The following is a 115,343-nucleotide window of genomic DNA, read 5'->3' on the forward strand; positions in this document are numbered from 1 at the left end:
ACAAGTTGTTATAATTAGCTTCGTAAGCAATTTTGCGATCAATGCCTTTTGTTCTTTCTACGCCTTGCATTTCACCGATCCATTTTTTCCAGCCATTTGCAGTCGATGCGTACTTAGCTGCGTATTGGATTTTGATTTTTTCATCTTTACGCATGAAACCATCAATGATTTTCAACGCTGCATCGCGCATATTTACGCGGGCAGGATCTTGACCATTCACCACTAATTTCACTGCTTCAGAAGGCAAATATTCTTGTGTTCTACCCGGGAAACCGAATACCATGGTAAAATCATTCTTTTCAATACCATCTACAGAAATAGGCAAGAAGTGTTTCGGTACTAAAGGCACGTTATCTTTCGAGTAAGCAGCCGGTTTACCATCTTTACCTGCATATACGCGGAACAAAGAGAAATCGCCGGTATGGCGTGGCCATACCCAGTTGTCGGTATCAGAACCGAACTTACCAATAGAAGAAGGTGGTGCACCCACTAAGCGTACATCTTTATACGTTTCGGTAACGAATAAGAAATATTGATTGGCTTCGAACATAGGTTTTACCAAAATATCTTGGTAAGCCTCTTTCTTTACTGTAGGCTTTAAAGCATCTAAATTTTTATTGATGATGGCCATACGTTCTTTCTCCGTCATATTTTTTGTAACACCTACTAAAGCAGCCTTGGTTACATCTTCAATACGTACAATGAAAGTAGCTGTTAAACCTGCGTTTGGTAATTCCTGTTCGCGGTTCATAGCCCAGAAGCCATTCGCGAGATAGTTGTTATCGATCGAGGAATGTTTTTGAATGGCATCGTAACCACAGTGGTGGTTGGTTAATAATAAGCCTTGTGATGAAATAATTTCACCGGTGCAAAATCCACCAAAGCTAACAATAGCATCTTTCAAGCTGCCTTTGTTAACATTGTAGATATCGGATGCGCTGATTTTCATTCCCATCCCTTTCATCTCTTTCTCGTTCAAACGTCCGAGCAATTGTGGCAGCCACATTCCTTCTGTTGCAAATGCATTGATTTGAAGAAGAAGGAAAAGTGCTACCATCAAACTTTTCGCAATACGTAGCATAATTATCCAGTTTTTAAAAATAGAAGCGGCAATTTAGGAAAAAGAGCGGGAACAACCGCGGGAATGAGGGGTTATTTAATAAAATGGCGTTGTACAATGCTCACCGTCATTGTACAACGCCAAGGGGATTTGTAGTATGATGTACTACAAAATTGATTAATATAAGTAGTTCAATGCAACGATATCGTTCGCGTTGAAAGTACGGTTACCACCGTTAGAGCAAGCTAACATCCAAGAATTAGCATCTGGGCCGCTTGGTGTACCTGGGATAAGTACAGCACCAACGCCTGCAGTACCTTCATTACCACCAGAACCACAGCTATAAGCACGGTTCATGTAATCTGTATGGCGGAATCCGATACAGTGACCAATTTCGTGTTGAATAACAGAACCTACATAGTTAACGTTCGGGTTTGTACCATACGCGTTAGGGTGTGTATTCATGCTAATTTGGTTGTAAGGATTACCACCAGAAGGGAAACCTGCAGAACCTAATGTGATGAAACCGCCGCTTGGAGCTTGATAGAAGCCAACAATATTAATATTAGCAGTGCCAGAAGTGATACGTTGGAATGTAATTAACAAGCCTAAAGCATTGTATCGAGAAATCGCAAGGTCGGTACCTTGTACGAATGCAGTACCTAAACCTGTTACTTTTACTGTAATAACACGTGGTAAACCTGTTACCAAGTTGCTGGTACGATATTGTTCAACTTCAGCGATACGCAAATTAGGTGAAGTACTTTCAGTGTTTAAAGTATTATCATCTAAAATGATATCGTTTTCTACTAAATAACCTCCCTTAACGATACGTGCTCCTTCTGTAGAAAATCCTTTTGCTTTGATTTTAGCAAGTACTTCAGCCGGTACGTCTGAAGACTGTGCAGGTTCTACGTGAGCATCTTTTTGACAAGATACCACGAGTACTGCAGCCAATAAAGCTACAAAGGATAGTGCGAGTGTGATTTGCTTTTTCATAGCATCAGATTTTGGGTTTGATATTATATTGAATAGATAGTGGTGAGCGATGGGAATAGAAAACTGCATAGCTCGTTATAGGCCATAGCAGGTCCTGTACGAGCATTGTGTAATGTTTGCATACAATGCTGTATTAATTTTTTTGGATAATAGTATCCCTATGTAAGTGTTTGCTTACATGGGTAACAACGCTTCATAAATGTGTGCATACATGCAACCTGTGTGTATAATCGCTCGGTGCTATGTTACAGGCCATAGCAGGGCATTTACGGCGAATACGGCGGGTAGACGCGGCCTAATTTACACACGATAAAATGCAAGTAACAAGTGCTCAAACGGTTCGACAATAATACATCTTGCTCAATTTAGATTTTGGACAAAAAAGAATCTGCACGAATCAAAACGGCCTCCATAGCTGATCTACAATCATCACGTTAACAAATTCGGACACAAACATGCTTAATGCCGAGTGATGTGTAGCAAACTATATGTATGGTTATAACGGTTTAAAATGCTGCGGTTTACATTTTATTTAAAGCAGGTCATTTAATAAAATAATGAACGAGTAACTTTTACTAGACACCTCTCAAACCTAGGCGGGTTGCTTGATCTTGGCGTCTTTGCTAATTTTGATTTGCTCTTAGTCTAGGGTTTAGGACAACATATAAATCGACTATCAATATTACTACTTTCTTTACAACAAAAAAAAATCTTTTCTTGATTTATAAAAAATTAATTGTGTTGAAAAAAGATTTGTACTAGATTTAATAATGCGACATCATCCCCTTTACATCCATTTATCAACCTATAGTTACATTTCGCTATTAATTGCCACTATGGCTTGTTTCACCGTATTTAAATCGAATGCGAAAACCACATTTTTCCAACATGACAGTTTACTAATTCGATACACAAACAATGCCGCCAAAGATAGTTTGGTAAACTATACGTTGAACCGCAGTACACAAAACGCCTACTTAGTAAAATTCAAACATATACCCTCTCGTGGGGATATTGATAAACTACATTCATTAAAACCCTTATCCAGCTTACATTACATTGTACCGGCAATAACCCACGACAGCCTCCTTCTCCCACAAATCGACTACCAACTACTCGCTAACAATCGATGGAAATGCAGTGAATCTTTGATATATCAATTAGATGCATCACAAAAAAACGACAGCATCACTTTCATCGCTTCCCTCCATTCACAAAAAAGCAGTCAATACAATTGGATGCCCTATGTATATATCGTTCAATGGCCTAAAAGATCCTCTACAGCCATCCTAAGAACCACTAAAGACCAACTGAACCAACTCCTCTACGACCCCGCTATTACTTTTGCCGATGTACTTCGCACACCCAAAACAGAAATTAATGTAGCCCTGTATAACATGGCCATCAACAATATTGAATTAGTACGCAGTAAACAACCCTTACTAAACGGCCATACAGAAATTGTATCCATCCGGGAAGACTTATTTGATACAACAGATATTGACTTACACGGTAAATATATTCGAACAGCGAACACTGCTTCCACCCTAAACGCACATACCACTATTATGGCCACCTTGGTAGCCGGCGCAGGAAATGCAGGGCCGGCAGCATTGGGTGTAGCGCCGGCAGCACAACTAACCTCCTCTTCCTTTACAACCTTACTTCCCGATGATCCCCAAACCTTCCGCCTTCAAAAAACCATCCTACAAAACCACTCTTACGGGGTTAACATCGAAAACTACTATGGTGCCGAAGCAGCGGCGTACGACCAAATGGTGATAGAAGCCGATACCTTTGTACATGTATTCTCGTCGGGGAATATTGGTACCACAACGCCTACAAGTGGCCAATACCAAGGCATCCAAGGTGTTGCCAACCTTACCGGCACCTTTAAGCAAGCAAAAAATGTATTAGTGATTGGTGGTACCGATGGAAAAAACGTTGTAGCCGACCTTAGCTCGAAAGGCCCAGCTTACGATGGAAGATTGAAACCTGAAATAGTAGCCTACGGTGAAGACGGTACCTCTGGTGCTGCAGCTATTACAAGCGGTGCCATTACCCTCTTACAACAAGCTTATAAAAGTAAATTTACGCAAGCTCCCCCTAGTGCCTTATTGCGTGCTATTGTGATGAGCTCCGCCACGGATATTAACACCCCGGGCATCGATTATACATCGGGATATGGCGCCCTTAATCTATCGGCCGCCTTGCACGTATTACAAGCCTCCCAATTCGCAAAAACTACACTCACCAGCAACGGTCAGTACACCCTGCCCATACAAGTGCCCACCAACACAGGGCAATTAAAAGTTACCATCGCTTGGAACGATCCCGCCGCGGAAGCAAACAGTGCCAAGGCATTGGTGAACGACTTAGACATGCAAGTAATAAGCCCGGATAGCGACATAACGCTGCCTTGGGTATTATCTACCTTCCCGTTGAAAGATTCGTTGCTTAAAGCGGCTACAAGAGGCGTAAACCATGTCGATAACCACGAACAGGTGAGTATTACAGCCCCAGCAGCAGGAACATATCATGTACATATAAAAGCCCCTCAACTAGCTGGCAATTCGCAAACGGTATACATTGCGTGGCAATTTATACCGAAAGAGTACTTCGATTGGGAATACCCTACACGCAATACGATTGTAACGCCCGGCCAAGCCTACACCTTGCAATGGCATAGCGATCTTGGCGGAACGGGTAACCTCTCGTATAGCATCGACAATGGGCAACAATGGCAACCCATTGCGCTAAATACACCTGTCTCCCAACAAAATATGGAATGGGTAGGTCCCGCAAACACCTTCACCCGGGCGCTCTTACGCATGGAAACCCCCAAAGGCACCTTCACCAGCGACACGTTCCACATCTCCAGCCCTACACAATTACAAGTAGGCTTTAACTGCACCGACTCCGTGATGTTCTATTGGAACAGCCTGCAAGGTGCTGCCCAATACCAACTCTACGCTATTGTAAACGACCAATTACAACCGTATCGCCAAACGGCTGATACATTTATAGTATTCGCTACAAGCCCAAATTTGCCTACCCATTTCGCTGTAGCACCGATAGCAAGTAATGGTGATATAGGCGCACGAAGTGCTACCATACAGTATGCACAACAAGGTGTAGGCTGCTATATACAGCAATTCATTACAGATAAAATTGAGAACAACCAAGTATCGCTCACCTTGTCGCTTAGCACCTTATTGGGTATACAATCCATTACTTGGGAACGCCGCAACAACAATGGATACGACGACCTGGGTAGCCAACAAATTACAAGCAGTAAAACATATCAATTCATCGATACTAACCCGCCCGGCGGCATTGTTCAATACCGGGTAAAAATCACGCTCCGGGATGGCCGCATTATTTACTCCGATATTTCCAGTGTTGAAGTGTTGCGAGGTGCAGCTATGATTGTATTCCCCAACCCTGTACAGCAACAAATGGAGGTAGTAACAGGCGACATCGAGGGTGAAGAGGTGTTAAAAATTATAGATGCACAAGGGCGGGTACGCAAACTCGTAGCCCATGTAAGCGCTAGGCATACACTGCAATTGGGTAGTTTACCGGCCGGGGTTTATTGGTGCATTTTGTACCGTGATGGCAAAGCCATCGGGAAAATATCGTTCGTTAAGTTATAAGCATAAAAAAACCCTCTCTACGATGTAAAGAGGGTTTTTTATATCTAAAAAGTTGTGTTGATCTTATTTGATCTACTAGAGGTGAATTGCTTCGCCGTAAGCCACTTCGATAGCGTCTTTGATAGATTCGCTCATCGTTGGGTGAGGGTGAATAGCGTTTAACACTTCGTGGTAAGTAGTTTCCAATTTGCGTGCAACAACTGTTTCAGCGATCATTTCAGTTACGTTTGCACCAATCATGTGCGTACCTAACCATTCGCCGTATTTAGCATCGAAGATAACTTTTACGAAACCTTCTGGCGCACCTGCAGCAGAAGCTTTACCTGATGCAGAGAATGGGAATTTACCAACTTTCACTTCGTAACCTGCTTCTTTCGCAGCTTTCTCAGTGTAACCAACTGAAGCAACTTCTGGTGCGCAATAAGTACAACCAGGGATGTTCATGTAGTCAATTGGTTCAGGTTTGTGAGCGTATTTCTTCTCGTTGTAAGCAATGTTTTCAACACAAACGATCGCTTCTTTAGAAGCAACGTGTGCCAAAGCTTGACCAGGTACCATGTCACCAATCGCGTAAACGCCGGTAACATTAGTTTGGTAGAATTTATCAACGGTAACACGACCTTTGTCGGTTTTAACACCAACTGTTTCTAAACCGATGTTTTCGATGTTAGCAGCGATACCCACAGCGCTTAATACTACGTCTGCTTCGAGCGTTACTTCACCGGTAGCGGTTTTCACTTTCGCTTTCACGCCTGTAGCTGTTTTCTCAACGGCTTCAACGCTAGCGTTTGTCATGATTTCGATACCTTTCTTTTTGTAGATTTTCTCTAATTCTTTAGAGATATCTTCATCTTCAACAGGCACGATACGCGGCATGAATTCTACGATGGTTACTTTCGTACCCAATGTATTATAGAAGTATGCAAATTCAACACCAATAGCGCCAGAACCAACCACGATCATAGATTTAGGTTGTTTAGGCATTACCAATGCTTCACGGTAACCGATTACGCTAGTACCATCAATTTTCAAATTAGGTAACTCACGTGCACGTGCACCTGTAGCCAAAATGATGTGTTTTGCATCGTAAGTAGTTGCTTTACCGTCTTTATCAGTTACTTCTACTTGTGTTTTAGATTTCAATTTACCAAAACCGAGAATAACGTCGATCTTGTTCTTTTTCATCAAAAACTGCACACCTTTACTCATTTTATCTGCAACACCGCGAGAACGTTTAACGATCGCGTCAAAATCGGCTTTCGCATCACCCACGGTTACACCGTAATCTTTCGAATGCTGGATATATTCTAAAACTTGCGCTGATTTCAATAATGCTTTAGTTGGAATACAGCCCCAATTTAAACAGATACCACCTAAGCTTTCTCTCTCTACGATTGCTGTTTTAAGACCTAGTTGCGAAGCACGGATAGCAGCTACATAGCCACCAGGGCCGCTACCAATTACGATTACGTCGTATGCCATATTGCTTGAATTTTATTTAAACTTGCCAAAGGTAGTAAGAAAATAGGAAAATTTCCGCCCAATCCTAATTAGTTGACGCTTCTCGCCTACTTCCGCTACCATAGCCATTCTTATCTTTCCACACACGATCTTATATAAAAAAAATGGATGCATACCCCGTTCATTTACCAGGTATGCATCCATGTTCTTATATCCCTTAGCAGGACCTTTCTTCTAGCGCAAGTCTACCACTTCTACGCCAGGGTATTTCTTCGCATCAAAAGTAAACATCGCGTCTGCTACAGTCGCATTCGGCTGAATACTTGAGATTTCATAACTCATTTTATTACCATTCTTCTCGAATATCTTCATACGCACAATCGTTTGCGCCTTCTTATCAACGTCTACCTGTGCCTTGAAGATGTTTTTCGACTTGTCAACCGGCGTTAACTCAATGTTTTGCAACACTTTACCTTTCTCTGTTGTTTCGCCAATCAAACGGTATAAATAATCTTTATCATAGAAATTCGTAAACAATTTCGCAGGGGTCATCGACTGGCCACTTTGATCTACATTGTTTATTTGTACCTCGTTTACGTCTTTCGAATATGTCCAAGATGTTTTATTATCACTGATAATCTCCCTATCTCCCATCAAAACTTTGTATTTCTGTCCTTTTACATACACAGTTCCTTTTTGAGAATCGGTAACCTTGCTGTTGCCCCCTTCTACTTTTAACACGAAATTAGCCACCAATGATTTCAATGACTTCAATTTAGTGCTAACGCCGTCGAGAATGGCTTTCGCTTTTGGGTCGTTTTTACCGATAGAACCTACCGGGGTCTTAGTTTGAGCATTGCCACCAAGTGCCAAACCTAATAATAACGTTCCCAGTATGACCGTTTTCTTCATCTTATTTGATTTTGTTTTTGTAGTGGATATAAGACAAATGTTATACCAATACGTTTAATGACAGTTGTTAAAGGATTGCAAAATTCGCCATTTTACCCGGATTTTGGAAGTCCTGGGAACAATTGATGAAAATTTATAACAAATCATTAAGGATTTCTTCTAGGTCGGCCTCCGTTTTTACGTGTACCTCCCTAGCCTTGCTACCCATACTGGGGCCAACAATACCCGCTGCTTCGAGCTGGTCCATCAAACGGCCTGCCCTATTATAGCCCAATTTCATCCTCCTTTGTAACAAGGATGTACTGCCCTGCTGGGTGGAAACGATGATTCTCGCAGCATCCTCAAACAAGTTATCACGGTCGGTCAAGCTCAATTCCTTCCCTTCATTATCCTTTTCATCTATATATTCCGGCAACATGTACGCATCGGTATAACCACGTTGGTCGCCAATGAATTCGGCCACTTGCTCCACTTCCGGCGTATCTACAAAGGCACATTGCAAACGTACCACCTCGCCATTATAAGAAATCAACATATCACCCTGCCCAATCAACTGCTCCGCACCACCTGTATCTAAGATCGTCCTGGAATCGACTTTCGACGATACTTTGAACGCAATACGTGCCGGGAAGTTCGCTTTGATGGTACCGGTAATGATGTTTACTGAAGGACGTTGGGTGGCAATAATTAAGTGAATACCCACCGCGCGGGCCAACTGGGCCAAACGCGCAATTGGCATTTCTACCTCCTTACCGGCTGTCATAATCAAATCCGCGAACTCATCCACCACCAACACGATAAACGGCAGGAAGCGGTGACCTTTTTGCGGGTTCAACTTACGTTGCGTAAACTTATTATTATACTCACGGATATTTCTCGTACCCGCTTCTTTCAATAAATCGTACCGTAAATCCATCTCAATACAAAGGGCATTCAATGTATGAATTACCTTTTTCGTATCGGTGATAATGGCATCTTCTTCACCCGGCAACTTCGCTAAGAAGTGTTTTTCGATGAGTTTGTAGAGGCTTAACTCTACTTTCTTCGGATCGACTAACACAAATTTCAGTTGACTCGGGTGCTTTTTATATAATAAGGAAACGAGGAGCGTGTTAATACCCACCGATTTACCTTGCCCTGTAGCACCTGCCATTAACAAGTGCGGCATTTTGGCCAAATCGGCAATGAAGTTCTCGTTATCGATTTTCTTACCAATAGCTACCGGTAAGTCCATCGTGCTGTTTTGGAACTTATCCGAAGCCAGCATGTTCCTCAGTGATACAATTGTTTTCTTCACGTTCGGCACCTCGATACCAATGGTACCCTTACCAGGAATAGGCGCAATAATACGAATCCCCAATGCCGCCAAACTCAAAGCAATATCATCTTCCAAGTTCTTGATGCGCGAAATACGTACACCCGCTGCCGGTACAATCTCGTACAAGGTAACCGTTGGGCCTACCGTTGCGCTGATCTTTTGGATAGAGATATCGTAGTTTTTCAGTGTATCAATAATCTGGTTCTTATTTTTCTCGAGTTCCGCCGCATCTTGCACAATCTTATCGGAGCCGTGGTTCTCGAGCAATTCAATACCCGGGTACTTATAGTCGCGCAAGTCGAGCGTAGGCTCGTATGGATCAGATGATAATACTCTTTGTGGTGCCGTGAATTCCTCTTCTTCGTGTACCTCGTCTTCTGTTGGAATAGGTTTGATTTCGAAAGCGATATCATTCACTGCGTTGCGATCTTTCCGCTTAGTTGGCTCCATCACAGGCGGCACATCTTCCTCTTCCGGTTCATCACGTTCTTCCATCACCAATTGCATGGCTGCTTCTAGTTCTTCTTGTTCGAGGTCTTCTTCCGCTGTTACCGGCGTAGCTACCGGTGGAATATAGGTAACATTGGGTGTTACAATATCTTCTTTCACATGCAGTTGGTATTCTTGTTCAAATTCTTCCTCGTCTTCCGGCAAGGTTAAATGTATGCTACCGTTATCTTTCAGTGTATTGGGTTTTGAAGGAAGGATTTCTTCTTCCGGCTCTTGTGGAATACTTGGTATGAAAGACGCTTCTGCCACTACAGGTTTCGCATTGGCTACTACTGGTTCTACCGGTGCAACAGGTGCAGGCTTTGGTGGCTTGGGTTTACTTTCCGGCCATTTAAACTGCATATTGAACTTCCAAATACACCAAACAAATCCTACCACGAACAATAATAAGCCCATGCCTACCGATCCCAAGAAGCCGCAAATCCAACGGTTCAACTGGTTACCCAAGGCGCCGCCAAACGGGAACTCCGCTTTATACCCTAAGAAAGCAAGTGTTGTACTAATGTACAACAAGCCGAAGATGATATATTTCAAGTTGCGGGCTACACGAAATACGCGTCTGCCCACGATAAAATTCACGCCGAAAATAAATAGCATGTAACAGAACAAGTACGACGCCAGCCCGAATCCATTCACGAAGAACCAATACGATACCACCGCACCTAACCGGCCCAATGTATTTTCTACAACAACATCATCTTTGAAAAGGATGTTGAAACCATTGTTCCACACCAAGTTCTGGTCTTCCTGCCAAGTAAATAAGAAGGATGTAAATGCGATGAAGAGATATAAAGCAAGCAACAATAAAATGGTGCCCACTACTTTATGCGTACGTTCGTCCTTTACCAGCTCCTTGACTTTTACCTCCGCCTCTTTATCGGGCTTCAGTACGCCGGGATTGACCGGTTCAGGTTTTTTCTTAGTTTCTTTTGATTTGAGTTTATTACCTGCCATATGCTAATTACCAAAATTTACACATGCGTATTCGCATGTTGGGATTACTTCTTTCGCACCTGCGTTTGCATCCAGGCACCTACATATTGTAGTACTGCTGGGGCAACCGTTTCATCTATCTCTGCATACTCCGCTACCGTGCATGTTGTACAGTGTTGGAATAAATGATTTAAACCGGGAAATTTCTTTGTTGTGATTTGCTTATTCCCGCCTTTCTTAATTTGTGTGTCAAATCCTTGCAAGTTCTCGTCGGCCTGCACTTGTATGTCTTTTTCACCATTCACGGCTAAGACAGGACATTTTATGTAAGGTAAATATTTTTCAGGTTGTATGTTCAAAATTGCCGCGATAGAGGGCGACGATACCGACATCGCTGTTTGTAAATTGAACATCTCCGGCGTTACTTTTTTCTTCTCTTCTTCAGATAACGAGGTGGCATACAACTGTTCTAATACAGTTTTCGCTTTCTTTCCCAACTCGTTTTTATTTGGTGTGGCATTCGCTATGATGAATAATTCGCGCATGAGTTTTTCACGCTCCAAGGCTTCCGCTTCCGTTTTACCATTCGACTTCCACACCAAGTAATTCTGTTTCGCCATCAATTCCACACCGTTAATACCTACACCTGCCAAGCTAACAACAAAGGCTACGCGCTTATCTTCCGCTGCTACCATTGGTGCCACTACGCCACCTTCGCTATGCCCCATTAACCCAATTTTCTTAGGATCAATGTCGGAACGAGTAGCCAAGTAATTCACCGCTGCTTGCGCATCGCGAAAAAAATCCGGGATACCCGATTTTGCATAGTTGCCGGTCGATTTACCTACTCCCCTATCATCATAACGTAATACGGCTATACCTTGTTTCGTAAGATAATCGGCCCAAATTAAAAAGGGCTCATGCCCCATGAGTTCTTCGTTCCGATTTTGCGGACCAGATCCTGTAATGAGTACCACTACTGGGAAAGGACCGCCGCTTTTGGGTTTAGTAAGTGTACCTGCTAGCGTAATGTGATCTGTTTCATTGGGAAACGTTACATCTTCACTATCGTAAGGGTATGGCTGTTGAGGGGTTTGCGGTCGTATTTTCTTCGCGGTAAAACTAGCTGCGTTTTCTTTCTTTAGTACGAGCTTCATGTTCTTCCCTTGGTAAAAATCGCCCGAAAACGCCGATTTGTTGCTATCCCATACGCCCGTGTACACGACTTGTAACTTATTCAACACGAAACGCAATTCACCCGTAGATTCATTGTACGTTAAGGTATCTGCTTGTAATGTTGCATTTCCTTGATCGATACTAATGAGCTTGCCTTTGTAACCGGTGCCTTCTTTTTCTGTATGCAATTGTAACCGTAATTTACCCGCTCCTACGTCGAGCGTACCGAACCAATCACCGCTGATGTCTTTAATTTGAGCAGATGCGCTAATAGTCAACATCACCAACAAACTTCCGCACAATAGAAAGGAAGTGAAACGTTTTAAATAGGTCATAGTGGGTAAATTACGGTATACTAAAAAATGAATGTCGTTTTAATTAGTTGCTGCTTTTGATGAAGCTCATCAACATGCAAATCCAACCTGCGATAAAGAACACGCCGCCAATAGGTGTAATAATACCTAAGCCGCGTAAACCTACGTCGCCCGTGGTTTTCAAAAGGGTCATTACATACAATGAACCCGAGAATAGTAAAATGCCAATTAAGAAGCAACGACCTGCCCATACCATGGTGGTACTTGGGAAGGTAGCGTATAAAACAGCTACTGCGAACAAGGCAAATACATGGTAGAATTGATACGTTACACCTGTTTGGAAGGTGCGTACGTCTTTCTCTGATACCAATTCTTGCAATTTATGTGCGCCAAATGCACCTAATATTACTGCCAATGCGCCCAATGCTGCTGCCCAAACTAAAAATGATTTATGCATGATGTATCTCGTTTGTTAATATTTCCAGTGATAGCTCGTCGAGCGTAATAACGCGTTGCGATAATTGGTAGAAAGGCGCTCTTTCCAACAGTTTCTTTTCAACAAAAGCCGACAAATCTTCATCGCTTAAATCTTGAATCAACGGTCGTTTATATTTCTTTCTTTGCAGGCGTTCTACCATGGTAGGAATGCTTGGATTCAGCCAAACAGTGGTGCCTTGGTCGTTCATCCAATCCATGTTATCGAGGAAGCAAGGAGTGCCGCCGCCACAAGAGATGAGGAACTCATCTTCTTCTTGCGAAATTCTTTTCAATACTTCGCTTTCGCGGTTGCGGAAATAATCTTCTCCTTTCTCGGCGAAAATATCACTCACAGGCATGCCTTCTTCTTCAACGATCACTTCATCAATGTCAAAAAAAGGCAAGTGCAAATGTTCTGCCAATTGCTTACCCCAGTAAGTTTTACCGGCGCCCATAAAGCCCAGTAAAAATATGCGTTTATGTTGCTGCGAAATAGGTTGTTCCATTTACCAGTTGACAATTAAGGTGTGAAGTAATAACGCTAGCATGGGATGATTTATGCAACTACCCAGGCTAACGATAAATCGTTTTCATAAATGTATTGCAAATATAGGTGAGTCGGCTCACCTGTTTTCATAAAATCACAAGAAATAAAACCGGCATTGGCAAACGCGAATGGTTGCAGTTGCATGTCTTCCCGGAAGTCGACTTTCCCTAAACCATACCATTTAAACACCGCTTCTTTCGCGCTCCAGCACACGGTTTTATGTGCGAGAGATTGTGCGGGTGAAATGAAATCCATCTCGCGGGGCGACAAAAACTTCTTGCTCACTTTCTCGATTTTATCTTGTGCTGTTTCTATATCGATCCCCACAGCACGGGAATTGCTTACAATAGCCGCGGCATAATCGCCACAATGCGAAATCGAGAAATGAAACGAGCTGCAAGCTAACACGGGTTTGCGTGTTTGCCCCACCGTTATTTGTTCCAACGGGAACGCCGGGAATAATTCTTTCAACAAATACCGGCCAGCAAAGTGTTGTAAACGCTTATGGGGGTGGTGAATGGCTGGATCAATATTCACTTTCTCCCGGAAAAAGCTTTCTTGTTCACCAATTTTCCACACGCCGAGCTTTGTGCCGTCTTCAATTTGTATGGTACGTATTAATGGCATATCTTGCCGAATTATTTGAGAATGTACATGTTTAACCGCTGTTTTCCCTTATAAATAGAGGGAAATCGTAAAGATCGGTCATTATATGGCAATGATACAATACATGCGTTAAACATTCAAATTCCAATACAAAACCGTATAACTACCCAAACCCATGATATTATCGGATAAACGCATACTAGAGGAAATCGAGAAAGGGACCATCGTGATCACGCCTTACGATAGAAAATACCTGGGCACCAATTCTTACGACGTGCACCTGGGCAAATACCTTGCCACGTACAAAGACCGGGTTCTTGATGCGCGTAAACACAACGAGATCGAACATTTCGAAATCCCGGAGGAAGGTTTCGTATTACAACCCAATACGTTGTACTTGGGCGTAACAGAAGAATACACCGAAACCCATGCACATGTACCGTTCCTAGAAGGTAAATCCAGCACCGGCCGCTTAGGTATTGATATCCATGCTACTGCAGGTAAAGGAGATGTTGGTTTTTGTAATACATGGACGTTGGAAATTTCTTGTGCACAACCGGTACGTGTTTATGCAGGTATGCCTATTGGCCAGTTGATTTACTTCGTTGTGGAAGGTGATATTGAAACTTTCTATAACAAGAAAGGGAATGCGAAGTACAATGGTAGAACGGTTCGACCTGTTGAATCGATGATGTGGAAGAATGAGTTTTAATGACGCGAAGCGGAGCATGTTACGCGAAGCGGAGCTCATCATAAAGTTACTTTTAATAAAAAGGCTTTCTCAGTTTTGAGGAAGCTTTTTTTGTGCTTGTATTCCGAAGGGAGGTTTTAATAGGGAGGTTTCTTTGTGGGGCAGCGGGCTCGTTTCTTTAGCTATCATCCTATTTGTTACTTTCTTTGCTTCTCCAAAGAAAGTAACCAAAGAAAGGAGGACCAACGGCCAATTTACTTCGTGGCCGTTGGATCGGGGCGTCGATTGAGCTTTGGGAGTACTGTGGTGAAGGGCAGTTGGAGCGCTTTTGGGGAGAGTTTGTTGTTGTTGTTTGTGGCGAGGTGAAGGCAAAATCTTTAGGGACAATAAATCCTAATGGTTTTAAAGGTACCCAGCACATTGGGTTATATGGAAAATACATGGAACAAGAGAGAAGCGTAATCCTCTATACTGTAAAACGATATGGATGATACGGGGATAAGGGTGTGGTAGGTATAAAATGTACAAAAAGTGCCTTTACGACAATTCATCATTAATTAGTGACATAAGGGCTTCAATAAGGAGAAAGGAAAGTCAAAGGCAAGTATAAGTCTTTCAAAGGGTGGTTGACTACAGTCAAAGGGTAGTCAAAGGCATTTCAAAGGGTTTTCAAAGGCTCGTCAAAGGGAAGTCAAAGGGTTGTTAAAGGCTTTGGTATATATCAACGCCTTATGGGGTGTTTTGCGGCTTGTTGCTGGTAAACAAAAAGGCTGGGGCATCTTGCGATGAACCAGCCTTTTTGTTTATTGGTATGGCTTATTAGGGTTATTCGGCTAATAAGTCGCTTACCAGTTTATCTAAGTTTCTTTTGTATTCTTCGTAGTGTTCGCCGGTGCCGGGGCCGGAGAAGCCGGTGTGGACTTCTCTAACATTGCCTTTTTTGTCGATAAAAATGGATGTTGGGAAGCCTTTTAGGCCGGTTAGTTGCGGTAAGGTTTTTTCGGTTTTTTGGGGGTCGCCGGGGGTAACTTGGGTAATTAATACCGGGTAAGTTACGTTGAAGCGTTTCGCGAAGCCTTCAGCTGCTTTGCGGGATTTTTCGTAGTCGGTTGTGCGTTCATAGGCTAAGGCGATGATTTCTACGCCCCTGCTCTTGTTCTTTTCATACCATTTGGTAAGGTACGCGGTTTCGTCCATGCAGTTCGGGCACCAAGAGCCGCCTACGGTTACAATGACTACTTTATTTTTATAGCGGGCATCGTTGATGCTTACTTTTTTGCCGTTTAGATCGGGGTAGGTAAAGTCGAGTTTCGATTCCCCAGGGCGCAAGGTATTTAAGGTTCTTTCGTCGGGGAGCTTCGCGTTCGCGTCTTTATTGGCTACGAAGTTCTCTTTCGCAGTGATACCAGCGTAGAAGATACCGTCTTTCAGGGTATTCTCGTCGGTAATGGTAGCTTCGAAAAGGTAAGCGTGTGAGCCGTCGAATGTAGAGAGTTTCAGTTTGTCGCCGTCTACTACGCCTTGTAGGTAGCGGTAGTCGCCGCTGGTGGTGAGGAAGGTGCCGGTTACGATGCCGCCTTTATCCTGTTGGAATTCGCCGATGGCGAAAGAGGAATCTTTGCGGTTCGGGTTGAAGAAGTAGGTAGGCCAACGACCTTCAACATTAAACTTCGGCGCTTCCGATGTTTTGAAACGTACGTTATTGCGAGGTTCCGCGGTGAAGCGTATGCTTACGTCGTTATCGGCTAAATGCCTGATCCATAAGCCTTCTAAGCCCCCGTGTTTAGTGAAGGCGGCTTTGAATTCATTATCAAAGAACGGCATTTTGATGAAGGCAGAATCCTTAGTAACCCTAATTTCATCGACCTTCATGCGCTCTTTGGCATTAATAATATATATGACTTGCTTACCGTTCTTCCCGGTTTGCACATCAAAATTAAATACGATCTGTGCACCATCTTCACGGTGCAATTTGGCTTGCCATACACCGGGGAAAAGTTTTGGTGCGGCTGCTTTGGTGGCAAAGGAGCCCAGAACGAGGGCTGCTATAAATAATATCTTTTTCATCTGTATTAAAAATACAAAGTAAAGGGTTTTAATCTACAATTCCTATAGACTATTGATAATATAACAAGCTCATTACAAGCGTGCCCCGAATAACAAGCTGCCAATTCGCACTAAAGTACTCCCCTCTTCCAAAGCAATTTGATAATCGCCACTCATCCCCATCGAAATATGCAGGAAAGATGGTTCGTTGGCAAAAAACTGCGTTTTTGTTTGGGTATGCAGGGCTTTTAGGTGAGCAAATTCTTTGCGCACTTGTTGTACATCATCGGTATTGGTGGCCATTCCCATGAAACCCACGATGCGCACATGCGCTAAACTTGCCTTTTGCTCGCTATACGTGGTTAACAAGGTATGTAGCTCGGTTTCATCCAAACCAAATTTCGACTCTTCTTCTGCAATATGCATCTGCAACAGCACATCAATCACCCGGTTATGTTTCGCCGCTTGTTTATTAATCTCTTGGAGCAGCTTAAAGCCATCTACCCCGTGAATCATACTTACAAAAGGAGCAATGTACTTTACCTTGTTGCTTTGGAGGTGACCAATAAAATGCCACTGTACATCGGCGGGCAATTGGGGTTGTTTTTCAACGAGTTCTTGCACGTAGTTCTCGCCAAAAATCCTTTGTCCTGCTTCATATAAAGCCTTGATATCGCTTACCGGTTTAATCTTCGAAACGGCTACGAGCTGCGCTTGGTAAGGCTGCAACTGCGAAAGCACGGTATTGAATGCTGTTAAATTTACTGCCATGATAGGTGCAAAAGTAAAGAAAACTGCTTTTGGACGTGGAGAACAATCGACAGTTATAAGATGTTTATCAAACGAAACTCGAATTTTAACATTGATTTATTCAATAAAAATCAAGGAATAATGGATGAAACCGAATTATGTAGCGCGCATTTTTTTACGTGCCGTTTTATAAATAGGTTTGTAAGCATCATATTCCACAACAATCTTTTTTTAAATAATCTAGTATGAACTACCAGTTAACAGAAGAACACTTAATGATCCAAAAGGCCGCACGTGATTTTGCGATCAGCGAGTTGTTACCGGGCGTAATAGAAAGGGATGAACACCAAAAGTTTCCAGCCCAACAAATTAAACAATTAGGCGAATTGGGCTTTTTAGGTATGATGGTTGACCCCAAATATGGTGGCGCCGGGCTTGACACGGTATCATACGTTTTAGCAATGGAAGAAATTTCTAAGATTGATGCATCTGCTTCCGTTGTAATGAGTGTAAATAACTCCCTCGTTTGTTGGGGACTAGAGCATTTCGCTAACGAAGCACAAAAAGAAGAGTACTTGGTTCCTTTAGCGAAAGGTGAAGTTATTGGCGCTTTCTTATTAAGTGAACCGGAAGCCGGTTCCGATGCAACTTCTCAAAGAACAACTGCAGAAGATAAAGGTGATTACTATTTATTGAATGGTACGAAAAACTGGATTACCAACGGTTCTACTGCCAGCACTTATTTAGTGATTGCACAAACTTACCCAGAGAAAGGCAGCAAAGGCATTAACGCTTTCATCGTAGAGAAAAACTCGCCGGGTATTACCATTGGTCCTAAAGAAAACAAATTAGGTATCCGCGGTTCCGATACGCACAGTATTATGTTCCAAGATGTAAAAGTGCCAAAAGAAAACCGTATCGGTGAAGATGGTTTCGGTTTTAAATTTGCCATGAAAACTTTATCTGGTGGCCGTATTGGTATTGCTTCCCAAGCTTTAGGTATTGCTAGCGGCGCGTACGAACTCGCCCTTAAATATTCTAAAGAAAGAAAAGCATTCGGTACAGAAATCTGCAATCACCAAGCCATCCAATTCAAACTCGCAGATATGGCTACCCGTATCGAAGCTGCACGCTTATTGTGCTTGAAGGCTGCTTGGGAAAAAGATAATGGCTTAGATTATAACTTAAGCGGTTCCATGGCCAAAGTATTCGCTTCTGAAACTGCTATGTGGGTAGCAACTGAAGCAGTACAAGTACACGGTGGTTACGGTTTCGTAAAAGAATACCACGTAGAACGCTTGATGCGCGATGCGAAAATCACCCAAATTTATGAAGGCACATCCGAAGTACAACGTATCGTTATCGGTAGAAGTATTATAGGAAAAATATAAATTCTTACGTTTAGTCGGAACCGTTAGCAACTTTGCTAGCGGTTCTTTGTTTTAGATACCTCCTATTTCATCATCATATTGTAACACTAGCTGCCTTGGGAGTTACAGTAAAAACAAGTAGCTTGCCAATATATGAAGAACATTAAGATCATAGAAGTAAAGTCGGAAATCGGCGCTGGCACGCGGGGCGCAAGTCTTGGCGTAGACGCCATTAAAATTGCCGCGCTCGATTTTATGAGTAATTTTTTTGTGCACTTTCCTACAGAAGAAATTGAAACGGAAAATAAACTACTCTTCGAACCTATAGAATCGCCCTACGCTAAACGCATTAAGGGTACACTAGCCCTCTACGAGCGCATCAGCAAAAGTGTAGCCGACACCGTAAAACAAAACTGGTTCCCTATTGTATTAAGCGGCGACCATAGCACCGCCGGCGCCACTATTGCCGGTTTGAAAATGGCCCGCCCCGGCTCGAAATTGGGCGTTATTTGGATTGATGCCCATGCGGATTTACATACGCCTTACACCACTCCATCGGGTAATATGCATGGTATGCCGTTAGCTACTGCTATCGCTGAAGATAACGAAGACAATAAAGTGCACGAGGTAGATGATAATACCGCCAAGATGTGGAACGCTTTGAAAAATATCGGTAAAATTGCACCGAAAGTATCGCCGGAAGATATCGTGTTTATATCGCTACGCGATTACGAAAAAGAGGAAGAATACCTCATCAAAAAACACGGCATGAAGGTTATCACAACAAGCGAAGTTCGTCGCAAAGGTCCTGAAAACATCGCCCGCAGCGTATTCCGCTATTTGAGCGATTGCGATATGCTCTACGTTTCCTTTGATGTAGATAGCTTAGATTCTTCCATTTCTAAAGGCACCGGCACCCCGGTAAGCAATGGCTTACGCGAAAGGGAAGCGGAAGATCTTGTATCCAAATTTATGCAACACCGTAAAATCTGTTGCTTCGAAATAACAGAAGTAAACCCTACGCTCGACCGTGAAAACCTGATGGCAGAAATCGCCTTCAATATCCTACAGCGTAGTGTGAACGTGTTGATGATGAACTAACCGCCCATTTCTCTTTCTTGAAATACGCGATTAACCATCCTACTACTTCGCTATAACTAGCCACACCCTTATCCTGGTTGTTGGCCTTTAAATACTGATCGTACAAAATGTACGAATATTCGTCTACCGGGCTTTGGTAACCCATATAAAAGGTTCTCAAGGTTCGGTAGTCGTCTTTTATAGCCGGCAACACTTTCTCCCATGCTTGCCTATACAATGTAGTATCTACCCGGCGCAATTGCTTTACACTATAAATCAACATCTCGAAATTAGCTGCATACCGAAAACGCGCATCCGGGTGTTGCGAAGCTACTATGTACCCTACGAAGTTAGCGTCTTCTTCAGGGGCGTATCCCAATTGGTGACCAATTTCATGACAAGTAGTAAACGGCAATACGAACCCCGGTACGCTCGTATTCACTTGCGCTTCCAATGTAAAAGGATTCAAATACCCTGTTACACCCATGTAGTTTAACCAATTATTATACAACGACGACTTCACACAAGGATGTTTATACCGGAGAGAAGGATAAGTACTGGTTAATGAATCGAAACCCGCAGCAGCCATGTCGAACATTTGTTTGGGCGCTAAGCTATCCAACGCCGCCACTTCCAGCTTATTGGCATTGGCTAGTTGTACAAGGGTATCGGCTAACTTGTATAAGTCGTTGGCACTGTAATCATCTTTCAAAGGCAAATCAAAATCATCGGCTAAAGAATTACGCTGGTAATTGAATCCCCATAATAATAAGAATGCCAAGTACAAGACCATTACACTATGTATAGCTTTTAATATTGTATAACCGCTTGTCTTCCATTGTCTTTTTACCAATAAAATAATTAACCGGATGAAAAAACCTATGGCAACTAAGATCCATATTGTGTATATTACATCGCCGATACTAAATGGCACTTTACCCAAAACATATCGCAAACCTGTACTAATTGAACTATACCACCTATGAAAATAAAAATTAGCTAGTGTAACATTTGCGTTGATAAAGAATTGTAATAGCACAATTCCCAGCAAAGTGAAGGCTATCCTAATGATGATAAATTTATAATTGATGCGGTTCTCCATAATATAAAGGGACTATGATGGATGAAAAATTACTCCAAAGCTTAGCCACTGAAATGACGGCTAAATTTGCAGTGAAAATACAGATTAATCGTTCAGAAAAAATATACGGCGGAGATATTAATGAATCGTACCGCGTGGAAACCAATGAAGGTAATTGGTTTGTTAAACTGAACAATGCGAAAAAATACCCGCAACTTTTCCAGCGCGAGTTTGTTGGCCTGGAGGCTTTGAGGGCTACCAATACAGTAGCTGTGCCGCAACCTATGATGCATGGCGTACTACATGATACTGCTTTTCTTATTACTGAATATATTCAAAAAGACGCCGCCCGCTCTTCCTTCTGGGAAGAATTTGGGCAACAACTGTCCCAATTACATCAACACACCAAGCCTTTCTTCGGCTTCTACGAATCGAATTACATCGGCACTTTAAAACAATATAATACCCCTTATACCAGTTGGCCGGTGTTCTATGCTTTCAATCGCCTCATTCCCTTGGCACGTTTAGCGTACGATAAACATCACATGGAAAAAGGGATGCTCGTACAAATTGAAGCCCTCTGCAAACGTTTACCACAGATTTTTCCCGATAGCCCCTCTTCCCTATTACACGGCGATTTGTGGTCGGGTAATTTCATGGTGGGTAAATCTGGTGCTGCTTATATGTACGACCCCGCTATTTACTATGGCCATAGAGAAATGGATTTAGCGATGACCCGCCTATTCGGTGGTTTCGATAACAGGTTTTACCTCGCTTACCAAGCAGCTGCTCCTTTAGCGCCAGGCTGGCAACAGCGGATTGGCATTTGCCAGTTGTATCCTTTGCTGGTGCATTACATTTTGTTTGGAGGGAGTTATTATAATAGTATTAAAGAGGTGTTACAAGGGGTGTGAGGGGAATCTTAAGAGGGTTTTTCCTTTCCGGGTAGTTTTCTTATTAATGGCAGGTTAGTTTTTTTAGTCATCATCCTATTTGTTACTTTCTTTGCTTCTCCAAAGAAAGTAACCAAAGAAAGGAGGAAAAACGGCGAAAGACTGCGTCGCCGTTTTATCGGGATGTTGATGGGGCTTTGGTGCTACTGTGGTGAAGGGCATTGGGTGCTTTGTGGTGCCTGTTTTGTTGGGGTGGTTTTTAGGTGAATTGTGCGTGCAGTATTGGATATTTTTTTAATGGGTTGATGTTGAAGTGATTGTAAGGTTGCTGTTATGCACTAGTAATATCTTCTAATGTTCTTCCAATGTTCTTCCAATGTTAGGTCAATGTTTTTCCAATATGTAGGATATATATCCCATGTTTCGGGGTTGTTTTAAGAAATAATTTACCCTAATGGTATATTAATGTGACATTTTGTTGAATTGGGATGGAAAGTTGACCGGGGTTTACCGAGTGTTTGTCGACAGTTTGGGCTGAAAGGGTTTGTGGTATGAGGTTTAGGGCTTAAAAGTCGACATTTTGGGGCTTTTTGTAGTGTGGGAAAGGATTTGGGGAAAATGATGGTTCTTAGGCGTTTTTAAGGGACTTTATACTACATACCAAAAGGTTAACCAAAGTGTGGCTTCATGCTATTAATAGGGCTTAAAATTGATTTTTCAGAATCGTTTTCTGTTGTTGGCATTAGTATGGAGTTCGGGTGTGGAAAGTATTAATAGGGAAATATAGTATTATATCATTATAAAATTGAAAGGGTCTCTATTGAATAGAGACCCTTTCAATTTATATTTTATATCCATATTCCTACTGGTTGAGGAAGGCTTGCATTTTTTTGAGTTCTTCTTCGATGATTGGGAAGAATTTTTTTACTTCGGTATTGGCGTCTTGGAGCATGTGGTCGATTTCTTCGAAATCTTGGTGGGAACGAAGGTATAATTCTAAATTCTCCATTTTTTGGGTAACCCACGTTAGGCCTACCATAGAGAAGTTAGGTTTGATTTTGTGGACTTGGAACTTGAGTTGGTCTACGTCGCGGTTTTTAACCGTTACGTGGAGTTTTTCCAGTTCGTCTAAGATCGTTTGGACGAAAATATCAAATAGGTCGATCGCGTAGCTGATATTGCTTTCGTACAAGGTATTTAAGTAGCGTACATCCAGGCTGGGATGGAATTCGTAACCACTGATGTTTTGGACTTCCATTATAAATTCTGTTTCGTCTTCGTTCAAATATTTATTAAGCACCTGTAATAATTGATCAGGTGTGTAAGGTTTAGTTAATATATCGGTGATGCCAATCATGCGTGCTTTAGCAACGGTGCTGGGCATGGCGGCAGCGGTGGTGGCAATTACTGGGGTGGCTACGTTTGGTTTGCTCTCGTCTTCCCGGATCTTTTTTGCTAGCTCAAAGCCATCCATCCCAGGTATGCGTATATCCATTAGTACCAAGTCGAAATGCTTCGAATTCAAGAAATACAATGCATCCGGGCCATTGGTAGCCAATTGGTAATCAATTTTATACTTTTCTAACAAACTAATAATGTACTTCAGGTTCATTTGGTTGTCTTCAACCACCAAAACTTTTGAAGTACCGAAGTTTATTCTTGCGTATTTATTTTCAAACTCAGCGGATGCCATAAGGGGTTTACTCGTATCGGTAAATGGCAAGTTAAAACAAAAGCAGGTAGTATACACAGGTTCTTCTTCTACACCTATCTGGCCGCCCTGTAATTCTACCAACTGCTTAGCAATAGCCAAACCTAAGCCGGTACCACCATAGCGCTCGCGGATGTCCTTTTCTGCTTGCTTGTAGTTTTGGAAAATCAATTCCAATTTATCTTTCTGAATCCCAATACCCGTATCACATACACGGAATTTCACCCATACCACGTTCCCTACAATCTTATCCAGTATAACTTTCAACGCAATCTCCCCCTCTTTCGTGAATTTCTCGGCATTCCCCATCAAATTCATGAGAATTTGGTTCAACAACATATCGTCGCCCAATAAAAGGGTATTCAAGCGCTTGTCGACCTCCACGGTGAGCTGTATCGGGCGCTGGGCCAATTTTAATTGGAAGGAATTACGCATCGATTGCACCAGTTCCCGTAAATCGAACTCCCTTGGGTTCACTTCCAGCTTGCCGGCTTCAATTTTAGAAATATCAAGGATATCGGTAATAAGGCCGTGCAAAATATCCGACGAATGTTTAAGGATTTTAATGTATTCCTTCTGCTCGTCCGACAGTTCCGTTTCCCCTAGTAGGTGAGCCATCCCGATGATCGCGTTAAGCGGGGTGCGGATTTCGTGGCTCATATTGGCCAGGAACTCTTTTTGAATCCTTTGCGCTTCTTCTGCCGCATGGCGGGCTATTTCGAGTTCTTTTTGTTGGTTCTTTTGGGCGGTAATGTCCATATGAATCCCAACGCCGCCAATAGGCTTGCCGTTGGCATCATAAATATTACTGGAGCTGGCCAATACCCATTTGCGGGAGCCGTCTTTCAGCACAATTTCCATATCGTACAACAGGGGCACGTCCTTATCTACACGGTATTTACGGAGGTTGTGAGCGTATTCGCGGTGTTCTTCCGGTACAAAGAGGTTGGTAATGTTTTTACCGATTACTTCTTCTTCCGTATAGCCCGACATTCTACAAAAGCTATGGTGAACGCTGGTAATGTTACCGTGGATGTCGGTTTCGCAAATAGCGGCATTCAGCTGGTTTAGCACCACATTATAGCGGTTTGCGTAATCTTTAATAGCTTGTTGCTCACGCTTTTGTTTGGTTACGTCAACAATTTGCCATATACTGCCTTGGAAACTGTTTTTTTCGAATACGGGGATATAGCTAACTTCGCGTATCGCGTTATCGGCAAAAAGCAGTTCCCACCCAAAATGTGGCTTTTTCTTTTTGCGGAGTTCTTTCATTTTCGTTTCGAACGCACCGGGAAATAACATGTAAGATTTCATGTATTCGATAACGTTTTGATAGGGTTGCTGAAAGAATTCGCCTACAAAAGTGGGTAGATTGACAAAATAATCCAGGTAAACGTCGTTTGCCCAGATAAAACGGTGACGTTCATCTGTTACAATGATACCGGCGTTTGTATTTTGGAGGAAAGTGATAATGGGTAAGGACAGGATCGCGGGCTTCTCGCCGTGAAATTTGCCGTTGGGGCTTTTTCCGGAAAGAGAGTTTTTAAGTAAGCTGGATCTGCCTTTGATAGTCATATAATTAAAAAGATAGGGATATTTACAGGGTTCCATAGATTTTTCAACACACCGAAAATGCCTATTTAATGGATCGTTAACTGAGCTAAGTGGCTAAGGGTAAATATCTGATATTTTTACAAATATTTATATATTAAATTAGAATGCAGAGGTTAATTTACCGAAATTTTTGCATTTGCAAATATTTAATTACCTTTGCATCCCTCTAAAAGCGAGGATTTTTGTTATGAAACAACTCCGTGAATTTGACATAGCCTTTGTTGGTCTAAAACCCGGGGTTCATACGTTTCAGTACGAAATTAAAGATAGTTTCTTTGAAAACTATGGCCAACAAGACTTTACGGATTGCGATGCAACTGTAAAGTTAACCTTCGACAAGAAGAGTAACTTCTTCATGTTGAAGTTTGAAATTGGCGGAAAGGTTACTGTAACGTGCGACCGTTGCGGTCAGCCGTTCGAGATGCAACTTTGGGATGACTTCGACCAAGTAGTTAAATTGGTAGAAAATCCTGATGAGATGAACCAGGAGGAGGATCCGGATGTGCGATATATTTCGCAAACGGAATCACATGTAAACGTGGCGGATTGGATATATGAATTTGTAAATTTGAGTATCCCGATGCAGCGTATACACCCTGATGATGAAAATGGAAAGAGTGGTTGCGATCCGAAGGTACTAGAAATGCTGGAGCAAATGCGACAGCAATCAAATGAGGCTTCCAACCCAATCTGGAAAGGATTGGAGAAATTTAAAGACAATTAATATTAATCTGGACAATTAAAAACTAAATAAAATGCCAAATCCTAAACGCAGACATTCTCAGCAAAGATCAGCGAAGAGAAGAACGCATTACAAAGCAGTGGCTGATACTTTAAGTACAGACAGCGCTACTGGCGAAGTGCATCTGAGACACCGTGCTCATTGGGTAGAAAATAAGTTGTTCTACAAAGGTAAAGTTGTATTGGAAAAACAAGCCAACACTACTAAATAATTTTACTATTTTTACACCCGAGCTAACAGACAAATATTTAGTTGCATGAGAATCGGGCTTGATATGATGGGTGGCGACTTTGCGCCCCTAGAAGCTGTAAAAGGAGTAAAGCTATTTTTAGACACCGTTGCTACAAATGCGCACCTGGTGTTGATTGGTGATGAGCAAGCCTTATTACCATTATTAGCAGAAGCGCAGTTGGACCAATCAAAATATTCGATTGTTCATTCATCCCAAGTAATTGGGATGGATGAGCATCCTACCAAAGCGCTTAAGGAAAAGCAGCAATCTTCGATTGCCATCGGCTTTTACCTTCTCCAACACAAGAAAATCGACGCTTTCATTAGTGCAGGTAACACCGGTGCGATGATGGTAGGCGCGATCTATTCTATTAAACCTATTGATGGAATTCAACGACCTACAATCTCTACACCTGTTCCCCGCCAAAATGGAACCTTCGGAACTTTGCTGGATGTTGGTATCAATGCCGACTGTAAACCGGAAAACCTTGCTCAATTCGCTGTATTAGGCTCATTGTACGCCAAATGCATTCTTGGTATCGACAATCCAAAAGTTGGTTTGTTAAATATCGGGGAAGAAGAAGGTAAAGGTAACTTGCTTGCCCAAGCTACTTTCCCACTGTTGAAGGAAAATAAACACATCAACTTCATCGGCAACATCGAAGGCCGCGACGTCTTCAGAGAAAAAGCAGATGTAATTGTTTGTGAAGGTTTTACCGGTAACATTGTGTTGAAATTAGCAGAATCAATGTATGATATTGCGAAAGAACGCAACATCAACGACGAATACCTTGATCGTTTTGATTTTGAAAGCTATGGTGGCACGCCTGTACTCGGCGTTTCTGAACCTGTAATTATTGGTCATGGTATTTCTAAAGGCATCGCCTTCAAAAATATGATCAACCTTGCAGTGAAAATGATCGAGTCGAAGTTGCTGGACAAAATCAAAGAAAGTTTTACCAGCAAAGAGAACTAGCAAAATCCTCTCTCAAAAATATTTTTAACGCTGTTTCTTCATTGAAGCAGCGTTTTTTTATTGCCATTAAACGGGCGTTAGAGGCTAGATTTGGGCTTTACTTGCCACGCTCGGTTCGTCTACCTGTTCACTATTTCACTTCATCCAATACGCCCAAAACCCATTTAAAACGTTTAACCTACAACTGTATGCAAGCCATAATGGAAGAAAGTATACGCCGGAACGCATTACGCGAAGGAAAAGCGTATATTCAACCTATAGAGATATGGGCCACAGCTAAAAAACTAGTACCCCCCACCTATCGTGAAGGTTTCGACGAAATCTACACAGTTACCATGAACAAAGACAACACTTTTACCATTCAACCTACATCACATGAAATTTGAAGAATTAGACCAATTACTCCGCCAATTCGAATCGCTGAACGACCCGGTTGCTTTACCTGGTATGTATATTGTAGCTCGTTTAGATGGCCGCGGGTTTACCCAATTCACCAAGAAGAATAACGATTTCGAAAAACCCTTCGATCCTCAATTCAAAGAAAACATGCTGGCTACTTTACAACACTTAATGAATACAGGGTTTAAAGTAACCTACGGCTATACACAAAGCGACGAGCTATCGTTATTGTTTGATCTAAAAACAGGCGTATATGGTCGTAAAATCCGCAAATACACCTCCCTCCTAGCCGCCGAAGCCAGCGCGAAGTTCTCCTTGTTATGCGGACAAATAGCTACGTTCGATTGTAGAATAATTCAATTCCCCACCAAAGATTGGGTTGTAGATTATTTTCGTTGGCGCAATGAGGATGCCGCCCGTAATGCACTAAATGCTTATTGTTATTGGACAATGCGAAAAACTGGGATGGATGCCCAAGCCGTTACCGCCCAACTATCGACATTCACACAGGCAGAGAAAAACGAATTACTATTCCAAGCAGGCATAAATTACAACGAGGTACCCAATTGGCAGAAACGCGGTATTGGGGCCTACTATCATACTGTTACAAAAGCCGGTTATAATCCCTTGCAACAAAGTAATACGATTACGAGCAGGCTACAACTGTGCATCGAGGAAAACCTGCCCATGAAAGATGCATATAACGAACTATTACAACATATCATTTGATTAATATCGACATGTTAAGACCATGTTACTACATAAAAAAACGTTTACATTTTGTATGTAAACGTTTTTTTGAAAATTATATTGAAACATTACTCCGCCACCCCTTCAACCAAAGGTAAACGCACGAAGAAAGTAGTGCCTACACCTGCTTGGGTTTCGAACCAGATTTCACCGCGTGCTTGTTCTACAATGTTTTTACACATGGCAAGTCCAAGACCGGTACCGGAAGATTTAGTAGTGAAGTTCGGTACAAAAATCTTCGGCCGTACTTCATCAGGAATACCCGACCCGTTATCTTTTACAGACACCAGCACAAACTTATTTTCTTCCGACGATTGCATTTGGATACGTACTTCTCCTATTTGTTCTTCTGGCATTGCTTGGATAGCATTGAGGAGTAGGTTCGTAAATAAACGGTTCATTTGTGTTTTATCGGCCCACACATAAAATGATTGTGTAGGTTCCATGTAAATAACCTCGCATTCCGGCGAGCTGGCATATAAGCTGGTAAGCGAACGTAACATTTCGTTAAGTAATACAATCTCGTTATTAGCCTCACTAATACGTGCAAAGGCCGAGAAATCACTCGCTATGTTCGACAAGTGTTCAATTTGCTCTACCAATGTATTGGCTACTTTTTTAGATAACGCTTTTACATCCGGTGAATCATTGGCGATAGCTCGTTGTAAATACTGGATACTTAGCTTCATGGGAGTCAGCGGGTTCTTGATTTCGTGGGCTACTTGCCGGGCCATTTCTCGCCAAGCTCCTTCCCTTTCACTCTTCGCTAAACGCATGGCACTTACTTCAAGCTGCTGTACCATTTTGTTATATTCCTTCACCAGTACCCCGATTTCATCATTCTTATTCCATTCAATTTCATCGTTCCGCTGATCGAGGTTTACACTGCGTAAGCGGGCTGCCACTAAGGAGAATGATTTGGTGATACTATTCGTAATGGCAATGGCCACAAATCCCGCGATTAAGAAAATAAAGGCATTGATAATAATGAGTGTTACTAAGAAAGTTGAAATCTGTTGCTTCAATTCCGTTTGCGTAGCGAAGTACGGTACGTTAATGTAGGCGAATACATTGCCATTCTCGCGTAACGGTACATAGCCGGAAATAAACTGGAGCTTACCAATGCTTTCCGACTGTATAAATTGTATCCTATTTAAGCCCGATAATTCGTAAAACGCCATCGGGTCCATTTTGGTAGATTGTAACCCTTTTTGTGCAATCAATGGCTGTGTACCTAGTTGTTGCTGCCCATCTGTATCATAAATGTTGATATCTACACTGTGTTCATCAGCGATCTTCGTAATGGCTTTGAATAGTTCGGGTTGGAATACAGGATCGTAAATACCTTCCATGGCATCGAACATCTTCTGGGTAGAGAATATACCTTCTATATCCGTCGCTATTTCGTGCATGGTACTGCTGAGTTTCTCCCGGTTATCGGTTTTGTAGCGATCGATATAGAAAAGAATCGTGGTAACACCCACCACCAAAAACGCAAATACAACAATGAAGATGATGGTACCCTGCACCTTCCGGCGGATATTGAAGTTCAACATTTGCCGTAGGTTCCCCACGCGCATACGTGCTTTGATGAGTATATCGAAGATGCTGTAAATAGCGATGATGATAAGGAACAAGCAGAACATGTATGCGAACAAGGTGATGAATTCCGCGAAAGCACGGTTCTTCTTCACAATAACGGCCACTTTATCCTTGCTGGCTTTATAGAATAATAACGAATAGCCGTTTTCGCTTTTTAGTTGATAATCGCTGGTGGGAATATCAGAAGCGTAGAGCTTTACGGCGAATGGGTAATCGTTGTAGTTATTTACAAGTACACCTTTGTCGTATACAGCGTAAGAATAACTGCTATTGGGATCACGATTCTGGTCGAGGTTGTCGCCCTCGATTAATAACTCGGGATATAGCTTTTCCTTTTGTGCTACTTCTGGTGTAAGCATGTAAATTACATAGCCCAATGTAGTGCTGTCCTCGCGGTTAATAATACGCCTTTCGGCTATATAACTATAATCGGCAAAGCTGCGTTCATAATAATACAATCCCTTTGCGCTTACCGTTGATGGTAGTTCCGATTCGGGGAAGATAACGCGCTGGAAGGTATCGTACGTAAGAGAATCGTCGTTGTATAACGGTTGTTGATGCTCGTCGTACGTATAAATCGTTGTATTAAACTTATTGAGATAACCGTTGAAATACTTGGTTTTTAATTCATTCTTGAGCTCGTCGCGGTAGCGTTTCGATTTATTTAGGAAGAAGGAAGTAACGAATTCGTCGGTATCTAGGCGCTCTCCTACATCGGCCATGAGGGTTTCTAAGTAAGGGTCTTTTTGCTTGGAGATATTTTCTGCCATGCGCATTCTTACTGATAACTCTTTTTTGCCATTGTAGTAAATAAGTACAGCGGAGGTGGTGATGGTCATTACTAACATCCAGAATAAGAACGGCACCGATGCGGGGCTGCCTTCAAACTTTTGGGCGAGAAGATCGAGTAATACTACGTAACCTAGTACCCAAATCATAAGGGCTACAGAGTAACCTATTTCAGGGTTTTTGATACGCAACAACAACCACAATAAGCCGGTAATGGCCAAGAAAAGGTATTTACTGCGGAGCTGGAAGTTGGTTAATTGGTTTAAGAAGTAGTTAATGATTTGTGAGAAGAACAAGAAGTTAATCGCCACAAAGCCCAACACAATCGTACCAATTACACTGTATTCTGTTAAACTAAAGAAATCAGTTACGTCGAATGATATGCGCGAGTCGATTACCAAGCTCTGCATTAAATCAGAGAGGAACTGTCCTACTACGTACATCACAAACCCTGCTAATACAATAATCAACCAAAGTTGCCATTTCTTCTTTACTACAGGAGGTTTAATGGTACGCACATGTTGCCGGAAGAATAGGATCAACCAGAACACGAGTAATACGTTCAACATCAAATCACCCAAAGATCGAAATACATCATCCTTTGCATAAATAGTGGGCGAGAAAAGGTTCAATGTGGTAAGATCGAACGGGAATGGGTATACATATGTGAGTACCCTAAAGCCGATGACTACCACCAACAATAATAAAAAGCCCCATAATGGGTTGGCTTTCTTTGCCAATAACGTGGCAAATAGGTTGATGAAAATAAGGATACAGATGCACCCGAACGTAATTAGCAATACACTGGCTAAGCTGGGTGGCCGAATGAACGAGCCTGCATCGTAGTATAAGTAAAAGAGTATTTGGGTATTTGTTTCACTTAGAATAGGCAAACCGGGTGGGCGGGTATGAATAGTATATTCTTGCCCGATAGCCGATTTGTTGTAGAACTGGTTAACGAGATAGTTGTTGTTGATAGCGTACTCTAGGCGTACTGGAATTAATCCTACGAGGTATTGCTCGTGACCATCTTTCTCTCCTATTTTCTTCGCCAATTCTACATAGTACCCGTTCCGTAGATGCTGGAATGAAATCCCTTCTTTCGGTCTATCGGCCCAACCTTCCGGTAATACGGAGTTGGTACTCCAGAACGTCAGCCATTGCCCTTCACTGCTGATATCATATGTATACAGGTTCAAATCTTGCCGGTACAGCCAACTAAGTTCACTCGAGGAATAGCGCCGGTTCAGCAACTGTTGCATAAGGAGCGTATCGGTAGATAACCGCTCGAACTCGCGCTCGCTGGCATGAATGGATTTCTCGATACTTTTCTGCACCCCTTGCGGCGAGGAATAGTAAGCCCAATAGTTATTAAACCCGAAAGCGAACGTAAACATCCACAGGGCAATAATGATCAAATAACCGTTCCGGAAGACGAACAACCGTATTTCTTTAATATCTAACAGGGGTGACGATTTTTATAGGTGATAAATATGCTTCGCGGTGTGCGCAAGAAATATGCCTATTTCCCTATTTTTTTCACTTCATTCCATAAATCATCCATTTCTGTAAGGCTCATCCCGCTCAGCGTTAAGCCTTTTGCGGCCGCCATCTCCTCCATTTTCTGGAAACGGTAGATGAATTTCTTGTTAGTACGCTCAAGGGCATTCTCTGCATCTACCTTTAAGAAACGGGAATAATTCACAAGGGCAAACATTAAGTCGCCGAATTCTTCCTCTATATGTTCTGTGTTTTGTTCCGCGATAGCCTCCTGCAACTCACCCATTTCTTCCTGCACTTTGGCGTATACTTGCTCTGTTGTATCCCATTCAAAGCCTACTTGCTTGGCTTTTTCCTGTAAACGCATGGCTTTCACCAATGCCGGCAGTGATTTTGGTACACCCGACAGTACCGACTTCTTCCCTTCTTTCAATTTCAACTTCTCCCAATTCTGCTTCACCTGCTCTTCATTCTCTACAACAACATCGCCATAAATATGTGGATGGCGGGCGATTAATTTCTCGCATACACCTGTAATCACATCATCTATGTTAAAGCGGTTTTGTTCGCTACCGATCTTGGCGTAAAATACCAAGTGCAAGAGCAAATCGCCCAGTTCCTCTTTGATACCGTTCCAATCTTCTTCGGTAATGGCATCGGCGAGTTCGTAGAGTTCTTCGATACTGAGTTGTCGTAATGTTTGAATGGTTTGTTTGCGATCCCAAGGGCATTTTTCGCGTAAATCGTTCATGATTTGCAATAGCCGGGGGAATGTGTGACCTAGTTCCATGATTTGCAAGTTAGTTTTTTTGGCGTGAGGGGGTTGGGGGTATAAGATATTTTTTATGAGTGGAGGTACAGGTGGTTTCTTATATGTTTATTTTCTTGGTTTGCTATGGTCGCTCCGGGGCCGCTCCAGGGCCCCGTAATGGGTTCGGAATGTGGTTCTACGGGGGTGTTGCAGGGATGGGGCGTTGGGATGTGGGGGACTTTTTGGGGGGATGAGGCGTTGGGGGGTGGGTGCCCGTATAACCAAGTTTCCTTACCCATTACTGGAACGGGAAAATGCGGGCTTTTTGTCTTTTGGGGGCTTGGGATGTGTTTGATGTCTTTAATGGCCCGTGGAGGGGTGATTCTGTATGGGATTTGGGAGGGATTGGGTAAACTTGGTGATTTACAAGGGGGTGATATGGGTTGGGATGGGTGAATATATATCTACATGCGTAGAAATATGATGGGAATACGATCAAGATACTATGTAAGTACATGGATTTACATGGAAACTACATGGTTTTACTTGGAATTTACATGGAGATTACTTGGAGTTTACTTGGGGATTACTTTGGGTTTACTTAGTTGATACATGGTTGAAATAGGGTATTTATAGGTTGGGGATAGGGAAAGGTTTGATTGGGAGGCTATTTGCCGCGGGCTACGCCGCGGAGTTTGACGTATTCGGTGGGGCGGACGCCTAGGAGGCTGTTGAAGGTGTTACTGAAGGTGGGGAGGCTGCTGTAGCCGACCATCATGCTGATTTCGTTGATGCTCAGTTTGCTTTCTAGGATGAGTTCTAGGGCGCGCATGAGGCGGGCGATTTTGGTATATTGGAGGAAGGAGATGCCAAGGTCCTGGTGAAAGAGACGGGAAAGGGAGCGTTCGGAGAAGCCGAATTTTTTGGCGATGGCGGGGAATAAAAGGGGTTCGTCCAGGCTTTGGTTGATGTAGCGAATGATTTCTAGGAGACGTTTGTCTTTGGGATATGGGAGGGCTAAGGGGAGACTATATTTGCTAATATCGGGCAGGATGGCTTTAATGGCCATAATGAAGGTGAAATCGCGGGTTTGGGATTTGTCGATGTGTTTACCGGTCCATTGTTTGGTGTAGTTGAGCATATCTAAAAGCAGGTCGTTGGCGGGGTAAATGCCTACTTCGTGGTAGAAGGGGTGTTCGTTTTGTTTTACGGGGAAATAGAGGTTACGGAGAACAACGGTGGGTTTATTGGCTTTGATGCCGTGTTCTAGTTGTGGGGGGATCCACATAAAATGGCGGGCGGGAATAAAATAGGTCTTGGTTTTCGTTTCTACGTGTACGATACCGCCTTCTGTATAGAGGAATTGGCCTTTTTGGTGTTTGTGCATGGGGAGGTGTAATTCCAGCATTTTGTTATGGCTGCAATACACATCACTTGTAAAACGGTCGACTTCGACTAAATGTGGTAGTTTTTTGACCATGGCGGAAATGAATAAATGTTTGACTAATTTAAATAATCATACCTTTTAAAGGCGTCGTAATTTTGCATATCGAACAACGGGAATTATAAACATCCCGGAACTCCTAGTTCTTGCACGCACACATACCCATACTATATCACTTCATGGGACGCACCACGTAATTGGAAGAAGAAAAGCGTAGTACACCTATTCAAATTCCGGGCAATGAAATTGCCGGGGGTACTTTTTATGTGCATACATCAACTTAAGGAGCGTAGATATTGTTAAACATTTAGAAAAAACACGAACGAACATTGTATGAAACACAAAAGGTGTTGTTTGCAAAAGTACGTCATCTCCACGCTTAGCGGGCTGATGCTTTACATTTTTTCTTACAACCAAACTTTGGCACAGTCCAACTCGCCTATTCTTACGATTGATGCTGCTCTTGAACGCGGGCAAGATGTTAGTAAGCATATTTCTGCTGCGAAGATTCAATCCAATATCGCCGGCACCAAAGCCGATGATGCGAAAAACCTACGCATCCCAGATATTGAAGCACATACAGGGTATGCCCGCTTAACGGATTTGATTCAATACGATCGAGGCTTAAAAGATCCCGAAACATTTCAATCTATTTACGACAAGGTAGATTTTACGATGAAAGCCGGTGTGCCTGTATATGCAGGTGGCAAAATCAGTCACATCATCAAAAAAACAAAACAAGAACTCGAACTCGCACAGCTTAATACCAATAAAACTGCGCGCAACGTACGCTTGGAAATTAAAGGTTTGTACCTCACCATCTTCAAAATGATGGAAATGCAACGACTCATCCGCGAAAATATCAAGGAAGAAGAGGCCCGTTTAAAAGAAGTACAAGCACTCAAGAAAAACGGCGTGGTTACACGCAACGAAATCTTGCGAGCAGAACTACAACTCTCCGAACAACAACTAAATCTTACAGCTGCTACCAACAACGTAGCCATCGCCAAACACCAATTACAAGTACTACTTGAATTGGAAGACGACTTCAACATTGATACCAATCAACTTATTCACGAACCTTTTGCCACTACTTCATTCGAAGCCAATTTGCACATGGCACTGCAAATGCAAGATGACCTGAAAATGCAAGCGCAAGAGGTGAAAATAAAAGAAACGGATAAACGTATCGCGAAAGCGGCATATTATCCAACGGTAGGACTTTTCGGTAGTTACGGTTTAAATTATCCTAACTACTTCTTCTTCCCACCGGCTAACAACTGGTACCGTTTAGGCATGGCGGGTGTCGACATCAGCTTCAACATCAGTAACCTCTACAAAAACCGCAAGAAAGTAAGCATTGCAGAACAGGCTATCAACTTACAAGAAGTAGAAATGGACGCTGTAAAAGAAGCGGTAGAAAACAGGGTGCACCAAGCATCGGTAAAGTACAATGAATACATTCAACGTATCGACATAACCCGTTTGGCTATTGCACAAGCAGCAGAAAACTACCGCATTGTTAAAAACAAATACTTAAACCAATTAGCACTGATCACCGAGATGATTGATGCCGACAATTCGCTACTGGAAGCTAAATTCAATGCATCCGCAGCACGCATCGATACACAGATTAAGTTCTACGAATTACAATATGCTATAGGCGTACTGTAATTCTTTCATCCAACATTCAGCATTTTACTACCAAAGGTTATATGAAACAAAACGAAACACCAAAAACCGAAAAACGAAAAAAATTCTTTAATGCGCTTGTCGTTACACTCGCTTCTGTGCTTGTAATTGCCGGTATTATTACCGGTGTATGGTTCTTCATTTTCTACCGTACGCACGAACAAACGAACGACGCGCAAATAGATCAATATATAACACCCATTGCCGGTCGTGTTACAGGGTATATCAAGGAAGTTCGCTTTATTGAAAACCAGTTTGTACATGAGGGCGACACCTTAGTGGTGATCGACAACCGCGAAAATGCATCTAAGCTGGCGATGGCAGAAGCCGATTTAGAAACGGCGCAAAAAAACATTAACGTATTGCAAGAGGGTGTATCTGCATCAAGCAGCACTATTGCTGTGCGTAAGGCGCAACTAGATGCATCGAAAGCACAATTATGGAAGGCTGAACAGGATTACAATCGTTACAATAATTTATTAAAAGAAGAGGCCGTAACAGAACAACAATTCGAACAAGCAAAAGCTACCTACGAATCTGCGAAGGCACATTATAGAGAAATACAGAACAGTATTGTGAGTAACGAAGTAAGTACAACAGAAGCTTCTTCCCGCATTCCTTCTGCACAAGCAGTAATTAAGGCAAGAGAGGCTGCGGTGCAAAATGCTTCACTCTTCTTATCATATACGGTGGTAATTGCTCCTTATGATGGCTGGGTGGGAAAGAAAACAATACAACCGGGCCAACTTGTGAAAGAAGGACAAACATTGGTTTCCATGGTTAGTAAAGAGAAATGGATAACAGCGAATTTCAAAGAAACACAGGTAAAGAATTTATATGTTGGTCAGCCCGTTACCTTTAAAGTAGATGCTTTAGGCAATGAAACTTTCCATGGTGTGGTAGGCTCACTTTCTCCCGCTAGTGGTGCAAAGTTTAGCTTATTACCACCCGATAATGCAACGGGTAACTTCGTGAAGATTGAACAGCGTATTCCTGTTCGTATTGAGTTGAGTGATAGCGATACTATTACGCAGATTATGCGTGCAGGGATGAACGTAGTGGTGACCGTAAAAGATAAAAAGTAAGGAAGCAGCATGAAAGCCGGATCAGTTTTTAGAGAATCCATACCGGGTTGGTTGATCAAAGCAGGACTTGTGTTCTGTACTTTGCCATCGACTGTGCTGCTTGGTTTATACAACTCGAATGCTACTTATACATCGGGGTATTTGGGTGTAGAACCGGAGGACATGCAATTCATCATGTCGATCACATATGGTGCATTGATTGCCACTATGTTGATAGAAAACCGTTTTTACCGCTTCTTTGCTACACGGAATTACTTGCTGGGCATTAGCGTTTTATCGGTATTGGCATTGATGTTAAGTGCGTATGTGAAGAACTTTACACTATTTATATTTTTGCGGGTATTTGATGGTATAGTGATGGCTTTGCCGGGCGGGGTGATGATACAATTATTACTGACGCGGTTTAAGTCGAAATCGGCGAGGATTATCGTGTTTTCGTTCTTTTACAGCACCTTGTTATGTTCGCCGGCTATTATTGCGAACATGGTAGCCTTTACATTAGATCGTTGGGATTGGCGGTATATGATTTACGGGGCTGTGGGCGTTCAGCTTTTCGGGATGTTGATCATATTGCTCATTTTTAATAATAACCGCTTACACCGTTCGTTACCACTTTATCAAATTGATTATGCGGGGTATATACTGTTATTGGCTGTATTGCTATGTGGCACTTATGTGTTGGTATACGGTGAAAAACGGTATTGGCTGCATGCTTGGGATATACGGTTATCATTAACGGTTACCATAATATTCAGCGGGTTATTCATACTCCGCCAACGGTATGCAAAGCGACCATTATTCAATTTTGATGTACTGAAAGATCCGAACATACGATCGGGTTTGTTAATATTTATTGTGCTGTATACTTGTCGTGCTACCTTGAACATGGTACATGCTACCATGGTTCAAGTGTGGCATTGGGAGCAGTTATACATAGCACGGGTGCAATGGATAAATGCAGGAGGCGTGGTAATCGGCATAGTATTGGCGGGATGGTTATTAGCGCGGCAGTTCCCCGTACGGTATATTTTTTCCATCGCCTTTGCGGCAATGGCGGTGTATTTGTTTTGGTTTAGATGGTTGTATAAATTGGATGTGGGGATTGAAGACATAGCCTTACCTTATATGTTGCAAGGCTTTTCTGTGGGATTTATTTTCACGCCGTTGGTGTTGTTTATCGTATCACAGGCACCGGCTCATTTATCGCAATATGCGACCCGTGCAGGTGCGGCTACCCGTTTTTGGGGTACGAGTCTTGGGTTTTGCATCACCCATAACTTACAAGTATTCTTACAGCGTAAACACTATATTTCATTATCACAATATGTAACAGGAACGAACCCTATCGCCGAAGGCCGTATAGCGGCAGCAACACAGAGCTTTATAGCAAAGGGTTACCCGGCCGACCAAGCTGCGAACTTGGCATTTCGGCAAATAGATGGTTCGGTACGGGCACAGAGTATATTGCTGGGGAACATGGAGATATTTACTTACTTGGGGATATTTGTAGTGTGTTTTATTGTATTGATATTATTTAATAATCATTTACGTCATACCTATAACTTATTTAGGAACAAAATATTTGGCTATTAAGGCTGTATGACATTAAATTTTGCGTTATGAATGTAAAGGAACAAACACGACCGTTTGTTCCTTTTTTTATGGGATAAATATTTTTGAAATAAATACAAGTAAAACCTGGCGTATAAAGGACTGTTTGGCTTACTTGTAGTTCGTTATCAATTCATTATAAAAAAATAAAAAGTATTTATTCACTGTTAATTTCTTTTTCTTTGTAGCTGGTTCATTTTAATTAGATTTGCGCCCCCGGGTATCCTTAAAAATGCCCTTCGAAAAATTAGCAAGATTGTATGCTTGATAAAAAAGGTGATACAATAGATCCAAAATTTTTTAGTATGAATGTAAAGCACATAGAGCTTATATCCGCTGAGCTGGGCATTGCCAAAAAGCAAGCTGAAAACACCATGAACTTGCTGGCAGAAGGTTCTACTGTTCCTTTTATTAGTCGTTACCGTAAAGAGGTAACAGGTAGCTTAGATGAGGTACAAATTGCCCGTATCGAGGACCTGCAAAAGCGTTACAAAGAAGTAGACGATCGCCGTGCCTTTATTATTAAAACAATCACCGAGCAAGGTAAATTAACCCCTGAGTTGGAAGAGAAATTGGAAGCCACTTGGGTACTTACTGAGCTTGAAGATATTTATTTGCCATACAAACCGAAACGCAAAACCCGCGCAACCGTGGCGATTGAAAAAGGTTTGGAACCATTGGCGAAATTGATCTTCGAACAGGAAGAAGCAGCCCCGGGAACTGCTGCCGAAGCATTTATCAATGAACAAGTTGCCAACTCGGACGAAGCATTAAAAGGAGCACGTGATATTATTGCAGAATGGATCAACGAAAACGCTGAAAGCCGTGATAAGCTTCGTAAGCTCTTCAACAATACCTCTTCCCTTGGTTCTAAAGTAATTGAAGGTAAAGAGGAAGAAGCCGCGAAATACAAGGATTATTTCGACTTCAAAGAAGATTTTTTATCCATTCCATCGCACCGTGTGTTAGCGATTTTACGTGGTGAATCGGAAGGCTTCTTATACGCCACGATTATGCCCGTAGAAGAAGATGCGATTGACATATTGAACAAACAATACATTACCCATAGAAACGGCAGTAGCGAACAAGTTGGTAAAGCTATTACCGATTCATACAAACGCTTGTTACGCCCTTCATTGGAAAACGAGTTCCGTGCTTTAGCGAAAGAAAAAGCCGATAGCGATGCCATTGAAGTATTCGCAGAAAACTTGCGCCAGTTGCTGCTCGCCGCGCCACTTGGTCCGAAAGCTGTTATTGCAGTTGACCCGGGTTACCGTACAGGTTGTAAAGTGGTAGCCTTGGATGACCAAGGTAATATGTTGGATAACGACGTTATTTACCCGCTTGAAAAGAATTACAAGCGCGACGATGCCGAAAACTTATTGCGTAATTGGGTAAACCGCTACGATACCCAAGCCATTGCCGTAGGTAACGGTACAGCCGGTAGAGAAACGGAAGAATTCATCAAAAAAATCGACTTCGGTAAGAAAGTAAACGTGTTCATGGTGAACGAGAGCGGCGCCTCTGTGTATTCTGCATCAGAAGTAGCCCGTGAAGAATTCCCTGACCATGATGTAACTGTTCGTGGTGCCGTGTCAATCGGCCGTCGATTAATTGATCCTTTGGCGGAATTGGTGAAAATTGATCCGAAATCAATTGGTGTTGGTCAATACCAACACGATGTAAATCAATCGAACTTAAAACAAAGCTTGGACCGCGTAGTAGTAAGTTGTGTAAACAACGTAGGTGTAAACTTGAATACTGCCTCTAAGCACTTGTTAGCCTATATTTCTGGTTTAGGTCCATCTTTAGCCGACAACATTGTTAAATTCCGTAAAGAAAACGGTGCATTTAAGAACCGTTTGCAATTGAAGAAAGTGCCTCGCTTAGGCGAAAAAGCTTTCGAACAGTGTGCGGGCTTCTTACGCATCGAAAACGGCGACAACCCGCTTGATAACTCTGCTGTTCACCCTGAACGTTACAGCATTGTAGAAGCGATGGCGAAAAAGCAAAACACCACTGTTAGCGAATTAATGAGTAAGGAGGAATTGCGTAAGAAGATCAATGCGAAAGAATACGTGAGTGAAGAAGTGGGCTTATTGACTTTAGAAGACATCTTAAAAGAATTGGATAAACCTAGCCGTGATCCACGCGACGAGATTTCTATCTTCGAATATGCAGAAAACATTAAAAGCATGGAAGATGTGAAACCAGGCATGGTATTACCGGGCGTGGTAACCAACATCACAGCCTTTGGTGCATTCGTAGATATAGGCGTAAAACAAGACGGTTTAGTACACATTTCTCATCTTTCCAACCGTTTCATCAGCAACCCTAATGAAGCCGTTAAATTGAACCAAAAGGTACAAGTAACCGTGTTGGAAGTAGATATTGCACGTAAACGTATTTCATTATCTATGAAAGACAATGAGCCTGCACCGGCAAAAGGAGCAGTACGAGAGCCACGTAGAGATAATCGCCCGGCTAATAATAACAATAACAACAAACCGAACAACAAAAAGCAAGATGCGCCCGTGAACGATTTCCAAGCGAGCCTCGCAGCTTTGAAAAATAAGTTTAAATAACATAAACTGTAAGAAAAAGAAACACCCTCTTCCTAAACTGGATAGAGGGTGTTTCTTTTTTATGTAAAAGATGGAATTAATTGGTTTCTTCTTCCATCTTCAACTTCCATTTCTTCATTTTATCGGGGTACGACGTATCTCCTTTTTCGGCGTACAGCCTTACTACTTTATTCTTCGCAATACCGAGATATACAATATCTTTTCGCATATCTACAGCAATGGCCGCTTCGTCCTGTGCACAGTTATGTGGCTTACAGCCTTCATTGTACAATACGCCTTCTTCGATTTCTATTGGAGGCATTACTTGGTATCGTTGTAAGAAATCGTTTTCATTTTCTTTGGAGCCGAGTAATTGTCGCCAACGCTTTTTCAAAGGCTCCATATCGAGCAGGTGAATTTCGTGGGCGTATTTGCCGTTGAGGGATTGGAAGTGTTTCCAAGACTCTACCATCACCGGGATAACGGTTGTATCCTGGGCAATGATCATCGTATCGGTATTCATCATCACCATCGAATCCGGTGAAGCATGTACTACATTAGCGGGCGGCGCCTGTTGGCACGCAAACAAGGTGGTAGTTATCCCCCATGTAATCAATAGCTTTCTCATTACACGTCGTATTCATAAATTGGATCAATATGTGTACCTGGTGGCATATGAAAAACGGGATTGATAATACCATCTTTCAAACCGTACACCCAACCATGTAAATGCGGGCGTTGTTCCTTATGCCATGTTTCTTGAATGGTAATGGTTTTGGCCAAGTTCATCACTTGTTCTCGTACATTCAATTCAACCAGCCGATCTGCCCTCGCCTCTTCATCGGCAATAGCATCGAGCTCGTCGCGGTGGAAGCGGTATACATCTTTGATATTATTGAGCCAGCGGTTAATAACCCCGAAGCTTTTATTTGTCATGGCAGCTTTCACCCCGCCACAACCATAATGGCCTACAACAAGGATATGTTCAACCTTTAGAATGGTAACCGCGTATTCGAGTACCGTTAACAAGTTCATATCTGTATGTACCACCATGTTAGCCACATTGCGGTGCACGAAAATTTCGCCGGGTTCGGTATTTGTAATTTCATTTGCCGGTACGCGGCTATCGGAGCAGCCGATCCAGAGGAACTTAGGAGTTTGCAGTTCCGAGAGGCGTTTAAAGTATTCAGGGTCCGCTTCTACCCTTTCTTTCGCCCAAACTTTGTTATTTGCTAGCAATTGTTCAAAGACATTCATTGTATTCAGTTTTAACGTCAAACAAAACGGGTACATCAAACAACGCTACAAATGTACTTACCTTCCTTTAAATACCGGTGCCCGTTTTTCTACGAAAGCTTGCATACCTTCCGTTTGATCTTCGGACGCGAACAGCAAGTAGAAATTCTTACGTTCGAAATGCAACCCTTCTTCTAATGTGGTATCGAATGATTTTAATACAGCTTCTTTGGCCATTTTAACCGCTAAAGGGCTCATTTGCGCCACTTCAGCCGCTAGGCGAAACGCTTCCTCCAAGAACAATTCTACCGGCACTACACGGTTAATTAGGCCTGCTTGTTGGGCTTCCCTGGCAGAGATGAACTTCCCAGTTAGCACCATTTCCATAGCTAGGGCTTTCCCTACGGCACGGGTTAACCGTTGCGTACCTCCGGCCCCTGGCATTACACCGATTTTTATTTCGGGCTGACCGAACTTAGCTGTTTCGCTGGCTACGATCATATCGCACAACATGGCTAGTTCGCAGCCTCCACCGAGGGCGAAACCGCTAACAGCGCCAATGATGGGCTTTTTTGTTTTCTTGATCGTGTCCCATGTGGAAAACTGGTCGATATTATACATATCGATGGCTGTTTTACCTGCCATTTGTTTAATATCTGCCCCAGCAGCAAAGGCTTTATCGTTGCCACTGAGTACAATTACGCGGGTGCTATCATCGGCATCGAGTTCTTTCAAAGCATCGCGTAATTCGCCCATGAGTTGCAGGTTAAGTGCATTTAGCTCCTTTGGGCGGTTTAATTGAATGTGCGCTACATGGGGTTGCGCATCTTTCTTCACGATAATAAATTCGGGGTGCATGGTGTATGATTCGTTTTATATAAACTAGATAAATGCAAATGTAAGAACAGCGTAACACGCTAACACTAAGCTGATAACCATTATATACAAGAAGGTTATGCCCACCGCTTTCCAGAATGCTTTACTCCATGTACCTCCATATACGGTATGCAAGGAAATAAGCAAATACAACGGGATAACGATCACAGCGATTGTAGTAAAGAACTCCACATGTAGGAAGTGATTACCAAGCGCTGCTATCAGCATCACCAAGAATACGAAGCAATGGTAATGCAAGGCGAAAATGGCGTGATCGATGTATAAGAAACGTTTTCTATCGTAGAATAATTTCAGAATCAATGCGAACAAAGGCAACAGGAAGAACATCACCTTCGACAGGTTATGCATAAACTTATCGGCCAAAGCAGGTAGGAAGTTATTGCCGTATTTCTCCCTGGAATAAACTACTTGGATGAAGAGTCTCCTTGTAAAGAAGCCGTCGCGTTTTTCTGGCGCCAGGGCTAATTGAGCCGCTTCGTATTCTGCCACGGTTTTATAGAACTTGCGTTTCTCGCTGTTCATAACAACGAGAGAGTCGTACTCCATGTAATCTTTCTTTATCTTAACCGAGTCTGGCAATGCGCCTGCTTTATTCAGCTGGCGGCTGACATCTGCCAAAATGGAATCGGCCTTTTCGTCATCAGACTTTACTGTATGAACAGCTTCTTCGGCATGCTTTAACGTATCGGAAGCGGCCCTTAATTCCTTCTTTTCTTCCTTTTTAGACTTGTTATGGTTCACTTCAAGCGGGTCGAAATGTGGCCTAATCATGCCATTTACGACGAAGAAGATAAAAGAAATGAAGATATATAGCTTGATGGGATTTACGTATGAAACGCGCTTACCGGCACTATATTCGGCGGTGAGCTTTCCCGGTTTGAAGAATAGGTACTTGAGAGTGATCAAGAATTTGGAATCGTAGTGCAGGACGTCGGCCACGAAATGGCCTACGAGGTGCGAGAACGATTCTTTAGGATTTGCATTCTCCTGCCCGCAATGCGAGCAATAGCGATCTTCGACGTTATGACCGCAGTTCAAGCAATTTTTTTCGTGTCGTAAGTGTTCTGAGCTCAAGGGAATTCCAGGTTAAGATGGGTCTAAAGATATAGTGAAATAATTAAAATAGCTATATTGGCCTTAAGAAATAACGCGAAGAACATACGTTTTCTATTAGCTTGAACGTTAGTACTTTTGCGCCATCAATGCATATTTGATCTATGAACAAAAAGAGCCTATTTACCATTCTTGCTTGTTGTATGGTTGTATTCAGTGCCAAAGCACAATATTACTACCAAGATATTTACAATACGCAACAGACATCGAAGAACCTATTACTGTTGAAATCTAAGAATGTGAGCAAGCAAACTGTAAAGAGTTTGGATGCGAACATGGAGAATGACAATGATTTTTATTGTGAGCGATTGCTGACGAAGAATTATAATGCTTTGCGGTCATTAACGAAATCGCCATCGACCGGGATGTCGAGTATGACATCTTCTTTTAATAGTAAGGGCTTGCTGACCCGTACGGTTGACAGCAGCGCGGGATCCATTTCGAACGTGAAGTATTCGTACGACAATGCCGGCAGATTGATTTTTGTTGAGGGCAGTAGTCAAGCGAGGGGCGAGAAATATAAAGTGGGCGAAAGTAGGCAGTACGTGTATGATAGCTTGGGGCTTCTTTCTTTCATGATTCATAAGAAAAGCATGAATCCATCTGACTCTACAATTGTAACCTTCAAGCGAGATGAGAAAAACAACATCATAGAAGAAATGGAAACGGGCAAAAATCTCCCGGGTGCAAGGATTTACTACAAGTACGATGACCAAAATAACTTAACCGATGTATACCGCTATAACGCGGCGCGGAAGCGTATGTTACCGGATTATATGATGACATATGATGCGAAACAGCAATTGGTGGAAATGACAACAGTAAATTTGAATACGGGAGAATACTTAATCTGGAAATATCAATATGCGGATGATGGATTACCATCTCGAGAGATGTGTTATGGTAAGGAAAAGGAGCTGTTAGGTATAATAAAATATACGTATTCGTACTTCAAGTAATAAATTTTTTACAGGCCACAACCCTGTGCTGTGGCCTATTTCAAAGATTTTCGCAAAAAAATATTTCGAAAATTCAAGAAAAAAATTTGCAGAATCAAAACAATTCCTATCTTTGCAATCCCAACGAACGAAACACACATACGGCGGAAACGCAGTGTGGTACTAGGAAAGAGGGAAAAGTTCTTTAGAAACAACAAGCGGAAGTAGCTCATTTGGTAGAGCACAACCTTGCCAAGGTTGGGGTGGCCGGTTCGAGCCCGGTCTTCCGCTCAAAAGTAAAAAGTGATACTTTTTACACCGGGGTGGTGGAACTGGTAGACACGCAGGACTTAAAATCCTGTTCGCAGCAATGCGAGTGTGGGTTCGATTCCCATCCCCGGTACAAAAGAAGCGGACGCTTCTGAGAAATTAAAAGGCAACGATGCAAATCGTTGCCTTTTTTTGTTAAAATATTTATCAATAAAGCATCATTTAACAATGATTGTCGACTATTTAATTCTTTTGATCATAGATTAATATTCTACTACTTTTTTTGATAACTTTCCAAATTCACAATTATTAAAGTAATTAAGGTTTCCACTTCTCATCCAGAACAATCCTATTTACAAAGCCAGCCTTGACAAATACATTTAATCCCAATTTTGTTATTATTTCAACTATACTCTCCCTTCCATAATTACTTTTGTTGGGCAATTTGGAAGCAGTAAAACATTGGATGATGGATTCATTTAATTGAAGCTTACTGTTTCTTAGTTTGAGGTATCGATTTAGAAAACATGGATTTACTCTATATTAACTAAAAACAAATAGGTCATTATAAAATAGACTCACAGAAAGAAACAATTCAGAAGTTTCTGATTTCCGGGAACCACCAATAATTCATATATCATTGATGCTTGATGCTAATAAATGAATATAAAAGTTCTAAATAAGCCTCACCCAACTCTATTTTCCCATCCATATTACCTCTCCTCCATGACAGATTTAAATCTCAAAACGCGTTCAAAGTATCTCCATCCATCGGTACAAATATAAGAAGACACTTCTAAGAAATAAAAATGGTAACAAGAGTCTTTAACTATATTTCATTTTTTAAGTAGAAATCTATTCTCACCAAGCTATATTTTCATTTAACCGTTGTATCTTTTAATTCCACCAAAAGTATAAAATACTAATAATCCTTAATTATTAAGTTTAGTAGAATTTATAAAAACCAAAGCATTGCATGAATTTACAGTACTTTGGTTTTTATTACTAATTCAAATTCGCATTATTGAATCTAAACATTGTGGTAACAATATAAAACTTATTATGTTTTTTGTGCGCAAGCAATTGCTCCGTGCCTATCACTTATCAATAATAGTCAATACATCTCCACTTTTTAATAAGTGTTCATTCAATAATTCAACTTGGCATGCAAAAACATTTAAGTCCAAAAATTCCTTTGGCTTTTCAAATGCTATTCCTATTATTTTGATCCATAAGTTGCGCTTAGTTTCTTCTAGCTCTAAATTTATTCGTGGAAATACATCTATGGGAAATTCCATGATTGCAATTATGCCTAAACTAGTATTAAAAACTTCTAAAATATTAACTAAACCCATTCTAATTACTTTTTCTTTTTTCCAGTTGATTTAAACTTTGTTGCCATGTTTTTTTGCTCTTTCAATTTCTGCAATTTCAGTTGCAGTCCATCCTTCTCTTTTTCCTATCTTCAATAACCAGTTTTGGGCTTCTATTTCGAGGCGAACTTTGACAATTTCACTTCCCATATATTCACTGCCATATTTCATTCTTTGAAAGTGATGAAATGCTTCTTCTAATATTTGAGGCCTAGAGACCATGTTCCCTACTAAGATACTGCCTTTTTCTCCCACATTTTCCATATATGTTGCTTGAGCCCCCATGCGTTTTAGATAGGCTTTATCATCCTCTGAAACTGCCTCAATAATTTTTACTCCATCATTTAGAGCTTTACGAATAATGCTATTCCCTTCAAAGTGAGACATTTTTACTGAGCCAAGTCCCTTGATCATATAAATATCAACAGCAAATGTGAGCCCCTGCCCTAGCGCATACCCAGCAGCCTCAGGCTCACCTGTTAATAGATTTATTCCCCAATTTTTTATTGCCCCAGGAATACTTGAAATAGTTTCTACGGGATGAGAAACGGCATGTACAACTGTGCCAAATTCTTTCGCCCTATCACTTTGCCTGTATTCTGAATAATTCCATGGATTCCTTTCTGCCCAATCAAGAGTCGCTTTAAGTACTCCTTTTAAATATGACACTGACTTTTTCGACGCTCCACGTAAATCTTCTAGCGATATATTCTTATACGCTTTCGCTGGTAATACAGGCTCTAAACCATTCCAATCAATAGCAGCAATTGGAGTATTTGCAGCGAATTGATATGGTGCTAAATCCGGATATTTTATTGATAATGGGTCAACACTAAAAAATTTCCCTATCCTCGGATCGTAAATCCTCATACCATAATCTTGTTGATTACCATCACCTTTCACCTCGTTATCATTCTCCTTCCCATTAAACCCATAACGATATCCACCTAGCCCATATACGCCTACATTCCCACTTCCATTTCCTGTTAATTCAGCACCATCACTAATATAAGCAATAAAATCATCATTTGTACCAGATTCAAACCCCTCTACAAATTCGATTAAGTTTGATGCGACATATTCTCTAGGAGTATTCCCAGTTCTGCTACTAACAGCTAATGTTGGAGGAATAGAAGCTCCACCCCCACTACCATTTCCACCTCCACTTAACAAAGCAGCTCCTCGTCCAGGTATTACCATACCAAATGGATAATAGTCTTGTGCACTATTTACAATTGGTAAATAGTAATTAATATTAACTCCATTTGCCGACACTTCCTTCTTACGGTCGTATAAGGTAGCAAGTACGTTACCCAAGTGATTGGAGAGCTCATATACCTTTCTTCCTCTTGAGAATATTGAGAAACTTCCAACACTTAATCAAGGTAGTGTCAATGTACTTCCCGGTGGAGGAGTTGCAACATTTAATGTATCATTGAAAACACCCAAGCGACTGCTTCTATAAATATGTAATTCTGTTTAAGATAATTGTCCGTTATTCAATAATGTATTCCCTTTTACATAAGTGCTCATTACATTACCTGTCGCATCACAGATATACCACGTTGCTATATTATTGATTTTCTTACTAATTCGGTTTCCAGCTGCATCATAGGTGTAAGTAATAATACCGTTTTTACTGTTAATAGAGGAAATCTTACCATATACATTCCATGTAATGGCAGAAACACTATCCTTATTATCTTTTATAAGGTTTCCAATTTCATCGTAGGCATAATTACCAGCAATTTGATCATCAATATCATTCGCATAATTTGATGGATCAACAACATCTCGTATATGATCCAAATTATTAGTCCCCGCTTTATAATGATAAGTCAAATTATCCATTGCCAATGGTCTATTACCAATTAACGTATTGCCATTTCTAATATACTTTAGGATATTACCATTAGGATCATATTGAATAGTTTCTTTAAAATCATTCAATGCAGGAAGTGATGTCCAAGTATTAATTGAAGTATTCAGCCCTCGATGCGCTTTCATTCCTGTAATCCTATTCAATACATCATATGAATAGGCAAATAACAAGGGTTCTCCAGCTCTATCATTATTTTGACTAATTGCGTCAATGTTTTCATTGAATAAAGGGCGGAAGTTTGCATTAATTGCTTCTGCGCTTGCAAACGGTTTTACACCCGTTCTGATCGGTGAATAATCTCTTTCTCCAAAATAGTGCAGGGCAAATCCAAATGCATCTCGCGCTACTAAGCTTCCATTCACCATAAAATGTGGATGTTAAAGCAATCTTAGTATCATTAATTGTTCCAAATACTAATGGATGCGATTCTAACTGGATTATACCAAGCCCTTTCATCATTCCATTGTCTCCACCCTTCAAATAAATTTGGAGTATGTAGCGTGATCGCGCCATAATTTGCAACATCTTCAGCTTGTCTTTTCTTGACTTGCGCTTGTCTTTGCACTCCAAACATAACATTCTACATCCATTCTTCTGCACCATCCAAGTATATCACTTGAATAGGAGTATTTCCCGCAAATTGATATGGGGTATACCATGGATCGACAATGCTAATCTCACTACAAACTACCGGCAGAAAATAGTTGGGGGGGAGAGGGAGGTATCCATTTGTAGTGTTGTTCTTATTTCATCCAAAATAGATAAATACTCAAAAATGTGTTCAAAGAATTTTCAATCCCCGGTACAAATAGGAGCGGACGCTTCTGAGAAATTAAAAGGCAACGATACAAATCGTTGCCTTTTTTGTTTTGTAACTCTTCGATACCTAAAAATGCATTAGTCTAGTGTCTTTAGAGGAAAATTTGTATGGACTAACTTATTTATACATCCCTTTTATCTGATTTACTTATTATAAAAGTAGGACGCTTAATAAATTAAAGCATATATCTATAACTATAAAAAAGCCACAGAAATATGCTTTAAAATTCCTACTTGATTAACCTGAAGATGTTGAATTACTTATATTGTAAAAATAAAAGAACATTAAAACCAAAATCGCCCCCCTTAACAACACATTTTCACTCAAATTATCATCTATTTCTAATAGAGTCGGATTTCTCTTACTAATTGCGTGCCCTACTAATTCTCCATTATCATATATTTTCATACTTCTCCATCTACTTTTAATAAAAATAAAATGATCTAATAAATCCAAGCTAAAACATGCGAGAAAAAAACCATTTATTTCCCCTCTATACCATAAGTCGGCCCCATCACGAATACGCACGTAAAATGCTGATCGTCCATAAGTAACTTGGTCCACTTTAAGAGTTATTATCTCATTTTTTTTTCCATCAAAAAATTCAAATATGTTTCCTCCTGTTTTTATACTATATAGCAACAAATTAGACTCTACAATAATTATAGAATAGTTTCCAAAGCCATTACTTTCAATTTTGTATTTCATATACTAATAATAAACACCCAATTTAACTTCACCTCCAATAAAAAATTTTGCTCCTAAATTCAAATCTACCCCATAAAAACTGGGTCAAAGTTAAGATTAGTACTTGCATTAGGCTTTATAGCAATTTTCAGCATAGGGTTAGTTCTTTTTAGAATAATTACCATAGGTAGTTACTGAAAGGTTTACTCCCAATTTAATATCATTAAAATTATGACCTCACTACTCATAGATAGATGAAGCAATTAACACTTTAGCAAATAATTGCCAAGAGGGTGTCATATCAATTTTGTGCATAGAATTTGGCTTAGAAGCCTCTAAAAAAGCTTTCATAGCATACAGAAAATCCTCAATACTTCTATTTTCCCAACTGTCAATATTTGTTTGAAAATCATTAATAAATAATGACAAAAACTTTACAAAGTCTTCTTTATTATTAATTCTATCAATAAAGTCTGTTACATCCATATTATCCTCGTTTTCTAGGTTTACGTATATCAATTGAAACTCCACTATTTGTCGTAGTAAATTTAAAAAGATCTTTTTTAGGTATATGATCCAATTTAAATCTAATTGCTTTCAGTACCTGTATTTTTCCTATTGTCAAAATCTGATTTAGTTAGTTTACCGTCACACTTGATATTTACCTGTTCTTCAACAGTCTTTGATATTAGAAATAGTAAACTGGCGAATACCCTGGATAGGACTATGGGCTTTAGCTGCGTGAGGCCAGCGATACCAACATCCTTAAAGATACTAAAATGATGAAGCGGCTTAATGAAATTATCTAACTCCCTGATATGGATAAAGAGTGTGTTTACTCCCTTTATGGATGCTATCCTTGCTAAATCTAAATTACCAACTATATTAAAATGATAAAACCCTGTCTGCGACCGGGTTTATCATTTTGTATTTACAATAACTTATTCTTTTGTTCATCATTTCCATCATAGTAAAGGTATTCCAAAGTCTGAATAGCTATTCCCGCAATTTTCTTCTTGAGGGAATAATTGCAATTCTCCCATTATATCTTCAGATTCTTCCAAAGGAATATCGAACCCTTGATATAGTGTAATTGCCACCTCTGTTGGTGTAGCCCCCTTTTTCTTTAATTTCAATAAGACATCCTGCTTTGCTAAAGCCGCAATATTAAGCGTTCTTAAATATTCATAAAACGCTTTTATGCTTGGATGTAAATTCATAAAGTATTATCAAAATTTATCGCGGTTTCTGATCCTTTTTTAAGTTTAATTTATTTCTCTAGGTTTACTATTAGGCAGATCAGAAACAACAAAAAATCCCACAATTTAAGTTAAAACCTTATTGGTAAATCATACTTGTAAGCAACTTTGGTACTTCCACATTGCGCTGGCACAAAGTTGGGAAAAGATAAAATAACCACTTTCATTTCCTTTTCTTGATTCGTTAATTCATTACTTTTCTTGTTGTTAATAGTTACCGAAATAACCTTCCCTTCTTCATTAATAATTATTTCCGCTAGAAATGTTCCAATAAAACCTTCGGAGGTATCCAATATCCTATAATGATGTAGTAAATAACTTGCTAATGCATTATCGCCGCCGGGAAATTCTGGTCTATTATCTAGATGTGTAAAGATCTGCTTATGTAGTGCAGAATCGTAAAAACTTGGGCAATGTTCCACTGTTTGCCTCGTAGCCGAATTAGAGCAAGAAGGCAAAACAAGTGAAGAAAGAACAGTGGTGAGTATCACAAAATTATTTTTCCTGTTCCACACGCTTCTTTTCTGGTTTAAACAAATATTTATTATTGTATTCATCAGCATGTTTAGCATTATCGATTTGTGTTTTCGTGTTGTCATATTTAGGGGATGCTCCATATCCATGCATTTGAAGAAAAATTTCGCGAAGTAAGTATTGAATCTGGTCAATTGTAAGTAGCACTAAATAACTGTTAATTAGCTTATTACCATTAATATAAAACATTGGCTACATCATTATGTTATACTTAATATTAGGATCGGTAAATGGAGTCGTTTTGTACGAAACTCCCCAACTCTTAATTAATTTTGTATCTGGTATTTTACTTGGAAACTTAACTGCAAGATTTGGCTCATCATGTTCAGGGCCTTGCGTATAATCAAAAGGATGTTCTAAACGTGCTGAGCGTAATAATTCGTGTACTGTATCAATCACAATCAATTGGCCTATAAATAGCAAATTGAAATGGAGTTAATTCAGTCCACCAATACCATATACTCCTATATTTCCACTTCCATTTCTTATTTGCTCAGTTTTGTGCCAGATTCAAATCCTACTGTAAATTCGATAAAGTTTGATGCGAAATACTCTTTAGGAGTATTCCCAGTTCTGCTACTAACTGTTAATGTTGGAGGAATCAAAGCTGCACCCCCACTATCATTTCCTCCAACATTTAACAAAGCAGTTCCTCGTCCTGGTATCACCATACCAAATGCATAATAGTCTTGTGCACTATTTACAATTGGTAAATATTAATTAATATTAACTCCATTTGCAGACACTTAATACATTAAAATGAAAATGCATTTCTACTTCTTTTCAATTAAATGCAATCACTAAAAATTGAATGCGTGTTGTTCTTGTTTGATAGCTATCCAATTCTACTCCAAATAAAATTTTTTTGAATGTTGCTTACCCCAACCATCCAATTCTTGAAATGGTGATTTTAAAAAAGTTTTAATACTAGGTAGACCCACTTTGCATTGAACCATAGTTTCAACTACAATTATTAACGGCTCTAAAGTCTCTGGACTATCTCCTGTAACATCAGAATATAAATTCATCATTCCAATTTCAATAGTATTATCAATAATACTTAATATAAACTCCGGTAATTCGCTATAAACTTTTCGAAGCTCTTCCAACTCATCTAGGGAAAAACTAGGATATTCGCTGACCGGATAATGATAATCAACTATTACATCAGAAAAATATTTTGTAGCAATACGCGCCCAATCATCAAGGTTAGTATCGGTAAACTTCCAAATATCATTTATAACTCTTTCTAATAATTCATTACAAACATTTTGATGTGCTAAAGCTACTTCCAAGCATCTCGCAGCATATGCAAGTCTTGCCCTAATTGATAGCTGTTTTAAAAAGTCTATTCTTATACTCTCCATTATTTGGTTCTTCCCTTCAATGTTATTGACAGTTTTGCATGTAGGATGTGGAATGTATGTTCTATTTTTAATGATAATTTCATTGTTGTATATTCTCGATTTTCCCATTTTGAACCATTTTTTTAGCGCCTGGTTATAGGCATCTATTTCTTTACAGTTAAATGTAGTTCTATCTTCATAAAAGTAGACTTGAAAAAATGCTGCTTTGTCAATATTTGAAAGCAGCATTTTCTATTTCATATCCAATAGGTTCATCATAAACGTCTAATTCAGAAACTGCTTAAAATACAACATCTAAAGTTAAAAACTTTGTTATAAAATTCTAGAATACTTTCGACACAACAATTCAAGCGCTTTGATTAAACTGACTTACTCTATCCTTCATTACCTACTTGCATAGCTGCATTCGACTACATGTTATTAAATTAATATCGCTATAATCGCATCTAAATAATCAATACTAATTCCTATTACCACTTTGTGCTTGCCGTGGTGCATCTTGTCCTTTGAATTTATACGCAACGCTTACACGGTACCTGGCAGCATTTGGATTACTCATTTGATAAAATGTATAGTTTGTACCGGTAACAGTTGTTCGAGTTTGCCGCGTATTAAACAAGTTTGTAACATCTATCACAATCGTCAACTTATCTTTCCACATGTTCTTACTAATCCCCATATCTAGCCATTGCATTGTTCGGTTTTTACTTTGCGCATTTTGTCGTGGGCCTGAATAGTTATAACGTGCTTGGAAAGCAAATTTTGCAGGTAATTTCCATTGGGCACTTGCTCTTCCTGTTAATATGTGGCCATTAAAATCAAAATCTTGCTGTTCGTACTTACCTGCTTGACTGAAAGTATAAATATTCAATTCTGTATTTAATTGCAATACTTTAATAGGGCTATAATTTATAGATAGTTCGAATCCTGTGCGCGTTTCCCGGTGAATATTGATGGGAGTGGTAATGAATACTTCTTGCTCATTGCGGTATGTATAATCCTGAATGGGCGATAAAGTATTTTGATAGTATATAGATGGATTGAAAGTAACCTTCTTCCAATTACGTAAGAACCCAAGTTCAAAAACATGCCCGAATGATGGGTTTAAACCGGGATTACCAACATATTGAGCATTCAAGTCTGTCAACTCATTGAATGGATACAACAACCACAAAGAAGGTCTATTTATTCGCTTACTATAACTTAACTGAAAGGCCGACCCTGTTTTAATTTCATAGTTTATATGCACAGAAGGGAACAAGCGACCGTAATTTTTGGTGCTATTGAAAGATTTCACCCTATCAGCAATATTTATATTTGATTGTTCAACTCTCAAACCCACCAAATACGACCAATGCTTATATTGTTGGTTAAACTGTGCATAAGCACTGCTAATAAATTCTTTGTAGGATAGTTTATTGTCGATATTATCGTATGTTTCCCATTCATTCCCACTTTTCTCTTCTGCTTTATAATCACTATTTACAACGCGGTGCTCTACTTTGGCGCCAAGGGTTAATTTACTGTTCTTGGCTATAGGATGAATATAGTCTGTTTGAAGTAGGAAGTCTCTACTATTCCCAGACGAGAAAGTGCGAATTGCCGATTGCGGAGTAATAACCGGCGCAATCATTCCTGTTTCCAGTACCCACTTTTTATTACTGTTCCAAAAGTCATATTGCATATCTACCGTCCATTTCCTGCCAGGTTGGGTAAATAATTTAGTGAAATTAAACTCTAGTTGGTTATAATCTCGTTTCTCCCAAGATTCTCCCCAACGTTTGATAGTACAGTCATTAGTCAAATGAGTATTAAGAAAATCATACTGGGCATTCGTTTTATCATGGTCTTTTGTAGCATTCTTCAAGTAAGCAACTGTGAATGTGTGCTTGTCATTCAAGTAGTAATCAGCACCTGTGTAAATCATCTGGCCATCATCGTGTCTCTTTTCACCACTTCGGTAGTTCATGTATGTATTAACACCTTTATTGTTAATGGTTTGATTGGAGAGATAATCACCTACATAATCGCTGTATCTCCAACCCAAGGTGGAAAATATATTAAGTTTGTTGGATTTAAAATTCAGGCTTGGCGCAATACGAGAATCGTTTGGCGAACCGGCTTGTAAGCGAACTTGGCCTGTGAAACCGCCTTTTTTGTTTTTCTTCAATACAATATTGATAATGCCGGCTGTACCTGAAGCATCGTAATTTGCAGATGGATTCGTTACAATTTCAATGCGTTCTACTTGATCGGCGGGAATTTGATCTAGTGCATTAGTTTGGGTTAAGCCTGAACGCCGACCATTTATGAGTACAATCACATTATTATTACCACGCAAACTAACACTTCCCGTTGGGCTTACAGTTACAGATGGCACATTATTCAATAAATCATTTACAGCGCCATTTTGTGAGAGAATATCCTTCCCTACTTCGAACACTTTTTTATCGAGTTGAAGGTTGATCGTTGATTTTTCACCGGCAACGGTTACTTCCTTGAGTTGCTTGGGATCTTCTTCTAACATCAATGTACCAATATCAAGGCGTGATGAAATGGATGAGATGGTAAATAGTTTTGTTATAGGGCGATAACCCATAAAACTACAAGTCAGCAAATATTTTCCACCTAGCGGCACATCATACGTAATAAAATCACCATTTTCATTGGTTATTCCGCCAGCAATCATTTTCCCGGTACTATCTTGTATTGTAAAAGTGACATAAGGCATGGGAGCATGGGTATTTTGTTGTTTCAAATTACCTGAAAGAGTACCCATTTTTTTAGTAAGGGGAAGATTTTGTTGTGCATGCATTTTACAGCAAAGCAATAAACAGAGGGAAAATAATAGTAGTTTCATAGATCGTGTATTAAAAATCTATTGCAAGAATAAGCTGCCATTTGCGAAGAGCGTAACTCAAACATGCCAACTGCTCTATAGCCTTCTGAACAGCTCGCTTTGCAAATAAGAACCTATTAACTTTACTGTATGCATAGGATTATACTTTTCTTGATATATATCTTTACCCTTACCGCATGTAATACGCGCCATGTAGCCATCTTTGAGGATCCGAAATTCAATACGGGAGATAATATGCCATGGGCTTCCAAGGAATATGTAGACAGTAACTGGCGGAGTATTCGAGGCAATACCGGGTCACAAATATTCTGGCTCCGCGCACACTGTAAATTAACGGAGCCGGGAGAAATTGAAGAGCAATTGGGTATCAATGTATATGGCTTTGGCTCGTTCGAAATTTACTGGGATGGTGCGTTAATTGGCAAAAACGGGCAAGTACAAACAAGTACACAACCCGAAATCCCGGGCACAGAAAGTAGTTCGTATCTCATACCTATGGAGTTGGCTACCCAAGGACCACACCTTATTGCGATGCGGATAACACAAGCCAATTCAAATGATTACGATCGTGAGATTAAGTTTAAAATCAGCCCTTATAAAGAGCTAATTGCATCACCGCTCAACTGGTTATCCATCATGAATATGACGGCTGGTGTTTTCTTGGTGGCAGCCATTTACTTTTTATTCTTATTTATTAATAGTAGCAGCAAGGACAAGGCTTTGTTAATATTTTGTATTATATGCTTTCTATTTTTTGCGTTGCAAGTCTCCGAGTATATAAAATTCTATATAACAATTCCTTACTCATATTTTTATACACGATTAGAAATTATCGGGATTATTACATTCATCATCTCTCTCTTGATTCCGCTCTACCTAGCCATCCAGTTTCAAATTAAATGGAAATGGCCTATGATGAGCATTCTATCGCTAACACTGTTGGCTATTTACATGGATAATTATGGTCATTACGATATGACAGCTTGGTATCTAAGCTTAGCCATGTGGATTGTTGCCCTAATTATTGTTAGTTATGCTGTATACAAAAAAGAAAATGGAGCTGTTATAGTATTAATAGGCTTATTAAGCCGGCTATTGATTAACTATGTACTTTATTATGATGCAAGTTTATTTATCAGCTTCAATGTTGTGATACTATGCATGTTATATTTACAAACCATTAAACTCCGAGAAGCTGAGCAGGCCCATCAACAAAACATAGCAACTTCAAACCGGTTAAAGAATTCCTTATTAAAGAAGAACATCCAACCACATTTCATCAAAAATACACTTACGTCTTTGATAGACTGGATTGAAGAATCACCGAAAGAGGGAGCCATATTTGTACAGGCACTCTCCTCTGAATTTGATATTCTCAATCAAATATCAGATGAAACATTGGTGCCTATTCAACAAGAAATTGCCTTATGTGAGGCTCACTTGAAGGTAATGCATTTCCGTAAGGAAATTCATTATCAATGGTCTACGTCGGGGATAGATCCATCAACTAATATTCCGCCGGCCATTATTCATACCTTGCTTGAAAATGGGATTACGCATAGTATGCCTTTGGAGGATGGTAATATTCGCTTTCATTTGGCATATGAGCAGCATCCCGGTTGGCATCAATTTACATTATCTACTTTTGCAAAGAATCGTCCTACTACAGGCGATCGAAAAGAAAGTACAGGTTTTCAATATGTGAAATCTCGCCTTACTGAAAGTTACCAACAACATTGGACATTCCATTCCGCAGCTACCACAACAGGTTGGGAAAACATCATCAAAATCTATCATCATACATGAAACTACTCATTATAGAAGACGAAGCTCGTATTGCAAAACGTATAGAACGGATGAGCCGCGCGTTTTTCGGTACTCAATTACAATCACTTGCTATCATCGATTCATTACAAGAGGGTATTACCTACATTGAACAGCATGCAATTGACGTGCTTTTATTAGACTTAAACTTGAACGGAGAGAATGGTTTTACTATATTAGAATCTGTTGTGTCCCGGGGTTTTCATACGATTATTATTTCGGCCAATACGGATAGAGCGATTACGGCATTTACTTATGGCGTATTGGATTTTGTACCTAAACCTTTTGATCAAAATAGGCTAGCACAAGCCTTTTTACGGATTTCTCAACCGAGTAATGCGCTGCAAAAAAACACAAAATACTTGGCTATTCGGAAAAATGGAAACATTGCTTTGATTGATGTAGATGATATCTTGTACATTAAAGGTGCAGGCATCTACTCCGAATTATATCTTAAAAATGGAAAGCAAGAACTACATGATAAAACATTGGAGAAACTTGCGCAATTATTGCCAGGGAATTTCGAGCGTATTCACAAGTCGTATATTGTACCCATCTCCCAAATTCAACAATTACTTGTTCAACCAGGAAGTAAATATGATGCTGTATTAAAAACCGGGGAGATTATTCCAATTGGGCGTACACGGTACCATTTCTTGAAGGAGAGATTATTGTAATACAAAGAAGTTTTGCTGTAAACAATGGTAAATACATATATCCAACCATACCGAAAAAACAAGTTCTGATAGTAGGTTACTATTAAAAATAGCATTCAACCTTATGTATTGTAAAAGTCAATCCAATCACTAATAATCGCCCACAAAAGAAATAAACCAAGCACTACAATCAATCCAATAGCGATTACTAACCTTGAAAGCAAGGTAGAAAAGTCTGCTTTTTTTGCCCTCCAAATAATCATGGGTATAAAGATCAATATTCCTACCAAGAAACAAATTAATAGGAAAGATATGATCGCTTCACCACTTATTGATGTAATGATGATTGAACGTTCCAAAACTGCATATTTTGAATATAATTGAAGTATTGATTAACTATCGTTCAATCTAATTGTCTATACTCCTCAATGTATCTCCTTCTTTAACGCTAGCACGCTAGTGATATGAATAAGCTATCTCCTCTGAAAAACAGCATTGGGAATTTGCCAAAACAAATTGCTTGCTATGTAAGTGCCATTTACTTCAATGCCTTTAACACAATATAATGCGAACTTTTGAATACTTTTTATATTTATACATGGATAAAAAAGGCATTGACCCAAGTCAATGCCTCTCCTGTTGCGTTACCAGTTAGTAAAACGGCGAAAATGATTGGGGTTAACTATTTTCCCTTTTTGTTCTATGCAATGTTGTCTAAATACTTCAACACTTCTTCTTTCTTACGACTCGATACCGGTATGCGTTCATCGTTTTGCATCTGAAGATAGCCTTCGCGGAAATATTTCTTTACGTATTGGAAATTAACCAAGTACGATTGTTGGCAGCGTAAAAAACCAAAAGGTGCTAATGTACTTTCATACTCTATCAAACCTTTAGACACCAAAATATCACGCCCATCTTTCAAATAAAATGTAGTGTAACCTTTATCGCTTTTACAATACACAATATCATCCACCGGCACCACCTCAATGTATTCTACACTTTTCAAAGCAATTCGGCGAGAACCTGCAATACCTTGTGAAAGGTAGGATTGGCGAGCGATCTCCAATTGCTGCCGATCAAAAAGATCTTGCTTTTTGTGATGATAGCATTTGTCGAGCATCGAAGCCAAAGTTACTTCGCAAATTGGTTTCAATAAATACCCAAATGCGCCCATATTTAAGGCTTGTATAGCGTACTGATCGTATGCTGTTAAAAAAATTACCTGCAAGTCTTCATGACCAATTTCCTCAAATAATTGAAAACTATCACCATCTTTTAGCCGTATATCGGCTAAGATGAGATCAGGTTTTAATGTGGGAATTTCCTTGGCTGCTTTCGCAACCGCTGGCGAATTACCCACGACTTGTACATATGATATTTGCTCTACCACTTGAAGCAAATGTTGTAGTATCCGTACTTCATCTTCCAAAATGTAAACTTTCATCCGCATAATTGCTCTATTTAATCTTTGATCTCTGGAATGATTATATCTACACGAACGCCATGTGAACCGGCGCCCGACTTATTTACAACATCGAAACGAGCTTCCTGTCCACGCGAACGGAAGAGTGCTTCTAGTCTTTCTTTTAGAATAACAACTGCCAATGATTGCTTTTTCTGTGTATTCTGCACCTTTTCCGAAATGCCTTTCCCGTTATCATCGACTTGTATACGGAGTTGTTGACCTTCTTTCTTGAATACAATTGTAAGTTTTCCTTTGTATGAGATATTCCTAAACCCATGTTCAATCGCATTCTCAGCAAAAGGTTGCAAGAGCATTGGCGGAATAAGGGTGATTTCGGGATCTACTTCATCCTCTACCTTTACTTCATAATCAAATAGTCCCTCAAAGCGCATTTGTTGCAAACTGAGGTAGTTCTCCAATGAAGCAATCTCTTCATCTAAACTGATATACTCTTTGCGGTTTTGCTCTAAAATGTTGCGTAACAAACTGGAAAATGCTGATAAATACCTAACTGACTCTTTCGTATCGCCAGTAGCAATTAGGCTTTGTAAATTAGCAATGGAGTTAAAAATAAAATGCGGGTTTAGTTGTGCTTGTAATAACTTTTGCTCTATATGCAAACGGTTATTTTCTGATTCTAATAACTTGTTACGTTCTGTCAAGCGGTATTGACGATGTACGCTGTAAAAGATCAATAGCACACCCAAAAACACCAAAGCGCCTAAAATCAATGACCAACGTTGTTGCACAATCACCCTTTCATTCAATTCATTACGATTGCTCAGCTCTTCAATGTCCCTGTCCTTTTTTTCCGCCTCGTATTTCTCACTAATTTCCGCCACTTTCACGGCCTCAATCTGTTTCATATTATTGATTTCCAAAGAATATGCAGAATCCATGGCTATCATGGCATCACCGTAGGCACCTTTCATCGTATACGCCTCAACTAGACCTTTGTAATAGACAGGACTAAGCTTATGAAACCGGTTTTCCTTAGTATGCTTAATCGCCGCCTTAAAATAATAGATGGCAGAATCGGGTTGATTGTTTTTCATGAAACTTGTGGCGATATTATTGTAGGCCACATCATTCACTTCATTATGACGAATTAAATAATCCAAATAGATACGGCTATACTGAAGGGTTTTAGCATACTTCCCTTCCATAGCGTAAATCTGCGCTTCGCTATCGAAGGTGCGGGCTATGGCGGTGCTGTCGCCTATGAGGGAGGCAAGTTCACGGGCTCCATCATTATACATTTTCATTTTTTTGAAATCTTCTAAGCGCGAAGCTAGCAAGAATGATATATCGTAGAACCGTTGCCGAATGACAGGATTCGATTTGAAGGGATGGTTTTCGTAGTATTTTTCCGCGTATTCAAGTGATTTTTTCTCGTTGTGATTTTGATAGTAGGCTTTTGCTACCAAATCATAGAAACGGTAAGTGAGCCGACTTTTAGACAATTCAGCTTCCTGTAATGCCCTTAATAACTTATCCATCAGCGGACCTTCAACCAGCATACCATTGCTAGCATTAATCGCAAATATCCCATTACGCTGCAATAACGTTATCTCTCCGTCACCCGACATAAGTTCATATTCGGTTTGGGCACTATCAAGCTTCTTATCCAATACAAACGTTCTAGCTCGGAAGTAATGGTGAAAAGGGGTTTCGGTTCCTGAAGCACGTAGCATACTATCCTCGCGGAAAATGGCCGTTCTATAATCGTCGGTTGAAAGCGTATCCAACGAAACAATAAATCCAATATAATCAGTCCTTGGGGCTATATAGCGTTCATTAGGCGCTTCTGTTTTTTTGGTGTTTTGCTGGTTTCCACACGACACTACCAGCAGCATGATATATAACCAACATGCCGCTATAACAGCTCTTGCGAAACTATTTGATAAGCGAAAAATCATAATAAAATTAAAGTGTTCTCTTTTAGGCCCCAGAAATTTGCTAAATAATCTATTAAATGTAACCCAGTATTTCGGTCATGCTTTGATGGTTCCATATTTGGTGTTTTTCGGTCGATATTCGTAGGTCTTACATGCATATTTGAAAGGTCAATTATGGGCTATCAAATATGGCCTCAAATGTATCAAATATCGGTTGTTCATCCTCAAATATCGATTCCTTACTGAAGCTTATACATAATAGGACGAATTTAGTTCTATCAACAACCGAATGACCCATCCTTCGCACCTACATAAAGCGCTAATGTATGAAACATTTGTTGTTAGCACCCACGTACAGTAGGCAGATGAAGCAGGTGGCATTCTGAAAACCATCAATATTGAAGAACATGCGTAAATGTGTAAACTTATTCGTTGCTACGCTCATTGTGTGCGGGCTCTATTCTTTTACCAATTTTAGCCCCGCAGAGCCACCTTCTGGCGCTATTTATTACCAATTTAAACATATGCGCGACACCACCAATACCAGTCGTATTTGGCGCGAAGATTTTGTATTGGTTTTCAACTCGCAAAAAAGTTTATATAGCAGCCGTACCAAGCAAATCCAAGATTCTGCCCACCAAGCAGCATTAGAAGCTGCCATGAAAGCTAACTCCGAAGTCATCAACTTAGGTGTATTTATGCCAACTACCGGCGAAAAAATCCAGCTTTCGGAAGAAGCCAATAACGTACTTGTGCAAAGGACATTTCAACATACAAACTACCAAATCAAAGAAAGTTTGGAAAAAATTGACTGGAAAATTATGCCGGCAACCAAGGAAATACATGGATATACATGTCAACAAGCAATCGGTGCATGTAAAGGTCGTATTTATACAGCTTGGTTTACAACTGATATCCCAGCCAGCTTTGGTCCATGGAAATTACATGGTTTACCTGGGCTTATCTTAGAAGCCTACGATACCGATAAGCGCATTCACTTTACATGTACTAACATACTTTTAGGGAATAGCTTACCAAAGAACGCAACGGTAGAATTGCCATCCGACGCAGTGGCAACTACCTACAACGAATACAACCGCATGGAAAAAACTTACCGTGATGGCATGAGCGCTAACACGAGTTTTTCTAATGACGACGCAACAGTGGAAAAAATTACGGTGAATGGTTCCTCAGCGATGCCAAATAAGAAGCAACCTACGATTAACTATCCCCTTGAATTAACAAACTAAACCTGCTTACAGTTTGTCTATAAAACACCTATTATTGATGTATCTACTGTTAGTGCCCGCGCTTTTAATAGCGCAGCAAACAGTACCTGTCAATGGTTTTGTGAAAGACAGTACCGGTCGTCCTGTTGTAGCAGCAACTGTTACCATCATAACTGAAAATGGGGCCGGTATTGCTTTTACTAAAACCGGGTCGCGGGGAGAATTTGCTTGCCAGTATAATGGAGAAGGGGTAGCTATAAAAATTACAGCATTGGGGTATCAACCATTGATTGTACCTGTTACAGCGGCAAATGGTACTTATGAACTGGTATTGAGGAAAGTGGAGCAACAGCTGAAGGAAGTGGTGGTGAAATCGAATACGAAAGTATCGTTATCGAGTGATACATTGAAGTACAGGGTAAATGCATTTAAAGAGAATAATGATCGCGTGATTGCTGATTTGATAGCTCGCTTACCTGGAATACAAGTAGATGATAAAGGTGGCATTAGTTATAATGGTAAACCCATTACGAATGTTTACATTGATGGCGACAACCTCCTCGATGGCAAATATAGGATTGCCACGAATAATGTGCCTGTTAATGCAGTAGAACAAGTACAAGTTATTGAACGCGACCAACCAGTGAAAGCGCTAAATGGGTACGTTGTAACCAATAACGTATCCCTAAACCTCAAACTCACTGAAAACGCCCGTACAATGTCGATCATTACAGGTTTCGTAGGGGCGGGCAACAAAGCCTATCATGCCGAGTTGAACAACCTGGTTTTCTCCCGAAACGTCAAAAGCATCAACAATCTAAAAACCAATAACATTGGCGTTAACCTTGAGACAGAGAACACAGATATAGGTGTATCGCTCAATAATAGTGATATTGAATTAAAGAAGCCGCTTCCCTATCTTTCCATGGGTGACGAAATCACACCTCAACTTCCACAACAGTATTACTTAATGAATAACGACAATGCTGGGAATGTAAACCTATTATTCAAAGTTAAAAATGAGTGGTCGTTACGATTGAATGCTGCTGCCATGTATTTGAAAAGAAATTACAACTACAATAACGCATTCTCCTACTATTTTTCAAAAGAAGATACCGTTCGATACAATGAAATTCAAGACAATATCAATAAACTCACACATTTTCAATTGCAAGCGCAAGTAGAAAAAAACAGTGCTAATATTTATTTCAAATCTATCACCAAGCTCGATTTGCCCAAATGGAAACGAAATGGTGGTACCACCCAAAACAACGAAACCTTCCAACAGTTTTTACCAACGGATTATTTATCGGCTAGCAATGAAAGCAAAATTGTAAAAGCATTGGGAACAGATCAATTGATTTCCTACAACTCTATAGTGCAGTATTATACAACAAAAGAAAACCTTCGCATATTACCCGGTGTGCAAGCCGACATTGTAAATGACACTGTAGCGTTTCTACAGTTGCAACAAATGTTACACACTACCAATTGGTTTATCAATCAATCCGGCACTTACAAAACGAAGTTTAGCAGGATTATTTTATCTGCGAGTGTGGGTGTATCATTGGAAAAGAATGCTTTAGCATCTGGTTTATACAAAACCGATAGTGCAAGTATTACAAGCCAAGTAGGAACAAGGTTCCGAAACGATCTACACTTTCAGAACTTGGGCTGGTATGGGAAAGCATCCATCATTTACCTATTACCCAAAGGATCTATCCGCTTGGAAGCTAGCCCAACTTATAGCTTCGTTCAATATAACGGGGCATTAAAAAGTGCAGCTACTAAAAACCAATACTTCTTGGCGAACCCGGAATTAGAATTTAGAAAAAATATGGGTCGCTTTGGAGAGCTGAACTTCCGGTTCTTACAACAACGCACTTTTGGGCAAATCAATGATATTTACCCAGGTACCATATTGGTAAATTACCGCCAGTTTAATGCTAATGAAACACCGCTTCCCACTACAGATATTAGCACTTTAGGATTACGCTATTCATATCGAAAACCCATTAGCATGTTGTTTTACAATCTCTATGCAGGGTATGATTATACGCAGCAAAACTTTATGTATGCTTATGCCGTAGATAGCGGAGCAACCAAGGTAGTCGCAGTTGATTACCCTAATAAGATACATAAATACACATTGAATGGTAATATTTCGAAGTTCGTGTTCTTTTTAAACACCAACTTATCTGCAAATATAAACGCCAGTTTAACAGAAGGGAAAACATTGTTCAATAATGAACTAACACCCTTCAAATCTTACAATACTAACCTAGCTATTACTGCGCGGAAAAAACTATTCACCCAACTCACTATTTCTGCCACAGGAGAATTAGGCAGCATTATTCAACAACAACGCATTTCGAAAGATAATACGATTGAAACAACAACAAGTATTAATAAACTAAAAACAGAACTGTTACATGGAGTAAGCAATACAATATCGTACCGGTTAGCCTACAACCTTACCAGCTATAAGCAGTCGCAACAACAAAATGTACATAACAGCTTCTTGGATGTTACATTAAAATACGCCCCGCGTAAATGGAAGAGTTATTTCGAGGTTCAGTGCATTAACTTGTTGAATCAACAGGAGTATCGGCAAGTTAAGTCGACTGTTAACCAGTTATCGATATTGGAATTGCCTTTAAGAGAGTGTACTATTATGGTGAAATATCTGTTTGGGTTTTAGTATAGGATAGCTTTGATTATTGATTGTTTGAGTATGTTCATACGTCATTTCCTCAATCAAAAAGGTCGGTGTAAGCCGGCCTTTTGTCTTACCTGTTGATCATAATAGTATTTTATACAATTTCCTTTTTCAACAATCTACTGATGTCACTAAATACACCCGCACTACGCCAAGCAGCTTCATTTCCAATTACGTAACATAATGATTTTGCGCGTGTGAGTGCCACATTCGCAATATTCGGTTTCCCTCCTGCCCAATTTCTTGTCCCATTCATATCATCACCACTTGCACCTAGTACGAATATTACAGCAACAGCTTCCCGTCCTTGTACAGTATGTACTGTACCTACTTGTTCATATACCCAAGTATGGGGATCATTTTCCCAGCCAGCTAATACATTAGAATCAAGGATTAATTTACGTAAATGATCAACAACCATTGTAAACGGGGATACAATATATAGATTGGGTTTTACATTGTTCGACCTCAATTTTTGTAATAAGTCGATGACTACGTATCCCTCTTCTGGGGACCACTTCGTTTCGGAAATAGATTGTACATCCAACCACCTCGAATCTCCTAAGACTTTTTGAATTAAGTTAGCTTTAGGGGTAGGTTTTGCATGAATCATTAATCTATCATAAGCAATTGCATTAGCAATGGAGAACATTGGGTTATCACATCTTCGATGAACAAGCAATGGTAATCCTACTTTTCGAGTACCTGTACGTCCTTCAATATTAGTACTATATGCCGATATATTATCAGCAATTGTTTGAACAGATGCAACCGGAGCATTATATATAGAAGGGTCTACGGAAAGCTTTTTTGCAATAGCCGTTGTGAGTGTAGATGGTAATGTTACTACAGGTTCAATCTGTGCTGGATCGCCTACAATTATAGCTTTTTTTGTCCGAAGCAAAGCACCTACTGCAGCTTGGGGTAATGCTTGCCCAGCTTCATCAATTAGTAAATAACCTAAACTATTTAGGGGAAGATTATAAAACATTCTTTCAACAGAGGCAAACGTCGTAGAAATACAAGGTACCACTAAGAAAAAACTACTCCAAACACTTTTTACCAATTCTTTTTGTTCTTTTGAATCGAACTCGGTATTTGATAGTATTTGCATACAAATACCCAAATTATGCTTTAATGGGTTAGCCGCTGCGTCTATAAAGGCTTTATGAAGTTTTATCGCGGCGATAAAAACTTCATCACGAAGTAATTGTGTTTCCTTATTACACCAAGGAGAAGTGGTTTGTTGTTCTTGTTGACTTAGCTTATAGAAATCATCATCTATAAAATGCCCGTCCACTTTGGTCCGTACCTTCTCTATTTTTTGACGGCAAGATGCTATTTTCCTTTCAAGAGCATGACGCTCTAATAATAACTTGTGCAAATGAGCAGCGATTTTTTTTATTTGCTTTTCTGCATCCCTAATTAAGTGGTCATTTTTCTTAATTTTTTGTTGAATGAGTTTTATATCTAGTTCTAATAAGGCTAATTGTTGTAGCCACAAACGGTATTTTTTCGTTTTAAAAAGGCGCGCCCAAAAACCAGGCTTACCGGCTTGCAATTGTAATTTTTCTTTTTGTAGTTGTAGCACTTCTTCTTCATACAATGAGCTTTGGGATGCTGCGCTATGTAAATGAGCTTCGCAGTTCTCTTGATCACTTTCTATAGCAAGTATAGCTTGTCTAATATTTGATTCCTCTGATAATAATTCCTTTAATGTTTGTAATTTTTTTCTTGCCGCGTCCAACTCCTTTAAGCTCAAAGCACATTTTGCCTTTGCATTCTCAAAATTCTCCCTTGCAATAAGCCAGTTTTGTAACGCATCTGAAGAATTTTTAGGATGGTCTATTTCTTGAATAATAGTTGGAATTTCTTGATATACTTCTCCATTTTCTGTATACTTATCAACGATTTGGGGGTATCCTTGTACTTCACTTAAATAGGTTGACATACCTACATCTTTATCCCACCAAAAATGCTGCTTAAAACGGCTCTTATTTGAGCCATTTCCTAATACGGCAGCAATTAAACCCCATCCTTCCTTTTCTAATACTTTAGTAGCTAAACATGGAAACAAGCGTAATTCATTTGCATCGTTGGCAATTGCCTCCATACTTGGCAATTCTGAACTTATATTCTCAACAGCTTTATTATTTGACGAAGCAATAACCATTTCAAAGCCACATAATGCATCATCTAATTCAAAAAACTTTAGAAATGCTGCCCCAACATTCAACCGTTGATCTGTAGCTTTAAAAGCTTTCATTGGATCATCGTATGTTAACATTTTATCTGCTCTTTTGATAATTATACCCGCCACAACGTCTCTAAGCAAGGTTGTTTTACCAGTGCCTGGAGGACCATTAACAGCTAATATGTCACCATCTTTAATTTCTCTCAAAGCAGCATTTACTGCCGCTTGTTGTAATAAAACTAATGGATGACGATTAGGACCTGGCCATCGACCTAAAGGAATGTTCTTTGGAGCAATCAATTCATCCAATACAGGAATATTCTTTAGCAAATCGATCGGATTATTATGCGCCGCAGATAAATATTTTGTCAATAAAGTTGGCACATTTCTTTCATTAACTAATTGCTGCGCTTTCATAAGGTCGTTAATATAAAAGCTATTTAATAACAAAGGAGCAGGCATATTATCACCCTTCCCATATTCATATGTTGTAATTACAAATGCCTCTTCCAAGAGATAAGTAGCGTCTATTCCTATTTCCTTTATTAAATATTGGCTAAGTTCTTCAATAGTTTGCCTACTGATTGGTAAAGGACTTCCCTCTTCATCATATTTTGAAAGAATCTTTGTGATAGCTTTCTGCCATTCAGCTTCAACATCTGCCCATTTTGACAAAGCTGTTAATGATTTAGATAATGCATGTACAAAACCATATGCAAAACTTGCAATACTTTGTTGTAACGGTACACCATTTTCATTCAATAAAATTGAACTAATAATAGCTTTACCTTTGGCTTGTGGACGTTCGGGAACTTTATCTGCATAAACATTTACTAATGCGTGAATAGCTTTTTCAAAATCAATTGTATTGATTACCAAGTGAAAATAAAGACGGTACTTATCCTTTTGGTATTTATCAACATCTTCCCATGGTAAAGCACCTTCATTTTTTAAGGGTATATATGTTCCAAATGGACTCGTTACTAAATCTTTATACTTTCTAAAGGTTTGGGGAGAAAGTACTTCAAACGCTAACCAAGCATTTAAAATTTCATTGGGTTTATTACTGTACATACGCGTTTTTTTACTATAAATCGCACACTGTAAAAATGGAGAAAAAGGGTTAGGGCACAATACTCCCTGCATTATTAGAAACGAATATAAACAATATCAATTAAATCAATGCAATGTAATAACAAAACAAAAAGCCGCTCCTATAAATAGAAGCGGCCTTACCAAACATCCAATATTTCTATACTCCTTTAAACACCACGATGCCATTATGCCCACCAAAGCCAAAAGTATTACTCATGGCAACTTTTATAGGCTTATGCAGCGCTACTTTGCGAACAATTTGCATGCCTTCCGGAATTTCCGCATCGGGCTGCTCCAAATTGATCGTTGGTGGAACAATACCATCCCGAATCGCTAACACACTAGCAATCGCCTCGATAGCACCTGCTGCACCCAGCAAATGCCCGGTCATCGATTTTGTAGCACTGATATGTGCGCGATCGAAGTTGCCGGCTAATAAGTTTGAGATTGCTTTTAGCTCGCTGATATCCCCAACCGGCGTTGAAGTAGCATGTGCATTAATGTAATCCACATCTCCTGCATTCAAGTTAGCATCCTGCAAAGCAAGACGCATAGCCATATTTGCACCTTCTCCTTCTGGATGCGTAGCTGTCATGTGGTACGCATCAGCTGTCATAGAGGCACCGGCCACTTCTGCATAAATGTGCGCACCACGTGCAACTGCATGTTCATACTCTTCAAGAATAAGTGTTCCTGCTCCCTCTCCCATGAGGAAACCATCACGATCCACATCAAACGGCCTGCTGGCAGCTGTAGGATCGTCGTTACGGGTTGTCATGGCCTTCATCGAACAGAAGCCGCCAATAGAAGCACTCGTAATAGGAGCTTCGGAGCCCCCGGTAACAATTACCTTCGCTTTTCCCCAGCGGATGTAATTCAATGCATCCATGATAGCGGTATTAGATGTGGCACATGCCGATACCGTTGTATAGTTAATTCCTTTAAAACCATATTGGATAGAAATCATGCCCGACGCCATGTTGGCGATCAACTTCGGTACGAAGAAAGGCGAAAAGCGGGGCGTTCCATCGCCAGTAGCATATTCCGTTACTTGTTCTTCAAAGGTTTGCATGCCGCCTTCCCCTGAACCCCAAATCACGCCAATATCATAAGGATTCATCGTTGATACGTCGAGCTTAGCATCGGCCAAGGCTTCTGCTGTAGCCACCAACGCATATTGCGTAAAAGGGTCGGTTCGCTTAATCACCGATTTATCCAAATGCTGCGACACATCAAAGTTTTTCAGCTCGCACGCGATTTGCGTTCTAAAGTGCGTGGGATCAAACTTCGTAATACGCGCAGCGCCACTTTTACCGGCCACTAAATGTTGCCAAAAATCGGCGACGTTATTACCAAGCGGGGTCAACGCCCCTAATCCTGTTATTACGACACGTTTCATATACAATAATTAAAACCACTTGCTTTTTACAAGTAGTTGCAAATATACGCCATACTACTTTATTTTTGCAAGTGGTATCAAACAATTAACAAAATGCGTTCCGGTTGCCCACTTAATTACGGTTTGGAGATCTTCGGTGATAAATGGACTTTACTCATTATCCGCGACCTCATGTTCTTTAATAAAAAATATTACAACGAATTCTTACAGTCAGAAGAAGGTATTTCCACCAATATTCTTGCCGATCGACTGCAATTATTGGAAAAAAACAAGTTCATTCGTAAAGAAAAGGACGGTGAACATAAGCAAAAAATCATCTACCGCCTCACCCAAAAAGGAATAGACCTAATGCCCTTATTAATGGAAATAGGCCTGTGGTCCGATAAGTATGCCGGCTCTCATCTTCATCCAGGGCGAGATATTATTATCGGCGACGTTAAAGAGAATAAAGCGAAAGGACTCAAAAAAATGTTTGCTAAACTTGAAAAAGAACACTTAACAGGATGTTAATTATTGGGCTGTCATCGCGTTGTTCGCTGCCGATCTTTGCTTGCCACGCTCGCTTCAGCAGCAGTATGGGACTGAACTAGTATATATGCATTATTTTATACCAACAAATACTTGTTACCACGTATAAAATAAACAGTATGAAATCCAATATATAAGCGTACATTTAATTTCTGCTCATTTATAAACTTGGTCAGCTCTCCCATGCAACAACCCACTTTCAAAATATTATTAGCGGATGATGATCAAGATGATCAAATTATTCTGATAGAAGCGCTGCAAGAAGCCCAGCCCTTTATAGACATTGCAACGGTATTTAACGGTAAAGAAGCCATTCAATATCTTTCCACCCTTTCTCCGTCCGACTATCCAAATTTGATTATTCTCGATTACAAAATGCCCATTTACAACGCAGCCGATGTGCTTTCTAAAATGGAACCAGCTTATAAAGGTATTCCAACTGTTGTTTGGAGTACTTCAAATCAATCCGAGCATATCGAACAATGTTTATCTCTCGGTGCGTTGAAATACTTCACAAAACCCAGCTCACAGCCTGAATTAAGCCAACTTGTTTCTGATATTTTCGTTATTTGCCAACCGCAGGTAGAAAAACTGTAAACTCTGCTCCTTCTCCCAGCTTCCCTGTTGCCTGGATAAATCCAAAATGGTTTTGTACGATTTTCTTGCAAATAGCTAAACCTATGCCCGTACCTGGGTATTGTTCGCGACCGTGTAATCGCTCGAACATCACGAAGATTTTTTCCCTGTGAATAGGATCAAATCCAATACCATTATCGGCCACCGTTATTTTGTAAAACGGCTGCTCTATCTGATTCTCATCTTTTAACAATACTTGCTCACTTGAAATCTCTACGTGCGGTGCTGCCGTTTCGTTATGGTATTTCAAGGAATTACCCACAAGGTTGTCTAATAACTGGCGCAATTGGAACCGAATCCCTCTCACTGTAGGCAACCCGCTATAGCGAACAGTAGCGCCTACTTTTTGTATATTCTCTTGGTGTAGAGACACAACTTCCCGCATTATTAATTGTAAGTCCACCGGCTCAAACTGCGACTCTTCACTTGAAATACGTGTATATGCTAACAAATCCTCGATGAGTCCCTGCATACGTACAGCCGCATCGATTGTTCTTTCCAAGAAATATTGCTCTTTTTGCGGTAGAGAAACATTGGGACTGTTGGAAATCGCTGAGATATAAAATTGTATTTTCCGTAGAGGCTCTTTCATATCATGTGCCGCTGCATAGGCAAATTGCTGTAATTCGCGGTTCTGGCCTTCAAGTTCCCGGGCATAAAGATTTAGTTTATCTTCGGCTGTTTTTCTTTCTGTTAGATCTCTCGTCACTTTTGTAAAACCGATGATTTCTCCAAGGTCATTGTGTAGAGCAGTCAACACAACACTTCCCCAAAATGTGGAACCATCTTTCCTTTTCCGCCAACCTTCATGAATGGCTTTACCTGTTATTCTCGCTTCGTTGATCAATCTTCCTGGTACATTCTTTTCAAGATCGTGTGGTAAATAAAACACCCTGAAGTGCTTGCCTACAATTTCTTCTTCACTGTATCCTTTAATTTTCTCTGCTCCACGGTTCCAGTTCATGATATAACCATCCTTATCCAGCAACAATATGGCATAATCTTCCACCTCTTCAATCATCTTATGGTAACGCTCCTCGCTCAACTTCAGTGCAAGGTTCTTGCGTTCTAGCTCATTGGTACGTGTTTCCACGGTAAATTGAAGGTTGGCGGCTAACTGTTGTAGTTGCTGTTCACTTTCCTCCAATTCCATTTCGCTTTTCAAGATGCCGGTAAAATCGATAATCATTACCATTACACCACCTCTTTCACCTTGTGCATTGTAAAATACCCGGGGGTACAGTTTTACTTGGCGACGTTCCCCGACTGTATTTTGTATGATTAAGTTTTTTCCATTTTCCGCCACAACACCTTGTAAAGCGAGTGCGGTGGGATGATCGGCTTCATGTAAGGTGGAACCATCTAACAAATAAAAACTATGATATATATCGCGCCAATAAGTAGTGCCTACACCCGGCGACTTGCCCCAAATAACAGTTGCTTCTTCGTTATAATCAATAATTATTCCTTGCGCATCTAGCGTAAAAATAGCTACAGGTAGCTGCTTTAATAATTGGCGATACCGCGCATCATTTTGTCTTAGTTGTGCAATTACCTGGTCGACGTACACCATTGAAGTATGTAGCATAGAAGGTTTATCCATATAGTAAATATCAGCTAATGATTTGCTAGTAAGCTTTTATAAGGTTTAACACATTACCCAATCTTGTGGTTATTTTATTATAGTTCCACTTCGAACTTTGTGCCATCTTTTGTTGCTGCATGCTTCAATTTCTTAAATATCATACAGTTCGGAGAAAATATTTTTTGCATTGTTGAGAAAAAATATTTGGAATTATCCGAAACATGCTTACATTTGCCGTCCGAAAAACGGTACACCGGGGTGGTGGAACTGGTAGACACGCAGGACTTAAAATCCTGTTCGCAGCAATGCGAGTGTGGGTTCGATTCCCATCCCCGGTACAAATGAAGCGGACGCTTCTAAAATAGTAAAAAAGCATCGATGTACATCGATGCTTTTTTGTTTATTAGTATTCTCCTCATTCATTTTCTATAAAAGGCATCATTACAAACTTATTCACAGGAATAGGTGGCGTGATTTTTTTGTTCCTTGTGCTCGTTTTGCCAGTATCAAAAACGTATGAAATCATCTTTACACTAGTCAATACAAACTGCTTTCCATCAAATGCAAAGTTAAATTCACGCTCATAATAGTAATTTCCTCCTCCCCAATCAATACCAATAAAAAAGCTATTCGCTCTTTCTCCAACCTTATGCACAGAAAAGTTCTTTACTTCTTCATCTGGAACAGGCAGGGATATAGAAGCGACTACCTTATTCTTTTGAGTTAATAGAATGCGGCGGGCTGACTTTATCTCTATTCCATTACTGTCAAGCTCACAGACACTTACTAGTTTATAATCGGCCTGCTTATATTGTTGATGGGTTAATGGTACTACATATAATGTATCCGTAAATGCATACTTCTTACTATTATCCAAATTTACATGATACGTGGTAATAATTGGTATTAGAAGTGAAAGAAGGATTTGCATGGTGTAGTTATTTTATTTGCATAATAGCAGGGCAATAGCTAATGTAATGACTGTTTCATACCGAATAATTTGTACTTCTAAAATAACAAAAAAGCATCGACTAGGATCGATGCTTTTTAAGAATATTCTTGTAATAAACAGTTTATTTGTTACTTCCTTGTTGTTTCCCTAACCTTGCTTTCCATGTATCACCCATGTACTTTCTAACAGGAATATCGAAGGCAACCATGGCAATATAAGCTAGGCCTACGAGTATAATAACACCAGTAACAATAATTGTTGCTAGCTGTGTATTATTCAGTTGATGCGTTGTGTAATAGTTCCCAAACATCCATAAAGCAGCATAGTGTGTCATGTATAGTGGGTAGGAGATATTTCCAGAGAATTTACAAAGCGGCTGCATCTTGGGACGTAAGCTAGCACCGGCTCCTAATGCTATTAATAATGGGAAGTATACCAATACAACAAGCAATTCCGACAACCAATTCCAAGAAGTAACTGGCATTAAAAACGCTAATAACAACAATGCCGACAATCCAACAAACCCTAGTTTATTCTTAATAATCCAGTTAGAACGGTAAACCAGTAATCCAGCTAAAAATGAGTACGAGATCCGGGCAAAACCATCCCAAAACGTCGGACCACTCCATCCACCTAGCAAGTTACCAGCTCGGTAGCTTACAAAGCAAAGCCCTGCAGCTGCGACCATGGTTAATACCAAAATGTAACCACGCTTCAACCGGCTCAACACTAATGCGTATACAATATTGGCTACGTATTCCCAGAATAGAGACCAGGACGGTGCATTGAAACTAAATAAATTGAATCCCCTGTCTGCCACAATCGGCAAAGGAATCATACATAACGAACAAACAAATACCAAAGCAATCGTACCTACACTATATGCCTCCGGGTGCCCGCCAAATGGATCGAACAGGAAGGCTAAAAGGCCTAATACCGACCCTAACACCACCAAGGGATGCAGGCGTATGATACGGGCCATAAAAAATGATTTCAAGCCTATTTTGCCTATACGATCATCATACGCATATCCAATTACGAACCCCGATAAGCAAAAGAAAAAATCAACGGCTAAAAACCCATGCCCGATAAAGTTCTTACTAGGATCAGTAAACACCCATTCCATAAAGTGAAATACAACTACCGAAAAGGCAGCAATTCCCCTTAAACCGTCTAATATATCGAAATGTTGCTTTGTTTGTAGAAGTGCCGTGGCGCTTTTATTCGTCTCCATTAACTACACATTCCAACCAGGTTTACATATGGCTATCATTGGTTGGCGGCTGGCAAGTTATTAAAAAAAGAGCATGGGGGCAAGTGGAACACATGTAGTTACTAACTAAGATCACATGTTCATGTTAGTTACATTTTCAGTTCAATTAACGGCAACACTTCGGTCCCCACTTCATCTTAATTAATATGCCAGTACGCCTCCTAAAAGGTAAACAATGAATCCCTTGTTGCAGAATGAATTGTTGGATGAATAATTAAAACTGCTAGCTAATTGTAAACATCCATGTCATCAATCTCCACCACCACAAGATGATCCACAAGATGACCCGCACCCACTACTACAACCTGCATCCCCACTATCGCTACTATCACCACAACCATCCGACCAACAATCACTTCCATGTGAATCAAATGTACCACATGATGATGCACAACTATTTACATAATCGTCGACATTTGTACCTCCTGTATTTTTAGCATTACCAGCAACCCACTTGATAAACAACACAATGGGTACACACATCAATAGTATGCCTATCACCACTTCATGTTTTGCACCCCTATTAAAGAGCGTCATAGCTATCATGAAAGCAGCTAAACTAATAACTAAAGAAAAGGGAGCTGGGTCTTTTGCTTTTCGGCGAGGAAACCAAATGGCGGGCGGAGGAGGTTGGTTAAATGTTTGTTCGTACAGTTGTAATGTATAGCGGTATCGTTCTTGAAAGTAGGCCTTGTCTTCAGGGCCATTCTGGCCAGGATCATGGTGAATTACTTTCTCTAAGATATCTCCGCAGAGCGTTTCCCAATATTGCCGTGTGTATACCAAGTGGAAATGCCATACTTCATCGATGAAAATACTGGGTGTTACGGGAGTAGGACTAATGGCCGCAAGGAAGATAAACCGTTTGTACTCTTCCATCGCTAATTGGGTAAATAAAGGGCTCCAATTTTGAGCTTTCGATAATCGTTGGCTAAATGGTTCTTGGCTGCCTTTTTCATCCAATTGAAACGCTTGCATCTTTTGCCATAGCGCGTTTTCAGAAGGCGTCATATGTTATATTTTACTACCGAAAAGATAGTATGTTTTTGTTGCTTACGCAATAGTCCAATATGAATAAATTATGAACAAAAAACGCCAGGTTGCCCCGGCGTTCTTCCATTACTTAGCTGTTGGCATACGATCCGCCTGTCCTTTTTTCCGGTTGAATCTATACACAGCGGTTCCTGTAAAAATTACACCCACATTCTGGGATTTCGAATACAAGGAATAATCTTCTACATCCATTGAACCTACTTGGATATTGGAATTGAAAATATTGTTCACACTAAATGAAAGCGATAACTTATCCCCAAACAAATCCTTCGACATACCAATATTAGCACGGTATTGTGCATCTACATTTACTTGTACTTCTTGCTTTTTGCCCCTATAATTAACACTTGCATCGATATTAACCAACTTAGGGAATCGTAAGCTTGAGCGTACTGTTGTAAACCATGTGGTACTTTCCGCTTCATAGATTTTACCGGCATATTCACCACGCTGGTTAAATGAATACCAGTTCACGTCCCAAGATAGTCGCCACCATGTAAATGGATTATACGTAGTTGTTACATCAAAGCCATAACGATTCTCTCTACCCATGTTAGCCCATGTTCTTACGAAGGTTCCATCGCTTTGAGGTTCAATAACTGCGTCAAAATAATTGGTTGTATACTGGTAATATAAACCGGGGTTAATCGTAAATGTTCCTACTTTCTTTAGCAATCCTACTTCTACCACATTGGTATACATAGGGTTGATATCGGGGTTACCTCGTTGTAAAAAGCGCTGGTCCGATAAACCGGCAAAGGTATTTAACTGCCAAAACCTAGGCCGGTTAATCCTACGGCTATAACTGGTTTGCAGGCTCCAGTCTTTAGGAAAACTATATTGTAAATGCAATGTGGGAAATAGATTGATATAGTTTTTGCTTTTATTCAATGTAAGCGCACGATCGCTAATTTTTATACTCGACAATTCACTACGTAAACCAGCTTGTACCGTTAAATTCTTCCATTTTGTACCGTATTGTGTATAAGCTGCATAGATGTCTTCATCATAGAAAAGCTTGTTATTGTTACCAGCCAATAGCTCTCCATCTTGCGAAGCGGAATATTCACTACGAATAGCGCGCCACTGTCCGCGTACCCCCATTTCCAACATGCCCACTTTCAAGGGTAATTTATAGTCGCTTTGCAGGTATAAATCTTTACTACTTTCGATATCGCGTGTAACAATGTGCGTAGCAGCAGCGCCTGTTTCCGGCTTAGCTTCCAAGATGCGTTGGTTTTCGTCATCATTCCAAAAATCGTATTGCAAATAGGTGGTCCATTTACGATCAGCTTGTTTGAAGGTTTTTACATAACTCAGTTCTAGTTCGTTAAAGATCTGTGGCTCTTTATAATCTTCAAATCGATGAATGGTGCTATCCAACTGGCCATGTTGCCCGAAGTAGTTATAGAAATACCCCGTGGTATTATCGTTATGTACCTTCGTACGGTAATAGCTGGCCGTTAAGGTATTTTTATCGTTGATGTAATAATCGGTTCCTACAAATAGGTTTACATTATCCACCTGTAAATCGGCACGGTTCAATTGTGATAATTTATTGTAAGGATTTTTATTTATACGCTCAATATGCTCTACAAATAAAAGGGACTGGTCGCGATAGCCCACATTTGCAAACAAGTTTACCTTCTCCGTTTTATAGCTGGCATTCACATTCGCATTCGTGTTTTTAGGACTGGCTATACCCGCTTGTAGCGAGGCATTAAATCCTAATGATGCGTTCTTCTTTAGGATAATATTGATAATGCCACCGCTACCTTGGGCTTCGTAGGCGGAAGAAGGGTTTGTAATAATTTCAATCTTTTCTATATTGGCAGCCGGTACTTGCGCTAACCCGTTATTCTGCGTTAACATCGATGGCTTTCCATTGATGTAAATACGTACATTCTTATTGTCGCGCAAGCTTACATTTCCCTGTATATCTACGTTTACTGAGGGTACGTTATTTAAAATATCATTGGCATTTCCACCTTTCGATAAAATATCCTTTCCTACATTGAATACTTTTCTATCCGTTTTCATTTCGAAGGCCGATTTCTCACCTTGGATTTGTATGGTCGACAGTTGCTTTATATCATCCTTCAAAGTAATCATACCCAAATCGGCATCCTTTTGCAATACAATTTGCTGTACATGTTTCGCATAATTGAACGCCCATGTAGTTAACATGTATTTGCCTGCAGAAAGTGACAGGGTAAAGTCGCCATGACTATTGGTTACTGTGGGGTACTTTTGGGTAGAATCCTCCAGTTTTTGTAATAACACGGTGGCACCAATAATAGGTTCTTTGGAAGATGATACGATCTTGCCTTTTAGTTGATAAGTTTGGTTATAGGCCTGGATAGCAATTCCGAGGCAACAAAACATCATTAGTAACTGCTTCATTTCATGGGAGTTTATGCAAATGTGATGCTTTGTTACAGGCAATTTTAAGAGGGTCGACGAATAGCCGGGGATAGATTACAGACAGTGTAATTTACATGGATCATACATTCGACTTCATTAGTACGCTATTCATACGCCGAAAGTCAAATTTCGTCGACGATAGGTAGAATAGGCCTTAAAGTTTGCTACTTTTACTATTATGCCCTTGATCGAAAGATTTATACAGTTCACTACCAAGTATAGGTTCCTTACGCATTGCTGCTATTGGTTTTGCGTATATATATTGTGGCTATTTCGCTATAATGCCATTCCCGACCCACATTATACGTTAATGCAAGAATCGGTTAATAGCATATTCTTCATTGCATTTGCTGCCATTACCTCCTATTTCTTAGCATATATCATCCTACCGCGCCTTCTTCATAAAGGTAAGACCGTGCAAACGGTAGTTATTATGGTACTTGGTTTATATGTTATTAATGTGTTTTCAAGAATTTCGGTGGTATATTTGTTGGAGCCATTGATACGCACAAGACCATTCGAACAAGAATCGATATGGGAGATTGTAACGGATATCGATTACTTGTTCATGGTATATTTTGTACATGCCTTTTCATATGCCTTTATTTTCGTGTTTATTAAGCTATTAAAAGATCAATATGTGATCAATAAAAGGGCTTTGAACTTGGAGAAACAAAAAGCAGATATTGAATTAATGGCCTTAAAATCACAACTAAACCCACATTTCTTATTTAATACATTAAACAACATTTACTCACTATCGATCATGCAATCGCCACAAACGTCCCCGGCCATTGCAAGGTTATCCGAAATACTGGATACATTATTATACAGGTCGAGCAACTTATTTGTGCCTATTTCACAAGAAATCCAATTACTTAATAACTACATTGAATTGGAAAAACTCCGCTATGATGATCGACTGGAAATTTCGCTCGACATACAGGTAGAGCGCGATGTACATATTGCTCCACTGATATTGCTCTCACTCGTAGAAAATTCGTTCAAGCACGGTGCCGGCGAAGATGCAGGTTCACCTAAAATTCATATCCAACTTCTATTACAAAACCATTTACTGAGCTTTGTTGTAAGTAATACATTCCAATCTAAAGTTGACCAGCAAATTGGGATCGGATTAGATAATATCAGCAAGCAATTGAATTTACTTTACCCGGAAACACATACATTTGAAACCGTTGTGGCACAACAAACATTTACCGCAAAGCTGAACCTCGTATTAAATAACAACACGTGAAAATCAAATGCCTTATCGTAGATGACGAACCATTGGCCATTGCATTAATGCAAAACCATATTGGCCAGTTAAGCACGCTAGAAATTGTGGGCACCTGTTCTAATGCCCTCCAAGCCTCACAGGAATTACGCAATAAACAGGTCGACCTGCTGTTTTTGGATATTAAAATGCCCCAAATCACAGGTATCGAGTTCCTCAAAACATTACGACAAGCACCTGCCGTTATTTTCACTACTGCCTACCGCGAATATGCCTTGGAAGGTTATGAACTCGATGTAGTTGATTATCTACTAAAACCCATCACCTTTGAACGATTCTTTAAGGCGATCGAACGTTATTACAGCCGTTATTCTCCAAAAGAAACAGTTAATAGCGCCCAACAAACCATTGCCCCACAAGAAGACTTTATCTTCATAAAAACGGGCAATAAGTTCAATAAAATCTTCACCAACGACATCCTTTACATTGAAAGTGTGAAGGACTATGTAGTACTCCACCGTGCTGATGGCACTACGTTTACAGCCAAATATAAGATTGGAGACATGGAAGAAGAAGTAAAAGACAAACGCTTCCTGCGCATTCACCGTTCGTTTATTGTAAATATCACGAAAGTAACTGCTTTTACATTGCAAGACGTAGAAATTGGGCGACAAGAATTACCCATCGGGCAAAGTTATAAAGAGTTTGTATACAAGATCTTGAAAGAAGGCAAATAGGCCGAGGTGACTGGCGTAAAAGTTGTGGTTACACATGTATGCCAGAAGGACCATCCATCATCATTCTACAAGAGAAAGTCCGCGCCTTTCGCGGGAAAACGGTGCTAGCAGCTTCCGGTGGTGCGGCTATTCCCATGAAACAATTAAAGGGGCAAAAAATAACGGGCTTCAAAACATGGGGAAAAGTATTCCTCGTTTGTTTCAAATCATGCACAATTCGTATCCATTTCCTCTTATTTGGCAGCTACCGTATTAATGAACATACGGCAACTAAACCCAAGTTACATCTTGGCTTTAAAGTAGGAGAATTGAATTTCTATGCGTGTAAAGTGGATGTATTGAAAGAAGACATTAACGACTTATTTGACTTCACAGCAGATGTATTACATGATTCATTCAATGTAAAAGCAGCCTTGGAAAAAGTACAAGCGAAACCGAATGCAATCATTGGTGATGTATTATTAGATCAGCATATTTTCTCAGGAGTGGGTAACATCATTCGCAACGAGGTATTGTTCCTATCTAAAGTGCATCCTCAAAGTGTGATTGCAGCTATTCCTACGCGCAAATTGCAGGAGATCATCCGTAAATCGGTTTCCTTTAGTGAAGATTTTTTGAAGTGGAAACGGAAAGATGAGCTAAAGAAACATTTGAAAATTTATAAGAAAGAAACCTGTGGGAACAAACCTGTTCATAAGCAAACCTTGGGCAAAACTGGGCGAACAGCATACTATTGCGAGGATGTACAGGTACTATACAAGGAGAAACATGGAAAAAAGTAAAATACATATCGGTACATCGGGCTGGAGTTACCCAAGTTGGAAAGGCAAGTTTTACCCAGAAAAGCTAGCTGCGGCGGATTTTTTAACCTACTACGCCAAGTATTTGCATGTAACAGAGATTAATACCACCTTCTATCATTTACCTCGAAAAACAACGGTACAAGGCTGGCGCGACAAAGTACCGGCCGGTTTCTTGTTTTGCCCGAAAATGAGCCGCTATTTAACGCATCTAAAGCGACTACTAGATCCTACTGAGCCTGTTACTAAATTTTTTACAGCTATTGAAGATTTACCGCCCTGTGGCCCAGTATTATTACAGCTACCACCTACATTGCAATTCGACCAAGAACGTGCTATCGCTTGTTTCGATGAATTAGTGAACTTCAAAGGTTATACGTTTGCATTAGAAATTCGTCATACTAGTTGGTTACAGCCCAATGCCATTGAACTATTGAAAGCGTATAAAATTGCCTTTGTAATGGCAGAATCTGGTGGTCGTTGGCCTTCGGGAACGTTTGTAACATCGAACCATGTGTATGCAAGATTCCATGGTCCGAATGGCGATTACAAGGGAGGATATTCGAAACAGGCTTTGGATGAATATGCAACCGTACTAAACGACTGGCATTCGGAAGGTTATACGGTATGGGGCTTCTTCAACAATACAATTGATGAACATGGTATTTACAATGCCTTGTATTTACATGAGAAATTGGGTTCATCACATTAAAAAGCCATTCCATCACATGCATTACATTACAACAAATAAACTGCGCAATTTTGGGTGGTCATAAACACCTTATCTCATGCGTATATGCTTCCTATTCATCAGCTGCTTATTCAGCAGTGCCTTATTTGCTCAAACTGATTCGCTCTACTCCCGTTACATAAAAGATTGGCGGCATTTTGAGGTTTATTTACCTGCGCAATATAATCCCGCGAAGCAATACCGGTTGGTACTTGTACTAGATGGGCAAGCTTTTGGTCAACAGGTATTTGAGCAAACCACACAACCTTCTATTGTTGTATCACTGGGTGATATTGGGTTACGAGGACATGACTATTCACCCCAATTAGTACATCATGCGAGTGAAGCAGAAAAGCGCGTAGATAATCTTGGTGGGGCAGCGCATTTCAGCAACTACTTGCAATTTGAACTGATGCCGTTCTTGCAAAAGAAATTCCCACGTACAAAAGAACATACCATTTTAGGTCATTCCCTGGGTGGATTATTCGTACTCTATCAACTACAAAAGTATCCAGCACTATTCCAACGCTATATTTCCTTAGAAGCTAGTACATGGTACGACCGTGCTAATATCGATTCTTTACTAAGAACATCAACTCATTCATATAAAAACACATCACTTTATATAGCCACAGCCAATTGCACAAACGATGTTAACATGACTATCGATCAAATATTCAAAAGCACAAACCTGTATTGTGAACTCACTGCCCCGGGTATACGATTGGCCCAGTATTTAGCTACCCAACCGCTACGATCACTCCGGTGTAAATGGGAACACTTTCCCCAAGCCCAACACTCTTCTGTAACAGCTGTAGCCTTAAAGCGCTGCGGGTTGTAATACAGGCGATGGATTGGATTTCCATATTTGCATTGCCAGTAAACACTTTACATCCTAATAGTAAATAAGGGAAACAGGCAGATATATTGCAACATACAATGTACATCTGCCTATTTCATATTGCTCTTTTTAGTCATTGCAAATAGCACCAAAGCGTATACAAGACACTATATACCTATGAAAATATATGGGGAATATATCTAGAACATTGGAATAACATTGAATAACCATTAGGATAACATTAGAAGAACATTAAAGTATATTATAATTACCTATTGTCGCCCGAGCGGCAATATGCTAATATCCTATCCAACAATACATTATTGTACCCCGAAAATATATTTTTACACTGTGTTCATAATTCACGCAAGTTACCACCTACACCCAATAGCTTATTGGCATACCCAAACCGGAAGGTCGTAAGCGTCAAAATCACTCCAACGGCAACCTTTCGGACGAACCGGCGTTTTCTTATATAAACGCCACTGTTCCTTATACAAACAGCAGGCTAAGAAATCTCAACTTATCGTAGCTTTCGATCTTGATTTGAACCACGTTTTACGGCAGATACAAAACTGGTATTCCACAATTCAAAATCAACAATTTATACGTAAAATGAAGTACATTTTAATGCTAGCCACCTGGCTAACTTTTTTCCACGTCGCCAAAGCACAGGAATTGAAGTCGCCGAACGGGAATTTCGTGATGAGCTTTTCGCTGAACAATGAAGGGGCCCCAGTATACGCCCTTATCTACAAAGGAAAGCCTGTGATTAAACCTAGTAAACTGGGTCTTGAACTGAAAAACGATAAAAAATCGTTATTGAACGACTTTACCATCGTCAATACCACACCAACTACATTCGATGAAACTTGGAAGCCGGTTTGGGGTGAAGTAAACGCTATTCGTAATCATTACAACGAATTAGCTGTTACCTTACAACAAAAAGAAACAAACCGTCAAATCATCATCCGTTTCCGTTTATTTAACGATGGCTTAGGTTTCCGTTACGAATTCCCTTCGCAAAAGAACCTTACTTACTTTGTAATTAAAGAAGAAAAAAGCCAGTTTGCTATGACGGGCGACCATACTGCGTTTTGGTTACCAGGTGATTACGATACCCAAGAATACGATTACACAACAACTAAACTCTCTGAAATCCGTGGTGCTATGGCGAAAGCTGTAACAGAGAATATTTCTCAAACATCTTTCAGTCCTACCGGTGTGCAAACATCGTTAATGATGAAGAGCGCCGATGGTATTTACATCAACTTACATGAAGCTGCATTGATCAACTACGCATGCATGCATTTGAACTTAGATGATAAAAACATGGTATTCGAATCATGGTTAACACCTGATGCAAAAGGTGATAAAGGTTACATGCAAGCACCCTGTACATCACCATGGAGAACCATTATTGTAAGTGATGATGCAAGAGACATTCTGGCTTCAAAAATGACTTACAACTTGAACGATCCATGTAAAATTGAAAACACAGATTGGATTAAGCCTGTTAAATACGTGGGTGTTTGGTGGGAAATGATCACCGGTAAAAGCACATGGGCCTATACCGACGATTTCCCTACTGTACAATTAGGCATTACGGACTTCTCTAAAGCGAAACCAAACGGTAAACATGGTGCTAACAACGAGAACGTAAAGAAATACATCGATTTCGCAGCTGCTAACGGTTTCGACGCCGTACTAGTAGAAGGTTGGAATGAAGGTTGGGAAGACTGGTTCGGCAATTCGAAAGATTATGTGTTCGACTTCGTAACTGCTTACCCCGATTTCGATGTAAAAGCATTACATGCTTATGCAGCATCGAAAGGTGTAAAAATCATCATGCACCATGAAACTTCTGCATCTGTAAGAAACTACGAACGTCATATCGATACTGCTTATAAATTCATGAAAGCAAATGGTTACGATGCGGTGAAAAGTGGTTATGTAGGTCATATCTTGCCACGTGGTGAGAACCACTATAGCCAATGGATCATCAATCATTACCAATACGCTATTGAAAAAGCAGCTGAGTATAAGATTATGGTAAATGCCCATGAAGCCGTTCGTCCTACGGGTATTGCACGTACCTATCCGAACTTAATTGGCAATGAATCGGCAAGAGGTACAGAATACCAAGCATTTGGTGGTAACAAACCCAACCATGTAACTGTTATTCCATTTACCCGTTTGATTGGTGGCCCAATGGATTATACGCCAGGTATCTTCGAAATGGATATTGCGAAAATCAACCCGGGAAATACATCCCATGTAAACAGTACCATTGCTAACCAATTAGCTTTATATGTTACCATGTACAGTCCATTACAAATGGCGGCAGATTTACCGGAACACTATAATAGGTTCCCAGATGCATTCCAATTCATTAAAGATGTAGCAGTTGATTGGGACGATTCTAAATACTTGGAAGCTGAACCCGGCCAGTACATTACAGTAGCCCGTAAGGCAAAAGGTACCGGCAAATGGTTCGTAGGTAGTGTACAAGGTGATAATGCCCGTACTTCTAATATTTCATTCGACTTCTTAGAAGCAGGTAAGAACTATGTAGCTACTGTGTATGCAGATGCAAAAGATGCACATTACAAAACAAACCCGCAAGCTTATACGATCCGTAAAATCAAAGTAACCAACAAATCTAAACTTGCACAGTTGTGCGCACCAGGTGGTGGTTACGCGATTAGCATCGAAGAAGTAGCGAAAAAATAACGATAGGAGCCCTCCTATTCATAACCAGTTGTTTTATTACAGTCTACACGGCCTCTACATGATGTAGAGGCCGTTTTGTTTTATCTTGCAACCCTAGCGCAAAACTATTGTTACATTAATACAAAATATTTAAAGATGATTGCTTTTTTAGGAATGGGCTTACTAGGCTCGAATTTCACGAGAGCTTTACTGGCCAAAGGAAACCAAGTGAACGTATGGAACCGAACCGCTGCTAGAGCCACAGCCCTTGCTGCCGACGGCGCAAAACCTTTCGAAAACGCTGCTGATGCCGTTACCGGCGCAGAATATGTGCATATCGTTGTAAAAGATGATGCTGCCGTAGATGCTGTTTTAGAACAAGCCCGTGCAGGTTTCAAACCGGGAACTATTATCATCGACCATACCACTACCAGCACGGAAGGGGCCATCCAGCGTACTAAATACTGGGCAGAACAAGGCTTTGCCTATTTACATGCTCCTGTATTTATGGGCCCACAAAATGCCCTAGAAAGCACCGGGTTCATGCTTGTTTCGGGCGACCAACGCTTGATCCAAGCGGTGGAAGTACACCTGGCTACTATGACAGGCAAGTTATTGAACTTCGGAACAGAACCCGGAAAAGCTGCCAGTATGAAATTGATCGGTAATAACTTCTTGGTTGCCTTTACAGCTGGCATTGCAGATACATTAAGCTTAAGTCGCTCCCTAGATGTACCGTTCGACGATGTAATTAGCCTGTTCGAGAATTGGAACCCCGCAGGTATGGTAAAAGGCCGCATCCAAAGAATGGCCAGTGGTAGCTACAGCCAGCCTTCTTGGGAATTAAACATGGCCCGTAAAGACACAGGGCTTTTCATAAAAGCCACGGAAGCAGCTGGGATGCCACAAATTATCATTCCCACCATTGCAAAAGAAATGGATAAATGGATTGAAAAAGGTCATGGTGCCGATGATTGGACGATCATTGGGCATGATAGCATTGTAAATCCGAAGAAAAAATAAAGAAAATAGGCAGGTAAAATATTGAACTGTGCGTGTGAATGTTACGAAGTAATGCGCACAGTTTACCTTATAGTACATAGGTTAACATGAAGAAAAGCCTTACTCTTGCTCTTGTTGTTGCTCTACAACATCATTCTTATGCTTTGTATAGAGGTAGAACATGCAACAGCTAATACAAAGTAACACTACCCCCACGAATGCATGCAAATAGGATTGCTCCAAATAAGCCTGCTTAGCAATCATGGCATCCATCATAAGGAACCCGATACCCCAAATAGGTAATTCAGTAGCGTTCACTACACCGATGCTTTGTAGCGTTTGCTTTGTTTTATAATCTTTGTAGCTGATATAAGTGAAGATCATTAAACCCACTGTTAACAAACCGAGGAAGTACTGCTTATCAATACTCCACAAACTATGATGCTTCGAATTTTGGGCGACCATATATAATATAGCCGGGATGTACAGTAACATCCAAGACCTTCTTGTTTGCATAGGGGATTGTTTAGATTAAACGTTTCCTGTCGACCCTAACAAATTACAAAAAAATCACGAGAAATGGGGGCTTGCATATAGGTTTACTGGGAGAAATTAAATGCCTATCTCATTAAATCTATTTCGGACCTAGTGATTCCTATGGCTTTAGCGCAGATATTTTGGGAAAACAATTTGCTTTTTCACTAGTAATATGTTTGATATTTCATACTAACATAGCTAAAATGGATGAAATAACAGGCATTTACATTAAAAAGCTGCTTCCATAAGGAAGCAGCCACACAAAATAAATCTATATGATAGCAACTAAATAAATACCCGTTGCCTATTGAAGTTCAATTTGAACTCCTTCGGCGTACACCCCTTCCGGCGCTTGAATAACTTGTTGAAGTTGGCCATATTATTAAAACCACACTTATAGGCAATCTCCGAAATCGTTTGCTGGGTTGAAATTAACATGCGGGCTACATGGCCGAGGCGGATTTCTGTTAGGTTTTCGGTGAAGGTGAGACCGGTATGGGCTTTAATGAAACGACTAAACGAGGCTTCCGACATATTCGCTACTTGGGCAATCTCGCCAAGGGTAATGGGGTGGCCGAATTTGCGGTTCATTAATTCAAACGCCCTTTCCAAACGGCGACTATCGTAGCTAACCATCTCTTTGCTGAAGGAGGGGTCCGACAGTAAGTCGGCATTCCGGGCAATGGATAGATCGTGTAAAAGGGATAATAGTTGTAAGAAAGAGTCAAACCCAGTTCGTTTCTCCAAGGCAATGATCCTATCTTTTACCAGGGCGATGGTAGCCGGGGCAAATGAAATACCGCGTTTGGCAGCCTCGAAAAGCTTCTTGATAGATCGAAACTGGTCTTTATCCAGTAAATCTTGCGAAAACAATTCCTTACTGAATTGTATGGTTACTTCTAAAGCATCTTCCTCTAAAGACGTTTGCGAAAACCAACCATGCGGTAAGTTCGGGCCTACTAGCACCAGCTCCACTTCGCCCACTTCCCCGATATGATCCCCCACGATTCGCTGTAAACCAGCGCCCTTAATGATCAAATTCAGCTCCATTTCCTCGTGCGTATGCAAAGGGAAATTAAAGGCTGCTTTCTTCCGCGAAAAAATAGAAAAACAATCATGCGAAGCCAAGGGCGTTATCTCCCGCATCACTTTCTTAAATTGGTAACAGTCGTTCAACATAGCATTTTGTTTTAACATGGAATATTGTTTAGGCAGCTCCTAAAACCTGTTGTTTTGGTTGCCTTCAATATTATCATCTATGCCCATAATGCCCTTGTTGTATAGTGCCGAATTCTTGTAATATAGTCCACGTAGAAAATCCATTCCTACAAATCATTCATTTACAGCAAATTATATTTACTTATTTTCAATCCTTTATGCGTTCGTCCAGTTCTTGTGTACCCGCTCGGTTTATTTTAGATATTTTTGAAACAGGGTTTATATCATTTCCACGTAATGAGTATTATTGACGGTTTTTCCTTTTTACGCCGACTGTTTTTCATATTGCTGTTCTGTATGGGTCTTTCATTGAAAGCCCAAACACAGCATTATAATTTCTATAATCATTCTACCGACAATGGCTTGGTAACGAACGATTACCAGAAAATCTTCCACGATTCCTACGGGTTTATATGGCTGGCTTCTTTCGACGGGCTCTTCCGTTGGGATGGTTATTCCATTAAAAAATATACCCACCAGGAAAAAGATTCCCTGTCCCTCAACAACAACATCGTTTACTCCATTTTCGAGGATAGCCAGAAAAGATTATGGGTAGGTACCATCGAAGGCTTGAACCTCTACGATGCCTCCCGGGATGTATTCATAACGATGCCTGTGAATGCCAAACATGATAAGATTCCTATAAATGCTATTATGGAAGATGAGCAGCATAACTTGTGGTTGGGCACTTCGAACGGGCTATGTAAATACAATGCAAATCAACGTACCGGTACATGGTTTTTAGGGCAGGGTGACGAGAATATCATATTCTGCATGGCCAAAGGAGCACATAACACTATTTGGGCCGGCACTTTTAATAAAGGAGTGGTGCAGTTCAATACGCAAACCCATGCTTTCAGGTATGTAAGAAACATACCTGGGCAACCTGCTTCTTTGCCAAGTAATAAAATACAAAGTATACTTGTTGACAAGGCTAACCGGGTTTGGGTGGGTACCGAAGACCGTGGCATAGCCATTTTAGATGAAGGTGGAAACGTGTTACATACATACGATAACCTTTCTCATAATAGCCAGTTTATGCATAGCAACACCCGATGCTTGTACCAAGATACGAAAGGTAATATATGGATAGGAATTGGTCGTGAAGTGCTATGCGTAGTAAAAGCAGGTAGTCATTCTTTACAACCGGAACCAGTTACCACCAAGGCACAGAATAATGGGCAAGACGGGATTCTATCCATTACGTCTATTACAGAGGATCAATTTGGAAATACATGGTTTGCATCTGCAGGGTATGGTTTATTTACGACGAATGAACGCAAGAATGTTTTCAACAATATGCTAACCAACACCCATGCTTTACCCAAACTAAGCACTACCGTTGTAACTGCTTTTTATGAAGATGCAGCCCACAAAATATGGATTGGTACAGCAGGCAATGGTGTAGCCCTTTATGATCCTTTGCAGGGCGTATTAACTACTTCGCCTTTGTATAGTGCTGCTGCCGTAAACGATGTAAAAGGCGATCGTGATGGGAATATTTGGATAGCTACATGGGCCGACGGTATTAAAACCTATAACCCCCAAACGCACCAAGCACATCATTTCACCCACGACCCGCTCACCAATTACTCCCTCGTGAACAACGATGTAAAAGCACTTTTACCTACCGATAGCTTTGTTTGGATAGGAACACATGGAGAAGGCTTGGCAGTTTACAAGAAAAGCGAAAAACGTTTCATTCATTATAAAAACAACAAAGAATTCCCTTTTAACATGCAAGCTCCCGCATGGGTGAACCATTTGTACGAAGACAAACAAAAGCGCATTTGGATTAGTACATACAGTGGTTTATTTATGTACAATGGGAAAACATTGTCGCACTTTGCACACACTGAAAAAGCGAATAGCATTAATAGCAACTCGGTGAACATGGTGGTGGAAGATCATGCCGGTAAATTGTGGATTGTAACAGAACAAGGTCTCGACCAGTTCGATGAACCTAACGCTGCTTTCATACACCTGAACAACCAACTTAGCTTACCTGTTAGCATGAAATCTATTGCCGTGGATGCAAAAGGACAACTATGGATGGGAACAAATGAAGGCCTCGTTACGCTCGACCCAATAACGCTTAAGTTGCAGCATTATGATAAAAATGATGGTCTTTACGATAAAACCTTCTTTCAAAAAGCAGCCCTTAGAGCCAGTGACGGCACCCTATATTTCGGAGGGCCTAAAGGATTTAGTGCTTTCAACCCTGCAGCTATTTTACCGGTAGAAACACCTACCTATTTCTATTTCTCCGACTTGTATGTATTTGGCGAGCAACAAAGGCCAGGGCAAGCAGGATCGGCATTGCAAAAGATATTAGACGACACGGATACGCTGGTGCTTACACAAAAGCAATCTTTCTTTTCCATTGGATTTGCGGCCATTAACTTATATGCTCCCCAGAAAATAAAGTATAGTTACCGTTTGGAAGGATATTACGATGATTGGATTGATGTGGTAGATGAACGCCGTATTTCATTTGCGCATTTACAACCGGGTACATATACATTACAAGTACGTTACACCAATGTAAATGGTGATTGGCAAGCCCCGGCAAAATCGCTGTTAATTAAAGTACTGCCCTATTGGTGGCAAACATGGTGGTTTAAAACATTGCTGTGTTTGTTTGTACTGGTGGCGATTGCGGCTATTTTCTATTGGCGCGTATCGTCGGTAAAAAAGCGAAACAGGATATTGAAGGAAGAAGTACGTAGACAAACAGCGCAATTGCAAGAAACAAATACAAGCTTGATGGAGCAACGGGATAAAATATCGTTGCAGAAAGAAAAGTTGGCTGCTAGTTACGCCGAGAATGTTCGCCAAACAGATAAAATCCTCGTTCAACAACAGCAGATTTCCACGCAAAACCAAGAACTCGAACAAGCTGTGGCAGAGTTGGAGAAATCTAACCAATCGAAAGATTACTTTTTCAGCATCCTAGCCCACGATCTAAAAAACCCTGTGGGAGCATTGAAAGAGTTGGCTGGGTTCATGCAAACACATGCGCAGAAAATTGATGCCGCTACCTTACAACAATATGTAGGTAACATGCATCAATCGGCCTCAAGAGTATTTGATTTGCTGGTAAACTTGTTGAGCTGGTCGATGTCGCAATCCAGGCAAATGACCTTACAGCCTGTGGATGCAAACATGGCTGAATTAATCCACAACAACCTGCAATTACTAGCTACGCAAATACGTAATAAACACATTCAAATACATGTAAAAATAGATGAACCCGCATGGTTTCATGCCGATCAACAAATGATGGATGTTGTGGTGCGCAACTTATTATCGAACAGTGTGAAGTTTACCGATTACAACGGGGAAGTACATGTACATACGTTTACAAATGGAACCGACCTAGTACTACAAGTAAAAGATAATGGATTAGGAATGACGAAGGAGCAAATGGCTTCCCTGTTTGAAATGAATAAAACTACCATTCATCCTGGCACTGCGGGTGAAAAAGGTACCGGTTTAGGCTTAATGATTGTACATGATTTCTTAGCCGCTAACCATGCCCATATTGCTGTAGAAAGCGAACCGAACAAAGGTTCGGTATTTACTGTAAGAATTCCTGCTGCACAAGAGCTTCCAGTAGCGACCGAAGTAATAACAACGAAAGATCAACGTGAGCTGGCTGGTGAATTTTGGCAAACAATTCCCACGGAAAAGTTCCTCAAAATAAAGGGGAAGAAAATTCTCATCGTAGAAGACAGTAAAGAAATACGCGATTACTTACGGTTGATTCTATCGGATGTATTTGAAATATTTGAAGCGGAGAACGGGGAACAAGCATACAACATGGCATTAGAAGAAATGCCATCTGTAATTATTACTGATGTATTGATGCCTGGGATGAACGGGATTCAATTCTGCAAAGAGATAAAATCCCATACCGCTACTAGTCATATCCCTGTTATAATATTAACCAGCCAGTGGGAAGAAACGATGCAAGCCAGTGGTTATGCAGCGGGTGCTGAAGCCTATCTTACAAAGCCGGTAAAGCAAGCTGTATTATTACAAGTCATTTTCAATTTTCTACAGAAGCAAGACCAAGTATACCAACGAGTGCGTGATCAAATTTACAACGATGCACCCTTACCTGTAGATACCATGTTAAGTGATGTAGATCAACAATTCTTGAACGACCTTATTCAATTCATAGAAGCCAATATGGCCAACCAAGAATTAGATGCTAAGCAAATTTCAAAAGCCTTGTTGGTGAGTAGAACAGTATTGTATAACAAGGTAAAATCGTTAACGGGTCAAACCGTGCACGAGTTTATAAAAGCGATAAGATTGCGTAAGAGCGTACAATTATTATTGAGTGGCAACTTGAGTATCAACCAGGTAGCCTTCGAGGTAGGGTTTAATAGTCATTCTTACTTCGACAAGTGCTTTCATAAACAATACGGGATGGGACCGAAAGAATATATCACGCGTAAAAAAGCATAAACACCTCACTTGCTGATTAGCATCATCTTTCATCAAAATAGCATCTAAAACAGGCGCTTTGCTTGTTTACTTTTGTTAGTACAAGTACTTCTATTTTCATTTTCTTATTGATCGACGTACATGCCGGGTTTCCACACCGGCCGAGCTTTGTACGCGGTTTACAAACTGATACTTAATTTGCATGAAACCCGTTTTGTTAGCATTCTTTTTGTTGCTCGTGTTGAACCTATTGCATGCGCAACCCACCATTCAACGTACACAGTTACTAACAAAAAATATTGTACAATTCGAAAAAATGGAATGGCAAATCGATCTCCAAGCACAGTTCGATAACCCGTTCGATCAACAGCAAGTTAAACTTGATGTACAACTCGTATCGCCTTCCGGTAAACCATTGCTATTACCATGTTATTTCGATGTAGTTACCCGTACTTGGAAAGCTCGTTTCACCCCGCAAGAAGCAGGTAAATACGATTACTATTTTCAACTTATTAACGCGAAAAACGAAATACATACCGACACCGCGCACTTTACTGCACTGAAAGGAAAGGGTAAAGGATTCTTACACAAAAACGATCATTGGACTTTCCGTTTCGATAATGGTGATCTATTCCGAGGCATCGGCGAAAACGTAGCATGGGAATCACGTGATTTTGAAAACGACAAATGGACATACGATTACTTGCTACCTACATTGGCCCATAATGGTGCAAACTTCTTTAGAACATGGATGTGTTACTGGAATTTACCACTCGAATGGCAGAAAGTTCGCAACACGAAACGTTATCAACATTCAGATGAATATTTCAATCCAGGCGCCATCAAACGAATGGATGAACTCGTGGCCTTATGCGATTCACTGGATCTCTACTTTATGTTGACATTCGATTGGCATGGCCATTTAATGGAACATGGAGGATGGAGGAATAGTCGTTATAACGCGGCCAATGGTGGACCTGTGAAAACGCCTGCGGAATTCTTCACTTCCAAAGCGGCGCAAGAGATGTATAAAAACAAATTACGGTACATCGTAGCACGTTGGGGATATGCAACCAACATAGCAGTATGGGAATTCTTTAATGAAGTAGATAACGCTGCTTTCACGCAACAAGATAGTATCATCATTCCATTACCTACCATTGCCCAATGGCATTTAGAAATGAGCAGGTATTTGAAAGATATTGACCCATATCAACACTTAGTAAGTACTAGCATTTCGCACCGTGATATTATTGGCATGAACTCGATCCCGTATATCGATTTCAACCAAAAACACATTTACAAGCACACGGAGAAAATCCCGGCTATTTATCCCGACTACATACAAACCTTTGGAAAGCCATACGTGGTAGGTGAATTCGGCTTCCGCTGGGAAGATCAAGACCCTAAATATGCTGTAGAAGCGGTGTTTGATTACAAACGTGGTTTGTGGTATGGATTGTTTGCACAAACGCCCATATTACCTATGAGCTGGTGGTGGGAATTATTCGACGATCAACAAATGGCGCCTTATTTCAAAGGGGTGCGTATCATTAGCGACAAGATGTTGGCCGCTGGAAAAGGACAATTTGAACAGCTGCCGGTATCGGCTGGCAACATAGAAACGTATGCTGTTCAATGTGGTTCCCATGTATTTGTCTACTGTTTGAACAACACGCGTACTGAACAACACAGCGCTTTAACAATCCCTATTTCTAACACTTATACTTTACAGCAATTCAATCCCAATACGCAAACATTTACTAACAAAACGTTCGATGTGAATAAAAGCGGGGAAGTAAACGTAGCGGGATTTTCATTGCCACCGTTAACAGAAACCATCTTCATTTTTTCTAAAAAGTAACGCCGTTTTTTCTCCACCCAAAAACATACATGTTATGAAAAAAATGAACATCGCAGTAGTAGCATTGCTCGTTTTGAGCAGCTTCGCTTGCAAAAAAGACCTCAAAACCCAAGACGATGGTGCGCAAACTGTTGCCCGTGCAGCCCTCGGACAAAGCAATTTCAACCTATGGAAAACTTGTAACGGTACGCCGTACAACATCACAGGCACAAATGGCATTTGCATCCCGGTAGGTAACTGTAGCACCGACATTAATGCTGCTCAACAAAATGGTGGCCAAACAGCTACAGGCTTACAATTCTATGGCTGCTTTAAAGGTGGTAGTAACGCCTACTCTAGTGCCAGTGAACAAGCCGTATTTGTGTGCGACAACGTATCGTCGTGGACAGGTAATGAAATGGGCTTCGTAAAAACCTTGAATGATAACGTTTTGAAAGGTTACTTACAAGGTGGCGGCCAGTACATTTACCAAACCATTTCTGTAAACGACAACGGTTATCACACCTTCAAATGCCAAGCGAAAAGCACCAACACGCACCAAGTTGATTTCTATGTAGATGGCGTGTACAAATTCACCCTTACGAACAACAGTGGCAGCTACTACGGTAATTGGTTCTACTTCGTTGGTACGAATCATTGGTACGGTGGTAGTAACCCAACTGGTCAGCAAATTGAGATGTACAGCATGCAAACATTCTAGTTGTTAGCGAAATTATTCATCGGCAGGCCGTCTCTACTAAACTAGGGGCGGCTTTTTTGCTTGATTTTCCATGTATGTCAAAGAACTTTCAACGTTGTGAAAGTGAAATTACACCCCCATTACGAGCTAAAAAAACGCCGTGCCGGAAAGTGCCGCTTTATGCCGGTTTGTGCCGCTTTATGCCGGAAAATGCCGAATTGTGCCGGAAAATGCCGGTTTTTGCCGGTTTTTGCTTACTAAAGGTTGGGAAGTTGCTTACTGAAAGTCGACAAAAAGCTTACTGAATGTCGGTGAAATGGGCAAAAAACAAGGAAAATGTCGACAAAGTGTCGACAAAAGGCTTACTCAACCCTTGCCAGTACTGGGTTAGTGTCGGTAAATGTCGGTGGAGAGTCGGAGATTTCTTTAAAAACCCTTGAAAACACTGGAAACCTACTTTGTGAGTATTAGGAATTAGTTGGTTGCCAATTTGTTAAAACAGCTACCCATTTAGGAAGCTTTACGTAGCTTGGTTTTTGACATAGGTGGAACTAAAGAAGCCTGAGAATTACGTGTTAACCATGTAAATCGGCAACGAAGAATGTTTGTAAAACTAACCTCACCGCGAGCTCTTCTCTTCATTCATCAAAAATTGAAAGGAAATACATGTATTAGATTATTTGCTTATTGTGATTTTACTAGTGCAATTTTTTTGATTGTTCACTATTGCAACACAGCAATCGGCACGCCTACCTGTACAGTAAAAGCACGCCTATACACTTCGTTTAATTTCGTTGTATGTACATCATCATTTGCCATGTAAAGCCATTCGCGACCTGCGCCTGTGTGCCACCATGCAGCTTGTAATTGTATGAATACCTTGTTAGCGAATTGCAACTTCAAACCTGGTTGTATTTGGTAGCCATTCGCTTGGTGTTTAAAACTGATGGGATGTTGAAAGGAAGGAACCATGTTCCAATCGGCTACTGCATTATAGCGAAGCTGCGTGTAGGCTATGTTTGGGTGAAGAAAAAATTTAGAGTAAAGGGGAATTTTAAAATTGACTTTTAACTGCACGCCTTTCCATTGTTGATTATAGGTAGATCGAAGGTTAGAAGGCGTATTAGCATCAGCCGGTAATAAATACAGGTTTTGTGTTTGGTAAACAAAGTCGGGATTGAATTGTAGCACATAATCGTTGTTAAAATGCCACTCATATCCTAAGCCTGCTTTTACCTCGAATACACGTCCTTTCCCTGCATCGAAAAAACCATTGTAAAGCATCTCACTTCTATTGTCTTTACCATAATCCCGGTCAGTTGCCGTACCCGATATGATACCTGACCAACTTGCTTCTCCACGAATAAACCAAGATGGATTTACATGGATAGTAGCTGTACTTAATAACCCAGCCGTTTGTATATCTTTCCAAATAAGTTCTGATAGTACATTGGGGTTTGTACCGGCAGCATTACCGGCAATCGACCAGCGCGTGTACTGATGGCTGTATTGAGGTGCGATGTCTATCGCAATTCGGGGTTTGCGAAAAAAAGCACCGGCCGACTGTGCTTGGGCTTCTTTTAGAGAAACTACAAGAACAGCGGCCAGTAAGCTTTTGCGCATAATGGTTTTTATTTCCATGTGGGCATCTTATCCAAATTAATTACGTTATCAGCGGAATACAATTGGTTAATTTCTCCATGGGTATTATGGTCGTACGTTAATTCCGACCAGCTCATAAAGAATGTCCAACTCGGTTGATTTTTCAACTCTGTAGGCGTTGGCAATTTCTGGCATTCACCGATAGCTATCGGTTTACCTTTTGCTGCGCGTACCATAATTTCGTACTTCGTTTGCGTATAGCCACTTCCATCGTACACATCCAATGCAGCGATATCGAAATAATTAGCGCCAGGATTATAGTCATTGGCATCACCCGAAAGTGAGCCGAAGTCTTGAATATCCCAAACCCATATTAAGTTAGTTAATCCTTTCGTATTGGTCATGTAATCGTGTAACATTTGGTACAATTTGCGTGTACCGTTCGCACCTGGACGACCACCCCACCAAAACTTGCCTTGGTTCATTTCGTGGTATGGGCGCCATAATACTTCTACTTTCGCATCTTTCAGTTGTTGCAAGTATGAACAAACTTCATCTACTTGCGATTGCCATTTCGTGTGTAAAGCTGTACCGGGCGTCAGCAATTCTGTCCATTGTTGATCACTTAAACCACTCAGCACACCTTTCCCATCATCCCAACCACAAGGCTGTGTGTACGCTGGGTTACATGCATGCCACATGATATTTACAATAGCACCTTGCTTGTATTGCTTCAATGCTTCGTTGATCATCAACTGGCGGTTGTTGATATTGTCTTGTTGGAAAAGAAAATCTCCGCTCCACAAAGCAGGATACTTGCCGGTTGTGTTGAAGATTTCATTCGTCCAACGGGCAGGTGTAGCATTGGGTTCACGGTTGTGAATGCCCGACAATGTTTTCTTACCTGAAATACTATACAAGTAATTAAGGGTTTGAAACTTCGACTTCACAGTATCTTCTGTAGGCGTGGGTGGCGTCGTTTTCGTATCGTTCTTGCTGCAAGCACCAAAGCTCAACACAGCAGAAATTATCATCAAATAAATATTCATCTTCTTCATAACTTTTAGATTAAGGTTGCGTTTTCACATCGACCCAAAACTTGCGCGGACGCTTTACGAATTTGTCAAAATCAGAATAGATATTACCCCAGTCATCTACCCCACTTAAGGTGAATTCGAAGGCACTATTTGCAATGGTTTTGCTTAAGCCGTTACCTAAATCAATCGTTCTTGCACCTGAGAATAACGCGGTGGTACGTTTACCATTTGCGTCGATGAAGGTGACTGTATTGTTACTATAATCGCGTTCCCAAGTACTTTCGCCTTTCGGGATAACACGGTACAGGTTGTTTACATCGGTAGCTGGATTCGTGAATAAGAAATTTGCATACAATCCATCAGCACCTGCACTATTTACCACTTTACCCGTTGTTTTACCATCAGGCGTAATACCTGTGAATGTAAATTCCAATGTATTGTCAAGTTCGGCAGCAGGTCCACCTGTTGTAGGCCATACCCATGGTTTGTCGGTCATTTTCATCACACCACCGCCACCATACTCTGGACCGGTACCACCATATACCACTAAGTTTTGAATGCTGTATTTGCCGAGAATGGTTTCAGTAAAAGGAATGATTTCCACTGTCCAATCGCGTTTACTACCTGCTTCGGAAGTAATGGTGAATTTGTATTGATTATTATTAGCTGTAAAATCGAGCTGTTGGCCGTTGGCCGGGCTAATGTTTGCTTTATACGAAGTTTGAACTTGTGCTACTACTTTGCTGAAATCGGTATTGGGTTGAACGAGCACCTTCACAGAAGCTTTTGCTGCTGTACGATCAATTGTAGCAGGACCGATTTGTACTAAGTCGCCCCCTAAGGTAATAGCCTCGATAGAACGTTCGTTGCTTTCTACACCTTTAAATGGATCTTTGGCACAAGCATTCAATAGCAAGATAGCAAGTAATGATATATAAAGAAATGTACTTTTCATGTGACGTGATTATTTCATGAGAGGATTTGTATCAATCTCGCGTTGCGGAATCGGGAAGAAATACGCACCGCTAGTGATGGTTTTACCATATTGTTGCACCAATACTTTTTCCATGCTGTTGGTTCTACGTAAATCGAATAAACGACTGCCTTCGAAAGCCAACTCCCATGCACGTTCTTGTACCACTGCATTTCTAAATGCCGCTACGCTGAGATTCGGGTTTAAATCGCCAATACCTGCCCTACCGCGAATTTTATTTACAGCACCATACCCTTCTGGAGTAGGCCCACAAGCTTCTGCATATACTAACAGGATATCAGAATAACGAATAATCGGAGAATTGGCGCTGGTTGCATCACCAATACGAGCTGGATCAATGAATTTACGGGTGAATGGGCGTGAGCTACTGTTGATATCGAGATTGTAAGTTACCCCGTTGTTCGTATACGACGATACAATGAGTTGTGTTTTACGTTTATCTACATCATTATAGCTGGCATATACATTGTTTTCCGTGCGGAAGTGTCCCCATCCTTGCCCAATATTGATGTTTGCGCTGGCTGGGTTTAATGGATCGTAAGCGATTGTCATCGGGCGATCCGCCGGCAGGAACATATTCGGCAGTTTAGAGAAACTTCCTTCACGGTCGCCACTGCGATCCACTGCAGCGTCGAAAATATGCTCACTTACAGCTGATTTCTTATAGATATCGATATTGAATATATCAGGTAAGTTTTGTGTGAAATTAAAGGCCGATTGTTCAGTCATTACTTTACCCGCATACAATTTGGCATTGGCATACATTTCATCAGCATTGGTAACAAAGTCGTAACCTGGAGAGCTATTCGCTTTTGAAGACGCAAGATGTAAATATACTTTAGCTAATAAGCCCAATACAGCCGCTTTGTTAGCACGACCTTCACTTATGCGTTCTTGTACAAGTAATGTTTCTGCTTGTTTCAAATCGCTGATAATAAGATCATATGCATCTTTGATAGATGATTTTGCGATTGGAATTTGCGTAGCATCATCAATTACCGTGGTGCGTAATGGTACTTCACCGAACATACGTACGAGGTTGAAGAAATGCAATGCACGGAGGAAATAGCCTTCACCGGTAATCTGCTTTCTTTCAGCATCTACCATCGCCGGTATATTGGGTACGTTTTTAATCACGGCATTCGCGCGGGCAATACCGCGGTACATGTAAGTCCATATATTATCCAAGTCGGAGTTTGTAGAAGTGGTTCTCAATTCATCCAACTCGAAGTTACCTACACCGGCATCTCCTTTCTGCGTGAGATTTTCCGTGGGTAACTCGGTGGTGATGTAGTAACCACGACCATAATACCCTACTTCCGGTAAAACGGCGTATGCGTAAATGATCGCAGCCCTAGCATCATCGGGGGTTTTGTAAAAGGTGTTGGAGTTGATCATACCATAAGGCTTCTCCTCCATTTTTCCACAACTGGTTATGAGGCCTAAGCTGAGGGCAGCGGCCAAACTTAGCTTTATATAGAAATGTTTTTTCATTGTTGATACGAATTAGAATGCGTTAGAAAATCACATGGGCGCCTAATGATACAGAACGTGGTCGTGGGTATGCACCGCCGTTAATACCAGCCTCACCTACTTCAGGATCGAAACCTTTATTGAATTTCGAGAACGTGTATAAGTTGTTTCCTGATAAGTACAGACGCAAGCTTTTAACCGCTTTCAAGCTAGGTAATGCTATGTTATAACCAAGTGTTACATTCTGAATACGTAAGAAGGAACCGTCGGTGATATAGAAATCCGATGCACGGTAACCACGTGTAGCATTTGCTCTTGGATACTCGTTGCTTGGATTATCTGGGGTCCAACGTTGTAACCAACGGGAAGGCGTCATTTTCTGGAAGTCCCATACGTCATTGCCTTGTACACCATATAGTTGCAAGGAAAGATCGAAGGCTTTGTATTTAACATTCGTATTGAAACTGTATATGAAATCGGGATTCGGGTTGCCGATAATTGTTCTATCGTATGAGTCGATCACGCCATCAGGTTTTCCATCAGGGCCACTGATATCTTTGTACTTAATTTCACCAGGTTGAGCATCAACGCCTGTTAAACCAGCTTTAATACCTTCGTCGAGCGTTTGGATAATCCCATCCGTTTTGTAGCCATAGAATACAAACATAGGCTGGCCAACAGTGTACGTGCTAATTTGCTGACGAACAGATTCATACAAAGAACCAATCAATACTTGGTTACTTTCACCCATAGAAACTACTTTGTTTCTATTCATTGTAAACATACCGCCTACGCTCCAGTTAAAATCTGATCCATTGATGATTTGTGCATTCAAACCTAACTCCACCCCACGGTTTTCAATTTCACCATCGTTAATCCATTGACGATCGTAACCGGCAGATGGTGCGATTGTTTTCAAGCGTAATAAATCGTTTGTACGTTTAATGTAATAATCGGCGCTAAACGTTAAGCGTTGATTGAAGAAACCTACATCGATACCGGCATCCAAAGAGCGTGTTGTTTCCCATTTCAAACTATTGTTACCTAAACCGGCTACAATTGTTCTACCTTGTTCATCATTTGCGCCTGCTAAACCGGGACCAAAACCTGTTTCAAATACAGCACCCGTGTAATATTTATTCGAACCAAAACGATCCAATGTTTGGTAAGGCGAAATACCTTGGTTACCTGTTAAACCATAACTAACGCGGAGTTTTAATTCCGAGAACAAATCCCAATCTTTCACGAATTGCTCTTCGCTCGCCTTCCATGCAAATGCACCAGATGGGAAGAATGCCCATTTATTGTTCGCACCGAATTTTGTAGAACCATCGGCACGCGCCGTTAAGGTAAAGAGGTAACGATCTTTTAATGTATAGTTAGCACGCGCATACCATGATGAAAGATTGAAGCGTTGGAGATCATTTGAAATTAACATGGTACCGGCTGTTCCGAGGTTTTCATTTTCGAGAACATCGTTAACAAAATTCTGTCCTACTAACGTAGAAAAACGATTCTCTGTTTTTTGGAATGAATAACCAGCTAATAATGTAATGGCATGTTGACCGAATGTTTTATTTGCTGTAAAATAGTTCTCTGTTAAGAGATCGAAATAGTTACCATTGGCAATAGAACCATAGCTGCCTTTGTTATCCAAAGCGCGCTGTGTACTGTTTTTAGGATCGTATTGATCTTGTACGCTGTTACCGAATTTTGCATTCAACGACGTGCGGAACTGTAACCATGGCAATATCTTAAAGTTCATGTACGCATTACCCAGTACATCTGTTGTTTTATTCGTGTTGAGCAATTGGTTCATAAGTGCAATGGGGTTGCCAAAATCTGTATTGCTCGTTTTGAAGAAAGCACCGGTTGAGTCGTACACAGGGAAAATACGGCTTCTACCTACACCTAATTGTTGACCACTACTTTTAGTGAATGCTAGAATTACATTGGCACCAGCTGTAATGTTTTCGTTTAGTTTTTGATCGAGGTTTAGGCGTGAAGTATATTTTTCGTAACCGTTGTTGCGTACCATACCTTCCTCGTTGTAATAGTTACCAGAGATAGCGTACTTTGTTTTATCGTTGCCACCATCGAGTGTTAAGGTATAGTTCTGAGAATATGGATTGCGGTATACTAATTTTTGCCAGTCGGTATTATAAGGCCATTGTGGCTTATTAGGATCGAGACCGCGTAATTCCGCAATAGATGGGAAGTACACCATACCATTTCCTACTGGTCGGTATACACCAATGTAAGGTACATCTGCAGCAATGGCACCACCAGTAATAGCCGCTTCATTGGCAAAGGTTGCATCCTCTATTGGATTGCGCCAAATATCGGGCTTATTCGCTAGGAAAGAAACGGTTTGTAGCGTATTGAATGAAATGCGGTTCTGATTGGTTTTCCCTTTGCGGGTGGTAATTACAATTACACCATTCGCACCACGGGAACCATAGATAGCCGCTGAAGACGCATCTTTTAACACCTCGATCGATTCAATATCGTCGGGATTGATTTGCTTTAAGTTACCGGCATCGCCCCAAGGATAGCCATCTACTACGAGTAATGGATCTTTCGAACCATTCAAAGAAGAAGCACCGCGAATACGGATCGTAGCCCCTGCGCCAGGAGCACCGCCGCTTGTAGTTACTTGTACACCTGCGATTTTACCTTGTAATAGTTGATCGACTGAAGAAGCAGGTGTTTTGTTCAAATCGCTACCTTTTAAAGTAGCAACAGCACCTGTAAGATCACCCTTTTTTACTGTACCGTACCCTACTACAACCACATTATTAAGGTTATTAGCAGCTAGTTCCATTTGTACGGTATAGGAAGATTGTTGGCCAATGGTGAGTTCTTTTTTCACCATCCCGATATAGGAAAACACGATTGTTTTTCCTTCGGCGGGCACTTTTAACGTAAAATGTCCATCTGCATCACTTACCGTCGCCGTTTTAGTTTCCTTTACCACAATTGTGGCCCCCGGTAAGGGTTTTGCTTGGTCATCTAATACCCTTCCAGTAATTGTTTTTTGTGCTTGCGCTTGTAACGTGAATAGGAATAATAGAAAAAAAGTACCATAGCATGCAATGAATTTTTTCATACAGCATATCAGTTTTAAATACGTAGAATTATTTAAAACAAAAGTACCTGGGAAGGAGAAGCGATATTGGTGTTATTCTAGCAGAATATGGTGTTTACCTGCGGTGGGCTTTTTAATGAATTTCTTTTTGTTTGTTTGTTGTTTGTGGTTTGTGGTTTGTGGTTTGTGGTTTGTGGTTTGTGGTTTGTTATAGTATCCTAGGGGCAGTTGGGATTTACTTTTATTTCATTATTGTACATTTTACTTTCTTTGATCGGCCAAAGAAAGTAACAAAGAAAGGCGAAAAACGGGGCGTGAACGGCGGCCCCGTTTTATCGGGGCGTTGATGGGGCGTTGGGGGTACTGTGCTGCCGGGCGGTGGGGGGCTACATTGATGGGGGTGAATGTGTTTGATTTTTTGTAAGTGTGGCTGTTTATATGAGAGGTGTAAATATGGGTGTACATTTATTTACATGGAGGGACATGGGGCGGTGGCTTTTACTTGATCGATTTGGGGAATGTAGATGTATTCGTTTTTTTTTGCTTGATAAATTAGTTGTGGTTTAAATAGGACGGTATTGAGTAATACAACAGGACACATGGCAATAATTGCATAGATATTTTTTTCATTCCTCATCTTCTCCCCCAAAAAATCAGTCGATTTGTATTTTAAGCATAATACTTAGATAAATAAGTATTACAACAGTATATCCCTTGCTAAATAGCTTTGTAATCGACAATTTCCACTTGCGTTAGCCTACCACACTAGGCAAATGGATAAAAAAACATCACCATAATACTATAATAAAAAACATATGTCGCATTTCGAGGAAAGATGGCAATTATTGCAAGCGGAACATGCTGCTCTATTACAACAAAAGAACCATCCCGAAAAGTTAGGTAACGGTATTTATACGCGTTATATCCATCCAGTATTAACGGCTGCACATGCACCACTTAACTGGCGCTACGATCTCAACCCTACTACCAACCCATTCCTCATGCAGCGTATTGGTGTAAATGCTGTATTCAATGCAGGGGCCATGAAGTTCAATGGTAAATACATTGTAGTAGCACGTGTAGAAGGATGGGACCGCAAATCCTTTTTTGCTGTAGCAGAAAGTGAAAATGGTGTCGATAATTTTAAGTTTTGGAATGAACCCATTCTTCTCCCTGAAACCAATGTTCCAGATACGAACGTGTACGACATGCGCGTAGTATTACACGAAGATGGCTTTATTTACGGGCTATTCTGCACCGAACGTCGCGATCCAACTGCAGAAGATGGTGATCAATCTTCGGCAGTAGCACAATGCGGTATTGCCCGTACAAAGGACTTAAAAACATGGGAACGTCTACCTGATTTAGTAACTAAATCGGCTCAACAACGCAATGTTGTATTACATCCCGAATTTGTGGATGGAAAATACATGTTATATACGCGTCCACAAGACAGCTTTATTGAGGCTGGGAAAGGTGGCGGTATCGGGGTAGGATTTTGCGATAACATGGAACATGCCGTAATTGAAGTTGAGCATGTAATTGATCACAAATTATATCATACCATTGCGGAAGCAAAAAACGGTCAAGGTCCGGCACCAATTAAAACCCCGCAAGGTTGGTTACACTTGGCACATGGCGTACGTAACACAGCAGCAGGTTTACGTTATACATTGTACCTTTTCCTGTCCGATTTACAAGATCCAACAAAGATTACACATAAACCTGCAGGTTACTTCATTGCTCCAGAAGGTGCAGAGCGTATTGGTGATGTATCGAATGTTGTATTTTCCAATGGTTGGATTGCAGATGAGGATGGTAAAGTTTATATTTACTATGCATCGAGCGACACGCGTTTACATGTGGCCGTTTCGAGCATTGCGCAGTTAGTAGATTATTGTATGCACACACCGGCCGACGGGTTACGTTCCTATACTTCGGTTGAAGCTATTCATGCTTTAATTGAAAGCAATCAACAGTTATCATAATTCCACTTTTCCACGTATGCAAAACAAAATTTCACTCAAAGAAAAGATCGGCTACGGCTTTGGCGACATGGCCTCGTCCATGTTCTGGAAGCTATTCGGCATGTACTTATTATTCTTTTATACCGATGTGATGGGTATTGCAGCCGCCGCGGTAGGCACTATGTTTTTAATCACGCGGATATGGGATACGTTGTTCGATCCGGTTGTAGGGATCATGACCGACAGAACACATTCGCGCTGGGGTAAATTCCGGCCATATATTCTGTACATGGCGATTCCATTCGGTGTTATCGGGGTACTCACTTTTACTACGCCCAGTTTCACCGGTAGCGGGAAGCTTGTATATGCTTACATTACTTATTCGTTGATGATGATGATCTATTCTCTCATTAATGTACCATATGCTTCTTTGCTGGGTGTAATTTCACCTAATACGAAAGAAAGGAACACATTGGCTTCGTTTAGAATGTCGTTTGCTTTTGCGGGTAGCTTTATAGCCTTGGCTTTATTAGAACCCATGGTAAATACCTTTTCGAAAAGTATGAACCTCCAAACAAGCTGGCAACTAGCGGTAGCAGTTATTGCTGTGATGTGTGTACTTTTATTTTTATTATGTTTTGCATGGGTGAAGGAAAGGGTACAACCCATCAAAGAAGAACAAACATCGTTACGCGAAGATTTACGCGACCTTGCACAAAATAGACCTTGGTGGATTTTACTAGGTGCAGGTATAGCGGCATTGATTTTCAACTCTATCCGTGATGGAGCCACTTTATATTATTTCAAATATTACGTTACTACTACATCTGCTTTCTCTATAGGCGACATGCAAATACCTTATTCTACATTGTACCTCATGGTAGGACAAGGGGCGAATATTATCGGGGTGATTATTGCTTCTCCTATTGCGAATAAGTTCGGGAAGAAAAATACATACCTATCAGCGATGCTGGTTTCATCGGTATTAAGTATTCTTTTTTATTGGTTAGGAAAGGATCAATTAACGCTCATTTTTACATTCCAACTATTGATTAGTATTTGTGCAGGATTAATATTCCCATTATTATGGTCGATGTATGCTGATATTGCCGATTACTCGGAATGGAAAACAGGGCGCCGTGCCACGGGATTGATTTTCTCATCCTCTTCCATGTCGCAGAAGTTTGGCTGGACAATCGGAGGTGCATTAACCGGCTGGTTACTAAGTGCTTTTGGATTCCAAGCCAATGCTGTACAAGGGGAATCGGCACAAACAGGCATTGTATTAATGTTGAGCATTTTACCTGCTGTGGGTTCAATTTTAAGTATTGTATTCATTGCATTATATCCATTATCTGAAGCCAAAATTACCGGTATTACGAATGATTTAGCTGATAGAAGAAAAAAAAGTCAACATGAAAACAGCATTGAAACAAGCGCTGCAGGCTGAGCTGAATAACATTTTATATTACTGGTCGTCGTACACCGTAGACGAACAATCGGGCGGATTCTACGGGCGATTACAGAATGATAATAGTGTAGATCCATATGCATTAAAAGGCGCTGTATTGAATGCCCGCATTCTGTGGACTTTTGCAGCAGCGTACCGGAGAATTCCGAAAGAAGAATACATAGTATTAGCCAACCGTGCGTATAGCTATATTTCGGAACACTTTATTGACCGGGAATTTGGCGGCGTATATTGGTCGTTGAACTACACAGGGCAACCTGTCGACACTAAAAAACAAGTATATGCCATTGCATTTACGATCTATGCTTTTAGTGAATACTATTTAGCATGTAAAGATGAAAAAGCGAAAGAACAAGCCATTCTCTTATACAATATTCTTGAGCAGCATGCTGTAGATAAGAACTATGGTGGCTATTTCGAAGCGTTCACCAGGGAATGGAAAGAAATGACAGACCAGCGCCTAAGCTTAAAAGATGCGAATGAACGGAAATCGATGAACACGCATTTGCATGTACTCGAAGCCTACACCACACTCTATAAAGCTTGGCCGGATGCACAATTAAAATCCCGTATTGTTGATATCCTCAACATCTTCGATCAATACATTTTCAACCACAGCTCAAAACATCTTCAATTATTCTTCAACGATGAATGGCAAGTAAAAGGCCACATAGAATCGTATGGGCACGACATTGAAGCTGCATGGCTTATGCAAGAAGCTGCCGAAGCGATTCAGGACGAAACACTCATCCTTCACTTCAAACAATTAGCCATTGAAATTGCAGATATCACCTTCCCTGCATTTGATAAGGATGGCGGTTTATGGTATGAAAGAGAAGGCGATCATCTTGTAAAAGAAAAACATTGGTGGCCGCAAGCCGAAGCTATTGTGGGCTATGTAAATGCATACCAATTATCAGGCGAAGAAAAGTACTTACAGCAAGCTGTATTTACATGGCAATTTGTTGAGGAGCGCATTGTAGATAATGAAAATGGAGAATGGTTTTGGGGTATTGATGAGAACAACCAAGTGATGCAGGAAGACAAAGTAGGTTTATGGAAATGTCCTTATCATAATGGGCGTGCATGTTTAGAAATTATGGACAGGTTAAAATAAATACCATGGAACTACATGGTTATGAAGCGGGTTTTCTTTATGAAGGCCCGCTTTCTTACCTAAAAAAGTGATTGTACTTATTGTGCAAAAGCTCCTACTAGTGCAAAATTTTCTACAATACTGTTTCCACCAATAATATTTCGCTGGCATGTAGTGCTTCAAACTCCAAAGCAGCCGCATCTTCTAAAAAAATCGTGTCTTCCGTTTCCACCACCTCCTCTCCCACTTTCAATTTACCTGATAATACATAGGCCAACAACCCATGTTGCGTGCTTTGCATGGCATACATATGGTGCCCCCTATCAAAAACTCCACGGAATGCCCATACATCTTGGTCTACTTGCAAAGCGCCTTCGCTACCGGTAGGGTTAATGAAAGGCATCCATGTATTCCGCATGACCGGCATCCCTGGCAACTTAATGGCTTCGCTGGCAACGAGCGCTTGCTTTCGCGGGGTGATAATTAATTGAAAATAACGAGCCCGGTCGGTTAACGATTGATTATGTCCCCACCATTCGATGCCTGTTCCTGTTTTCACAAGTTGAACGGCACCTTCGGTTAAGCTTTGTTGCTGACCTTCATGGTTCGTGAAAGATGCTTTTCCATTTAGCAATATGGTAACGATCTCTGCTTGCGTGTAAGGTTCTTTCCCCAAGTAAACTTCGGGATATAAGTATTGGTCATTAGCGGCATGAACTTTCCCAAAACCTTTGTGATTTTTGAAAAGTGGGTAACCTTTATGCGTAGCAGCTTGTATAAAGCCGCGGTCGGCTGCTTTTAGAATCTCCAGTTGCATATCAACATATTATCCAGTAGTTACAACCCGCAGCGAAAATTGTTTATCATGTAACCGTAAAATAACAATCCCAGTAAGCACGAAGCCTACCGGGATATTGCATTTTGATAAAACTCGTAGCGATGAGTTTTGATCCACGTTATGACTAATTACGCTTCAGTACGATATATTCAAAGGGAGCGATCGCCACTGTAGCGTTAATAACTTGGTTATCGTTTGTAAATACATTGGTCCATTGCGTGCCTTGTAAGCTAGTGGGCACATGGAACGTTTCGGCTGTATTCCGCATATTAACGAGTACCAATACTTGTTGCGTACCTAAAGTGCGCACATATGCACAAATATCAGCGGTATTGTAGTATTGAATCTCACCACGTTTCACCGCGTCTAAGGATTGTCGCTTGTTGATAATGTTGCTGTATTCAACCGTAACATCCGGGTTCAACGACCAATCAATTTTCGTACTCGTGAAAGGGAATGTTAAACGGTGTGGCGTAGCTACTTCTTGCCCGTTATATACCATCGGTACATTCTTCATAAATGCTGTTGCAACAAAAGCGGCCATGGCTCCACGTTTCCCACCGAATAATTCTTCCGGGGTACCATCGGAACCATTTACATCGTGGTTAGTAGTGTAGCGTACCATTCTTTGCGCATCGCTGGCTTGGGCATATTCTGCATTGTTTACGCTATCGATACCAGAAACAGGCGCTTTCTGTTCAAAAATGCGTTTTAGGTAACCGAAATAACCGAAACCGAAGTTGTATTGAAAACCAGCGTTGAAATTGCCAGGGCGACTACCTTCTGCCATTAATAACAAAGTATGGGTATTTACTTTCCGTAAAGAGTCCGTAGCTTGTTGCCAGAAATCAACCGGTGGCCCATCAGTGTAATCGCATCTAAAACCATCTACATTTGCGGCCAATACCCAGTAACGCATCGCACTAATCATAGCTAGTCGCATGTTCTTGTTACCGAAGTTCAGTTGTGCAACATCATTCCAGCCGGTACCAGGAGGACTAACTACGTTGCCGTTATTATCTTGCAAGTACCAATCTTTATGTTGCTTCATCCACACGTGATCCCATGCAGTGTGGTTTGCAACCCAATCCAAAATCACTGTTAAACCTCGATTATGTGCTTCATCGACCAACGTACGTAGTTGTTGCAGGTTACCAAACTCGGTATTCACTTGCGTGTAATCTTTGATACAATAAGGCGAGTTCAATGCTTTTTCAGTACCTACCGGGTAGATAGGCATTAAGTAAATTGTGTTGGCACCAAGTGATTTGATGTTGTCCAAACGTTTTACAACACCGGCAAAATCGCCCTGCTGACTAAACACGCGCATGTTTACTTGGTAAATAACCACGTCACGCGGGTCGGGCACTTTGTTGAAAGGTGTTCCATATTGTGGTACACGAAGAGAGTCGACGGTTGGATTCACTGGTACAAACGGTTCCGCCGTACTCGATTTACTACAACTGCTCAACACACCGGCAAGCAAGGCGATAATTAGATTCACTTTTATAATGTTCATTTTAAGTAGATGAAAGAATTATTGTTTGGTGTAACTCCATGTATACATGCCGGATTGGTGTAAATCCAATACCAACAAATAGGTTCCGTCGCTTGGCACCGTAATATTGTTCATACCATCGGTATAACCAAGGAATGGGTTATTAGCATAATGTAACTTACCTGTGGATGGATCAAGACCAAAGTCGAGCGCCCAAGCATTATTCGCACGGAATTTAAAGGAAGCATTGGCTTTCATCGCACAGGTTACACGCCATGTTTGACTTGCCTCGTCGTATGATAATGGCGTATCGTTGTCCCAACCGCCTGGTGTAGCATCACCTAGGATACCCCAGTTTGTTTTAGTGGCCGTCCATTTATTGGTATTCAAATCAGCAGTAAGGTAATAGTATCCACCTGTTGGCACACTTAAACCTGCCGCTAAACCATCGGTAGAGAAGCTTCCGTTGCCACCATCACCATAATTGGTGTGATCCCAATCGGGTGCATTTGTGAATTTGAAATACATGGTAGATGAACCTTTCATGTAAACATAGCCTTCATACATACCTGGGCGACCATCAACCGGTTTTAATTTAGGAGCCAAGTTAGGTGACCAGCCTTGGTAATCACCAGGTACATATAAATAGGTTTCGTAGGAAGAAACTTTCACAACTGTAGTGTTCGAATATACAGGGGGAATGCTACTAGCTGCACCTGTGTTCTGTGGCACCGCTGCTTTGATCCGAACAGCCAGTTCATTAGCAGTACCGGAAGGTAATCCCATTGTGTTTAACAATCCGTTCAATTCCTTTCCAATAAACCCATATTGCAAAACATTGGCGCCCACAGTGAATTCCTTGGCGGTCGACCAGTTATTGGCAGTATCAGTCAATTGCCCCAATTGTAACACGTACCCCACCACCGGCTTTTGCCCGAAATCGGCTGCCGACCAATGAAAAGTAAGAGCTGTATCATTTTCAGTAGCTTGTGTTAACACTACATTTTGTGCAGACGCTTGTAATGCACCGCCTGCAAATACACCATCTTTGATGGTATATACATCACTATCCTTTTTACATGCAAATAACATGGTAAACAATGTGACGATGATTGTATAATATGAGCTTTTTCTAAGCATGAGAGATCATTTGGAATGAAGAAATTAATACCCTTGGTTTTGTTTCAAGTTGGTATTGGAAATAATTTCTGAGGATGGAATTGGGAACAAGTTGTATTTCGCATCTACCCCTGTACCATTCTCTGCACCGCCTTTCCATGGCCATAAGTAACTGCTGCCTGTAAACTTGTTGTAGCGGATTAGATCAGTTCTACGGAAGCCTTCCCAATACAATTCACGTAATCTTTCATTCAACACATCGTCTAATGAATAGCTGGAAATATTGCCGTTTGTATTACCATAGGCACGTTCACGCAGTTTGTTGAAGTAAGTAATCGCTTGGGCTTCACTTCCGCCTGTACCACCACGTTTAACTGCCTCTATGTAAATCAAATACATTTCAGCTAAGCGGAACAAAGGGAAATCAGTATTTACCAATACACCATTGGGCGAGTATGGAATTTGACCGGCTTTTGTAACATTTGTGAATTTAGTTACACCCAAACCTGCATCGAAATTGATAAGGTTATTCATTTCCAAAGTACCGCGACCAAACATCGCGCGTTTATCTACATTTCCAGAATAATCGCCAAATACGAGTGGCAAATTCTTTGTTGAACGGTTGCCTTGCCAGCCACCACCTGGGATACCTGCTTTTTGGTTGTCTTCCACGTTAGTACCATGTGCAGAACAAATAAGGAAAGTGGTACCACCATAGTTTTGAGAACTCGTTGCATCGTATGCAATAGGTAGAATAACCTCCGTGTTTTGTACGTTGTTATCGGAATTGAAATTGTACGCGTAATTATTCATCAACACATAGCCTGCACCCAATACCTTATTAGCATAGGTGATCGCATCTGTGTAACGTTGTTCCTTCGTGTAAACTTCTGCGTTGAGATATAAACGTGCAAGTAATGCCCATGCAGCAGCTTGATCGGCACGGCCATATTCATTCTGCTTAGCAGCAACTAATTCACCATCTATGGCTTTCAATTCCGATTCGATATACGCGAATAAATCTTTGCGTTGAATTTGTTGTGGAATGAATTTACCGATCGGATCTTTGTCTGTTACGAATGGAGGATTCGCGAACAAATCCATTAATACCCAGTATTGGAAAGCACGTAAGAAACGAGCTTCTGCACGGTAATGACGAATATCTTCTGCGTCTTTACCGGTAATGTTTCTTGTAGCTAACTTTTCATCCGTTGACTCGCGGATAAACTCGTTACATACTGTAATTTGAAAAAGACTACGTGTATAGAGTGCTGTAATGAGAATATTACTCGACGTCCAGCTGAACGTATGGAAGCTTTGTAAATTCACATCGTTCCATGCACATTTCGCTTCATCGGTGGTTAGTTCTTGTAAATTCCAATATGCGCGGATAAAGTCGGTAACAGCGGCATCGCCAATACCGGCAATATTTACATCGGAATTACCTACCCCGGTGCTGCTTACAAGTGAATAACTACCGTATACTTTTGCCAACACTTGTTTATAACCCGCCGGTGTACCATATTGGATGTCGGCGATGTTGGAATTAAGTGGTTTTAAATTAAGGTCTTTTGTACAGGACGAGAAAATGCTCGCTGCTACCAAAAAACAAGCTAATATTTTATATCGTGGATTCATGGAATGTCTTCTTTTGATGTTTTAGAACTGGAGGTTAGCGCCCAAGCTGAAAGTACGAGGACGAGGATACAAGGCATTATCAATACCACCGAAAATCTCTGGGTCGATACCTTTGTATTTCGTGATTGTAAATACATTCTGGCAATTTGCATTTACACGTAAGCCTACTTTATTCTTCAACACACGACCAAAATCATACGCCAAGCTCAAATTATCCATCTTCAAGAAAGAAGCATTTTGTACGAAGTAATCAGAAGATTGTTGACCGTAGTAGAAGTTACTATATTGAATTTCCGACATGGTATTCGCTAAGTAACCGAGTGTATTAAACATGTTCGACTGCACAGCACCTGTTGCCAAGTTATTGTACATGTAGTTCCCAATGTTTGCACGTAATACTGTGCTTAAGCTCCATCTATCCAATGTAAACTGGCTGGTGAAACCCAAAATCACTTTGGCGTACGGTGATTTATAACGGTATAAATCGGCTTGGTTAATAATACCATCACCATTTACATCGGCATATACGCCTTCGATTGGTTTACCATTCGCATCGTATTGTTGGTGGTACACATAGAAAGAAAGCGGGTTGTAGCCTACGCTATGTATTTGCACGTTGCCTACGAGTGAACCAGGATAGGTAGAATCTTTCGTAGCAGTGAGGTTTGTGATTTTATTGTCGTTATAAGCGATATTGAAGTTCAAATCCCATGAGAACCTTTTCGTTTGAATTGGCGTTGCGAAGATTTGGAACTCGATCCCCTTGTTTTCGATATTACCTACGTTTGTTAAGATGGTGCTGCTGAAGTTAGAACCTGCAGGGATGGGAATCGTATTCAACAAATCCTTTGTTTTCTTGAAGTACACATCCAAGCTACCACCGATGCGATTGTTGTAGAAACCGAAATCGATACCGGCATTATAGGTAGCAGTTTGTTCCCATTTAATGCCCGCGTCGTATGCCGATGGAGAACCCATGTTGTAATAGGTATCGCCAAACAATACTTTAGAAGCATTATCGCTAATGCTGTAAATAGAGAGGTAAGGGTAATTGTAAATACCATCTTGGTTACCTGTAATACCGTAGCTCAAACGTAGTTTCAAATCCGACAAGTTCTTCTTGTCTTTCAAGAACTTCTCTTGGTTTGCTCTCCATGTAAATGCAAGTGAAGGGAATGTACCCCAACGTGTATCGGGCGAGAA

The 115,343-nt window shown here is 40.6% G+C and carries 84 protein-coding genes and 3 tRNA genes (2 of these 87 running past the window's edge); 37 read left to right on the plus strand and 50 right to left on the minus strand.

Features of this window, described 5'->3' with window-relative positions:
- Positions 1-1,081: the 5' portion of a S46 family peptidase gene (locus LX64_RS16215; RefSeq protein ID WP_111598735.1), read on the minus strand. It extends 1,130 nt beyond the left edge of the window; the window shows 1,081 of its 2,211 coding nt (coding positions 1-1,081); its start codon is at positions 1,079-1,081; its stop codon lies off the left edge, out of view.
- A gap of 156 nt (positions 1,082-1,237) precedes the next feature.
- The gene (locus LX64_RS16220; protein ID WP_111598736.1) at positions 1,238-2,059 is read right to left on the minus strand and encodes a M57 family metalloprotease; all 822 of its coding nucleotides are present in this window, start codon (positions 2,057-2,059) and stop codon (positions 1,238-1,240) included.
- 1,148 nt (positions 2,060-3,207) lie between these two features.
- On the opposite strand from LX64_RS16220, the gene LX64_RS16225 reads away from it, so the two are divergent.
- Entirely contained in the window at positions 3,208-5,715 is a 2,508-nt protein-coding gene (locus LX64_RS16225; protein WP_158538645.1) for a S8 family peptidase, read from the plus strand.
- Between the two features lie 75 nt (positions 5,716-5,790).
- Here the strand turns inward: LX64_RS16225 and lpdA are convergent, their stop codons facing one another.
- The 7 genes from lpdA to LX64_RS16260 form a co-directional block, all read right to left on the minus strand.
- Entirely contained in the window at positions 5,791-7,197 is a 1,407-nt protein-coding gene (lpdA, locus tag LX64_RS16230) for a dihydrolipoyl dehydrogenase (protein WP_111598738.1), read from the minus strand.
- 213 nt (positions 7,198-7,410) lie between these two features.
- Complete coding sequence (locus LX64_RS16235) at positions 7,411-8,088, minus strand: LolA family protein (RefSeq protein ID WP_111598739.1); 678 nt, start codon at positions 8,086-8,088, stop codon at positions 7,411-7,413.
- Between the two features lie 133 nt (positions 8,089-8,221).
- On the minus strand, positions 8,222-10,870 hold the full coding sequence (locus tag LX64_RS16240; RefSeq protein ID WP_111598740.1) for an FtsK/SpoIIIE family DNA translocase: 2,649 nt from the start codon (positions 10,868-10,870) through the stop codon (positions 8,222-8,224).
- A gap of 44 nt (positions 10,871-10,914) precedes the next feature.
- Positions 10,915-12,360 carry an alpha/beta hydrolase family protein gene (locus LX64_RS16245; RefSeq protein ID WP_111598741.1) on the minus strand — a complete coding sequence of 482 codons (1,446 nt, stop codon included), beginning with the start codon at positions 12,358-12,360 and terminating at the stop codon, positions 10,915-10,917.
- Between the two features lie 43 nt (positions 12,361-12,403).
- Positions 12,404-12,796, minus strand: coding sequence for a DUF423 domain-containing protein (locus LX64_RS16250; protein ID WP_111598742.1), 393 nt, complete (start codon positions 12,794-12,796; stop codon positions 12,404-12,406).
- Positions 12,789-13,322, minus strand: coding sequence for a shikimate kinase (locus LX64_RS16255; protein WP_111598743.1), 534 nt, complete (start codon positions 13,320-13,322; stop codon positions 12,789-12,791). The genes LX64_RS16250 and LX64_RS16255 overlap by 8 nt, the downstream gene beginning before the upstream one ends.
- A 50-nt stretch (positions 13,323-13,372) precedes the next feature.
- Positions 13,373-13,990, minus strand: a complete 618-nt coding sequence (locus LX64_RS16260) for a 4'-phosphopantetheinyl transferase family protein (protein ID WP_111598744.1) — start codon at positions 13,988-13,990, stop codon at positions 13,373-13,375.
- A gap of 154 nt (positions 13,991-14,144) precedes the next feature.
- On the opposite strand from LX64_RS16260, the gene dcd reads away from it, so the two are divergent.
- Complete coding sequence (gene dcd, locus LX64_RS16265) at positions 14,145-14,681, plus strand: dCTP deaminase (RefSeq protein ID WP_111598745.1); 537 nt, start codon at positions 14,145-14,147, stop codon at positions 14,679-14,681.
- A gap of 804 nt (positions 14,682-15,485) precedes the next feature.
- Here dcd and LX64_RS16275 read toward each other — a convergent pair.
- Together LX64_RS16275 and LX64_RS16280 are read right to left on the minus strand one after the other, a co-directional pair.
- Positions 15,486-16,727: a TlpA disulfide reductase family protein gene (locus tag LX64_RS16275; protein WP_111598747.1), complete on the minus strand. Its 1,242-nt coding sequence runs from the start codon at positions 16,725-16,727 to the stop codon at positions 15,486-15,488.
- Positions 16,728-16,799: 72 nt separating this feature from the next.
- Positions 16,800-17,477 carry a YggS family pyridoxal phosphate-dependent enzyme gene (locus tag LX64_RS16280; RefSeq protein WP_111598748.1) on the minus strand — a complete coding sequence of 226 codons (678 nt, stop codon included), beginning with the start codon at positions 17,475-17,477 and terminating at the stop codon, positions 16,800-16,802.
- Between the two features lie 224 nt (positions 17,478-17,701).
- On the opposite strand from LX64_RS16280, the gene LX64_RS16285 reads away from it, so the two are divergent.
- Positions 17,702-18,847, plus strand: coding sequence for an acyl-CoA dehydrogenase (locus LX64_RS16285; RefSeq protein ID WP_111598749.1), 1,146 nt, complete (start codon positions 17,702-17,704; stop codon positions 18,845-18,847).
- A gap of 132 nt (positions 18,848-18,979) precedes the next feature.
- A complete protein-coding gene (locus tag LX64_RS16290) occupies positions 18,980-19,927 on the plus strand; it encodes an arginase (RefSeq protein WP_111598750.1) in 948 nt (315 codons plus the stop codon).
- Here the strand turns inward: LX64_RS16290 and LX64_RS16295 are convergent.
- Complete coding sequence (locus LX64_RS16295) at positions 19,884-21,008, minus strand: DUF3810 domain-containing protein (protein WP_111598751.1); 1,125 nt, start codon at positions 21,006-21,008, stop codon at positions 19,884-19,886. The genes LX64_RS16290 and LX64_RS16295 overlap by 44 nt on opposite strands.
- Positions 21,009-21,022: 14 nt before the next feature.
- Here LX64_RS16295 and LX64_RS16300 point away from each other — a divergent pair, with 14 nt between their 5' ends.
- Positions 21,023-21,901 (plus strand): fructosamine kinase family protein, encoded by an 879-nt coding sequence (locus tag LX64_RS16300; protein WP_111598752.1) that lies wholly within the window; start codon positions 21,023-21,025, stop codon positions 21,899-21,901.
- A gap of 841 nt (positions 21,902-22,742) precedes the next feature.
- Here LX64_RS16300 and LX64_RS16305 read toward each other — a convergent pair.
- Entirely contained in the window at positions 22,743-25,166 is a 2,424-nt protein-coding gene (locus LX64_RS16305; RefSeq protein WP_158538647.1) for a PAS domain-containing hybrid sensor histidine kinase/response regulator, read from the minus strand.
- Positions 25,167-25,392: 226 nt separating this feature from the next.
- Between LX64_RS16305 and LX64_RS16310 the strand changes: the two genes are divergently transcribed.
- From LX64_RS16310 to LX64_RS16330, 5 genes are all read left to right on the plus strand, one after another.
- Positions 25,393-25,929 (plus strand): YceD family protein, encoded by a 537-nt coding sequence (locus LX64_RS16310; RefSeq protein ID WP_111598754.1) that lies wholly within the window; start codon positions 25,393-25,395, stop codon positions 25,927-25,929.
- A 31-nt stretch (positions 25,930-25,960) separates the two neighbouring features.
- The gene (rpmF, locus tag LX64_RS16315) at positions 25,961-26,158 is read left to right on the plus strand and encodes a 50S ribosomal protein L32 (protein WP_111598755.1); all 198 of its coding nucleotides are present in this window, start codon (positions 25,961-25,963) and stop codon (positions 26,156-26,158) included.
- A 45-nt stretch (positions 26,159-26,203) separates the two neighbouring features.
- On the plus strand, positions 26,204-27,154 hold the full coding sequence (gene plsX, locus LX64_RS16320) for a phosphate acyltransferase PlsX (RefSeq protein ID WP_111598756.1): 951 nt from the start codon (positions 26,204-26,206) through the stop codon (positions 27,152-27,154).
- 188 nt (positions 27,155-27,342) lie between these two features.
- Positions 27,343-27,540, plus strand: coding sequence for a hypothetical protein (locus LX64_RS16325; RefSeq protein ID WP_111598757.1), 198 nt, complete (start codon positions 27,343-27,345; stop codon positions 27,538-27,540).
- Complete coding sequence (locus LX64_RS16330; protein WP_111598758.1) at positions 27,530-28,282, plus strand: tRNA(His) guanylyltransferase Thg1 family protein; 753 nt, start codon at positions 27,530-27,532, stop codon at positions 28,280-28,282. The genes LX64_RS16325 and LX64_RS16330 overlap by 11 nt, the downstream gene beginning before the upstream one ends.
- 89 nt (positions 28,283-28,371) lie before the next feature.
- Here the strand turns inward: LX64_RS16330 and LX64_RS16335 are convergent, their stop codons facing one another.
- The 3 genes from LX64_RS16335 to LX64_RS16350 form a co-directional block, all read right to left on the minus strand.
- Positions 28,372-32,091, minus strand: a complete 3,720-nt coding sequence (locus LX64_RS16335) for a sensor histidine kinase (RefSeq protein WP_111598759.1) — start codon at positions 32,089-32,091, stop codon at positions 28,372-28,374.
- 125 nt (positions 32,092-32,216) lie between these two features.
- Positions 32,217-32,984 carry a nucleoside triphosphate pyrophosphohydrolase gene (gene mazG, locus LX64_RS16340; protein WP_111598760.1) on the minus strand — a complete coding sequence of 256 codons (768 nt, stop codon included), beginning with the start codon at positions 32,982-32,984 and terminating at the stop codon, positions 32,217-32,219.
- A gap of 628 nt (positions 32,985-33,612) precedes the next feature.
- Positions 33,613-34,374 (minus strand): helix-turn-helix domain-containing protein, encoded by a 762-nt coding sequence (locus tag LX64_RS16350; RefSeq protein WP_211324830.1) that lies wholly within the window; start codon positions 34,372-34,374, stop codon positions 33,613-33,615.
- 369 nt (positions 34,375-34,743) lie between these two features.
- Between LX64_RS16350 and LX64_RS16355 the strand changes: the two genes are divergently transcribed.
- The 4 genes from LX64_RS16355 to LX64_RS16370 all read left to right on the plus strand — a co-directional run bounded on the left by LX64_RS16355 (position 34,744) and on the right by LX64_RS16370 (position 41,362).
- Entirely contained in the window at positions 34,744-36,063 is a 1,320-nt protein-coding gene (locus LX64_RS16355) for a TolC family protein (RefSeq protein ID WP_211324831.1), read from the plus strand.
- Positions 36,064-36,104: 41 nt separating this feature from the next.
- A complete protein-coding gene (locus LX64_RS16360) occupies positions 36,105-37,166 on the plus strand; it encodes an HlyD family secretion protein (protein WP_111598764.1) in 1,062 nt (353 codons plus the stop codon).
- A gap of 9 nt (positions 37,167-37,175) precedes the next feature.
- The gene (locus tag LX64_RS16365) at positions 37,176-38,759 is read left to right on the plus strand and encodes an MFS transporter (protein WP_111598765.1); all 1,584 of its coding nucleotides are present in this window, start codon (positions 37,176-37,178) and stop codon (positions 38,757-38,759) included.
- A gap of 323 nt (positions 38,760-39,082) precedes the next feature.
- Entirely contained in the window at positions 39,083-41,362 is a 2,280-nt protein-coding gene (locus LX64_RS16370; RefSeq protein WP_111598766.1) for a Tex family protein, read from the plus strand.
- 76 nt (positions 41,363-41,438) lie between these two features.
- Here the strand turns inward: LX64_RS16370 and LX64_RS16375 are convergent, their stop codons facing one another.
- The 4 genes from LX64_RS16375 to LX64_RS16390 are packed head-to-tail and all read right to left on the minus strand — an operon-like array spanning position 41,439 to position 44,548.
- The gene (locus LX64_RS16375) at positions 41,439-41,969 is read right to left on the minus strand and encodes a hypothetical protein (RefSeq protein WP_111598767.1); all 531 of its coding nucleotides are present in this window, start codon (positions 41,967-41,969) and stop codon (positions 41,439-41,441) included.
- Positions 41,969-42,598, minus strand: coding sequence for a carbonic anhydrase (locus LX64_RS16380; protein ID WP_111598768.1), 630 nt, complete (start codon positions 42,596-42,598; stop codon positions 41,969-41,971). The genes LX64_RS16375 and LX64_RS16380 overlap by 1 nt, the downstream gene beginning before the upstream one ends.
- Positions 42,599-42,655: 57 nt before the next feature.
- Positions 42,656-43,435, minus strand: a complete 780-nt coding sequence (locus tag LX64_RS16385; RefSeq protein WP_111598769.1) for an enoyl-CoA hydratase-related protein — start codon at positions 43,433-43,435, stop codon at positions 42,656-42,658.
- Positions 43,436-43,459: 24 nt separating this feature from the next.
- Entirely contained in the window at positions 43,460-44,548 is a 1,089-nt protein-coding gene (locus tag LX64_RS16390; protein WP_158538648.1) for a DUF3667 domain-containing protein, read from the minus strand.
- Between the two features lie 143 nt (positions 44,549-44,691).
- Between LX64_RS16390 and LX64_RS16395 the strand changes: the two genes are divergently transcribed.
- From LX64_RS16395 to LX64_RS16405, 3 genes are all read left to right on the plus strand, one after another.
- On the plus strand, positions 44,692-45,546 hold the full coding sequence (locus LX64_RS16395; RefSeq protein WP_111598771.1) for an RHS repeat domain-containing protein: 855 nt from the start codon (positions 44,692-44,694) through the stop codon (positions 45,544-45,546).
- 197 nt (positions 45,547-45,743) lie between these two features.
- Positions 45,744-45,816 (plus strand) — tRNA-Gly (locus tag LX64_RS16400).
- Between the two features lie 26 nt (positions 45,817-45,842).
- Positions 45,843-45,928, plus strand: a tRNA-Leu gene (locus tag LX64_RS16405).
- 964 nt (positions 45,929-46,892) lie between these two features.
- Here LX64_RS16405 and LX64_RS16410 read toward each other — a convergent pair.
- The 9 genes from LX64_RS16410 to LX64_RS16465 all read right to left on the minus strand — a co-directional run bounded on the left by LX64_RS16410 (position 46,893) and on the right by LX64_RS16465 (position 56,577).
- Positions 46,893-47,150 carry a hypothetical protein gene (locus LX64_RS16410; RefSeq protein WP_111598772.1) on the minus strand — a complete coding sequence of 86 codons (258 nt, stop codon included), beginning with the start codon at positions 47,148-47,150 and terminating at the stop codon, positions 46,893-46,895.
- Between the two features lie 30 nt (positions 47,151-47,180).
- Entirely contained in the window at positions 47,181-48,485 is a 1,305-nt protein-coding gene (locus LX64_RS16415) for an RHS repeat domain-containing protein (RefSeq protein WP_148707348.1), read from the minus strand.
- A 162-nt stretch (positions 48,486-48,647) separates the two neighbouring features.
- The gene (locus LX64_RS16420; RefSeq protein WP_111598774.1) at positions 48,648-49,415 is read right to left on the minus strand and encodes a hypothetical protein; all 768 of its coding nucleotides are present in this window, start codon (positions 49,413-49,415) and stop codon (positions 48,648-48,650) included.
- A gap of 692 nt (positions 49,416-50,107) precedes the next feature.
- Positions 50,108-50,578, minus strand: coding sequence for a hypothetical protein (locus LX64_RS16425; RefSeq protein WP_111598775.1), 471 nt, complete (start codon positions 50,576-50,578; stop codon positions 50,108-50,110).
- A gap of 219 nt (positions 50,579-50,797) precedes the next feature.
- Positions 50,798-51,043 carry a DUF7660 family protein gene (locus LX64_RS16430; protein ID WP_148707349.1) on the minus strand — a complete coding sequence of 82 codons (246 nt, stop codon included), beginning with the start codon at positions 51,041-51,043 and terminating at the stop codon, positions 50,798-50,800.
- Between the two features lie 479 nt (positions 51,044-51,522).
- On the minus strand, positions 51,523-51,777 hold the full coding sequence (locus LX64_RS16435) for a hypothetical protein (RefSeq protein ID WP_111598777.1): 255 nt from the start codon (positions 51,775-51,777) through the stop codon (positions 51,523-51,525).
- A 110-nt stretch (positions 51,778-51,887) separates the two neighbouring features.
- Positions 51,888-52,433 (minus strand): hypothetical protein, encoded by a 546-nt coding sequence (locus LX64_RS16440; protein WP_148707350.1) that lies wholly within the window; start codon positions 52,431-52,433, stop codon positions 51,888-51,890.
- 762 nt (positions 52,434-53,195) lie between these two features.
- A complete protein-coding gene (locus tag LX64_RS16460) occupies positions 53,196-53,825 on the minus strand; it encodes a hypothetical protein (protein ID WP_148707351.1) in 630 nt (209 codons plus the stop codon).
- A gap of 352 nt (positions 53,826-54,177) precedes the next feature.
- Positions 54,178-56,577, minus strand: a complete 2,400-nt coding sequence (locus tag LX64_RS16465; RefSeq protein WP_111598783.1) for an outer membrane beta-barrel family protein — start codon at positions 56,575-56,577, stop codon at positions 54,178-54,180.
- 129 nt (positions 56,578-56,706) lie between these two features.
- On the opposite strand from LX64_RS16465, the gene LX64_RS16470 reads away from it, so the two are divergent.
- Together LX64_RS16470 and LX64_RS16475 are read left to right on the plus strand one after the other, a co-directional pair.
- Positions 56,707-58,383: a histidine kinase gene (locus LX64_RS16470; RefSeq protein ID WP_111598784.1), complete on the plus strand. Its 1,677-nt coding sequence runs from the start codon at positions 56,707-56,709 to the stop codon at positions 58,381-58,383.
- Complete coding sequence (locus LX64_RS16475) at positions 58,380-59,078, plus strand: LytR/AlgR family response regulator transcription factor (protein ID WP_111598785.1); 699 nt, start codon at positions 58,380-58,382, stop codon at positions 59,076-59,078. The genes LX64_RS16470 and LX64_RS16475 overlap by 4 nt, the downstream gene beginning before the upstream one ends.
- 679 nt (positions 59,079-59,757) lie before the next feature.
- On the opposite strand, the gene LX64_RS16480 is transcribed toward LX64_RS16475, so the two are convergent.
- Together LX64_RS16480 and LX64_RS16485 are read right to left on the minus strand one after the other, a co-directional pair.
- On the minus strand, positions 59,758-60,510 hold the full coding sequence (locus LX64_RS16480) for a LytR/AlgR family response regulator transcription factor (RefSeq protein ID WP_211324832.1): 753 nt from the start codon (positions 60,508-60,510) through the stop codon (positions 59,758-59,760).
- A gap of 11 nt (positions 60,511-60,521) precedes the next feature.
- Positions 60,522-62,444 carry a tetratricopeptide repeat-containing sensor histidine kinase gene (locus LX64_RS16485; protein ID WP_211324833.1) on the minus strand — a complete coding sequence of 641 codons (1,923 nt, stop codon included), beginning with the start codon at positions 62,442-62,444 and terminating at the stop codon, positions 60,522-60,524.
- 386 nt (positions 62,445-62,830) lie between these two features.
- Here LX64_RS16485 and LX64_RS16495 point away from each other — a divergent pair, with 386 nt between their 5' ends.
- Positions 62,831-63,673 carry a GLPGLI family protein gene (locus tag LX64_RS16495; protein WP_111598789.1) on the plus strand — a complete coding sequence of 281 codons (843 nt, stop codon included), beginning with the start codon at positions 62,831-62,833 and terminating at the stop codon, positions 63,671-63,673.
- 37 nt (positions 63,674-63,710) lie between these two features.
- Positions 63,711-66,353 (plus strand): TonB-dependent receptor, encoded by a 2,643-nt coding sequence (locus tag LX64_RS16500; RefSeq protein WP_111598790.1) that lies wholly within the window; start codon positions 63,711-63,713, stop codon positions 66,351-66,353.
- Positions 66,354-66,465: 112 nt separating this feature from the next.
- Here the strand turns inward: LX64_RS16500 and LX64_RS16505 are convergent, their stop codons facing one another.
- Together LX64_RS16505 and fabF are read right to left on the minus strand one after the other, a co-directional pair.
- Positions 66,466-69,639, minus strand: coding sequence for an AAA domain-containing protein (locus tag LX64_RS16505; protein WP_158538649.1), 3,174 nt, complete (start codon positions 69,637-69,639; stop codon positions 66,466-66,468).
- 178 nt (positions 69,640-69,817) lie between these two features.
- Positions 69,818-71,059 (minus strand): beta-ketoacyl-ACP synthase II, encoded by a 1,242-nt coding sequence (fabF, locus tag LX64_RS16510; protein ID WP_111598792.1) that lies wholly within the window; start codon positions 71,057-71,059, stop codon positions 69,818-69,820.
- Positions 71,060-71,152: 93 nt separating this feature from the next.
- Here fabF and LX64_RS16515 point away from each other — a divergent pair, with 93 nt between their 5' ends.
- Together LX64_RS16515 and LX64_RS16520 are read left to right on the plus strand one after the other, a co-directional pair.
- Positions 71,153-71,569, plus strand: coding sequence for a winged helix-turn-helix transcriptional regulator (locus LX64_RS16515; RefSeq protein ID WP_111598793.1), 417 nt, complete (start codon positions 71,153-71,155; stop codon positions 71,567-71,569).
- A 201-nt stretch (positions 71,570-71,770) separates the two neighbouring features.
- A complete protein-coding gene (locus LX64_RS16520) occupies positions 71,771-72,184 on the plus strand; it encodes a response regulator (RefSeq protein ID WP_111598794.1) in 414 nt (137 codons plus the stop codon).
- On the opposite strand, the gene LX64_RS16525 is transcribed toward LX64_RS16520, so the two are convergent.
- Positions 72,153-73,826, minus strand: coding sequence for a PAS domain S-box protein (locus tag LX64_RS16525; RefSeq protein ID WP_111598795.1), 1,674 nt, complete (start codon positions 73,824-73,826; stop codon positions 72,153-72,155). The two genes, LX64_RS16520 and LX64_RS16525, sit on opposite strands and share 32 nt — an antisense overlap.
- A 234-nt stretch (positions 73,827-74,060) precedes the next feature.
- Between LX64_RS16525 and LX64_RS16530 the strand changes: the two genes are divergently transcribed.
- Positions 74,061-74,146 (plus strand) — tRNA-Leu (locus LX64_RS16530).
- Positions 74,147-74,223: 77 nt separating this feature from the next.
- Here LX64_RS16530 and LX64_RS16535 read toward each other — a convergent pair.
- The 4 genes from LX64_RS16535 to LX64_RS16550 form a co-directional block, all read right to left on the minus strand.
- Complete coding sequence (locus tag LX64_RS16535; protein ID WP_111598796.1) at positions 74,224-74,739, minus strand: hypothetical protein; 516 nt, start codon at positions 74,737-74,739, stop codon at positions 74,224-74,226.
- 142 nt (positions 74,740-74,881) lie between these two features.
- Complete coding sequence (locus tag LX64_RS16540; RefSeq protein ID WP_111598797.1) at positions 74,882-75,994, minus strand: acyltransferase family protein; 1,113 nt, start codon at positions 75,992-75,994, stop codon at positions 74,882-74,884.
- A 288-nt stretch (positions 75,995-76,282) separates the two neighbouring features.
- Positions 76,283-77,044 (minus strand): glycine-rich domain-containing protein, encoded by a 762-nt coding sequence (locus tag LX64_RS16545; protein WP_111598798.1) that lies wholly within the window; start codon positions 77,042-77,044, stop codon positions 76,283-76,285.
- Positions 77,045-77,152: 108 nt separating this feature from the next.
- Positions 77,153-79,489 (minus strand): TonB-dependent receptor, encoded by a 2,337-nt coding sequence (locus LX64_RS16550; RefSeq protein ID WP_111598799.1) that lies wholly within the window; start codon positions 79,487-79,489, stop codon positions 77,153-77,155.
- A 331-nt stretch (positions 79,490-79,820) separates the two neighbouring features.
- Between LX64_RS16550 and LX64_RS16555 the strand changes: the two genes are divergently transcribed.
- The 7 genes from LX64_RS16555 to LX64_RS16585 all read left to right on the plus strand — a co-directional run bounded on the left by LX64_RS16555 (position 79,821) and on the right by LX64_RS16585 (position 87,587).
- Positions 79,821-80,765: a sensor histidine kinase gene (locus tag LX64_RS16555; protein ID WP_158538650.1), complete on the plus strand. Its 945-nt coding sequence runs from the start codon at positions 79,821-79,823 to the stop codon at positions 80,763-80,765.
- Positions 80,762-81,481 carry a LytR/AlgR family response regulator transcription factor gene (locus LX64_RS16560; protein ID WP_111598801.1) on the plus strand — a complete coding sequence of 240 codons (720 nt, stop codon included), beginning with the start codon at positions 80,762-80,764 and terminating at the stop codon, positions 81,479-81,481. Before LX64_RS16555 ends, LX64_RS16560 begins: the two co-directional genes overlap by 4 nt.
- A gap of 38 nt (positions 81,482-81,519) precedes the next feature.
- Positions 81,520-82,263 (plus strand): endonuclease, encoded by a 744-nt coding sequence (locus LX64_RS16565; protein WP_111598802.1) that lies wholly within the window; start codon positions 81,520-81,522, stop codon positions 82,261-82,263.
- Positions 82,250-82,993, plus strand: a complete 744-nt coding sequence (locus LX64_RS16570; RefSeq protein ID WP_111598803.1) for a DUF72 domain-containing protein — start codon at positions 82,250-82,252, stop codon at positions 82,991-82,993. Before LX64_RS16565 ends, LX64_RS16570 begins: the two co-directional genes overlap by 14 nt.
- A gap of 76 nt (positions 82,994-83,069) precedes the next feature.
- The gene (locus LX64_RS16575; protein WP_111598804.1) at positions 83,070-83,852 is read left to right on the plus strand and encodes an alpha/beta hydrolase; all 783 of its coding nucleotides are present in this window, start codon (positions 83,070-83,072) and stop codon (positions 83,850-83,852) included.
- Between the two features lie 615 nt (positions 83,853-84,467).
- A complete protein-coding gene (locus tag LX64_RS16580; RefSeq protein WP_111598805.1) occupies positions 84,468-86,585 on the plus strand; it encodes a glycoside hydrolase family 97 protein in 2,118 nt (705 codons plus the stop codon).
- Between the two features lie 135 nt (positions 86,586-86,720).
- Positions 86,721-87,587, plus strand: coding sequence for an NAD(P)-dependent oxidoreductase (locus tag LX64_RS16585; RefSeq protein ID WP_111598806.1), 867 nt, complete (start codon positions 86,721-86,723; stop codon positions 87,585-87,587).
- A 99-nt stretch (positions 87,588-87,686) separates the two neighbouring features.
- Here LX64_RS16585 and LX64_RS16590 read toward each other — a convergent pair whose 3' ends face one another.
- Entirely contained in the window at positions 87,687-88,082 is a 396-nt protein-coding gene (locus LX64_RS16590) for a hypothetical protein (RefSeq protein WP_148707352.1), read from the minus strand.
- A gap of 306 nt (positions 88,083-88,388) precedes the next feature.
- Positions 88,389-89,300: an AraC family transcriptional regulator gene (locus LX64_RS16595; protein ID WP_245952710.1), complete on the minus strand. Its 912-nt coding sequence runs from the start codon at positions 89,298-89,300 to the stop codon at positions 88,389-88,391.
- Positions 89,301-89,558: 258 nt separating this feature from the next.
- On the opposite strand from LX64_RS16595, the gene LX64_RS16600 reads away from it, so the two are divergent.
- The 3 genes from LX64_RS16600 (at position 89,559) to LX64_RS16610 (ending at position 96,340) form a co-directional block, all read left to right on the plus strand.
- Positions 89,559-93,797 carry a two-component regulator propeller domain-containing protein gene (locus LX64_RS16600; RefSeq protein WP_111598808.1) on the plus strand — a complete coding sequence of 1,413 codons (4,239 nt, stop codon included), beginning with the start codon at positions 89,559-89,561 and terminating at the stop codon, positions 93,795-93,797.
- A gap of 181 nt (positions 93,798-93,978) precedes the next feature.
- Positions 93,979-95,640 carry a DUF5060 domain-containing protein gene (locus LX64_RS16605; RefSeq protein WP_111598809.1) on the plus strand — a complete coding sequence of 554 codons (1,662 nt, stop codon included), beginning with the start codon at positions 93,979-93,981 and terminating at the stop codon, positions 95,638-95,640.
- Positions 95,641-95,674: 34 nt separating this feature from the next.
- Positions 95,675-96,340 carry a hypothetical protein gene (locus LX64_RS16610; RefSeq protein ID WP_111598810.1) on the plus strand — a complete coding sequence of 222 codons (666 nt, stop codon included), beginning with the start codon at positions 95,675-95,677 and terminating at the stop codon, positions 96,338-96,340.
- Between the two features lie 702 nt (positions 96,341-97,042).
- Here LX64_RS16610 and LX64_RS16615 read toward each other — a convergent pair.
- The 5 genes from LX64_RS16615 to LX64_RS16635 are packed head-to-tail and all read right to left on the minus strand — an operon-like array spanning position 97,043 to position 104,534.
- Positions 97,043-97,960, minus strand: coding sequence for a hypothetical protein (locus LX64_RS16615; RefSeq protein ID WP_111598811.1), 918 nt, complete (start codon positions 97,958-97,960; stop codon positions 97,043-97,045).
- Positions 97,951-98,979: a glycoside hydrolase family 26 protein gene (locus tag LX64_RS16620; RefSeq protein WP_111598812.1), complete on the minus strand. Its 1,029-nt coding sequence runs from the start codon at positions 98,977-98,979 to the stop codon at positions 97,951-97,953. The genes LX64_RS16615 and LX64_RS16620 overlap by 10 nt, the downstream gene beginning before the upstream one ends.
- Before the next feature lie 10 nt (positions 98,980-98,989).
- Complete coding sequence (locus tag LX64_RS16625) at positions 98,990-99,913, minus strand: hypothetical protein (protein WP_111598813.1); 924 nt, start codon at positions 99,911-99,913, stop codon at positions 98,990-98,992.
- A gap of 9 nt (positions 99,914-99,922) precedes the next feature.
- Positions 99,923-101,446, minus strand: coding sequence for a RagB/SusD family nutrient uptake outer membrane protein (locus LX64_RS16630; protein WP_111598814.1), 1,524 nt, complete (start codon positions 101,444-101,446; stop codon positions 99,923-99,925).
- Positions 101,447-101,468: 22 nt separating this feature from the next.
- Entirely contained in the window at positions 101,469-104,534 is a 3,066-nt protein-coding gene (locus tag LX64_RS16635) for a SusC/RagA family TonB-linked outer membrane protein (protein WP_111598815.1), read from the minus strand.
- Positions 104,535-105,328: 794 nt separating this feature from the next.
- On the opposite strand from LX64_RS16635, the gene LX64_RS16640 reads away from it, so the two are divergent.
- From LX64_RS16640 to LX64_RS16650, 3 genes are read left to right on the plus strand one after another with little or no spacing between them, the layout of a single operon-like run.
- The gene (locus LX64_RS16640) at positions 105,329-106,501 is read left to right on the plus strand and encodes a glycoside hydrolase family 130 protein (protein ID WP_111598816.1); all 1,173 of its coding nucleotides are present in this window, start codon (positions 105,329-105,331) and stop codon (positions 106,499-106,501) included.
- A 16-nt stretch (positions 106,502-106,517) separates the two neighbouring features.
- Entirely contained in the window at positions 106,518-107,930 is a 1,413-nt protein-coding gene (locus LX64_RS16645; RefSeq protein WP_111598817.1) for an MFS transporter, read from the plus strand.
- Complete coding sequence (locus LX64_RS16650) at positions 107,896-109,068, plus strand: AGE family epimerase/isomerase (protein ID WP_111598818.1); 1,173 nt, start codon at positions 107,896-107,898, stop codon at positions 109,066-109,068. Before LX64_RS16645 ends, LX64_RS16650 begins: the two co-directional genes overlap by 35 nt.
- Positions 109,069-109,180: 112 nt before the next feature.
- Here the strand turns inward: LX64_RS16650 and LX64_RS16655 are convergent, their stop codons facing one another.
- The 5 genes from LX64_RS16655 to LX64_RS16675 form a co-directional block, all read right to left on the minus strand.
- Positions 109,181-109,864 carry a pirin family protein gene (locus LX64_RS16655; RefSeq protein WP_111598819.1) on the minus strand — a complete coding sequence of 228 codons (684 nt, stop codon included), beginning with the start codon at positions 109,862-109,864 and terminating at the stop codon, positions 109,181-109,183.
- Between the two features lie 145 nt (positions 109,865-110,009).
- Positions 110,010-111,404 (minus strand): alpha-amylase family glycosyl hydrolase, encoded by a 1,395-nt coding sequence (locus LX64_RS16660; protein WP_111598820.1) that lies wholly within the window; start codon positions 111,402-111,404, stop codon positions 110,010-110,012.
- A gap of 18 nt (positions 111,405-111,422) precedes the next feature.
- On the minus strand, positions 111,423-112,523 hold the full coding sequence (locus LX64_RS16665; protein ID WP_111598821.1) for a SusE domain-containing protein: 1,101 nt from the start codon (positions 112,521-112,523) through the stop codon (positions 111,423-111,425).
- 24 nt (positions 112,524-112,547) lie between these two features.
- On the minus strand, positions 112,548-114,140 hold the full coding sequence (locus LX64_RS16670) for a RagB/SusD family nutrient uptake outer membrane protein (RefSeq protein ID WP_211324834.1): 1,593 nt from the start codon (positions 114,138-114,140) through the stop codon (positions 112,548-112,550).
- A 21-nt stretch (positions 114,141-114,161) separates the two neighbouring features.
- A protein-coding gene (locus tag LX64_RS16675) for a SusC/RagA family TonB-linked outer membrane protein (RefSeq protein ID WP_245952711.1) crosses the window boundary here: on the minus strand, positions 114,162-115,343 show its end. The gene runs 1,776 nt beyond the window's last position; only the last 1,182 of its 2,958 coding nucleotides appear in the window; its start codon lies beyond the right edge, outside the window; its stop codon occupies positions 114,162-114,164.

Origin of the sequence: Chitinophaga skermanii (assembly GCF_003259335.1) — a bacterium.
Classification (GTDB): domain Bacteria; phylum Bacteroidota; class Bacteroidia; order Chitinophagales; family Chitinophagaceae; genus Chitinophaga; species Chitinophaga skermanii.

Excerpts from the sequence above, each read along its gene's own strand:
- LX64_RS16220 (WP_111598736.1), bottom strand. The coding sequence starts at position 2,059 with ATGAAAAAGCAAATCACACTCGCACTATCCTTTGTAGCTTTATTGGCT.
- lpdA (WP_111598738.1), bottom strand. The coding sequence starts at position 7,197 with ATGGCATACGACGTAATCGTAATTGGTAGCGGCCCTGGTGGCTATGTA.
- LX64_RS16235 (WP_111598739.1), bottom strand. The coding sequence starts at position 8,088 with ATGAAGAAAACGGTCATACTGGGAACGTTATTATTAGGTTTGGCACTT.
- LX64_RS16240 (WP_111598740.1), bottom strand. The coding sequence starts at position 10,870 with ATGGCAGGTAATAAACTCAAATCAAAAGAAACTAAGAAAAAACCTGAA.
- LX64_RS16245 (WP_111598741.1), bottom strand. The coding sequence starts at position 12,360 with ATGACCTATTTAAAACGTTTCACTTCCTTTCTATTGTGCGGAAGTTTG.
- LX64_RS16250 (WP_111598742.1), bottom strand. The coding sequence starts at position 12,796 with ATGCATAAATCATTTTTAGTTTGGGCAGCAGCATTGGGCGCATTGGCA.
- LX64_RS16255 (WP_111598743.1), bottom strand. The coding sequence starts at position 13,322 with ATGGAACAACCTATTTCGCAGCAACATAAACGCATATTTTTACTGGGC.
- LX64_RS16260 (WP_111598744.1), bottom strand. The coding sequence starts at position 13,990 with ATGCCATTAATACGTACCATACAAATTGAAGACGGCACAAAGCTCGGC.
- dcd (WP_111598745.1), top strand. The coding sequence starts at position 14,145 with ATGATATTATCGGATAAACGCATACTAGAGGAAATCGAGAAAGGGACC.
- LX64_RS16275 (WP_111598747.1), bottom strand. The coding sequence starts at position 16,727 with ATGAAAAAGATATTATTTATAGCAGCCCTCGTTCTGGGCTCCTTTGCC.
- LX64_RS16280 (WP_111598748.1), bottom strand. The coding sequence starts at position 17,477 with ATGGCAGTAAATTTAACAGCATTCAATACCGTGCTTTCGCAGTTGCAG.
- LX64_RS16285 (WP_111598749.1), top strand. The coding sequence starts at position 17,702 with ATGAACTACCAGTTAACAGAAGAACACTTAATGATCCAAAAGGCCGCA.
- LX64_RS16290 (WP_111598750.1), top strand. The coding sequence starts at position 18,980 with ATGAAGAACATTAAGATCATAGAAGTAAAGTCGGAAATCGGCGCTGGC.
- LX64_RS16295 (WP_111598751.1), bottom strand. The coding sequence starts at position 21,008 with ATGGAGAACCGCATCAATTATAAATTTATCATCATTAGGATAGCCTTC.
- LX64_RS16300 (WP_111598752.1), top strand. The coding sequence starts at position 21,023 with ATGATGGATGAAAAATTACTCCAAAGCTTAGCCACTGAAATGACGGCT.
- LX64_RS16305 (WP_158538647.1), bottom strand. The coding sequence starts at position 25,166 with ATGACTATCAAAGGCAGATCCAGCTTACTTAAAAACTCTCTTTCCGGA.
- LX64_RS16310 (WP_111598754.1), top strand. The coding sequence starts at position 25,393 with ATGAAACAACTCCGTGAATTTGACATAGCCTTTGTTGGTCTAAAACCC.
- rpmF (WP_111598755.1), top strand. The coding sequence starts at position 25,961 with ATGCCAAATCCTAAACGCAGACATTCTCAGCAAAGATCAGCGAAGAGA.
- plsX (WP_111598756.1), top strand. The coding sequence starts at position 26,204 with ATGAGAATCGGGCTTGATATGATGGGTGGCGACTTTGCGCCCCTAGAA.
- LX64_RS16325 (WP_111598757.1), top strand. The coding sequence starts at position 27,343 with ATGCAAGCCATAATGGAAGAAAGTATACGCCGGAACGCATTACGCGAA.
- LX64_RS16330 (WP_111598758.1), top strand. The coding sequence starts at position 27,530 with ATGAAATTTGAAGAATTAGACCAATTACTCCGCCAATTCGAATCGCTG.
- LX64_RS16335 (WP_111598759.1), bottom strand. The coding sequence starts at position 32,091 with ATGTTTACGTTCGCTTTCGGGTTTAATAACTATTGGGCTTACTATTCC.
- mazG (WP_111598760.1), bottom strand. The coding sequence starts at position 32,984 with ATGGAACTAGGTCACACATTCCCCCGGCTATTGCAAATCATGAACGAT.
- LX64_RS16360 (WP_111598764.1), top strand. The coding sequence starts at position 36,105 with ATGAAACAAAACGAAACACCAAAAACCGAAAAACGAAAAAAATTCTTT.
- LX64_RS16365 (WP_111598765.1), top strand. The coding sequence starts at position 37,176 with ATGAAAGCCGGATCAGTTTTTAGAGAATCCATACCGGGTTGGTTGATC.
- LX64_RS16370 (WP_111598766.1), top strand. The coding sequence starts at position 39,083 with ATGAATGTAAAGCACATAGAGCTTATATCCGCTGAGCTGGGCATTGCC.
- LX64_RS16375 (WP_111598767.1), bottom strand. The coding sequence starts at position 41,969 with ATGAGAAAGCTATTGATTACATGGGGGATAACTACCACCTTGTTTGCG.
- LX64_RS16380 (WP_111598768.1), bottom strand. The coding sequence starts at position 42,598 with ATGAATGTCTTTGAACAATTGCTAGCAAATAACAAAGTTTGGGCGAAA.
- LX64_RS16385 (WP_111598769.1), bottom strand. The coding sequence starts at position 43,435 with ATGCACCCCGAATTTATTATCGTGAAGAAAGATGCGCAACCCCATGTA.
- LX64_RS16395 (WP_111598771.1), top strand. The coding sequence starts at position 44,692 with ATGAACAAAAAGAGCCTATTTACCATTCTTGCTTGTTGTATGGTTGTA.
- LX64_RS16410 (WP_111598772.1), bottom strand. The coding sequence starts at position 47,150 with ATGGGTTTAGTTAATATTTTAGAAGTTTTTAATACTAGTTTAGGCATA.
- LX64_RS16420 (WP_111598774.1), bottom strand. The coding sequence starts at position 49,415 with ATGGTGAATGGAAGCTTAGTAGCGCGAGATGCATTTGGATTTGCCCTG.
- LX64_RS16425 (WP_111598775.1), bottom strand. The coding sequence starts at position 50,578 with ATGAAATACAAAATTGAAAGTAATGGCTTTGGAAACTATTCTATAATT.
- LX64_RS16430 (WP_148707349.1), bottom strand. The coding sequence starts at position 51,043 with ATGGATGTAACAGACTTTATTGATAGAATTAATAATAAAGAAGACTTT.
- LX64_RS16435 (WP_111598777.1), bottom strand. The coding sequence starts at position 51,777 with ATGAATTTACATCCAAGCATAAAAGCGTTTTATGAATATTTAAGAACG.
- LX64_RS16440 (WP_148707350.1), bottom strand. The coding sequence starts at position 52,433 with ATGGAGCATCCCCTAAATATGACAACACGAAAACACAAATCGATAATG.
- LX64_RS16460 (WP_148707351.1), bottom strand. The coding sequence starts at position 53,825 with ATGGGAAAATCGAGAATATACAACAATGAAATTATCATTAAAAATAGA.
- LX64_RS16465 (WP_111598783.1), bottom strand. The coding sequence starts at position 56,577 with ATGAAACTACTATTATTTTCCCTCTGTTTATTGCTTTGCTGTAAAATG.
- LX64_RS16470 (WP_111598784.1), top strand. The coding sequence starts at position 56,707 with ATGCATAGGATTATACTTTTCTTGATATATATCTTTACCCTTACCGCA.
- LX64_RS16475 (WP_111598785.1), top strand. The coding sequence starts at position 58,380 with ATGAAACTACTCATTATAGAAGACGAAGCTCGTATTGCAAAACGTATA.
- LX64_RS16480 (WP_211324832.1), bottom strand. The coding sequence starts at position 60,510 with ATGCGGATGAAAGTTTACATTTTGGAAGATGAAGTACGGATACTACAA.
- LX64_RS16485 (WP_211324833.1), bottom strand. The coding sequence starts at position 62,444 with ATGATTTTTCGCTTATCAAATAGTTTCGCAAGAGCTGTTATAGCGGCA.
- LX64_RS16495 (WP_111598789.1), top strand. The coding sequence starts at position 62,831 with ATGCGTAAATGTGTAAACTTATTCGTTGCTACGCTCATTGTGTGCGGG.
- LX64_RS16500 (WP_111598790.1), top strand. The coding sequence starts at position 63,711 with ATGTATCTACTGTTAGTGCCCGCGCTTTTAATAGCGCAGCAAACAGTA.
- LX64_RS16505 (WP_158538649.1), bottom strand. The coding sequence starts at position 69,639 with ATGTACAGTAATAAACCCAATGAAATTTTAAATGCTTGGTTAGCGTTT.
- fabF (WP_111598792.1), bottom strand. The coding sequence starts at position 71,059 with ATGAAACGTGTCGTAATAACAGGATTAGGGGCGTTGACCCCGCTTGGT.
- LX64_RS16515 (WP_111598793.1), top strand. The coding sequence starts at position 71,153 with ATGCGTTCCGGTTGCCCACTTAATTACGGTTTGGAGATCTTCGGTGAT.
- LX64_RS16520 (WP_111598794.1), top strand. The coding sequence starts at position 71,771 with ATGCAACAACCCACTTTCAAAATATTATTAGCGGATGATGATCAAGAT.
- LX64_RS16525 (WP_111598795.1), bottom strand. The coding sequence starts at position 73,826 with ATGGATAAACCTTCTATGCTACATACTTCAATGGTGTACGTCGACCAG.
- LX64_RS16535 (WP_111598796.1), bottom strand. The coding sequence starts at position 74,739 with ATGCAAATCCTTCTTTCACTTCTAATACCAATTATTACCACGTATCAT.
- LX64_RS16540 (WP_111598797.1), bottom strand. The coding sequence starts at position 75,994 with ATGGAGACGAATAAAAGCGCCACGGCACTTCTACAAACAAAGCAACAT.
- LX64_RS16545 (WP_111598798.1), bottom strand. The coding sequence starts at position 77,044 with ATGACGCCTTCTGAAAACGCGCTATGGCAAAAGATGCAAGCGTTTCAA.
- LX64_RS16550 (WP_111598799.1), bottom strand. The coding sequence starts at position 79,489 with ATGAAGCAGTTACTAATGATGTTTTGTTGCCTCGGAATTGCTATCCAG.
- LX64_RS16555 (WP_158538650.1), top strand. The coding sequence starts at position 79,821 with ATGCAAGAATCGGTTAATAGCATATTCTTCATTGCATTTGCTGCCATT.
- LX64_RS16565 (WP_111598802.1), top strand. The coding sequence starts at position 81,520 with ATGCCAGAAGGACCATCCATCATCATTCTACAAGAGAAAGTCCGCGCC.
- LX64_RS16570 (WP_111598803.1), top strand. The coding sequence starts at position 82,250 with ATGGAAAAAAGTAAAATACATATCGGTACATCGGGCTGGAGTTACCCA.
- LX64_RS16575 (WP_111598804.1), top strand. The coding sequence starts at position 83,070 with ATGCGTATATGCTTCCTATTCATCAGCTGCTTATTCAGCAGTGCCTTA.
- LX64_RS16580 (WP_111598805.1), top strand. The coding sequence starts at position 84,468 with ATGAAGTACATTTTAATGCTAGCCACCTGGCTAACTTTTTTCCACGTC.
- LX64_RS16585 (WP_111598806.1), top strand. The coding sequence starts at position 86,721 with ATGATTGCTTTTTTAGGAATGGGCTTACTAGGCTCGAATTTCACGAGA.
- LX64_RS16590 (WP_148707352.1), bottom strand. The coding sequence starts at position 88,082 with ATGCAAACAAGAAGGTCTTGGATGTTACTGTACATCCCGGCTATATTA.
- LX64_RS16595 (WP_245952710.1), bottom strand. The coding sequence starts at position 89,300 with ATGTTAAAACAAAATGCTATGTTGAACGACTGTTACCAATTTAAGAAA.
- LX64_RS16600 (WP_111598808.1), top strand. The coding sequence starts at position 89,559 with ATGAGTATTATTGACGGTTTTTCCTTTTTACGCCGACTGTTTTTCATA.
- LX64_RS16605 (WP_111598809.1), top strand. The coding sequence starts at position 93,979 with ATGAAACCCGTTTTGTTAGCATTCTTTTTGTTGCTCGTGTTGAACCTA.
- LX64_RS16610 (WP_111598810.1), top strand. The coding sequence starts at position 95,675 with ATGAAAAAAATGAACATCGCAGTAGTAGCATTGCTCGTTTTGAGCAGC.
- LX64_RS16615 (WP_111598811.1), bottom strand. The coding sequence starts at position 97,960 with ATGGAAATAAAAACCATTATGCGCAAAAGCTTACTGGCCGCTGTTCTT.
- LX64_RS16620 (WP_111598812.1), bottom strand. The coding sequence starts at position 98,979 with ATGAAGAAGATGAATATTTATTTGATGATAATTTCTGCTGTGTTGAGC.
- LX64_RS16625 (WP_111598813.1), bottom strand. The coding sequence starts at position 99,913 with ATGAAAAGTACATTTCTTTATATATCATTACTTGCTATCTTGCTATTG.
- LX64_RS16630 (WP_111598814.1), bottom strand. The coding sequence starts at position 101,446 with ATGAAAAAACATTTCTATATAAAGCTAAGTTTGGCCGCTGCCCTCAGC.
- LX64_RS16635 (WP_111598815.1), bottom strand. The coding sequence starts at position 104,534 with ATGAAAAAATTCATTGCATGCTATGGTACTTTTTTTCTATTATTCCTA.
- LX64_RS16640 (WP_111598816.1), top strand. The coding sequence starts at position 105,329 with ATGTCGCATTTCGAGGAAAGATGGCAATTATTGCAAGCGGAACATGCT.
- LX64_RS16645 (WP_111598817.1), top strand. The coding sequence starts at position 106,518 with ATGCAAAACAAAATTTCACTCAAAGAAAAGATCGGCTACGGCTTTGGC.
- LX64_RS16650 (WP_111598818.1), top strand. The coding sequence starts at position 107,896 with ATGAAAACAGCATTGAAACAAGCGCTGCAGGCTGAGCTGAATAACATT.
- LX64_RS16655 (WP_111598819.1), bottom strand. The coding sequence starts at position 109,864 with ATGCAACTGGAGATTCTAAAAGCAGCCGACCGCGGCTTTATACAAGCT.
- LX64_RS16660 (WP_111598820.1), bottom strand. The coding sequence starts at position 111,404 with ATGAACATTATAAAAGTGAATCTAATTATCGCCTTGCTTGCCGGTGTG.
- LX64_RS16665 (WP_111598821.1), bottom strand. The coding sequence starts at position 112,523 with ATGCTTAGAAAAAGCTCATATTATACAATCATCGTCACATTGTTTACC.
- LX64_RS16670 (WP_211324834.1), bottom strand. The coding sequence starts at position 114,140 with ATGAATCCACGATATAAAATATTAGCTTGTTTTTTGGTAGCAGCGAGC.